This window comes from Flavobacterium anhuiense (genome assembly GCF_900101855.1).
In the GTDB taxonomy this organism is placed as follows: Bacteria; Bacteroidota; Bacteroidia; order Flavobacteriales; family Flavobacteriaceae; genus Flavobacterium; species Flavobacterium anhuiense.
Map to the genome: position 1 here is coordinate 443,915 of NZ_FMVC01000003.1, position 115,343 is coordinate 559,257.

83 protein-coding genes and 2 pseudogenes (1 of these 85 cut by a window edge) are annotated in these 115,343 nt (G+C 34.6%); 42 read left to right on the top strand and 43 right to left on the bottom strand.

Annotated features, from left to right (window positions below):
- The 15 genes from BLP44_RS09930 to BLP44_RS10000 all read left to right on the top strand — a co-directional run.
- Positions 1–1,453, top strand: the 3' portion of a protein-coding gene (locus tag BLP44_RS09930; RefSeq protein WP_091132351.1) for a type VI secretion system Vgr family protein. The gene continues 356 nt to the left of window position 1, outside the view; only the last 1,453 of its 1,809 coding nucleotides appear in the window; its start codon lies off the left edge, out of view; the stop codon is at positions 1,451–1,453.
- 3 nt (positions 1,454–1,456) lie between these two features.
- The gene (locus BLP44_RS09935) at positions 1,457–2,899 is read left to right on the top strand and encodes a hypothetical protein (RefSeq protein WP_091132355.1); all 1,443 of its coding nucleotides are present in this window, start codon (positions 1,457–1,459) and stop codon (positions 2,897–2,899) included.
- Between the two features lie 4 nt (positions 2,900–2,903).
- Entirely contained in the window at positions 2,904–3,572 is a 669-nt protein-coding gene (locus BLP44_RS09940; RefSeq protein WP_091132358.1) for a hypothetical protein, read from the top strand.
- A gap of 91 nt (positions 3,573–3,663) precedes the next feature.
- A complete protein-coding gene (locus BLP44_RS09945) occupies positions 3,664–4,152 on the top strand; it encodes a hypothetical protein (protein WP_139159193.1) in 489 nt (162 codons plus the stop codon).
- Positions 4,153–4,277: 125 nt separating this feature from the next.
- Positions 4,278–4,769, top strand: a complete 492-nt coding sequence (locus BLP44_RS09950) for a hypothetical protein (RefSeq protein ID WP_091132365.1) — start codon at positions 4,278–4,280, stop codon at positions 4,767–4,769.
- A gap of 227 nt (positions 4,770–4,996) precedes the next feature.
- On the top strand, positions 4,997–5,668 hold the full coding sequence (locus BLP44_RS09955; RefSeq protein WP_091132368.1) for a hypothetical protein: 672 nt from the start codon (positions 4,997–4,999) through the stop codon (positions 5,666–5,668).
- Between the two features lie 41 nt (positions 5,669–5,709).
- Positions 5,710–6,231 carry a hypothetical protein gene (locus tag BLP44_RS09960; RefSeq protein ID WP_091132372.1) on the top strand — a complete coding sequence of 174 codons (522 nt, stop codon included), beginning with the start codon at positions 5,710–5,712 and terminating at the stop codon, positions 6,229–6,231.
- Between the two features lie 323 nt (positions 6,232–6,554).
- Positions 6,555–6,788: a hypothetical protein gene (locus BLP44_RS09965; protein WP_091132375.1), complete on the top strand. Its 234-nt coding sequence runs from the start codon at positions 6,555–6,557 to the stop codon at positions 6,786–6,788.
- A gap of 233 nt (positions 6,789–7,021) precedes the next feature.
- Positions 7,022–7,360, top strand: coding sequence for a hypothetical protein (locus tag BLP44_RS09970; protein ID WP_091132378.1), 339 nt, complete (start codon positions 7,022–7,024; stop codon positions 7,358–7,360).
- Positions 7,361–7,668: 308 nt separating this feature from the next.
- The gene (locus BLP44_RS09975) at positions 7,669–9,990 is read left to right on the top strand and encodes a sensor histidine kinase (RefSeq protein WP_091132382.1); all 2,322 of its coding nucleotides are present in this window, start codon (positions 7,669–7,671) and stop codon (positions 9,988–9,990) included.
- Positions 9,980–11,032 carry a hypothetical protein gene (locus BLP44_RS09980; RefSeq protein ID WP_091132385.1) on the top strand — a complete coding sequence of 351 codons (1,053 nt, stop codon included), beginning with the start codon at positions 9,980–9,982 and terminating at the stop codon, positions 11,030–11,032. Before BLP44_RS09975 ends, BLP44_RS09980 begins: the two co-directional genes overlap by 11 nt.
- A 5-nt stretch (positions 11,033–11,037) precedes the next feature.
- Entirely contained in the window at positions 11,038–11,793 is a 756-nt protein-coding gene (locus tag BLP44_RS09985) for a hypothetical protein (RefSeq protein ID WP_091132388.1), read from the top strand.
- Positions 11,793–13,691 (top strand): Eco57I restriction-modification methylase domain-containing protein, encoded by a 1,899-nt coding sequence (locus BLP44_RS09990; RefSeq protein WP_091132392.1) that lies wholly within the window; start codon positions 11,793–11,795, stop codon positions 13,689–13,691. Before BLP44_RS09985 ends, BLP44_RS09990 begins: the two co-directional genes overlap by 1 nt.
- 337 nt (positions 13,692–14,028) lie before the next feature.
- Positions 14,029–14,445: an OsmC family protein gene (locus BLP44_RS09995; RefSeq protein ID WP_091132395.1), complete on the top strand. Its 417-nt coding sequence runs from the start codon at positions 14,029–14,031 to the stop codon at positions 14,443–14,445.
- Between the two features lie 212 nt (positions 14,446–14,657).
- Positions 14,658–15,431 (top strand): alpha/beta hydrolase, encoded by a 774-nt coding sequence (locus BLP44_RS10000; protein WP_091132399.1) that lies wholly within the window; start codon positions 14,658–14,660, stop codon positions 15,429–15,431.
- A 109-nt stretch (positions 15,432–15,540) separates the two neighbouring features.
- Here the strand turns inward: BLP44_RS10000 and BLP44_RS10005 are convergent, their stop codons facing one another.
- Both BLP44_RS10005 and BLP44_RS10010 read right to left on the bottom strand, forming a co-directional pair.
- Positions 15,541–16,509, bottom strand: a complete 969-nt coding sequence (locus BLP44_RS10005) for a hydrogen peroxide-inducible genes activator (RefSeq protein WP_091132402.1) — start codon at positions 16,507–16,509, stop codon at positions 15,541–15,543.
- A 402-nt stretch (positions 16,510–16,911) separates the two neighbouring features.
- Positions 16,912–17,655 carry an SDR family oxidoreductase gene (locus BLP44_RS10010; protein WP_091132405.1) on the bottom strand — a complete coding sequence of 248 codons (744 nt, stop codon included), beginning with the start codon at positions 17,653–17,655 and terminating at the stop codon, positions 16,912–16,914.
- A gap of 293 nt (positions 17,656–17,948) precedes the next feature.
- Here BLP44_RS10010 and BLP44_RS10015 point away from each other — a divergent pair, with 293 nt between their 5' ends.
- A complete protein-coding gene (locus BLP44_RS10015; protein ID WP_008463411.1) occupies positions 17,949–18,284 on the top strand; it encodes a winged helix-turn-helix transcriptional regulator in 336 nt (111 codons plus the stop codon).
- Between the two features lie 319 nt (positions 18,285–18,603).
- Here BLP44_RS10015 and BLP44_RS10020 read toward each other — a convergent pair whose 3' ends face one another.
- Positions 18,604–20,364, bottom strand: coding sequence for a peptidase associated/transthyretin-like domain-containing protein (locus BLP44_RS10020; protein ID WP_091132409.1), 1,761 nt, complete (start codon positions 20,362–20,364; stop codon positions 18,604–18,606).
- Positions 20,365–20,793: 429 nt separating this feature from the next.
- On the opposite strand from BLP44_RS10020, the gene gndA reads away from it, so the two are divergent.
- From gndA to BLP44_RS10045, 5 genes are all read left to right on the top strand, one after another.
- On the top strand, positions 20,794–22,203 hold the full coding sequence (gndA, locus tag BLP44_RS10025) for an NADP-dependent phosphogluconate dehydrogenase (protein WP_091132901.1): 1,410 nt from the start codon (positions 20,794–20,796) through the stop codon (positions 22,201–22,203).
- A gap of 33 nt (positions 22,204–22,236) precedes the next feature.
- Positions 22,237–23,778 (top strand): glucose-6-phosphate dehydrogenase, encoded by a 1,542-nt coding sequence (zwf, locus tag BLP44_RS10030; protein WP_008463405.1) that lies wholly within the window; start codon positions 22,237–22,239, stop codon positions 23,776–23,778.
- Positions 23,759–24,475 carry a 6-phosphogluconolactonase gene (gene pgl / locus BLP44_RS10035; protein ID WP_008463404.1) on the top strand — a complete coding sequence of 239 codons (717 nt, stop codon included), beginning with the start codon at positions 23,759–23,761 and terminating at the stop codon, positions 24,473–24,475. The genes zwf and pgl overlap by 20 nt, the downstream gene beginning before the upstream one ends.
- A gap of 325 nt (positions 24,476–24,800) precedes the next feature.
- Entirely contained in the window at positions 24,801–26,525 is a 1,725-nt protein-coding gene (locus BLP44_RS10040; RefSeq protein WP_091132413.1) for a tetratricopeptide repeat protein, read from the top strand.
- 511 nt (positions 26,526–27,036) lie between these two features.
- Entirely contained in the window at positions 27,037–27,765 is a 729-nt protein-coding gene (locus BLP44_RS10045) for a hypothetical protein (RefSeq protein ID WP_139159194.1), read from the top strand.
- A 254-nt stretch (positions 27,766–28,019) separates the two neighbouring features.
- On the opposite strand, the pseudogene BLP44_RS10050 reads toward BLP44_RS10045, so the two are convergent.
- The 12 genes and pseudogenes from BLP44_RS10050 to BLP44_RS10100 form a co-directional block, all read right to left on the bottom strand.
- Positions 28,020–28,376: pseudogene (locus BLP44_RS10050) on the bottom strand (IS1/IS1595 family N-terminal zinc-binding domain-containing protein); the annotation flags it as partial.
- Between the two features lie 134 nt (positions 28,377–28,510).
- Positions 28,511–29,011, bottom strand: coding sequence for a hypothetical protein (locus tag BLP44_RS10055; protein WP_139159195.1), 501 nt, complete (start codon positions 29,009–29,011; stop codon positions 28,511–28,513).
- A 5-nt stretch (positions 29,012–29,016) separates the two neighbouring features.
- Complete coding sequence (locus BLP44_RS10060; RefSeq protein ID WP_091132423.1) at positions 29,017–32,625, bottom strand: DUF6443 domain-containing protein; 3,609 nt, start codon at positions 32,623–32,625, stop codon at positions 29,017–29,019.
- Between the two features lie 98 nt (positions 32,626–32,723).
- On the bottom strand, positions 32,724–36,152 hold the full coding sequence (locus BLP44_RS10065) for a hypothetical protein (RefSeq protein WP_139159196.1): 3,429 nt from the start codon (positions 36,150–36,152) through the stop codon (positions 32,724–32,726).
- Between the two features lie 256 nt (positions 36,153–36,408).
- Complete coding sequence (locus tag BLP44_RS10070) at positions 36,409–36,750, bottom strand: hypothetical protein (protein WP_244511728.1); 342 nt, start codon at positions 36,748–36,750, stop codon at positions 36,409–36,411.
- Positions 36,731–37,351 (bottom strand): hypothetical protein, encoded by a 621-nt coding sequence (locus BLP44_RS23140; protein ID WP_244511730.1) that lies wholly within the window; start codon positions 37,349–37,351, stop codon positions 36,731–36,733. Before BLP44_RS23140 ends, BLP44_RS10070 begins: the two co-directional genes overlap by 20 nt.
- On the bottom strand, positions 37,348–38,307 hold the full coding sequence (locus BLP44_RS10075; RefSeq protein ID WP_139159197.1) for a hypothetical protein: 960 nt from the start codon (positions 38,305–38,307) through the stop codon (positions 37,348–37,350). The genes BLP44_RS23140 and BLP44_RS10075 overlap by 4 nt, the downstream gene beginning before the upstream one ends.
- A 17-nt stretch (positions 38,308–38,324) precedes the next feature.
- Positions 38,325–39,548 carry a hypothetical protein gene (locus BLP44_RS10080; RefSeq protein ID WP_091132434.1) on the bottom strand — a complete coding sequence of 408 codons (1,224 nt, stop codon included), beginning with the start codon at positions 39,546–39,548 and terminating at the stop codon, positions 38,325–38,327.
- A gap of 7 nt (positions 39,549–39,555) precedes the next feature.
- Entirely contained in the window at positions 39,556–40,518 is a 963-nt protein-coding gene (locus BLP44_RS10085; protein WP_091132438.1) for a hypothetical protein, read from the bottom strand.
- 4 nt (positions 40,519–40,522) lie between these two features.
- Complete coding sequence (locus BLP44_RS10090) at positions 40,523–41,620, bottom strand: hypothetical protein (RefSeq protein ID WP_091132440.1); 1,098 nt, start codon at positions 41,618–41,620, stop codon at positions 40,523–40,525.
- 10 nt (positions 41,621–41,630) lie between these two features.
- Entirely contained in the window at positions 41,631–42,659 is a 1,029-nt protein-coding gene (locus BLP44_RS23145; RefSeq protein WP_244511732.1) for a hypothetical protein, read from the bottom strand.
- Between the two features lie 6 nt (positions 42,660–42,665).
- On the bottom strand, positions 42,666–43,721 hold the full coding sequence (locus tag BLP44_RS10100) for a hypothetical protein (protein ID WP_091132444.1): 1,056 nt from the start codon (positions 43,719–43,721) through the stop codon (positions 42,666–42,668).
- Positions 43,722–44,325: 604 nt separating this feature from the next.
- Here BLP44_RS10100 and BLP44_RS10105 point away from each other — a divergent pair.
- The 7 genes from BLP44_RS10105 (at position 44,326) to BLP44_RS10135 (ending at position 53,189) form a co-directional block, all read left to right on the top strand.
- Entirely contained in the window at positions 44,326–44,685 is a 360-nt protein-coding gene (locus tag BLP44_RS10105; protein WP_091132448.1) for a hypothetical protein, read from the top strand.
- A 215-nt stretch (positions 44,686–44,900) separates the two neighbouring features.
- Positions 44,901–45,995, top strand: coding sequence for an efflux RND transporter periplasmic adaptor subunit (locus BLP44_RS10110; RefSeq protein WP_236940381.1), 1,095 nt, complete (start codon positions 44,901–44,903; stop codon positions 45,993–45,995).
- Between the two features lie 50 nt (positions 45,996–46,045).
- Entirely contained in the window at positions 46,046–49,162 is a 3,117-nt protein-coding gene (locus BLP44_RS10115) for an efflux RND transporter permease subunit (protein ID WP_091132452.1), read from the top strand.
- A 215-nt stretch (positions 49,163–49,377) separates the two neighbouring features.
- On the top strand, positions 49,378–50,862 hold the full coding sequence (locus tag BLP44_RS10120; RefSeq protein WP_091132455.1) for a TolC family protein: 1,485 nt from the start codon (positions 49,378–49,380) through the stop codon (positions 50,860–50,862).
- Between the two features lie 408 nt (positions 50,863–51,270).
- Complete coding sequence (locus BLP44_RS10125) at positions 51,271–51,831, top strand: Crp/Fnr family transcriptional regulator (protein ID WP_066035241.1); 561 nt, start codon at positions 51,271–51,273, stop codon at positions 51,829–51,831.
- 256 nt (positions 51,832–52,087) lie between these two features.
- A complete protein-coding gene (locus tag BLP44_RS10130; RefSeq protein WP_091132458.1) occupies positions 52,088–52,414 on the top strand; it encodes a DMT family transporter in 327 nt (108 codons plus the stop codon).
- A 328-nt stretch (positions 52,415–52,742) separates the two neighbouring features.
- Positions 52,743–53,189, top strand: a complete 447-nt coding sequence (locus tag BLP44_RS10135; RefSeq protein ID WP_091132461.1) for a GNAT family N-acetyltransferase — start codon at positions 52,743–52,745, stop codon at positions 53,187–53,189.
- A 4-nt stretch (positions 53,190–53,193) separates the two neighbouring features.
- On the opposite strand, the gene BLP44_RS10140 is transcribed toward BLP44_RS10135, so the two are convergent.
- On the bottom strand, positions 53,194–54,057 hold the full coding sequence (locus BLP44_RS10140; protein ID WP_008463386.1) for a LysR family transcriptional regulator: 864 nt from the start codon (positions 54,055–54,057) through the stop codon (positions 53,194–53,196).
- 63 nt (positions 54,058–54,120) lie between these two features.
- On the opposite strand from BLP44_RS10140, the gene BLP44_RS10145 reads away from it, so the two are divergent.
- Positions 54,121–54,642, top strand: a complete 522-nt coding sequence (locus tag BLP44_RS10145) for a GNAT family N-acetyltransferase (protein ID WP_091132464.1) — start codon at positions 54,121–54,123, stop codon at positions 54,640–54,642.
- Between the two features lies 1 nt (position 54,643).
- On the top strand, positions 54,644–55,531 hold the full coding sequence (locus BLP44_RS10150; RefSeq protein ID WP_091132468.1) for a DMT family transporter: 888 nt from the start codon (positions 54,644–54,646) through the stop codon (positions 55,529–55,531).
- A gap of 282 nt (positions 55,532–55,813) precedes the next feature.
- On the opposite strand, the gene BLP44_RS10155 is transcribed toward BLP44_RS10150, so the two are convergent.
- Positions 55,814–57,148 carry a sensor histidine kinase gene (locus BLP44_RS10155; RefSeq protein ID WP_091132473.1) on the bottom strand — a complete coding sequence of 445 codons (1,335 nt, stop codon included), beginning with the start codon at positions 57,146–57,148 and terminating at the stop codon, positions 55,814–55,816.
- Between the two features lie 2 nt (positions 57,149–57,150).
- Complete coding sequence (locus tag BLP44_RS10160) at positions 57,151–58,500, bottom strand: sigma-54-dependent transcriptional regulator (protein WP_091132476.1); 1,350 nt, start codon at positions 58,498–58,500, stop codon at positions 57,151–57,153.
- 286 nt (positions 58,501–58,786) lie between these two features.
- On the opposite strand from BLP44_RS10160, the gene BLP44_RS10165 reads away from it, so the two are divergent.
- Positions 58,787–59,497 (top strand): ABC transporter ATP-binding protein, encoded by a 711-nt coding sequence (locus BLP44_RS10165; RefSeq protein WP_091132479.1) that lies wholly within the window; start codon positions 58,787–58,789, stop codon positions 59,495–59,497.
- A 4-nt stretch (positions 59,498–59,501) separates the two neighbouring features.
- Complete coding sequence (locus BLP44_RS10170; RefSeq protein ID WP_091132483.1) at positions 59,502–61,913, top strand: ABC transporter permease; 2,412 nt, start codon at positions 59,502–59,504, stop codon at positions 61,911–61,913.
- A 64-nt stretch (positions 61,914–61,977) separates the two neighbouring features.
- On the opposite strand, the gene BLP44_RS10175 is transcribed toward BLP44_RS10170, so the two are convergent.
- From BLP44_RS10175 to BLP44_RS10215, 9 genes are all read right to left on the bottom strand, one after another.
- The gene (locus tag BLP44_RS10175) at positions 61,978–62,589 is read right to left on the bottom strand and encodes a DUF417 family protein (protein WP_091132484.1); all 612 of its coding nucleotides are present in this window, start codon (positions 62,587–62,589) and stop codon (positions 61,978–61,980) included.
- A 79-nt stretch (positions 62,590–62,668) separates the two neighbouring features.
- Positions 62,669–63,481, bottom strand: coding sequence for an AraC family transcriptional regulator (locus BLP44_RS10180; protein WP_066034908.1), 813 nt, complete (start codon positions 63,479–63,481; stop codon positions 62,669–62,671).
- A 66-nt stretch (positions 63,482–63,547) separates the two neighbouring features.
- A complete protein-coding gene (locus BLP44_RS10185; protein WP_066034909.1) occupies positions 63,548–64,981 on the bottom strand; it encodes a glycosyltransferase family 2 protein in 1,434 nt (477 codons plus the stop codon).
- Between the two features lie 12 nt (positions 64,982–64,993).
- The gene (locus tag BLP44_RS10190) at positions 64,994–65,815 is read right to left on the bottom strand and encodes a hypothetical protein (RefSeq protein ID WP_091132487.1); all 822 of its coding nucleotides are present in this window, start codon (positions 65,813–65,815) and stop codon (positions 64,994–64,996) included.
- Position 65,816: 1 nt separating this feature from the next.
- Complete coding sequence (locus BLP44_RS10195) at positions 65,817–67,034, bottom strand: YaiO family outer membrane beta-barrel protein (protein ID WP_244511733.1); 1,218 nt, start codon at positions 67,032–67,034, stop codon at positions 65,817–65,819.
- Positions 67,031–67,396 (bottom strand): response regulator transcription factor, encoded by a 366-nt coding sequence (locus BLP44_RS10200; RefSeq protein ID WP_008463369.1) that lies wholly within the window; start codon positions 67,394–67,396, stop codon positions 67,031–67,033. Before BLP44_RS10200 ends, BLP44_RS10195 begins: the two co-directional genes overlap by 4 nt.
- Positions 67,397–67,472: 76 nt before the next feature.
- Positions 67,473–69,458: a GAF domain-containing hybrid sensor histidine kinase/response regulator gene (locus tag BLP44_RS10205; protein WP_091132490.1), complete on the bottom strand. Its 1,986-nt coding sequence runs from the start codon at positions 69,456–69,458 to the stop codon at positions 67,473–67,475.
- A gap of 157 nt (positions 69,459–69,615) precedes the next feature.
- Positions 69,616–70,254 (bottom strand): NAD(P)H-binding protein, encoded by a 639-nt coding sequence (locus BLP44_RS10210; RefSeq protein ID WP_008463366.1) that lies wholly within the window; start codon positions 70,252–70,254, stop codon positions 69,616–69,618.
- Between the two features lie 166 nt (positions 70,255–70,420).
- The gene (locus tag BLP44_RS10215) at positions 70,421–71,332 is read right to left on the bottom strand and encodes a YybH family protein (RefSeq protein ID WP_091132494.1); all 912 of its coding nucleotides are present in this window, start codon (positions 71,330–71,332) and stop codon (positions 70,421–70,423) included.
- 253 nt (positions 71,333–71,585) lie between these two features.
- Between BLP44_RS10215 and BLP44_RS10220 the strand changes: the two genes are divergently transcribed.
- From BLP44_RS10220 to BLP44_RS10230, 3 genes are all read left to right on the top strand, one after another.
- Positions 71,586–72,179 carry a hypothetical protein gene (locus tag BLP44_RS10220; protein ID WP_008463364.1) on the top strand — a complete coding sequence of 198 codons (594 nt, stop codon included), beginning with the start codon at positions 71,586–71,588 and terminating at the stop codon, positions 72,177–72,179.
- Between the two features lie 126 nt (positions 72,180–72,305).
- Positions 72,306–72,791 (top strand): GNAT family N-acetyltransferase, encoded by a 486-nt coding sequence (locus BLP44_RS10225; protein WP_091132497.1) that lies wholly within the window; start codon positions 72,306–72,308, stop codon positions 72,789–72,791.
- Positions 72,792–72,793: 2 nt separating this feature from the next.
- Entirely contained in the window at positions 72,794–73,273 is a 480-nt protein-coding gene (locus tag BLP44_RS10230) for a MarR family winged helix-turn-helix transcriptional regulator (RefSeq protein WP_008463362.1), read from the top strand.
- On the opposite strand, the gene BLP44_RS10235 is transcribed toward BLP44_RS10230, so the two are convergent.
- The gene (locus BLP44_RS10235) at positions 73,270–73,626 is read right to left on the bottom strand and encodes a winged helix-turn-helix transcriptional regulator (RefSeq protein WP_035690806.1); all 357 of its coding nucleotides are present in this window, start codon (positions 73,624–73,626) and stop codon (positions 73,270–73,272) included. The two genes, BLP44_RS10230 and BLP44_RS10235, sit on opposite strands and share 4 nt — an antisense overlap.
- 107 nt (positions 73,627–73,733) lie before the next feature.
- Between BLP44_RS10235 and BLP44_RS10240 the strand changes: the two genes are divergently transcribed.
- The 3 genes and pseudogenes from BLP44_RS10240 to BLP44_RS10250 all read left to right on the top strand — a co-directional run.
- On the top strand, positions 73,734–74,366 hold the full coding sequence (locus BLP44_RS10240; RefSeq protein WP_008463360.1) for a nitroreductase family protein: 633 nt from the start codon (positions 73,734–73,736) through the stop codon (positions 74,364–74,366).
- 268 nt (positions 74,367–74,634) lie between these two features.
- Positions 74,635–75,012, top strand: a complete 378-nt coding sequence (locus BLP44_RS10245) for a hypothetical protein (RefSeq protein ID WP_008463358.1) — start codon at positions 74,635–74,637, stop codon at positions 75,010–75,012.
- A gap of 127 nt (positions 75,013–75,139) precedes the next feature.
- A pseudogene (locus tag BLP44_RS10250) lies at positions 75,140–75,592 on the top strand (transposase); the annotation flags it as partial.
- 198 nt (positions 75,593–75,790) lie between these two features.
- On the opposite strand, the gene BLP44_RS23045 reads toward BLP44_RS10250, so the two are convergent.
- Complete coding sequence (locus BLP44_RS23045) at positions 75,791–76,297, bottom strand: hypothetical protein (protein ID WP_211516878.1); 507 nt, start codon at positions 76,295–76,297, stop codon at positions 75,791–75,793.
- 605 nt (positions 76,298–76,902) lie between these two features.
- Here BLP44_RS23045 and BLP44_RS10260 point away from each other — a divergent pair.
- The 3 genes from BLP44_RS10260 to BLP44_RS10270 all read left to right on the top strand — a co-directional run bounded on the left by BLP44_RS10260 (position 76,903) and on the right by BLP44_RS10270 (position 91,030).
- Complete coding sequence (locus BLP44_RS10260) at positions 76,903–88,110, top strand: PKD domain-containing protein (RefSeq protein ID WP_091132500.1); 11,208 nt, start codon at positions 76,903–76,905, stop codon at positions 88,108–88,110.
- A gap of 67 nt (positions 88,111–88,177) precedes the next feature.
- The gene (locus tag BLP44_RS10265) at positions 88,178–89,089 is read left to right on the top strand and encodes a PorP/SprF family type IX secretion system membrane protein (protein WP_455550101.1); all 912 of its coding nucleotides are present in this window, start codon (positions 88,178–88,180) and stop codon (positions 89,087–89,089) included.
- A 12-nt stretch (positions 89,090–89,101) separates the two neighbouring features.
- On the top strand, positions 89,102–91,030 hold the full coding sequence (locus BLP44_RS10270) for an OmpA family protein (RefSeq protein ID WP_091132504.1): 1,929 nt from the start codon (positions 89,102–89,104) through the stop codon (positions 91,028–91,030).
- 115 nt (positions 91,031–91,145) lie between these two features.
- Here BLP44_RS10270 and BLP44_RS10275 read toward each other — a convergent pair whose 3' ends face one another.
- From BLP44_RS10275 to BLP44_RS10315, 9 genes are all read right to left on the bottom strand, one after another.
- Entirely contained in the window at positions 91,146–91,559 is a 414-nt protein-coding gene (locus tag BLP44_RS10275) for a 3-hydroxyacyl-ACP dehydratase FabZ family protein (RefSeq protein WP_008463349.1), read from the bottom strand.
- A gap of 161 nt (positions 91,560–91,720) precedes the next feature.
- Positions 91,721–92,701, bottom strand: coding sequence for a glycoside hydrolase family 43 protein (locus tag BLP44_RS10280; protein WP_091132508.1), 981 nt, complete (start codon positions 92,699–92,701; stop codon positions 91,721–91,723).
- A 193-nt stretch (positions 92,702–92,894) separates the two neighbouring features.
- Complete coding sequence (locus BLP44_RS10285) at positions 92,895–94,073, bottom strand: aldose epimerase family protein (RefSeq protein ID WP_091132511.1); 1,179 nt, start codon at positions 94,071–94,073, stop codon at positions 92,895–92,897.
- A 50-nt stretch (positions 94,074–94,123) separates the two neighbouring features.
- Complete coding sequence (locus BLP44_RS10290; RefSeq protein ID WP_091132909.1) at positions 94,124–95,146, bottom strand: glycoside hydrolase family 43 protein; 1,023 nt, start codon at positions 95,144–95,146, stop codon at positions 94,124–94,126.
- A gap of 107 nt (positions 95,147–95,253) precedes the next feature.
- Complete coding sequence (locus BLP44_RS10295; RefSeq protein ID WP_091132515.1) at positions 95,254–97,062, bottom strand: glycoside hydrolase family 2 protein; 1,809 nt, start codon at positions 97,060–97,062, stop codon at positions 95,254–95,256.
- Positions 97,063–97,292: 230 nt separating this feature from the next.
- The gene (locus tag BLP44_RS10300) at positions 97,293–98,333 is read right to left on the bottom strand and encodes a glycoside hydrolase family 43 protein (protein WP_091132518.1); all 1,041 of its coding nucleotides are present in this window, start codon (positions 98,331–98,333) and stop codon (positions 97,293–97,295) included.
- 341 nt (positions 98,334–98,674) lie between these two features.
- A complete protein-coding gene (locus BLP44_RS10305; protein WP_091132913.1) occupies positions 98,675–99,850 on the bottom strand; it encodes a cellulase family glycosylhydrolase in 1,176 nt (391 codons plus the stop codon).
- 282 nt (positions 99,851–100,132) lie between these two features.
- Positions 100,133–101,656: a RagB/SusD family nutrient uptake outer membrane protein gene (locus tag BLP44_RS10310; RefSeq protein WP_091132521.1), complete on the bottom strand. Its 1,524-nt coding sequence runs from the start codon at positions 101,654–101,656 to the stop codon at positions 100,133–100,135.
- Positions 101,657–101,672: 16 nt separating this feature from the next.
- Positions 101,673–104,687 (bottom strand): SusC/RagA family TonB-linked outer membrane protein, encoded by a 3,015-nt coding sequence (locus BLP44_RS10315; protein WP_244511741.1) that lies wholly within the window; start codon positions 104,685–104,687, stop codon positions 101,673–101,675.
- 394 nt (positions 104,688–105,081) lie between these two features.
- Between BLP44_RS10315 and BLP44_RS10320 the strand changes: the two genes are divergently transcribed.
- Positions 105,082–109,011: a hybrid sensor histidine kinase/response regulator transcription factor gene (locus tag BLP44_RS10320; protein ID WP_091132528.1), complete on the top strand. Its 3,930-nt coding sequence runs from the start codon at positions 105,082–105,084 to the stop codon at positions 109,009–109,011.
- A gap of 162 nt (positions 109,012–109,173) precedes the next feature.
- Here the strand turns inward: BLP44_RS10320 and BLP44_RS10325 are convergent, their stop codons facing one another.
- The 5 genes from BLP44_RS10325 to BLP44_RS10345 form a co-directional block, all read right to left on the bottom strand.
- Positions 109,174–109,881 carry a LytR/AlgR family response regulator transcription factor gene (locus BLP44_RS10325; protein WP_091132532.1) on the bottom strand — a complete coding sequence of 236 codons (708 nt, stop codon included), beginning with the start codon at positions 109,879–109,881 and terminating at the stop codon, positions 109,174–109,176.
- A complete protein-coding gene (locus BLP44_RS10330) occupies positions 109,881–111,041 on the bottom strand; it encodes a sensor histidine kinase (RefSeq protein ID WP_091132536.1) in 1,161 nt (386 codons plus the stop codon). The genes BLP44_RS10325 and BLP44_RS10330 overlap by 1 nt, the downstream gene beginning before the upstream one ends.
- Positions 111,042–111,302: 261 nt before the next feature.
- Positions 111,303–112,031 carry a CPBP family intramembrane glutamic endopeptidase gene (locus BLP44_RS10335; protein ID WP_091132540.1) on the bottom strand — a complete coding sequence of 243 codons (729 nt, stop codon included), beginning with the start codon at positions 112,029–112,031 and terminating at the stop codon, positions 111,303–111,305.
- Between the two features lie 372 nt (positions 112,032–112,403).
- A complete protein-coding gene (locus tag BLP44_RS10340; RefSeq protein ID WP_091132544.1) occupies positions 112,404–114,608 on the bottom strand; it encodes a TonB-dependent receptor in 2,205 nt (734 codons plus the stop codon).
- Positions 114,609–114,674: 66 nt separating this feature from the next.
- Positions 114,675–115,298: a GNAT family N-acetyltransferase gene (locus BLP44_RS10345; protein ID WP_091132547.1), complete on the bottom strand. Its 624-nt coding sequence runs from the start codon at positions 115,296–115,298 to the stop codon at positions 114,675–114,677.
- Between the last annotated feature and the right edge of the window lie 45 nt (positions 115,299–115,343).

The window sequence follows — 115,343 nt, forward strand, 5'->3', positions numbered from 1 at the left end:
GAAAAACTTACAACAGATTGTACTCGAAATTTTTGCAGAAGAAAATTCAGGAGAATTCTATCAGAGAGAAGCAATTGTGCCTACCTATACAAAAGAATTTAGTTTTAAGACTCAGTACAACGAAACAAGCTTTGATTTCCTTAAACGTCTTTCTGCACGTTATGCCCAATGGTTTTATTTTGACGGAATGCGTATGCAGTTTGGCCAAATTAAAAACACCGAAATAAAACTTATAAACGAATCTTCACTGCATAATTTTAGCATCGAAGCCAATTTGGTTTCACATAAAACTTCGTTCAGCAGTTATGACTACAATAGCGCTTCTAATATAAAAAATGGTGCAGAAAAAACCTCCGTAGGAAGTCAAGACCGATTTGCCACATTAGCCGTTTTTAAACAGCCTTATATTGTAAGACCCGGACTCGAAAACGGCGCATATACCAGCAATGCTCAAAATAAAGATGAAATTGATGAAATGGTAAAAATGCAGACCGCAGGACGCGATGCCAACAGCATATTTTATAGTGGCACCTCCTATCTGCCAATAGGTTTGGGACAGACTTTCTCTATTGAAAATAAAAACGTAGAGCATCATCTACTGGCAGTTGAAATTATTCACTGCTCTGAGGTAAACGGAAATTACACCTGTAAATTTAAAGCCATTCCCGCCGATGTGGCAGCGCCGCACTACACAGACGTAACTGCATTTGCTCCTGCTGAAAGCCAGTCTGCAATAGTAATTGACAATAATGATCCCGAAAAAATGGGACGCATAAAAGTGGATTTCTTCTGGAATGGCTGGGCAACTAAAAGCGATTGGATGCGTGTTGTACAGCCTTACTCTGGCTCTGGAAAAGGGCTATATTTTAGACCCGAAATTGGCGAAGAAGTTCAAGTAAGTTTTGAAGCCAACAATGCAGAACGCCCGTATATTTCTGGCACCTTTTATAACGGAAAAGAAATGCCCGATTTCTTTGATACAAAAAACCAAATTAAAGGCTGGAAACTCCCTTTTGGGCAGCTTTTCAAGTTTATCGAAAAAGTGGGCATCTGTCTTTCTGACCCAAGTGGGAATGAGATTCAGCTAGATGAGGAAGGCAAAAATATGACATTGACAACTCTAGGAACTTTGACCCTTAATTGTAAAGATCTTATTATAAATGTAGGCAACAATATGGATACAAATGTTACAATAAATAAAACAGATATAATCGGAATAAATCATAGTGAAAGCATTGGTGGATTTAAAGAAATTGGAGTCGCTGGAGATTTTAATGCTGTAGTAGATGGAAAATATTCTGAACATATTAAGGGAAATCTTGAATCTAAAACTGATAAAGAGAGACATGAGATAGCAAAAGAAGGTTTTTATAATAATACAGAAGGCAATTTGAGTAAAAATGCTCAAAAAGAAATAAATAACAATAGCGGAGAGCAGACTACACAAAACTAAATTATGAGCAGAATAAGAATTGTTGGAGGCACTATTACTAAAAATTCAAGCGGAAATCATTATATGTATTCTGATGGGAACATAACATTTAATGCTACAGGTTTTATTCATGAAACGGCAGAGAGTCATACTTATGGCTTCCCTATAAATGCTCCAAAGCCAGAACTGCCAGCAAAATGCATTGTACATTTTAGACCAAAAAAGAATTGGCTAGGAGAAGATTATGGCTTTGACTGGATGAGAATTGGTGACAGTAATTTAATAAACGGACAGACTACTTTTGGAGATAACAACTATAAAAACATTGTAGCAAAACAATATACCGATAACACATTTGGAACATTAGTTACAGACCGAAACGAATGTTATGGTATTTTTAAAAATGACCAGATATTATACAATAAACTCACAAACATTTATGATGCCCACAACATACCGTGGAAAGAAATTGATGACGGCACAGGAAACTGTGTTCCCGAACAATATTATTGTTCTTGGCTTTCTATGTATCCAAATACAAAAGCAACTATTAGTTTGATTATAGATGTCGAAGAAGAACCAGATTTATTACGTTTTGAAGACAATAAATATTTTACAATTACACCAAAAGAAATTATCATAAAAGGTAAAGGAAAAAAAGCACTTGCGAATCATATAACAATAGAATGTTTGCAAGAGTTTAACAGTGACCAAAACATTATTATAAATGCTATAAAAGAAGATGAAAACTGCGTAGAGCAAAAATTGTTAGCAGGTAAATTAAATGTTTGGGCAAATAATAGTGCTAAACAAAAAAGAGCTAAGGTTTTGTTAGTTGAAGTTCTAACACCTGATTTTTCTGATCCTCTAAAAATCAAAAAAGGAAATTTATTAGGACAAAAAGAACTATTTGAAAATTATCTAAAACAAGCTTTAATAGAGACTGATGTAGCTATTACACAAGTTGATGTTTCGGCAGATCCTAAATTCCAGACAGGAGGGCACTATGTGGCAAATAGTCAAATAGTATCACACTATCCTGCTGGTTCCTACCCTACAGGTTTTTTAGCATTGGAAAATTATTTGTACGATAAAATAAAAACCAACCTTAAAACTATAGATCCCACAAGCGAAAATAAATACGATGATTATTATAAAGCTTTTTATTTTGGAGAAAGTGGAGGTCAGCTCAAGTCAAATGGGATGATTTCAGGATTAAATGGATATGCTACTGGTAAAAATGTAGTTTTATTTTTGACCAAGAATGATCAGACTGCTGCTCATGAATTTTTGCATTCGTTCAATCTGCCACATTCTTTTACGAATGAAGAAGCAGATTCAGATGCAATTTTCACTTACAGATATGCAACAACAGAAAATATTCTAGATTATTCACACCATATACCTCAAACTAGATACTCCTTATGGAAGTGGCAGTGGCAAAAAGCAAATCAATCTTTAATATAAAACTATGAAAAGAAAATTTTTATTGTACTTATTACTTGGAATGCTAACTAGCTGTATAGCACAAAAAAAAAATAAAGAAAAACATAGCAATAAAGAAATTATGATACCAAAAATTGATAAAAATTTTGAAATATTTGATTTTTATTTTTTTGAAAAAAATAAAACAACCATCGACGGCTTAGATATGTTTAAATCAGAATCCGTATATAAAACTTTAGATAATGGAACTTTTATTGAGATAATCAAATCGAAGAATTATAGTTATTCAGAAACTCCATTAAATTCATTTTTTATGATTTCTAAAACTTATTTTCTAAACGGTAATATACAAAGTAAAGGTCTAGCTTTTAATTGGTCTAGTTTTTTAAAAGGTTTAAGATACGAATTTGACGAATCAGGAAATCTAATCAAAGAAACAGACTATGACAAGCATTACCAATTTACTTTTGAAGAAATTGTAAAATTCTGTGAAAACGAAAAAATTCCATTGCAAAAAGGTCCCATTTTACAGAATACTGGATATCATACTGTAATAAGAAGGAATTTTAATTGTGAGAATTCATGGTGGCAGATAGAATGGCTTAAAAAGCCAAATACTATAGAAATAATTACACTTGACGGTAATACAGGAAAAGTTTTAAAACGTCAGGAGGCAGATTACACTAACAATTAAATTCCTTTGTCAACACGAGCTGTCCGTTCGTCAACACAAAGCTTATATAACCCGAAAGGAATAAATGTTAAATCATTTAAAAGCAACTATTATGGATATATCGAAATATATTAGTTTACTTCTTTTTTGTTTTTTATTGAATAGCTGCCATAAAACTAAATATGTAAAAGATAATAGTTCTTTTTGGGGAATTTATTTGAAAGAATGGAATTCATCAAAATGTCCAAAAAAAATTGTTTACCAAAGTTATGTGAAGGATTCTAAATTTAAAATCCTAATTAAAAGTGATTCCGTTTTTAATATTGGGGGCTGTGAAAATAATAGCCAAAGAATATTTACACCTAATGTTTTTTATAGAGGTAAAATAAACTATGATATACGATTGATAATAGATGATAGTCTTGAATATAGAATTACAGGAGTTGAAAATAAAATAGATACAGTATTCTACTGTTGTGAAAGCCTTACTATAATGAATAATATATCATCATTAGTGATAAATGGACAAAATATAGACAACAAAAATGCACCTTTAAATATTGAAATTCCAACAAATCTTGGAAAAATTATAAAAAAGTAATGAGATAGATTTTAATGTATACTCGTGGGGAACCGATCCTTTTGGTCAATCAAGATACTTAAGAAAAACAATAACATCGAATCATTTTATGAATAATTACAATGGATATATTAAAGCTAAATAAAATGAAGAAGGTTATATTGTTTTTTTTGGTACTAACATTTACATTTTTCATTTTTCGATTCGTTTACTTTGCTGCTTCTGATTATATTAATTATAATAAATGCGAAAACAGCAAATTTGTAAGTTCTAACAATATAGTTATTAAATTTTCCAACTCTCAAATAAATGAAAATCTTAAAATACTAATCATTCAAAAAGAAGGTTTAAAAAAAATGATTAGATACCATAAAATAGATTCATTGTCAAAAAACAACTTGTCATATTGTTTAGAAGATAAAATATTAAAAACAGATACATTATTAATTAAATTGAGAGATAAAACAGTAAAAATTTATGATTTTAGAAGCCAAGGCTTCAGACAAAAATATGGTAAGAACAAAGGTGATTTTTTCTGCTATAATTATATTAAAATAAACAATATAGAATATTGTTTAGAATCTGACACAATTTATTTAACCTCTCGTGATTTATTACCTAATTATTGTTCAAAATAGATTTGAACAATAAAAGAATAAAATACGTTTTATTTAGATTTGAATTGGGGCTTTTTTGAATCCCCTGCTAGTGCGAGCGTCCCGCTCGTGAACGCAATGTAAATCAATTTTACCTAAATCGGCACGAGCGAGACGCTCGCGCCAGCATGAGCAGTACATGAAAGTTTAAAATCAACAGGATTCAAATCTGGAACAATGTTTTGGACCACTTTTAAAATTTAATAATTATGAAATATTATTTATATCTCCTTTTATTATCTATTATCCTTTTTTCGTGCAATAGTAAAATTGAAAAAAATGTGATTTTAAATTCACATGATTTATCAAAAGATACTCTATTTAGTCCAAAAAATAATTTGTTAGAAAAAAAATGTTTGGATCAAGTTAAGGGTTACAAAAACAAATATGGAATTATACTCTCAAATTATTATACAGACCAACCTATCCCTTTTGATTTTGACAATAATAAAACAGTAGATACAATTGTTGTTTTAAAACCTTATTACGAAAGCAATGAAGAAAATTGTTTTCCTAATAATTCAGAATTTGATTTCCCTATACTTTTGATAAGCAAAACCATAAATAAAAAGAGTGAAATTTTTAAAATTTATAAAAACGTTTTAAAATGTAATACTCCTGTTTATTACGAAGAAATAAAAATTAATAACAGTGGCTTTATTATTTCTAAAGATCTTATAGGGAATAGCGGTTTTTATACTAAAACATATATTTCATTTAATGCTAATGATTTTTATGTAGACAGCATAAATGTTGAGTCTTGGGGTTGGAAACAATACAAAAAAACATTAAAATTTACTGAGACAAATTTTCCCCTTTCTAACTACAAAAGAACAGATATTGACTCTATAAGAACCTTATTAGATAACAATAATCAATAAATAACCAATTTCAGTTTTAAAAATAGCCCAACATGTAAATTATGAGAATTGCAACATTCTTTTTCTGTCTTTTTCTTAATACATTAATTGCACAAAAGAATACACCTGACTTTATTCAAAAGGAGATAAAATCATGTAGAATAGCAATTAATGATTCTTTAAGTGTTTATCAAATTCATGAGAATCTCTTTAACAATGAAATTATTTTTGCTCTAAAAACTGAAAATGTAATTACCTCAGAATGCAATAAAAAGTCGTTAACAAAAAAGTTAATTGAAAAATTAAACTTTTCGCAAAATCCAATAGTGGAAATAAACAATTATGATGTTCAAAATATTGTTATCAAAGATTTTACGAATCTCATTCCCACTAAGATTGTAGCTACAAAGAGATTAAATTATACAAGTATTATAATCGAAATAAATAATTTTTCATATTCGACAGTAGGCACTGGATATCTATACATATGCTTTAAAATTGATCAGAAAGGAAAAGTAATTAAGAAAAAAATATTTGAATCAAAATTGTCTTTAAAAACAGATAGATTTAAGATGATTTTCTAAAACATAATAGAAATAGAAAACCTAATCCCCTGCTCGCAATACAAATTTAATCAAGATGCTCACGCCTTTTAGAAAACCAACTACAAAATAATGTGATTCTATCGTGTTTTGTATAAATTACAATTTAAGAATTGTACTACTTTTTATAATATCAAAACAACTTCTTTTTTAATATATTTGCAGTCCTAAAAGTAAAGTTATGATCTCAGAAAAAAAGTTTGCCCATGTGGTATGGTGGCGGTATTGGAAACAACCGCAACGCTCAACTTTACAGCGTAGGACACCTAAGTCACGTGGGTTTTATATTTCCTTAAAGTAAAGTTATGAGTACCAAAACCCTTTCAAAAGAAGCCGAAATCGGTTTAATGAATTTCTTCAACGACAGAATTGACCCACTCGATATGGCCAGAGCCATAAGACAGGTAAATCTAACCCTCGCATTGGGCGTTCTAAACGATCAAGAAAACATTCAGATCAACGCTGCCAAACTTGGAGACAGCTTCTATTGGCTCAATGAACTAGCCGAAATTTTAGATCCTTATCTGGATTTGGAGTAATAAGGTTTATTCTTTTTGAAAAAATTAAAACCCTTGGTCTTTTAGGAGATTGAGGGTTTTGTTTTTTTAACTTTAGATAAATACCGTAGAAATACTTGTTGTTTTAATTTTTAATAATTGGTATTCTTGCTAAAAAGAAATTTTCAATTATTACGGTTTTCCGTATAATTTCAAAATTTTAAAAATTGAAATTTGTTCCAAATAATTTTATTTATTCAATTTAAAACAAAACTATGCCTACAACAATACAAAATATTGAAGTCCTTCGAGAATATTTGACAGGTGTCCTAGACCGCGCTAATCATCATGCTCAAAATGTTAATCAAATTGCCCTAGCAATTGCTGGTGGAATTATTTGGAAAACAACTAATGATATTAAAGTAATGTCCCGAGACGGTGAAATGAAAAATGTATTATGGCTACAAGTCAATAACAAAAAGCTTTGTTTTGTATATAACCACAATAATTCAAGTATAGAGGTTCGAGATGGAAGTATTCAAGGAAAAGTACTTGCATTATTTAATAATAGCACTCCCTTATCCAATGTTAAATCCTTTTTCGAATTTTTATAGACAGAAAAAAATTATAATTAAAATAGTATTTATTCATTTCTCAGGTATTCCTAAGTATAAAATAGCTTTATAATCTTTGATATATACAAATTTTCAAAATATTTTATTAGCGCATTTCCGTTTTTTCTCATTAAAAAATTAATATTTTTTTTCAATATCTTAGCACAAATTAAATCTGATAATAATATTTTTTTAAGAATTAGAATAATTAGAATAAATCAATTGTTGTTTTTTTTAATATACTTTTTTACTTAACAAATAGGTTAATAAATTTCAAAGTAGCACTCAGATAATAAAACCATAACTAAATGAATGAAAAAAATATAAGAGAACAATTATCAAAAACGCTAATCGATGATCCAAATAATTATAGCAGAATAATAGAGTTATCATCAAAACTAGCCAAATTTGATGAAGAAAATATTCGATTTAGTATTGATGCAGGAGTTATTGACAGACTTGGAAGTGAACTCGTTGCTAGGCAAGAAACAGCTGTTTCCGAATTAGTTAAAAATTCTTATGATGCTGATGCGACAAGAGTAAACATTAAATTTGAGAATTCAGATGAAATAGGAGGAACATTATACATTGAAGACAATGGAACGGGTATGAATAGAGAACAATTAATAAATGGCTTTATGCGAATTTCATCAAGTTCTAAAATCCACAATCCAGTTTCAGATTTATATAATCGTAAGAGAGCTGGGCAAAAAGGTATAGGTAGATTTGCCGTACAGCGTCTAGCCGAAAAACTTACAATTACAACACAAACAGAATCGGATAATATAGCTTTAGTTTTGTCTATTAATTGGAATGAGTATTCTAATGATCTTGATTTAAATACTATTACAAACAAAATATTCACAAAAAACAAAACAAAAGATAAAGGGACAATTTTAAAAATAGAAGGACTGAAAGATAAATGGTCAGAAGCTTCTATAAAACGAATTTATAAATATATTGGAGACATATTACAACCATTTCCTCTACCAGAAATCGAAGAGAGTCTAGAAAATGAATTTGAAAGAATAAATATCGACCCGGGTTTTAAAGTTTATTTTTCTAAAATTGTTAATGGCAGGCAAATTAATATTGTAGATGACAAAATGATGGTTTATAATTATGCTACAGCAATTATAAACGGGTGGGTTGATGAAAATGGTTACGGATTGTATTCCGTAGAAAGTAAGCAGTTTAATATTAATGAAATTACCGAATTAAGTTCAGATCCTGACGAGGACAATGTTCCATATAAGTACTTAAAAAAAGTAAAATTTAGAGCCTATTATTTTATCTATGCTGATGGTTTAGTTCCAAAAATGCAAGAAACTAGTATTAGAAAACTTGCAAGAACTCAAGGAGGAATTAGATTATATAGAAATGGTTTTAGAGTTCTACCATACGGTGAAGCTAATAATGATTGGCTAGGTTTAGATGAATCTGTAAAAAGAAGATCAATATTACCTGTTCATTCTAACTTAAATTTCTTCGGTTTTGTTGAACTAAAAGATAATGAAAATATCTTTAATGAAACATCTAGTAGAGAGGGATTAATAGAAACTGAAGCAGTAATTGAATTAAAAAATTTCGTCTATCGATCAATTTTATCATCTGTCATCAAGGTTGCTGAGATAAGAAATATTAAAATTGTTTCTGGGCAAAAACAAGATGAAGATGGTATCTATGAATCTGTAGAAGTAAGGATCAAAAACATTGCTTTTACGCTGGAAGAGCTTGACCGTGAATTAGAAAAGGAAACAGGAAATATTGAGGTACAGAAACGGAGAAAGAAAAAATTTGACCAAGTAAAAAGAGAAATTGCTGAATTACAGAAAGCACAAGAAGAAGAAAAGGAACAATTCCTAAAAGAAAGATCAATGTTGCGAGTCTTAAGTAGTGTAGGATTAACTATTGGACTATTTCTTCATGAAGTCAAAGACTATATTCTAAATATGGATAATAATGTGTCTTTTTTGATTGAAAAATTAAAAAATGATCAGATGATTCTACATAGATTAACATTACTTCAATCGAACATAGAATCATTTAATACCTATACTTCATATTTTGATTCAGTAATTTCACAAAATGTTTCGAGAAACATTAAACCTATCGATCTAAAAAAAACTATTAATAATTTCTGGAAAACTATTGAAAATGACCTAATTAAAAACAACATTAAATTAGAAGAGCCTGAGCTATTTGGGAATTATCTACTTACTTGTCCTATGCATCCATCTGAATGGTCCAGTATTCTGTTTAATTTATTTAGTAATTCGAAAAAAGCAATAAAGAGAAGCAATAATATAGGTAAAATAAATATTGAATGTGGAAAATTTGAAAATAAGCTGTATTTAAAATTTTCAGACTCAGGTGATGGAATTAAGGACGAAATTAAAGAACGTATTTTCGAAGAATTTTTTACTACTTCATCACCAAATTCAATTGACAAACTGGAAATAAATAATGAATTTACAGGAACAGGATTAGGACTTAAAATAGTAAAAGATATAATAACAAGCTATAGAGGAAAAATATTTGTTGACGAACCAAAAGAAAGTTTCTCAACAACAATTTATATAGAAATTCCAGCTGCAACAGAAAAAGAATTAGATAAATATGGATTATAAAATAATTTACATTGAAGATTTGGACGCCGATACAAGAGTTCTAACCCTTCAAAAAGACAACTTTAAAGTGGAAGCCATTAAACCTTCCAATAGCATTGATTCAATTATAAATGACATAAATCAAAAAAAACCTGATCTGATAATTTTAGATTATATTTTAACAGAAGGGTCTGATTTAAAATATTGTAATGCTCCGACTATTGCTTCGACACTAAGATCTTTAATTGCTACAGATGACTTTATAGAAAGACCAATAGTATTGATGTCAACGCAAGAAAAGATTATAGCATCTTACAAAAAAGATTATACTAGTCATGATTTATTTGACTATGCAATTACTAAAGAAAGTGCAACAAAACTAAATCCCGAAAAATTTATAAATAGGTGTATATCATTTATAAAATCATATCAAAAAATCAAAAAATCAAATTATGACATTGTATCAATTCTCGATACAAAACAGGAAATTTTACACTCAAAGTTGTTTGTCTATCTTAATGAAAATAATAAATCTTTATATGAATACAGTCGATTCATTTACGAACATTTAATCCGATGTTCAGGTTTATTAATTGGTGAAGATATTTTATCAGCCCGTCTAGGAATCTCTAAAGATTCTAAAGATTGGAACAATTTATTAGAATCTTTAGAAAACTATAAATACAAAGGGATTTTCTCAGATTCATATAATAGATGGTGGATGCCTTTGATTGAAAATTGGTGGAAAGATAAAATAGGAGCAAATTATTCTTTAAGACATTACAATGCAGAAGAAAGAACAAAAATATTAACTAAAAAATTGAATCTTAAGCTTAAAACGGTAAATACATCCAAAAATAATTATAGTACTAACTATTGGGTAATATGTAAAGAAACAAAATTGCCTTTAGATCCCTTTGATGGAATCGAATTATTAGATGAAGAATTTAAAGCTTGGCAAGATAAAGATTATGTTTCAATTGATGGATATTTAAGTGATATTGAAAAATACAGTAAGCTTGTTAGCGAAATTGATAGAAAAGAAATGAGAACTTATAAATAATAGACATGAATTTTTTCCAAAAATGGCTATCTAAAAAAGATAAAAAAACTGAGTTATGGAAAAATCAGTCTTATATAAAAGATTTAGAAATTCTATTAACTTTAATAAAAAGGTATGAAATAGATGGTAATTTTAAAGCCATCGAGGATGTTATAGATGTTCTACGAAGAAAAGACTTCGTAGATTATGAATTTTCAAATTTAGAATTTTATATCAATGGAAACATGGTCGGAACTTTACCTGATGATGTAGATCTAAATTATTGTATTGTAAAATTTGACAATAAAGTAGCTTTAACTAATCCTATCGAAAAAAATATAGATTCTCTTCATATTTATACATTAGACCTTAAAATTGAACTATACAAATCTCGAAAAAATAAACAAGATCCAAAGTACAGTTCTTGGCATCTGGATAAAGAAAGAAACCCTGAAAACTGCAAGTACACACATCCATATTATCATTTTCAGTTTGGCGGAAAAAAGCTTGAATATCTAGAGCCAAATCTAGGTGTTTTAAGTAGTCCGCGTATTCCTCATCCTCCAATGGATATTATACTTGCATTTCATTTTATTATTAATAATTTTTACAATAATAAAAGTTTTAAATTTGTAAAAAAAATATTGAATGATCACGATTACCAAACAATCCTAAGTAATTCTCAAAAAAGAATATGGGATGAGTATTTTAAAGCATTTCAAGCAAAGAATACACATGAGGATTATAACTTCAGTAAAGTTTTCCCTCTATACGTAAATTAATGGATAAAAAAATCATAGATTACCTTAATAATTGTACACATCAAGAAACTAATATTAATAAAATATTAGTTTCTGCGTTTTTACATACAAATGAAATAACAAAAGTCAAGAATATTTTCATATCTAATTTCATTATTGACTCAAATGAAAGCAAAGAATATGAACAATTACTAAATTTTGTTAATCTTTATAAACATCCTATATCTATAGAACAGTTATTAAACATTTTTGAGTTTGTTATATCTCCCGAAGATAAAAAAGTCAATGGTGCCGTGTTCACTCCTTTATATATAAGAGAGTATATAATTACTCAATGCCTTAATAAATACCTAACTTTTGAAAAAAAAATAACTGATGTTAAATTTGGTGATATAGCATGTGGCTGTGGTGGCTTTTTTAAAACTATAGTTGATATAATTAAATTGCGTACGGACAAAAGTTATTATGATATATTTAAAGATAATATTTTTGGAGTGGACATTCAATATTATAGTATTGAACGTACTAAGATATTGCTAATTCTTCACGCTATAATAAATGGAGAAGACCGAACCAATTTTGACTTTAATCTTTATCAAGGCAATTCATTAAGCTTTAATTGGAGCTTAATTTCAGAAATCCAACAAAATGGTGGTTTTGATATTATCGTAGGTAATCCCCCTTATGTAGGCGCTTCAAAAATTGATAGTGATACAAAATTATTACTTAAAAAATGGAGCGTTTCAGATTCTGGAAAATCAGATTTATATATACCTTTTTTCGAAATTGGCTTAGAAAATTTACATCATAAAGGAATATTGGGGTATATTACTGTCAACACATTTTATAAAAGCCTAAATGGAAGATCAGTAAGAAATTATTTTTCTACGAATAAATTTGATTTAAGCATAATAGATTTTGGAGGAGAACAAATATTTAAAAAAAGATCTACATACACATGTATATGCATTATAGGAAAAAAACAAACGGATTGCATAAATTATATTAAGTCAAAAAGCACAAATATCAAATCAATAACTGAATCTGATTATATAAACATTTCCTATTCAGATTTAAATGATGTAGAAGGTTGGTATTTAGTTGACAAAAGAACAAGAGAAATAATTTCTAATATCGAAAAAAATGGAAGACCGCTAGGTAAAAAGTATGAAATACGTAATGGATTTGCTACTCTAAAAAACAATATTTATCTTTTTACTCCCATAAAAGAAACTGAAGAGTTCTTTTTTTTTATAAAAGATAACAAAGAATATAAAATTGAAAAATCAATATGTAGAAATGCTATTAAACCAAATACTTTAAAGCTAGAATCCGAAATTGCAAAACATACAGAAAAATTAATTTTCCCTTATGATATATCAATCGAGAGCAATGATTTAAATAAAAAAAAACTAAATATTATTGAAAAGAAAACGCTTAAATCTAATTACCCACTAACATATAAATATTTATTAAATTACAAGAAGATATTATCTGAAAGAGATAAAGGAAATCGAGATTATGAAGAATGGTATGCGTTTGGAAGGAATCAAGCTTTACTTATTTCTGGTTATAAATTATTATTACCGTACATCACAAATGCACCTTGCTTTGTATATACCGATGATCAAGATCTATTATTTTACAATGGATATGCTATTTTTTCAGACTTGTCTGATGACTTAAATATTTTGCAGAAAATTCTAATGTCAAAAGTTTTTTGGTTTTATATAACTAATACTAGTAAACCATATTCTGGTAATTATTTTTCAGTTGCAAAAAATTACATTAAAAATTTTGGGCTTTTTGAAATGACTGATGAAGAAAAAAAGTTTCTACTAAATTTAGAAGATAAAAACGATATTGAAAATTTTATTCTAAAAAAATATAATTTAAAAAGAAAAGATATTCTTTTTTAAAACTTGAATTAAAAGAGCCTGCATTCCCTTACAAGCTCTTTTTTCATTTCAAAAACAAACTAAAAAATCATCCCACCCCACCATCCATAATAACATCAACTCCATTCATAAACACCACAGCTTCAAAATCATTTTAAGTCAAATCTCCTACCCTTCCCATTTCCTTGAGCAAAACTTTCTATACTATAAATCTTCACTTTACAAAACAATATAAATTATTTTTATAACTACTAAAAATTATTAATTTGACTAATAAAACCTTTCCCTATACCTTTGTCTCATCAAAATCAAAGAAATGATTTGAACATCTTAAAAAATAACTTAAAAAATAAAAATCATGAAATTTACAAGAAGAGCAAACGCAAACTGGAAAGGTACAGGAATGGAAGGAAAAGGAACCATTAGTACACAAAGCACGACTTTAGATAATGCACAATTGTCTTTTAAAACTCGTTTTGAGCAAGGTGTTGGAACCAACCCTGAGGAATTAATCGCAGCGGCACATTCTGGCTGTTTTACCATGCAGTTAAGCTTTTTATTGTCTGAAGCTGGTTTTGTTCCAGAAGATTTAGACACAACGGCTAAAGTAACTTTTGAAGACGGAACTATCACTTTAATTGCTTTAGAACTTACAGGAAAAGTTCCCGGAATTTCTGAAGAAGATTTTCAGCAAACCGCTCAAAAAGCAAAAGAGATTTGTCCTATTTCTAAATTGCTAAATACGGAGATTACTTTATCAGTTACACTTAATTAAATTCCAATTCTTTAAATTGCTTCGCCCGTTCGCTATCGCTCGGGTCCAAATTCCAAAACTTTGTGGAGTTTCTTGCGGAGATTTGCTTCGCCTGTTCGCTATCGCTCGGGTTCAAATTCCAACTCTCGGTGGAAAATTGGAATTTGGGATTTCAAAATTGGAATTTGTTTTAATTCTAAAATCAACAATCTAAAATCTAAAATTTAATAAAAATGAAAACACTATATAAAAGCTATTTAGCATTCGCAGCAATAATCTTTAGTTTATTACTTACATCAGTTCAGGTAAACGCACAAAAAACAGCTCCAAAAATTAAAAACGTAGTATTGGTACATGGCGCTTTTGCAGACGGTTCGGGATGGAAAGGTTTGTATCAGGTTTTAACTAAAAAAGGCTATAATGTAACGATCGTTCAGAATCCGTTGAGCTCTTTAGAAGACGATGTAAAAGCAACCAATTTGGCTTTGGACAAACAAGACGGACCAACAATTTTGGTCGGACATTCTTGGGGAGGAACTGTAATCACAGAGGCTGGAAATCACCCGAAAGTGGCGGCATTGGTTTACGTTGCGGCTTTACAGCCTGATAATGGCGAAAATTCGGTTCAATGGTTGCAAACTGCGCCTCCAGCTCCTGAAAATGGTGTATTGAATCCAGACGATAAAGGAATCGCTTATTATGATAAAGCTAAATTCCACGCTGGTTTTGCAGGAGATTTAAGTAAAGAAGACGCTGACTTTATGTTTGCTTCGCAAGGTGCTTTTTATGCTCAGGGCTTTTTAACTCCAATTACAAAAGCAGCCTGGAGAACTAAACCTTCGTACGGAATTGTAGCAACTGAGGATAAAAGTATTGTTCCGAGCATTCAGCACGCTATGTACAAACGTTCGAACACTAAAATAACTGAAATTAAAGGAAGCCATGTGGTGTTTATTTCTCAGCCTGAGAAAGTGGCGAATGTGATTGTGGAAGCATCTAAAAATTAAATTCCAATATTTTAAATTCCAAATTCCAATGAATTGGGAGAAATTTCAAATAAAAATTCCAAATTCCAATTACTGTATAGCTTGGAATTTGGAATTTTTATTTTGGAATTTAAGTCAACTTACTTATTGCTTTAACAAAATAAGGAGAATCGTTCCAGCGGATTTTTCTGTAACTGAAATCTTTTTTGAGCGATTCGGGAAGGCAGTTCCAGATGGCTTCGTTCATTTTTTCGAGCAATAATTTCTTGGAGAAGGAATCGGAAACTACTAGGCTGATTTCTCTTACGGGAACGGGTTCTTTAAAAGGTTTAAAAAGTGCGCCCGTTTCGTTTAAAGTCGAAAGCTTCGGAATAATCGCAAATCCTAAATGCGCTCGAACCAGATTTTTTAAGGTTTCTATAGAATTGATATCGTAGGTAAACTGCTCTTTTATTTTGTCTGACGTTTTTAGTCCGCAGATGTCTAATAATTGTGCATTGTAGCAGTATTCGTGATGCAGGAGCAATAATTCGGTTTTGTCGCCGGGCTGCATTTCGTAAAATTCTTCATTCGCCATTGGATGCGTCTGATTTAAATAGGCTACAAACGGCTCTTTAAAAACAACATGCTCAATTAAATTCGGATTTCCTGTTGGGGTTGCCATAATCGCGACATCGATAGCTCCCGTTTCGAGATCTTTCATTAAATGTCCGGTATAACCTTCTTTAATAATAAAATGCACTTTTGGCGCCGCTTCTTTCATAGCCTGAATAAAAAGCGGAATCAGATAAGGCGATAAAGTCGAAATAATACCGAGCTTCAACTCTCCTTCCAAAAGATTTTTTTCGTTGATTACAAAATCACGAATTTCATCTACTTCACGAAGAATCTTTTTGGCTTTGTTGATGATTTCAATTCCTAAAACCGTTGGCGTTAACGGAACTTTGTTTCGATCAAAAATCTTGATTCCGATTTCTTCTTCCAGATTTTTTAACTGAATTGTAAGTCCAGGCTGTGTTACCATACAAACTTCGGCCGCTCTCGCAAAGTGGCGTTCTTCGTCTAAAGCTACAATATATTTTAACTGCTGAATGGTCATTCTTTTTGAGGTGCTAAGGTACTAAGATGCTAAGGTACTAAGTTGTTGAGTTTTTATAGTGAAAACTTTGTCAAAGTTTGAAACTTTGACAAAGTTCTTTCAAAACGCTAACATTATTTAGAATCAAAATAATTATCTTTTTTTTCATGAAAATCAAAATCCAAAACATCCAATTTATCGTACATAAATTAAACAGCTTTAGGAATGGAGTAAATGCAAATGGAGTAGTTTTTGGAGCATGTTGTATTTATCATTCTTAAATCGTGTTTTAAATTAAACTTACACGCCACAAAAAAAGCGATCTTAACCGATCGCTTTTGTTTTAAGTATTCGATAGGGAATTAGTGTTTCTTTCCGCAATCAAAAAAACTTAGAATCTCAGCATCTAAGCATCTCAGCGTCTTAACCTAAAACCATTCCGCCATCCATAATAACATCTGATCCAGTCATAAATATCGCGGCATCACTGCTTAAATGCGAAACCATTTTTGCGACATCTTCTGCCCTTCCCATTTGTTTTAATGGCACTTTTTCTACTACGACATCCATAATGCCTTTTACGGTGGTTTCGTCTAGGCCTACTTTGTTCATGACTTCGGTTTGAGTTGGTCCTGGGCTAACCGAATTGACACGAATCTTTCTTGGCGCTAATTCTAAAGCCGCCGATCTCATAAACGAGTTCAAAGCCGTTTTACTCGCCGAATAAACCGAAGATCCCGGACCTGGCATACTAGCAGTATTCGAAGAAAGAAATACTACCGAAGCGCCCTCTTTCAAAATCGGGATAAATTTGCTTAAAGTGAAAAAAGCGCCTTTTAGATTCACATTCATAATATTGTCGTACAACTCTTCTGTGGTTTGTTCGATAGTTCCTAAACCTGCAATTCCCGCATTGACAAACAAAATATCAACCAAACCGAAATCGGCTTTTACTTGAGTTGCCAGTTTTTCAATATCTGAAATATTCGATTGGTCTGCTGTGATGGCTGTAACATCTAGTTCTAAAGCTGCTTTTTCTATAGCTTCTTTTCTTCTTCCAGTAATAATTACGTTCGCGCCTTGTTCTTTTAATTGTTTGGCTGTTGCGTAACCTATTCCGCTGTTTCCGCCTGTTATAACGGCTGTTTTATTTTTAAGATTTTCCATCTTTTTGATTATTTAAAAATTATTTGGCAAATTTAAATTCAAAATGGTATAACTTTGTAACCAGTATCATGGAGTATACCAAACTAATTTTATTCTTCAATGTAAAAAAAATATAGCCACGAATTCACGAATTTATTTTTTACAATCTGCATGGAAAAATGTGATTAATTACACGAATTATATTGATTAATATTCAATCAATATAATTCATAAAGGAAAACTTTGAAAAAAAAATTCGTGCATTACTTCGTCTGTCCCTTCGGTCGAGTCGTGGCGAAAAAAAATTGAATACTATGGAAAGAAATCAGAAAGAAGAAGTACAGGCGCTTCAGGACACGCTGCATGTTTTGGGCGGAAAATGGCGTTTGCCTATCATCAATTCAATCTGCAACGGAAATCATCGTTTCAGAGAAATCGAACGGAGTATTCCGGGAATTACGACACGCATGCTTTCGCGAGAGCTCAAAGAAATGGAATTGAATATGCTCATAAAAAGAACCGAAGATCGCGATGCCGAAATTCAGGTGAAATACGAATCGACGCCGTATTGCAAATCATTTGGTCCTGTGATTGAAGAAATGATCAAATGGGGAAAATCACATCGAGAGGAGATTATTCGAAATTCTTAAAATATTCTCCCACAGATTGCGCAGATTTTGCAGATTATACAAATCAAAAAAATCTGCTTTATCAGCTGAATCTGCGAGAAAAAAAAGAGAGACACTAAAATTGTTTTAAACACATAGAAACATAGTTGCAGATTGCGTATAAAAGGCGTTTCACTTTCATTAATTCACATAGTTACTATGTGTTAGAAACTAGTTTCTTTTTTTCTCTTTAAGGGTTAAAAAAAATCTATGCCTCTATGTGTTTAAAATTATTCGACAAGAAAGTTAAACTTTAAGCATTAAGGAAATAATCGCATCGCTCGGAAATCATTAGAAATTCCTAAAAAAAAGTCAATCCAAAGCTCCATCCTATCCATCCCAGAATATCTTTACTGTTATTTTTGATTATAGTAGAGTGCTTGGTGCGATCTTGAACAAATGTCGAAGTGTTTGCATTACCGTATTTATCTTGTTTCTCAGACCAATAAAAATTCAAAGAAGGACCTGCAGCTATTGCAACGCCTTTACACAATTGAAAAGAAAAAGAGGAATCAAATTTGGATAAGGAATTATAGATATCCCAATTTCCTAAATAAAGATACTGCGTACTAAATTCGGGATTAAAAGTGAAGCGTTTCCCTAACGGAATGTTCTTTCCTAATCCAATTCCAAAAGAAAAAAGATTTTCTTCGTCTTTTCGATCGCTTCTTCCCGCCATCAAAATAGTATACATTTTATGATCTCCTGTTTTTACAGCAAGATTTATATCTGAAATTTCGTTGCTTGTAACACTGATTTTTTTATAACCGCCTTTTTTAAAGTTTAAAAGACCAAAACTATAACCAGAAGGCGAATCTGTAATGTTGACTAATCCAAATTGGACTCCTTGTAATTCTTTAGCATAATTAAAAAGTCCCGTAATTTGAGCACCTCGCACGGTATCTTTTCCAATATTGCAAATTCCTGAAAGCTGTAATCCGTTTTGCGAACCTTTTACCGTGTTGCTAATTCCTGCAATTTGAAGTCCTTTTGAATCTTTATACACGTTGTTATAAATGCCGCTCATTTGCAAACCAATTTGCGAGCCTTTCACACTATTATGAATACCACTCATCTGCAATCCTCTTAAATTGCCAAAAACATTATTATAGATTCCGGCTAACTGCACTCCGTTTACAGATCCTCCAACGGTATTAAATATTCCTGCCATTTGAAGCGCATCAACATTCATACGGTTAATATTATAAAGTCCCGCCATTTCTAATCCGCGAACTCCTGCATTGTAACCTCCCAAAATATTTAAAGAAAAATTATTGACAATCTGCGTATTCAGCATTCCTCGCGTACTGATATTCGGAATTAATGAAGCCTGTACGGGAACTTTAGAAATAAATCCTCCCAGATTGAGCGATTGTATTTTTTGTTTGGAAGAAATGAAGAAACGGCCAATTCCTGATCTTTCAATTTCAGAAAAATCGCCATCAATATAATCCGTTTTATTCTTTTTGTCTCCCAACTGAATTTTAATTTCAGAGAGAAACACCATCGTCACCGTTTTATAATTCTCCTTAACGGCTGTCAGTTCTATGGCTTGGGGTGCATTTTTTAATCGAAGTTCAAAAAAACCCTCTTTATTGGTCAATGTAGACAGCAGTGCATTTTTCTCCAATACACTCACATTTTCAATACGATTGTTCGTTTTTGTATCTATAATATAACCGACTACAATTTGCTGTCCGTCACTCATAACGGTATTTTTCTCCAATACAAGAGCCAATTCTAAAGGAGCATAACGCACAATAATATATCCTGGAGATTCTTTATATTCATATTTGGCACCTAACAGCTGATCTAAAACTCCTTTTATAGTAGTATTATCAGCATGAATATTAACGATGCTATCTTTTACAGCCAGTTTGCCATAGTAGGCAAATCTAAAACTTCCTTTTTCTTCCATCAAGTCCAAAACATTGCTTAATGGCTTCTTGTCTGCATGAACAGATATTTCGTTTTCTAATATTGATTGGGCATTTACTTTAAAAAAGACGCTCGAAATGATAAAGAAAATGACTGTAAAAACAAGCTTTGTGTTACTTGGCATATAAAAGGAATATGATAATTTAATGAATTAAATCTTGATCCAATGATTGGGTTTTCAAAAATACCTCAATTCCTATATTTTCAATAAACATTTTTATAATTTTTCACTTCTTTTCTCTTTCGAACATGAAGCTACTTCTAATAAAAGTGTTCACAAATGGCATTAGCAGTATTACAACGATTTAGTTAAAAACAGCAATAATAAGCGTAATTTTTACACATAAAAAGTATCACAATAAAGACCAAAAGTGAACGATTTTACCCCTTATTTTTCAGCATTTTTCTCTAACTTAGCGGTCTACATTTTGAAATGTAAGATTAAAATAACCATTGTTTTGCTGCAAAACATTGAATGAAAAAGAATTACCATACTTTCTCTTACTTTTTGCTGCTAAAACATTTCTTCTAATAATTTAGTTAATTGAAAACTATGAGCAAATTTGATTTTGGAATTGTAGGACTCGGTGTAATGGGCCGTAACTTACTTTTAAATATCGCCAGCCATAACTTTGCGGCTGCAGGTTTAGACTTAGACACCGAAAAAGTCAATTCTCTTCAACAAGAAGCCGACGCCAATCACACTATTGAAGCAACGACAGATGTAAAACATTTTGTGGAGCTTATCCAACAACCAAGAGCGATTATGTTATTGGTTCCTGCTGGGAAACCAGTTGACAGCGCTATTGCAAGTTTATTGCCTCACTTGGATAAAGGAGACATTATTATTGACGGTGGAAACACTTATTTTACTGATACTGACAGAAGATTTTTGGAATTGTCTGAAAAAGGAATCCACTTCTTCGGGATGGGAATTTCTGGCGGTGAAAAAGGCGCTCGTTTCGGTCCTGCTATGATGCCGGGAGGAGATCAGAAAGCTTATGAAAGACTTCGTCCTATTTTTGAAGCAATTGCTGCAAAAGTAGACGGCGAACCTTGCGTTGAATATTTAGGAAACGGTTCTGCTGGAAACTACGTAAAAATGGTTCACAACGGAATTGAATACGGAATCATGCAATTGATCTCTGAGATTTATGACTTAATGAAAAGAGGTTATAACTTGGATGACGCAACGATTCAGAAAACTTTTGAAGAATGGAATCAAACCGATGATTTGAGATCATATTTGATTGAAATCACTGGAAAAATACTGAAGCAAGAAGATACAGACGGAGGTCTTTTAATCAATAAAATTTCAGATTGGGCAAGATCTAAAGGGACAGGAAAATGGACTTCGCAAAACGCCATGGATTTACAAGTTCCAGTTCCGACAATCGACGCAGCGGTTAACATGCGTGATATGTCTAAAACAAAACCTGAAAGAATTGAAGCCGCTAAAAAATTAGTTTGGAATGCTGATGAAGCAAATGTTTCTCAAAGCGAAGCTATTGCTGCTTTAAAATCGGCTTTGTTCTTTTCTATCGTTGTTACGTATGCTCAAGGTTTAGCTCAGCTTCACACCGCTTCTAAAGAATACAACTACGGATTAAATCTGGAAACGGTTGCTAAAATCTGGCGTGGCGGATGCATTATTCGTGCGACAATTTTAGAAGATTTCAGAAAAGCATACGTGGCAAAAGCAGATTTGCCAAACTTACTTTTAGATGGCAGCATCGCTTCAAAATTAACCAAAAATCAAGCAGGAATGCGTGCGGTGATTCAATTTGCTGTTCAAAAAGGCTTGCCAATTTCGGGATTAATGAATTCGTTAGCGTATTTTGATGCTTACCGATCTGAAAACCTTCCGACAAATCTAATTCAAGCACAACGTGATTTCTTTGGGGCACACACTTACGAGCGTATCGACAAAGAAGGCGTTTTCCATACCCAATGGGCTGAATAAGACAACTAAAAAAAAACAACACAACCACACACAATGACTAAAAACAAAAATATAAATCCGACAATTATTGTAATTTTTGGCGGAACCGGAGACCTGGCAAAGAGAAAGCTCTTTCCGGCTTTTCAGAATCTGTATCTTGATGGCCGTATGGCAGAGAAGTTTCAGATTATTGCTCTTGGTAGAGCTCAAAAAAGTGATGAGGAATTCCGCAGTTATGTTTTAGAAAATCTAAATACTTTCTCTAGAAAAAAAGGACTTTCTGATGCAGAAACTCAAAAATTTCTTTCTCATATAAGCTATCACAGTCTTGATATCGACAAAGAAGAATCGTATTTGGGATTGAGCGAAAAGATAAACAGTTTTGACTTAGAGTTTGGCGAGCGTTCAAACCGTCTTTTCTATCTTTCGATAACGCCTTCTTTTATCTCGACCATTTCGAGCAATATCAAGAAAATTGGCCTTGCGGCGAATGCCAAACAGGATCGTATTATTATTGAAAAGCCTTTTGGTTACGATAAAGCTTCTGCAATAGAGTTGAATGAAATGCTTTCGCAAACTTTCAAAGAAGAGCAGATTTATAGAATCGACCATTATTTAGGAAAAGAAACAGTTCAGAATATTTTGGCTTTCCGTTTTGGAAATTCAATGTTTGAACCATTATGGAGCCGTAATTTTATTGATTTCGTGCAAATTACCGTTGCGGAAGAAGTCGGCGTTGAAGAACGAGGCGGATTCTACGAAGGTGTCGGCGCATTGAAAGACATGATTCAGAACCACTTGTTTCAGATTTTATGCATGACCGCTATGGAAGCGCCTGCTTCTTTGGCAGCAGACGATATTAGAAATCGTAAAGCAGATGTGCTGAAATCAATCCGAAGAATTAAACCGGAAGAAGTTGATCACTACATTGTAAGAGGTCAATACGACGCTGGAACTATCAATGGAAAACCTGTTCCGGGTTACCGCCAGGATAAAGGCATTGCTCCAGACTCTAATACAGAAACTTATGTGGCGATGAAAATTTACCTAGACAACTGGAGATGGCAAGGAATTCCGTTCTATTTGCGTTCTGGAAAAAGAATGGAAGAAAAACAGTCGTCCATCATTATTCAGTTCAAACCAGTGCCACACTCTTCGTTTTCTTATGGAAAAGAAGGCATGACTCCAAACCGTCTAATTATTAATATTCAGCCGGATATGGACATCAAACTGCAGTTTATGACCAAAAAACCTGGTTTGTCAATGTCGTTGCGACCAGCCGAAATGGTATTTGATTATTTTGCTTGTTCGACCATGTCGCCAGAAGCGTATGAAACTTTATTGGCAGATGCTTTGGCAGGAGATCCCACTCTATTTATGCGTTGGGATCAGGTAGAAGAAGCTTGGGACGCGATTGAAACGATTCAGCAGGTTTGGAAAACTACTGCCCCAACCAATTTCCCAAATTACAAAGCAGGAAGTTGGGGGCCAGAAGAAGCTGATGAACTATTGGCACGTCAAGGACACAAATGGATTCCGAACACACAAAACATTAAAAAAGAAGAAGAAATTCTAAATGGTACAGATATACAATAACACCGACGAAATTAATACTAAAGCAGCGGATCTTTTTGTAGAATCAGCTCAAAAAGCGATTGCCGCAAAAGGTAAATTTACAGCCGTTCTAACGGGAGGTTCTTCTCCAGCGGGAATCTACAAATTATTGGCTTCTGATGCTTACAAAAATAAAATAGACTGGAGTAAGGTTTATATTTTTTGGGGAGACGAAAGATGGGTGCCGCTAAATGATGATTTGAGTAATGCTAAAATGTCTTATTCAACTTTGTTAAGCCACGTGCCTATTCCGCAAGAAAATATTTTTGAAATGTACAAAGATGGCGTAACTCCTGAGGATTATGCTGCTGAATACGAAAAGTCTATCAGAACTATTTTAGGCGAAGAAGGAAAATTTGACCTGATTTTATTAGGCATGGGAGATGACGGACATACAGCTTCTCTTTTCCCAGGCGAAGCGGTTCTAGAGGAGCAAACCAAATGGGTTGATGCCTATTATTTAGCTCCTCAGAAAATGTATCGTATCACGCTTACAGCTCCGTTAATCAATAAGGCGGAAAAAATTGTAGTGGTGGCTTTTGGCGAAAAGAAAGTTCATGCTTTGAAAGAAGTGACAACTGGCGAATACAATCCGACTCTTTACCCAATGCAATTGATTAAACCCGTTTCGGGTGAATTATTGTTTTTAGTAGATAAAGTGGCTGCCGGAACGAACTAAGAAATTGTTTTTTTATATAATTTAAGGTCTATGCTGAAAAGTGTAGACCTTATTTTTTTTGATTTTTTTCTCCCGCAGATCTGGCAGATTTGGCAGATATTGTAATTAAAAAAAATCTGCTGAATCTGCAAAATCTGCGGGAGAACTTTTATTCTCAAAGCAATTCAAAAACTGCCAACAAAACACTGAAAAACAAATATTTAAAAAACCTATTTCTTTTTTATTTAATTTTGTTTAATACTCTCCGATTCAATCTATTAGATTATAAGCATCATTTTTCTTTCGAGCTTTTACATTGATTATATAATTTCAAATCTATTTTGCAATGAAATATAATTACTTCCTAATTGCGGTTTTTCTTCTTTTTGTTTGCTGTAAAGAAAAAAACACAGAACCCAAATCAGTTAAAGTCAGCGCTTCGCAAGGATGTTATATTCCGAAAACGAACGATAAAGATTGGTACACCCAAAACAAAAAAGCACCAAAGTTTAAAGGTCTTGAAGGTGTAACATTTAAAATTACAACCAATACCCCAGAAGTTCAGGAATATTTCAATCAAGGGTTAATGCTGGCCTACGGATTTAATCATGCCGAAGCAGCAAGATCGTTTTATGAAGCTTCGCGTTTAGATCCGAATTGCGCTATGGCGTATTGGGGTTTTGCTTATGTCTTAGGTCCAAATTATAATGCGGGAATGGAAGAAGATAATTTTCAGCGTGCTTATGACGCTGCCCAAAAAGCTAAAAAACTTTCTGCTAAATGTTCTCCGAAAGAAATTTCCATGATTGATGCCTTATTAGTGCGTTATGCTAAAAATCCTCCTGCGGACAGAAAACCATTGGATACCGCTTACGCCGCAGCCATGAAAAAAGTCTATCTTAAATTTTCTTCAGATCCTGATGTTGGCACGCTCTATGCCGAATCCTTAATGAATCTTCACCCTTGGGATTTGTATGAAAAAGATACCGAAGTACTCAAAAAATGGACACCGCAAATATTGGCTGTTTTAAACGAATTAATTAAAAAAAATCCGAAACATCCGGGTGCACATCATTTTTTGATTCATGCCGTAGAAGCTTCTGCACATCCAGAAAAAGGACTCAAAAGTGCCAAATTACTGGAGACTTTAGTTCCGGGTTCGGGACATTTGGTGCATATGCCTTCTCATATTTACATTCGTACGGGAGATTATCATGAGGGCACGCTTTCCAACATTGAAGCCGTTCGAATTGATAGTTTGTATTCTACTGCCTGTAATGCACAAGGCGCTTATCCTCTAGCCTATTATCCGCACAATTATCATTTTTTGGTGGCTACAGCGGCTTTAGAAGGAAATTCAAAATTAGCTTGGGAATCGGCACAAATATTACAGCAACATATGTCGCCTAAAATCATGCGTGAAGCTGGTTGGGGAACTTTACAGCATTATTATAGCATTCCGTATTATATCGCCGTAAAATTCTCGATGTGGAATAAAATAATGGAGATTCCGCAACCTGAAAAAGACCTTGTATATCCAAACGCTATTTGGCATTATGCCAGAGGAATGGCATATCTCGGAAAAAATGATATTGCCAATGCCGAAAAACAGCTTGCTTCTTTGAACCAATTAGCCAAAGATAAAACCTTAAAAGAAGTTACTATTTGGAATATCAACACTACTTACGATTTGGTTCAGATTGCTAATAACGTTCTTTCAGCAGGTGTTGAAGCAAAAAAGAATAATTTGGATAAAGCGATTATTCTTTTAAACAAAGCAATAACAATTGAAGACCAATTAAATTACAACGAACCGCCAGATTGGTTTTTCTCCGTTAGACATTATTTAGGAACTGTTTTACTTAAAGTTGGAAAATATGCCGAAGCCGAAAAAGTATACAGACAAGATTTACAAACGCTCCCAAAAAACGGCTTCGCCTTAATCGGACTTTATAATGCTTTAAATCAACAGAAAAAAGAAAAAGAGGCTTTAAAAATTAAAAGCGCTTTTGATACTGCTTGGCAATATGCCGATGTGAAGATTATGGCTTCTTCTAGTATTTTGGAGTGAGTTTAATGTTTCTTTTACGAATTTATTTGAGATATAATAATGTAAAATTGAAGATTTTTATAGGGCTGACTATTAAGACAGAAAAAATGCAGTCTAAAGACATTTGCGCCGTTTTTTAATTTAAGTTCAGGACTTTCTGCGGAGCTGTACTAAAAAAACCTAAGTCATCACATTAAAATCATTTGTCTTTTGTAAAACTCGACAAATTTAGCTTCTTGATTAAAAAGTCAACCATTAGATTTAATTCGTTATTAAGAAAATTCTTTTAGCGATATCGTAAACGAATTGCCTTGTTTAGGTTATGGATTTATTTTTATAAATATTTTATTTACAATATTTACTAATTCAAACAATTCTTCGGCGCTTTTTTTTATACGCTTCCATGATTTTAATTGTCTTTCTTTAAATCGAAATTAGAAAGAATAGATTATTTTATCATAAACAATTTATTACATACAACTGAATTATATCCGAGCTAAACACCAAAATATAAATAAACACTAAACCAATCATGAAAAAACAAATTTTAATTATTTCATTTTTATTTAATTCAATTGTATCTATGAATGCTCAATGGACTGGAACAAATCCTATTTCAACTACTTCAAACGTAGGAATTGGAACTGGTTATGGCGGAGTTGGAAATCTTGTTCCCATAGAAAAGCTTACAATTGGAGAAATGGGGGGCAATATTGCCATCATGGACCGCAGAACTTCTACAACTGAAATGTACTCCAGTGGTATAAAATTTTATGATTTCTATAATGAAGCGGCTGCAATTTCATTGGAACATAACTCTTATTTTGGAGGCAATGTCCGTGCTTTAAAATTTTCAGTAAATGGAGCCGAAAGGATTCGAATTAATTCAAATGGTCGTGTAGGCATTGGTACAGTTAATCCTACCTATATGTTAGACGTAATAGGAACTATAAGAGCACGAGAAATCAAGGTAGATCTTAATGGTGCCGATTTTGTCTTTGAAAATGATTACAAATTAATGCCATTAAACGAATTAGAGAAATTTGTTAAAGACAACAAGCATTTACCAGAGGTACTTCCAGCAAATGAAATGGAAAAAAATGGAACTGATTTAGGTGTTCTAGCCTCTAAGTTATTACAAAAAATTGAGGAATTGACTTTGTATACAATAGAGCAAAATAAAAAACTCAAAAAACAAAATCAAGAACTCACAATGCTTAAAGGAAAAATAAAAAAAATGGAGTCTACAAAAAAAGGATAATCCCAGTGTTTATATACTCCCAGCTCCAGAAGTGCTCAATTAAAAAGCTACACTAAATGTCTCTGACTTTGTGTTTTTCCACAAATATAATTTAAAAACGAAAATTTATAAAAAATCTCCAACTTTACACTAAGACTTCAGATAAAGCCAGAGACTTTTCAGAGGCCTGTTATTGAAAACTGGAGAAAAAAGTTGCGCAAAGTCACATCCAGCGCAACTTTTCAATTTAAGTATGGCACTCTTTGCAGAGCGAGGATATAATTTTTCTTGTGTCTTATATAAGTGAACAGCTCATCGACTTCATACGTCTTGCCTCTGCTGATAATTGGCTTAACAATGTTTCTGGCAATTAAGATGATTCTTTTCAATAGTGTTGTCGTTGATATTTTTAATATTCTTGCCGTGCTTCTTATTCCTAAACCTTCTTTAGTTAATTGTATAATATGATGGTTTATCTCTGTCTTATAAGCCAGATATGCATAATTTTCAACTCTAGTTTTCCCACATGCTCTGCAAATATATCTTTGATTACCCGACTTTGTCTTTCCATATTTTATCATCTTTCGAATAGCACCAACACATCTGTAACACCTTGTCTGGTTTGACTCCATTTTTTTCGATTTAAGGCATTATAAAATAAAAAAACAGCCCAAAGGCTGTTTTAATTTTTATGCGATATTAATATAAATATCTTATTTTCTGTAAATGTTAAAGGCATTAATTAACCACCAACACATCTGATACATTACCTTTTATATCCTTTTTTAATATACCAATCTCCTTTATATAACTTATAATCTTTTAGGTCTTTTGCATTTGTTTTTTTTGATTTTCTTACTAAATATGGCACATCATAATAATTTGGATTAATATAAACATTATCTTCATTATCAACACCTAAAACCATAAAATTTAGTTTTAAAAAAAAATCTATATAAAATTTAATTTCAGTATTAGTAAAATAACCAGCACAATCTCTATTTGGTAAATTGTCATCTATCCTTGTTATTTTTTTTGTTTTTGAATTTACCCAAACAATGTATGGATTACAATGAAGGTTATACTTACTAACTAGTAAAACAATATCATCCTTATTTACACTACGAGTTTCGATATAAGTGTTTTTTAAACATGAAAAATCCGAAGAATCATATTTCGAAATAATTTTATCGATACTTTTTTGATTACTGTTGCATGATTGTAAAGCACAAAACAATAACATTGCTATTAAAAATATTCTGCTCATTTTTTTTAGGGTTTTGGAATTGGAGACAATCCCTTACTTTTGCTCCAAGTTCTATTATTAAATTGATGTTCGATGGAATAGTATACTCCTGATGATATGGACAATTGATCATCTTCACTATCTAGTTGGCCAGGATAGCCATTTGTTCCTGAATTCACAACACTATTATACTCTGCTCCGCCGAGTAATGTTATAGGTCCAAATCCCAAAGCATTTCCAGCTGCTCCAAATAAAAAATTACCAAAATTAAAATGATTGTGAGCAATATTTTGGCCTTGTGGGAGAAACAAATAGGGAGTATATTTTCCAAATTGAATTGGTGATGCACCAGGGAAATTACTAGGAATTGAAGTTACAGAAAAATCAAATTTTCCACCTCCCTTTCCTTCTGCCGCAATGTAACTCCATTTATTGTCCTTATTTTTTGGGTTGAAAGCACCAGCTTCTCCAACCATATCTGAAATTTGTTTTTCATTAAGCACAACAAGTTGACTAATTAGACCATCCTTTATAGCCTTTGAATCATTTTCAGGATCTGCAAATTCAAAATTTAATGCATTTGAATAGATTTCGTAATGTTTTTTTGTTTTCTTGTCGTATCTTATTTTGCTATTTTGATAGAATCTGCCACTCCATTCTTTTTTTCCATCATCTTGTATTTTCCAAAAAGAACCATTTGGTTTAAAAACTGCTAAAGAGTCCCCATTTACATCAACAAAAAAAACAGGATTATTTTTAGTGTAACTGTATGGTGTATTATCGAGATACTTCTCTGAAAACCTATCCATATTCATAAACCTACCCAAAGCAGGATCATAATTACGTCTACCATAGTCGTAAAAGTTAAGCCCCAGCTCGTCTTGAAGCTCCTTTCCGTTGTACTTATACTTGTTTTCTAAACCATTAACAGTGTTATTATATCCTTTATGGGTTAACCCAAAAGGATAGTAATTGTTCTCTTGGACAATCTCACTGCTATTTACAACACCATTATTGTCTTTATCCTGATAACTTAAACGGATATTACCCAAATGGTCTTTGTATTGATAAATATAGTTATAATTTCCTGAATTGTATTCCACATAACCTTCGGCCTGAGAAAAGAATTTCAAAACATTGTTTTCATATTGAAAACCAGCAGCATAATCGGTCGTAATACCATTCGCCGTCTTTCGCTGTTTTGTCCCTGTGGCATCATAGATATAATTAATGGTGCCACCGCCTATAGATACAGCCGTAGGAAGATTTAAATGGTTGTAATTAATTCCTGCAACGTTTTTATTGGCGTCGGAAATCATATTGCCATTCAAATCGTAGCCATAATCAATATTTGATCCGCTATTTCCATTGGTGAAACCTTCGGTATTCCCTGTCGCATCTTCCACTTTCTCCAATCGGTTTCCACCATCATAAGTATACACCAATTTATCAATTTGTCCAAAACTTGCGGTATTGGGTACATTGTTTCCATTTCGATCCAATGTCATGATATTCCCATTTTTATCGTAAGTGAGGGATTCGTTATAACGTCCAAGATTATCATTGGCTTGAATAAGTCGGCTTAGAGCATCATAACTGTAAGTGTAATTTTTCAAACTGCTGTCTGAATTGGTAGTTTTCCAAAATGTCTGACTTATATTTCCGTTGTATAATCCCTTGGTTGGATCTGAAGGACTGTTGTAATTGATTTTAAATCCGAACAAATCACCAGTCCCCATTGTTATATCATTATTATTGGCATTACTATCGTTAATCCCTGTCAACCAGCCTCTAATATTATATCTGTAATCAATATTTTGCAAACGTGACTGGTTTATTTTTCCTCCTACGCCTTTGCCTACCAGTTGTCCCCACTCATTATAGGTATTGCTGGCAATTACTTCCTGAGTCAGATTGTTGATAGTTTGTTTTTGAGTCAATAAACGTCCGGCATGATCGTATTCAAAAACGTCCTTAATCACAATTTCCGCATTCGCCGCCTTTTTATGAGTAGAAGTCGTTTCCAAAACTTTTCCAACTAAATCAAGTTGGCTCTTTACAGTACTGGTTATGTCTAAAAAATTATTTTTGCTGTAATTGTAAATGGGTCTTGTTTTCTCATCATAATAAGTTATATTGGTTATCCAAGTATTTGTACCCAAAACCCTCAGTTTAGTGCCTGTTGACAAGCCTTTCACATTTGTTATAGGAACTATGCCGTAAGCTGTTTGCGGAACCCCTCCATCTAAATCAAAACTGTAATCATCATAATAATTGATTGTAAATAGATTGAGTGTCATTGCATTTGGAAAAGCATTGTTGCTGTAATATACCGTACTGTTATTTATTGTATTGGCACCCTGCTTCGTTTCGAATAAAACGGCAGTAGCATCTGCTTGCCCTTGTACTGTCGCACGATTGCCTGCGTTTACATATTCTCCTGTATAGACCGGTCTGCTGAAAGCATCATACTTCGTAAACAGCCATTTATTTAACGTCCTTAAGTTGACGTCTTGTGTTAGAATTGGCCTGTCCAGTTTATCATAAACGATATATTCCCAACCTTTACCAGGGAGTTTTTTCTCCACAAGACGGTTTCGAGAATCATATTTGTATTGGTAACACAAATCATCAAAATTACCTGCTACAATAGCTGCAGTAAATGTACTCCCAGCTTGAGCATGAAAACCATCAGATAAAACTATTGAATTTGTCGCAACAAGAGGTAAACTGGCTCCTGCTAGCAAAACAGCAGTAGATGTAACATTGCTCTGCACATTGGCCGAACTAACGATGCCTGCAGCTTTTGGTGGGAGAACATAAGTTAAGTTTCCAAAATCATCATATACATAATAAGTATCGTGTGCTGTTTGAGTGGAAATAAGCTGACCATTACTGTCTTTATAATCCGAATAAGTTCTTTTTAATACTATATTACCTTGTTTGTTCTTAAATTCTTCGGTGGTGTTGTTTTTTCCTGACGTCCAATTTTCGTCTTTTGTAATTGTTTTATACAATTGATTTTCTGCATAGTACCCAGAATTCAAAGGAGATAACACTAAAGTAGGCGTATAAGTATTATTAGAAAAAGTATGTGTAACTTTAAAAAGCTTCACTTCGCCAACCGCATTAGTCTGATAGTTTAGTTTTATCTCATGTCCTGAGCCCAGTTTCCAGTCGTTTCCAGGAGCTGCCTGTTGAAAAACACGATTAAGAGGAGAAGCTTCCAAAAGTTTCTCACTATATGGATTGTCATTGACAGTACCATAGTTTGTTTTATATTGTGCAATCAAATTCGTTTCTAAAGTGGTCGGATCAATATAAGTCTTTGTGCTTTGTGTAGATGCATAAGGAAGATATTCCCTGATCTGACGTCCAAAAGGATCATAAGCAATAGGTGTTATAATATCCTTTCCTGTAAATGACTGCCGACTTGCATTTTGCTGTACAGGCCTCCCTAGTCCGTCAAAATATGTAATATCTTCATTTGCCTGATTAATAGCAGGTGACGTAAGAACTGTAGCGCTTGGTACTGTATATGTGGTAGTTTTTATATAATTTTCGCTGTTTGACTGACCAATAATTAAGATAGGAAATAAAAACAAAAGCAGAATTGTAATTTTTTTTATAATCATTTTGGTTTACTGTTTTTTATAATATTGGTTAGAAAATATTTATTTTTCTCTTTTCCATAAATTGAAGTGCACTAAAAATCGCTATTATCTTTTGAAAATTAATATTGAACAAAAGGCTTAAGGCTGTAATTGAAAGATTTTACAATACTTTTTACATCTCCAGTTTCTTTAAGATAAATCTCTTTAAGGCGCCCAAATCCATCGTAGTCATAATATTCAGCCTTATTATTAGGGTTCATAATACTCGTCTGTACCTTAAAAAAAGGATCATAAGTATAGGTTGTCATCATGGCAGTAGCTGGATACATTCTAACCTCATCTATATAAGCGTATGAGCTGCCAATGGTGTGTACAAAACCACTGTTGGCATCTAAAATATTCTCCTCGTACATCCAAGAAGATGAGGCATTTGCTTTACCCCAATAAGAAACAATAATCTTACTATATCCAGCAGAGGCAGGAGGAATATTAATGGTATAAGATCCACTATGTGATTTTTTACCTGTCTTGGCATAAACAGTATTTACTGCATCTATATCTTCTTCAAAACTAGTATGAAAAGGAATATTAAATTTCTGTTCGACAGTAGAGGTCATATTAAAGTTTATGTCATGCTGGTAAGGCCCTGATTTTCCTCCATATCCCGCATTTATTGCAATTGTATAAGTGCCCGATGGTAAAAAGTAAGAAGATGTAACTGATCTATCAGTTTGACTCATAGACAAATAATCGCTGATTTGGGGTAAAGAATATCCCGACTTATATACAGAGATATTAAATGTTGCTTCATGATCATTATTTTTGGAATAGTCCCTAGTAAACTGCACTGTCTTATCTGCTGAAATTGTAAAGGTGCCCAAAGTATAACTTTGATTTAAAGACATTGGCTGTGAAAACATATTGCTAAATAGGTATTCTGTTTGCGATACATTCTGCTCTATGTTGCTAGAGTTTTTTATTTCAGCTATTGGAAAGTTTTTATTATACCCCCACAAATAAGTGATTGGCATCCCATCTTCTTTTTTTAAGCTGAGAACATTTCCTTTTTCATCATAAGATAAAAATCTAATTCTATTTTCTAAAGCAGACTGAGCATCTTTTTGATACCTAACAAACTCTGGTTCTATAATATTATTACCCCAATTTTTATACTCATTAAATATTTTTTGGGTTTGCACACCTTCATTTTTAATAGTCTGTTCAACTACTGGAGTTATAATATTCTTATCAACCATCGTTTTATAAGGCAAAGTTGGATAATAATCATATGGATACTTAAAAGAGGTTACTATATTTTCTCCTGAACTGTTCGTTACTGAAATTTCTTTTTCTTTTAAATTATGCTGGTTGTATTGATAATTTGTGGTTTCCGTAATATATTTAGTGAGATTTGATAGATCATAAGTTTTTTTCGTGCTATAATCTAGGAGCTCCGCTTTTTGGTAGGCTTTTGTATTAAGTGCTCTGAAGGATTGTATATACTCATCAATAAATGATGGAGATAAAGCCACAGCACCTGTTGGTCTTGATGAATACGACAAATAATTCAATCTTCTTGTTATATTAATCCCTGTATTGAATTCTTGAATAAAATGATCAGAATAAGCGTAATTTTCATCAACTACTACATTACCGTCACTATTTTTTATCACTTTTTGAAGTAATTTAGGATGATAATTACCTTTATCATTTTGATAAGTATGGTATTCCCTTATAAGCGATGTATATGAAAACAAGTCAGGAGCAGAATAAGAATACAACGTTGAGCCTGCATTATTTGATGATGTTCCATTAAATTCCGTTACACTGCCATACACAACGGGTAATCCTGGCATTAAATCATGTGAGACGATCGGCTCTGAGAAAAAAAGGTTACGGTCGTATAAAACTTCACAAGATAAGCTCTGATTCCAGCTATCGTTCGGAAATTGAAAATAGACATCTATATATTTTTGATCATACATATAAAATTCATGTTCAATTTTATTAAAAATTGGGATACTATACTGGTATGTCTTTCTGTCTGATACCTTGTTATTCTCAGTATAATTTATAATTTCCGAAACCCTAAATCCACCGAAATAGCCTGCAGGCCCAGAAGGATATAGTTCATTTGTATAAAATCTTTCAAATTTAAAGGATGTTTTTCCACCACTTGGATAAATTATATCCTTAATCATGCAAGCTTTTGCATAAAAACCATCATCAGCTTTTCTATCTCCATATTGAGAACTTTTATATTGAGCGGGAAGAAAATCATTATGAATCGCACTGCCTTTATTGCTTCCGTTGTAATACCCCCAAAAATCTATGTTTACCTTACGATTTTGATCTTTAGAGTAATATGGTGGCAACATTTGGCTTTCATACGAAACAGCATAGGTCTGTGGCTGTAAATTATCTTTATCGATTATTGAAACCGAATTGAGTTTTAATCTTTTATCTGCAGCTGTTGAGCCGAAGTAAGATTGATTAAATGAAATCTTTTTTAAAATCTCGTTTGGTGATTTTTTAGAAGCGATCCAGATTTCAGTTATTCTTTTTAATTCTGTAAAATCTTCCCGATTTGAATAAATAAAATTAATTATTTCATCCGCAGTCTCAATTGATGTTAAAATAGCTTCTTCAAAATTAGTAGGTGGCGAACCTGTGCTACTTTCGGTTGCATAAGTTTCTACTTCATTACTATTGCAATTAGGCGATAAAAATCTTTTCGGAGTGGAAACCATACTTTCAGGATTCCTTACATTAACACTAGAAGTATATTGGTAGACTAATTTAATCTCATCTATTCCATCTGCAGAAGTAATTTTTTTGAGATGCCATTCAGAATTAGAAACATTCGAATTTATATTTTTTTCATAAAAGTAAACAGTTCCATTATCATCTACAATCTGAAAACTAGTTACAATGTTGCTTGTTAGGTTTCTACTAATTTTATAAGGTTTATATGGCAAAGTAATTATAGTGTTATCTAAAGGGTAGTTATATCGAAATACTCCGGTAATACCATTCGGCAGACTATAAAAATATCGATCACTCATTAAATCCTCATAATTATATTTTGTACTCATATAGGTTTCTAAATTTATGGCACTTGGGTAACAATTGCATGAAGAATCATAACCGTTATGAACCATATTCGGCATCGTATTAAGAAATTGTTCAGCATTAGCATAGGTTCTAATTCCTGTTCTTGATTCATCTGGGATATCATTAACTGTTCGCGCTATTATACCACCAGCATTTAAAACCCATCCCAATCCAACTTCTGATGATATATCATTGACTTTTATACCCGAGGCATGATAAGATATGGAAATTGGCAGAGTCAATCTTTTACTTTGAATTGTATAAAGAGGTATACTAATGTTGGGTACTCCTGTGCTGTAATCTACTGGAATTTCACCATATCGCATAAAGTTTTGAGCTGTTGGCGATGGAGGTATGACATTAGGCATTTGAATAGTTTGTCCAAATGCCACACCTGTTAACATAAGGAACAATAAAAAGGAGAGTTTCTTCATAGTTTTTAATTCAATTAAAATTATTCTATTTAAGGCTTTGGTTCATATAAAAAGCAATCGGTTGCGTTTTGAATTCAAAAAAAAACATTAACAATTATATGAATATTAATTTTGATTACTAGGATAATTATACTCTTTTTAATAAGATTTTTTAACATTAAAATACTTTATTGTGCAACTTTCATTTTGTCTTCGTTTCAAAATTAAAGTGTCAATTAATCTTATTATTTTTAAAGCAGTGCTCTTTTTAATTAGACTACTTTTTATTTTTAAGCAATTCATTTTCTTGCTTGAGAACAGAAATATCTTTCTTCATTTCAATTACATATAAAGTCAATTCTTCTATTTTCTGAAGTAATTTAGCATTCATTTCTCCAAGATTAATTCCGTTTTTCAATACTTCATTTTCACTTGGAATATTCTCCAAATGTCCTTTTTCTGCAATATGTTTTTCAACTTCTTCAAGCGTCGGCAGATCGTAGTTCTTTTTAAAAACAAAATCTGACCAGCCTGCCATATCGACTTTTACTTCTTTAGAATGTATTGTACCGTTTACTGCGAGTTTAGAATCTGGAGTTTTAGTACCAATACCTAACATTTCCAGATTTATCAAGTCTCATTCTCTCCACTCCCGTTGTTCCGAAAACTATATTATTATTCATATCAGGAACTGTTGAATAACCCGAAATATCGATAAAAGTTTTAACAGAAATGTTTGTTCCACCTCCAGCAGATAATCTTAAAAAACCATCATCATACAAATGCCCTGCACCGCTATATCCTCTAATTTCGCCATTTGATAAAGTTCCTGCTGTAATTGATGGCCTTGGCAAAGTATTATTACCAACTCCTCCTCCTAATGATAGAGAGCCATTAACAGCAAGCTTACTCACAGGATTAGTAACTCCAAAGCCTACATTTTTATCACTGCTAATAGACATTATAGTATTTGAAATTCCATAATCAATATCTAAAAAGGCTACAGAAGTATTATCGCGAGATTTAAAAACCCATGGTCCTCCAGTATGACGATATGGCTGAATTGATAAACGAGTAATCTGTCCTTCTCCTGAAGGAGAAACCTGATTGCCTATTTTTAGGCTTGTATCAAAACTTACAGCTCCTGAAGTCGGCACTGTGTTTTGAGAGAATGTATAATTAGTAATAAGAAATAAAATTATTAGTCGAATTGTTTTCATTTTATATTTAGTTTAAGTTCTTTCAAATACTCTTTAATCTCTATATTTTCTTTCTTTACACTTTCATTTTCTTTTTTCATTTGAATCATATATAAAGTCAATTCTTCAATCTTCTGCAAAAGCTTAGCATTCATTTCTCCAAGATTAATTCCATTTTCTAAGACCTCTTTCTCGCTTGGAATATTCTCTAAATGTCCTTTTTCTGCAATATGCTTTTCAACTTCTTCAAGAGTTGGTAAATTATATTCTTTTTTAAAGACAAAATCTGACCAGCCTGTCATGTCAACTTTTACTTCTTTGGAATGGATTGTGCCATTTACTGCTAATTTAGAATCTGGATTAAGTGTACCAATTCCAACATTACCTCCTTTGGCATTTAGAATTAAATTATAAAAAGCATTGGGATCATTAAAATCTTGTGGTTGTATCCATCCATAACTTTTAATATTCATTCCAAAATCTAATACTTCTCCCGCACCGTTTGGAGAAGATTGAAGTCTTAAAATGGCTGTTGAGTTTTGTCCATTTGTAGGGCCACCTTGATCTATTGTTATTTGATCTCCAACAATTGTTAGCTTTTGTTTTGGCGCAGTTGTACCGATACCAATATTTCCATTAGCTTGAAAAGTCATTTTTGTTGAATTATTCATTCCGTTGTCACTTCCCCCAAACGACAAAAATAATTTTCCCTGAGTTGTAATACTTGGAACCCATGAAAAACTAGCATTTTGAATTCCAGAACCTCCAAAACATAATTTTGCCGATGCTTGATCTGATATTGCTGATGGTTCACCAAAATATAAATGAGAAAAAGATTGACTTGGGCTCGTCCTTATTTCTAAACTATTATTCGGATTTGTGATTCCAATTCCAACATTTCCTGTTGGATCAAGTTTATTCTGAGCAATATTAAATTGCGAAATAAATACACAAAACAACAAGACTGTTTGTTTCATATTATACATCATTTAGATTATTTTGTAATAGATTCTATTTTATTCTTCAAGTTCAAATTTTCCTTTTCCAATTTGTTCATGCGCTTATTTTGATCAATCATATAAAGAGTCATCTCTTCTATTTTCTGTAAAAGCTTAGCGTTCATCTCCCCCAAATTAATTCCATTTTTCAGAACCTCTTCTTCATTTGGAATATTCTCCAAATGGCCTTTCTCTGCTATATGTTTTTCAACTTCTTCAAGTGTTGGCAGATTGTATTCTTTTTTAAATACAAAATCTGACCAGCCTGTCATATCGACTTTTACTTCTTTGGAATGAATTGTACCGTTTACATCTAATTTATTGGCTGGATTAACAGTACCTATTCCAACGTTACCATTAGCAACTAGAGCCATAACATCGTTAGGCTCTAGATTTGTAGTACCTCCAGCATAAAGCCTAAATTTTAGTTTATTTTCCGATGAAGCGCCTGCTGTTATTGTAGCGTCAATTCCGTGCCAGCGATTTGCTAAAGCAGTTTGGCTCTCTAAATCTGATTTGTAACCATATTTTATAACATTATCGAAGGTCCCATCTACTCCACTTAAAGTTAGTTTAGACAGTCCTCCTACCACACTTAGTTTTGAATTTGGATTCTGAGTTCCTATTCCAACATTCCCATTTGATTTAATCGTCATCTTCACACTTTCATTTGCTACAAAATTAATTGCACCATGTTCACCACCTTTTTTATTATTCACGATATTAAGGTCAAAATAACTTCCAAACCTCAAGCCTTCCAAAGTATATCCGGAATTAACTTCAAAATCACAAGTATCATGATAACCAAAACGAACAATACTGCTCCCCCCAGTTCCTGTTCCGAATCTAGTTAAAGATGAAATCACTTCATTTTTATTTGTATTAAATGTGTTTGAAACTTCAAATTTAGCAGTTGGAACCGCAACTCCGATTCCAATATTTCTCTCGCTAGACATTGTTAATGCTGTACCCCAAGTTCCATAATCAAAATCTAAAAAAGCAGTATCTGTATTATCTCTAGAAACAATATTCCAAGGTCCGCCGGTATGTCGATAAGGAGTCAGCATCATACGTGTAATTTGTCCAACTCCAGATGGAGTAACTTGATTACCAATTTTTAATTGGGTATCAAAATTTACTAGACCTGTTTCAGGATAATTGTTTTGTGAAAAAATTATATGTGTTGTCAATAGTAAAATAAAAAGTTTAAAATTTTTCATTGATTAATTAGTGTAGTTTCTTTTTAAGCAGTAATATGTCTTTTTTCATTTCAGTATTTTCCTTCTTCATTTCAATCATGTAAAGAGTCAGTTCCTCAATCTTCAGCAAAAGCTTAGCATTCATTTCTCCAAGATTAATTCCATTTTCTAAAACCTCTTTTTCATTTGGAATATTCTCTAAATGTCCTTTTTCTGCAATATGCTTTTCTACCTCTTCAAGTGTTGGCAGATTGTATTCCTTTTTAAATACAAAATCAGACCAACCTGTCATATCGACTTTTACTTCTTGCGAATGGATTGTACCATTTACATCCAATTTATTAGCTGGATTTATAGTACCTATTCCAACATTTCCTCCTACTTTAATAAATAAACTACTAAATAATTCACTTTCTCCATAATTGGTAAAGTATAAACCGCTAAGAGTTTTGTTAGTATGATGGGACATGTATCCAATGTTTGCCGCAGTTCCTGCGTACGAAAAAGATTCACCATACCTTAAACTAGTAAATTTATAATTTGTACCTACTTTTCCTCCTTTGTATGACGCAACGAATAAGTTGTCAGAATTATCTTCAACCGAAAATCTAGTATCGGGATATTCAGTGCCAATACCTACATTACCATTATTTAAAATGTTCAAAAAATCGGTCGAATTATAACGCAAACTAAACATATAATTTTTCGTTGCAGGGTATCTTACCAAAGTCCATTGTCCTATTCCTGTTCCAGAATTACCATTAACTGCTCCTAAAGCAATACTTGAATAATCCCCTAATAAAGATGGTAATAACCTTAAGTTTTCGTCATAATTTGAATTTGATGATTGTATTTTTACTGTTCCAATAACATCCAAAGGAACCGATGGATTGTTAGTACCAATGCCAACATTTCCTGTTCCTTCAATTTTATTTTGCCCAAAATTGATCTGTGATACCGATAAAATAAATAACAGTGCAATCCTTTTCATAATATTATCTCTCTTCTAGTTTTTCTATTCTTTTTTTCATTTCACTATTTTCCTTTCTAACTTCTACATTCTCTTTCTTTATTTCTATCAAATACAAAGTCAATTCCTCAATCTTCTGCAAAAGCTTAGCATTCATTTCTCCAAGATTAATTCCGTTTTTCAAGACTTCTTCTTCACATGGAATATTCTCTAAATGTCCTTTTTCCACAATATGTTTTTCAACTTCTTCCAACGTTGGCAAATTATATTCCTTTTTAAATACAAAATCGGCCCAGCCAGAAGCGGTTACTTTAATTTCTCGCGCTCCAATTGAACCTTCAACGGCCAATTTATGAGGTCCTGTTGATACAGTTCCTATTCCCAAACTTCCATTTGAATTTAAAGTCATTTTTCTATTCCCGTAAGAATCCCAAGAGAATAAAGGTCTGGTAATTATGGCCGCACCAGAGGTCCGCGAATCAAAAGTCATAAGGGGAAAACTTCCGTTATCCATACTGGGTTCGGTTGTTGCCGTTAAATAAAGAGATGCTTTATTGTCTGAAGTGCGGTATCCGTTTAAAGTTGGCACAAACTGTCCATTTACAAGTGTTCCATTTGCTATTCTTATATAATCCTGAGAAGCATCGCTAACACTTAATTTTAATAATGTTTCTGAAGCCCCATTTAGTGCAGGAGAATTTATTTCCAAGCTTGCTGTTGGATTTGCTGACCCAATACCTAAATTTCCGTTTATGACTTGATTTCCTGTAAAAGTGTTGAGTCCTCGAGTTGCTAATTCCATCCATGCAGAATTTGATGAAATTAGGGATCCAGAGACAATTTTTCTAAAAAACAAACGGTCATTAACCGTAAAAGAGGATGCTATTTGAAGCTGATAATTGTTTGCGGTATTTGTATGCCTTGCTACAAACAGATGTTGCCACAGATTACTGTTGTCGTTTGCCATGCCAATAGTTGAAGTATTAAGTCCATTATATATTCCTGATTTCAATGGTGCAGAAAAGTCCGGAATAGTTGAGGGAGCATATCCATCTCCAATTTGTTGCGAGTATGAAGCAGAAGCAAAAAGAAATAAAATTGCAGTTATTTTTTTAATTGTCATGTTGTTAGTGTTAGTGTTTAGAATATAATTGGCTTTTAAGATCTTTTATTTCTTTGTTTTGTTTTTTATTCTCCCTTTTAATTTCTGCATTCTCTTTCTTCATTTCAATCATATAAAGAGTCAATTCCTCAATCTTCTGTAAAAGCTTAGCATTCATTTCTCCAAGATTAATTCCATTTTCTAAGACCTCTTTCTCACTTGGAATGTTCTCTAAATGTCCTTTTTCTGCAATATGTTTTTCAACTTCTTCAAGCGTTGGCAGATTATATCCATTTTTAAATACAAAGTCTGACCAGCCTGTCATATCTACTTTTACTTCTTTGGAATGGATTGTGCCGTTGACGTCTAGCCTGTTACTCGGATTTATATTGCCAATACCAACATTTCCAGTGTTTGATATAGTCATTCTAGGAGTATAATTAGTGATGAAGTGAAGAGAATGATCTGTTTCTGTTCCAACGAAACCTCCCCCACCAGTCCAAGTAGTATGAGAGAAAATGCCAACTCGATTAGAAGAATTAGAAGAAGTTGCAATGATTTTCGAGTTGTCCAAACCATAAACATCTAAAACTCTCTGCCAGCCCTGTGCATTAGAGGGATTAGCTGTTCCGATCCCTAAATTGGCTTTTAAAATGTAACTATTGACTACTCCACTTATTTTTAAGTTACCAGAAGATTCAACATCACTTTTAGAATCAAGTAATGTTCTCCATTCTCCCCATGAGTTTTCATTGTAAAATGCACTCCTGTATAAAATTTGACCTCCTTGCCAGTTATTATTAAAATACAATTGAGAAACAAGATGCGCATATTTTCCATAAATTTCCAATAAAGAACCATAGGTGGAAGGAGCATTTGTTCCGCCATAATTGTCCCAAAGTTTTAATGACATATCTGATATCCCAACTCGTGGAGGACTATTAAAATCTTTCTGTTCTGTAAGCCAATTCAAACTTTTTGAGCCTAGGTATCCGTCAAATGTCTGACTATAAGTGAATGAATGGAATGCAATGAGCATTACAAGAAATATTTTTCTCATTTTAAATTAATTTAATTTGTGTTCCAATTTAGATAGTCTCTCTAAAATCAAACTCAAAGTTTCATTTTGTTTTTTTAGTGAATCAACTTGATCTTGAAGGCTTGTTATTTGATCATGCTGTGTGTTGTTTTTCTTGTTCTGCTCAATAATATACAACGTTAGCTCCTCGATTTTCTGCAAAAGCTTAGCATTCATTTCACCTAGATTAATTCCATTTTTCAGAACCTCTCCTTCACTTGGAATATTCTCTAAATGCCCTTCCTCTGCAATATGTTTTTCAACTTGTTCTAATGGTGGCAGATTATACTCTTTTTTAAATACAAAATCTGACCAGCCTGACATATCTACTTTTACTTCTTTGGAATGGATTGTGCCGTTTACGTCTAACTTGTTTGATGGATTTACAACTCCTAAACCTAAATTTCCTACTGGAGATAAAACTAAAGATGTAATTGTACTGACATCAGACCCATTCCAAAAGGAAGTTTGAATTTTTAATCCTGATCCAGTTTGTGCATATGTTGCCCCCCCATAATTATCAATAATAGTTTTATAAGATCTATCGTTCCAAAGCTGATTTAATATAAGACTTGTACCGTCACCTGTCCAAGTCGAACCAATCAAATTGAGCACAGCTTGTCCTCCCGCATTTAAAGAAGTTTTTTTTACATCTAATAAACCTGTTGGTCCATTTGTTCCTATACCAACATTACCATTAAACACAGTGTTTAGTGAACCTCTAGAGATCTGAATAGCTGTAAAATCTAAATCAGCATTTCTTGTACCAATTGCCAATAAATCATTTAGTCCATATTTAAAAAATGCTCCATAACTATTACTACCTCCTTCACGGATTCTTAATTCGTTATCTGTAGCCCAATCAATATTATCAATATTAATGTTACCAACTACATTAAGTTTCGCATCGGGATTTGAAGTTCCAATTCCAACATTACCATTCCCAGACGATCCTTGTACTGTTCCAGAAGGTGTATATAATTGAGCATTTATAGTTGTTCCATATAGAAATAACAGCGCCAGTATAATTAATTTATTCTTCATAATTTATAAATTCTTTTTTTATCTCTATGTCTCTTTTTGAAGCCAAGTATATACTTGGTAAACTTTTCAATTTTTATTAACAAAACTTAACGTTGGTAATGGCTTAACTCAGATAATCAATCTCATATCAAAAATCCACATAAAAAAATTCATGTAATAATAAATCAGAAAGCGAATCCCTCAACAACTGTTAACGCTTAGTTAAAATTCCGCGCGCAAATAAACAAAAAGATTCTGAGTTTTTTTTACGGGATTCCTCATTTTAATATTTTCAAAATCATAATTAATTATCGTCTAATTCATAAAAGCAAGTTTTCAGGTATTGATAATCTTTTGAAATATTTATAAACCTAAACTCCAAAAATCTAAATAATACTTACAAATTATAGTGTATTTATTCATTCTAATTTCAGCACTTTAGCCTTGATCAATACTAATTTATCAATCCCCTAAAAACCAACTCCAATTATTATCAAATTTTTAAATCTCATGGTTTTTAAAATAATTTTAAGAAACCTTATTTTTCAAATTACTATATTTGGCGCACGTTAAACAAAATAAATCCTCTTTTTAAGGAACAAGATTATAATTACCGCTGCACTGAATGAAACCCATTAAGTTCATATATATCGTCCTACTATCGCTGCTTTGCTTTTTCAGAGGCACCGAGACGTATCAGCCGATTCATCATTTCAGTAAATGTATTACCTTAGATAGTGTTGCGGCAGACGACACGCAGATTTTTTCTTCTGACTTTTCTTCTTCTAAGAATTTAGAAGTTCATTATAAGCTCAAAAAGAAAATGAAATGCAGAGCGACTACTTTAGAACAAAGTACGATCAAAGCTCCGTATCTCAGCAATTTGGTTAATTTCAAGCTTTATAAAGAAAGCTTAATCTATGGTATAGCTTCAATATACCATATCGAAAGGCATCCTCATCTTCATTTGTACCAACTTTTCTAGGCTGCAAAATTTCGTGGTTTTTATATTCTAGTATTCTGGAACAATACCTCATTTACATCTGTGATTGAGCTGTTATTGCTATAAAAACATTTCTCTAAAACGGTACTTTTTCAAATAAAAGCATCCGTAAACCTTATTATTTTCAAAATCCAAATTCAGACTCCCGGTATTTAGTATCAAGGGAGCACATCTATTTATTCAAAAATTTAAACCTAATGATGAGCATTTATAAAAATCAATTTCTTTTATGCACCTTGGCTTTATTCGTTTTAGTCTCGTGCGGTGATAAAGCAAAAAAAGATTCAAACAACATAAAAACGGTTCCTGTTTATAAGGTAACTCTAAAAGACACCATAGTTTCGAGCAAATTTGTTGCCGATGTACATGCTAAAAACAATGTGGAAATCCACGTTCGTATTCCAGGTCTGTTAGACAAAGTTTACGTTAGCGAAGGACAAAAAGTAAAAAAAGGGCAAATCCTTTTTAAAATAAGCGATGTTGAACTTCAAATTCAGCTTTTAAAAGCCGAAGCCGTTTACAAAAGTTCTAAAGCCGATTTAAGAATTGCAACTGTAGAATTAGAACAGGCTCAAACCCTTTTCAATAAAAAAGTAATTGCAGACAAAGAATTAGAATTATCTAAAGCAAAATATGAAGCGGCTTCCGCAAAAGTGGCTCACGCTCTTGCAGAAAAGAAAGCAATCAACCAGCAGATAAGCTTTACCACTATCCGCGCACCATTTGACGGAACAATCGACCGTATTCCGTTCAAAGAAGGAAGTTTAGTAGAAAACGGCTCATTGCTTACTACGGTTTCGCAATTGGACGATGTTTATGCTTATTTCTCAATTCCTGAGAATACCTATTTCCAAATGATGGAAGACAAAACCTTAAACACCCAAGGTGATATCAAATTAGTATTGCCAAACGGACAGGTTTACGATCAAAAAGGAGAATTAAGAACCGCTGACGGAGAAATCGACAGACAGACAGGTTCTATTCAATACAAAGCGAAATTTCATAACCCGCAAGGATTTATCAAACACGGAACTTCTGGAAAACTCATTATTTCAGAACCCAAAACCAATGCAATTTTAATTCCGCAGAAAGCAGTTTTTTCTATTCAGGACAAACAATACGTTTTCCGCGTGAACAAAGATGGAGTAGTTAAAATGACGAATGTTACGATCGAAACGACTCTAGATGATGTGTATATCTTGAACGAAGGTCTAAAAAGCGACGACCTAATCGTGCAAGAAGGCACACAATCATTGAGAGACGGCGATAAAATCAACATGAAACAAATGTAGGTTATCGATCTGTAAAACAGTTATTTAATTATTTATCTAAAACATTCAAAATGATAGAGTTATTTATCAGAAGGAAAATATTGTCATTAATCATCTCGGTTATGATAGTCCTTCTGGGATTGCTGGCGTTGTTTCAGCTCCCTATTACCCAATTCCCAGACATTGTACCACCGTCTGTAACCGTTACAGCAAAATATACAGGAGCAAACGCAGAGGTTTCGGCCAATGCCGTCGCCCTTCCTTTAGAAAGAGCCATAAATGGAGTTCCTGGAATGACGTATATGTCAACTGTAACTTCCAACGATGGCTTGACCTTAATTCAGGTTTTCTTCGAAGTAGGAACCGATCCCGATCTGGCTGCCGTAAACGTGCAGAACAGAGTTACCACGATTCTTGATGAACTTCCAGAAGAGGTAATTCGTGCCGGAGTTACAACCGAAAAAGAAGTAAACAGTATGTTGATGTACTTGAACATCACAAGTACCGACAAAACTCAGGATGAGCAGTTTATCTTCAACTTTACCGATATTAATATTCTTCAGGAATTAAAGCGTATTGATGGTGTCGGACGTGCCGAAATCATGGGGCAGAAAGAATATTCGATGCGTGTTTGGCTAGATCCACAAAAGATGCTTTCGTATAACATTTCGGCAAATGAAGTGATTGCTTCGCTTCAAAAACAAAATATTTCTGCCGCGCCAGGTAAAGTGGGTGAAGGTTCAGGACAGATGAACAATCAGCTGCAATATGTAATTAAGTACGGCGGAAAGTTCTTTGAACCAAAACAATACGAAGAAATTCCGTTGAGAGCCAATTCAGACGGAACTATCTTAAGATTAAAAGATATTTCGAAAATCGAATTTGGCGCGATGAGTTACGGAATGGTTTCTAAAACCGACGGAAAACCTTCTGCCTCAATCATGCTAAAACAACGTCCAGGTTCAAACGCTTCTGAAGTTATTGCCAGCGTAAAAGAAAAAATGGCAGAATTGAAAGTCTCTTCTTTTCCTCCTGGAATGGAATTTAATATTGCGTATGACGTTTCGCGTTTCCTTGACGCTTCGATTCATGAAGTTTTGAGAACATTGGTTGAAGCCTTTATTTTGGTGGCATTCGTCGTTTTCCTTTTCCTTCAAGATTGGAGATCGACTTTGATTCCAGTATTGGCAGTTCCTGTAGCGCTTATTGGTTCGTTTACCTTTATGTCGATGATGGGATTCTCGATCAACTTATTGACACTTTTCGCTTTAGTACTTTCCATCGGAATTGTGGTCGATAATGCGATTGTCGTAGTCGAAGCTGTTCACGTAAAAATCTCCGAAGAACATATGTCGCCAATGGAAGCTACCATTAGCGCGATGAAAGAAATTACAGGTGCCGTTATTGCAATTACCATTGTAATGGCTGCCGTATTTATTCCCGTTGCATTCTTGAGCGGTCCTGTTGGGGTCTTCTACAGGCAGTTCTCATTGACAATGGCCATTAGTATCGTGATTTCGGGTATTAACGCCCTTACGCTTACTCCTGCCCTTTGTGCTATTATGCTGAAAGCACACGATCCGAATAAGGAGAAAAAATCGCTTTTAGACCGTTTCTTCCATAGGTTTAATCATTGGTTTGATAATATTACTTCAAAATACATCAAAGTATTAGTGAAATTCGCTGATCGCAACACTGTAACCGTTGGTTTATTAGTGCTTTTCTGTGTATTAACTTGGGGAACAACTAGATTTTTAGCGTCAGGATTTATCCCTACTGAAGATCAGGGAATGGTTTACGTAAGTGTTACAACACCACAAGGAGCAACAGTTGAACGTACTGAAAAAGCTTTGGACGAAGTAACCAAAATTGCTCAAGGAATTAAAGGTGTCGACAACGTAACGACTCTTGCGGGATACAGTATTGTAACTGAAATCGCAGGAGCTTCGTACGGAATGGGAATGATAAACTTAAAAGATTGGAGCGAACGTGATATTTCGGTTACGGAATTCATGGCAGAACTTACCGAAAAAACCAAAAACATTACCGACGCCCAAATTGAAATCTTTGCACCGCCAACCGTTCCTGGTTTTGGTAATACGAGCGGTTTTGAGCTTCGTTTGCTGGATAAATCTGGAGGAAGTATTACCAATACCGATAAAGTAACGAAAGAATTCATTAAAGAGTTAAATGCTTCGCCAGAAATCCAAAACTCTTTCTCGAGTTTTGATGCTACTTTCCCGCAGTATTTAATTCATATTGATTATGATCTTGCGGCTAAAAAAGGAATTTCAGTAGACAATGCCATGAGCACTTTACAAACTATGTTAGGTTCTTTTTATGCAACCAATTTTATCCGTTTCTCTCAAATGTATAAAGTGATGGTTCAGGCAAGTCCGCAATTCCGTCAAAATCCAGAAAGCATTTTGGATATGTATTTGAAGAATGACGCCGGCGAAATGGTTCCGTTTTCTACTTTCATTAAATTAGAAAGAGTTTACGGACCAGAAGTTTTAACGCGTTACAACATGTACATGTCGGCTATGATTAACGGTGAACCAGCCGAAGGTTACAGTTCTGGAGATGCCATTGCTGCTGTTGAAAGAATTGCCGCAGAAAAACTGCCAAGCCGTTTTGAAGTGGAATGGTCAGGTATGACGCGTGAAGAGATTTTGTCTGGTAACCAAACCATATACATTTTTGCCCTTTGTATACTATTTGTATACTTACTGCTTGCGGCTCAATACGAAAGTTTATTGCTTCCGTTCCCAGTACTTTTAAGCCTTCCAGTTGGAGTTTTCGGTTCTTACATTGCACTTGTAATGGTCGGACTGGACAATAATATTTATGCCCAAGTAGCGCTCGTCATGCTGATTGGTCTGCTAGCTAAAAATGCCATTCTGATTGTAGAGTTCGCCATGGCACAGAACAAACTCGGACGCGATATTGTCGAAGCAGCGATTGAAGGAGCCAGACTTCGTTTCCGTCCAATTTTGATGACTTCTTTTGCTTTTATTTCAGGATTAATTCCGTTGTGTATCGCTTCTGGCGCGGGTGCAATTGGTAACCGTTCAATCGGAACTGCTGCAGCAGGCGGAATGTTAATCGGAACTGTGTTTGGTCTTTTAATCATTCCAGGACTTTACATACTGTTTGCGAAATTAGAAAAACGAATGGCTAAATCTTAATGTGTAATTTTTTAAACATATAGAATCATTCCCAATAACTATCGGGATTAAAAAGTTATAAAGATGTTTCACTTTATTTAAATAATCCCGATGCATTGGGTCTATCTTTTAGAAACTAGTTTCTTTCAAGTCCCTTTTGCAGAAATAAAAATCTATGTTTCTATGTGTTAGAATAAAAATTTAGACAAAAAGATTGAACAAAATAAATTAAAACAATGAAAGAAATATTAAATCAATATAAAAATACTGATGTGATAAGGACAACCAAAAGTGCCGTTATAATAACCGGAATTCTACTTTTGACCGCTTGTTCTGCACCAAAAGTCAGCAACAAACTAGACGCTGCAAAACTTCCTGAAAATTTTGATGCTCAAAGAAAAGAAGCTTCAACCGAAACATTTATTCCGTTAAAAACAGAGACCTTCTTTAAAGATCCAAAATTAGAAGTTTTACTAAAGAAAGCCATTGCCAAAAATCCTGATTATTTAATCATGCAGGAAAGAATTCTTATTGCCAATTCGCATTTAAAAGTGGCAAAACTGGCGCTTCTTCCCTCTTTAGATCTTGTGGCAGATGCATCTGGAACACATTTCGGAAAATACACTATGGAAGGTGTTGGAAACTATGATACCAACTTTTCTCAGAATATTACTGAAAAACAAAGAATAAACGAAGATGTTACTCCTAACCTATTTTTAGGAGCAAAAGTTTCTTGGGAAGCCGACATATGGGGAAAACTGAGCAATCGTAAAAAAGCGGCTCAACAAAGATTTTTTGCTTCTCAGCAAGGAATGCGTCTTTTGCAAACGCGTCTGTTGGGCGATATTGCAGATCTTTATTTCAAATTGATTGCTTTAGACAAACAAGCCGCGATTTACGATAACAACTTGAAAACACAAGAAAAAGCACTTGATATTGTTTCTGCTCAAAGATCTGTCGGAAAAGCTACAGAATTGGCTGTACAGCAGTTTAATGCACAAAACAATAACATTCACGCTGAAGCTTCAGAACTAAAATTAAGCATTGATCAGACTGAAAAAGCTTTATTGACTCTTTTGGGTGAATATGGCGGAAAAATTGACCGAAGCAATGATTTTCTAGCAGGGCATTTGGAGGTTTTAAACCAAAAAATAAGCGTAGATTCTATCATTCATAAAAGACCCGATGTGTCTGAAGCTTATTTTGAATTATTAGCAAGCAACGCGGACGCTAAATCGGCTCGCGCCGCTTTTTTTCCAACGGTAAATCTAGGCGGCTATGCAGGTTTCAATTCGTTTTCATTCAACACTTTTTTTGATGCAGGTTCTTTCGCTTGGCAGTTGCTGGGCGGTTTGACGGCTCCTGTTTTCAACAAAGGACAGATCAAACAAGAATTTTATGTTTCCAACAGAAGGCAGGAAATTTCATTTCTTCAATATCAGAATGCAGTCACCACAGCTTTCAATGAGTTAAGTGCTTTACTGCACCGAAACGAAGCTTATGAAGACGTTTTAAAATATAAATTGAACGAAATTGATCATCTCGAAATTGCCGTAAACGTCTCAAACGATTTGTATTTGAGCGGTTATGCCAATTATCTGGAAATCATCAATGCACAAAAAAATAAATTGCAAGCCGAATTGGATTTTGTTGATATCCAACTTCGAAATGCAAACTCACAAGTATTGCTTTACAAAGCTTTAGGTGGAGGAATAAATTAGTTTATATGTTGGTCAAAAATTGCTTCTGTTTATAATAGCTCATCGCAGAGGTTATTTATATCCCATTTCTTTTGAAGTGGGATTTTTTTATTTAAAATATGACCCGTTGGACTAAATTATTTTTAACACATAGATAAAAGCCATTTATTTTACCGCAAAGTCCGCAAAAGATTTTTACGCAAAGTGCGCAAAGTTTTTTTAGAATCATTACAGTGTAAAAGTTCGCAAAACTATGTCTGCACAAAGCTTTGCGAACTTAAAATATCGATTAGGATTAGTCTCAAAATAAAAATGTCTTTGCGAACTTTGCGTTAATTTTTATACCCTTCAACAGGAAAGCAATTGTTTTTTTATCGAAATTTTTCGGTTACACTTAACAACTATTATCTTTATTCCAAAAAACAAAAAATGGATATTTCCAACATTCTTGATCGCATACACGAACTTCCTGAGCAGTCTAAATTGGCTCTGCAAAACAATGTCACAGAAATAGCTCTTGCTAAAGGACATATTTTGCTAAAAGCCAACAAAATAGAATCTAATATTTATTTTATAAAGAAAGGATTGGTCAGAGCTTATGTTGAAAGAGATAATGAGGTTACTTTCTGGTTTGGAAAAGAAGGCGAAACTGTTATTTCCATGAAAAGTTATGTCGAAGAACAACCTGGATATGAGACTATCGAACTTTTGGAAGATTGCGAATTGTATGAACTCAAAACAGAAAATCTTAGAAAACTCTTTAATGAAGATGTTCACATCGCCAATTGGGGCAGAAAATTTGCAGAAAAAGAATTGATCAAAACCGAAGAACGTTTGATTTCTAAACAATTCAAAAATGCTTCTGAACGCTATTTAGAATTAATGAAAGATCATCCCGAACTCTTGCAAAGAGTGCAATTAGGACATATCGCTTCTTATTTAGGCATTACACAAGTCAGTTTGAGCAGAATTCGTGCAGAATTAAAATAACAGTTAGAGCAAAATTATTTTAACACATAGAAACATAGCTTTTAGAAACTTTAAAGCGTTCCACTAATTTCCATACATAGTTATGTGTTAAAGCTTGTTTTTTTTTGTAATCTTAACCGCAACAATAAAATCTATGTCTCTATGTGTTAAATTTGGTTCCACTTAAGCCAATTCCAAAAAAAAAAGCTTTTTTTATCATTTGTTAATTTTTTTCTGAATTTCATAAAAGAACTTTGTACCACAAAATTTTAACTATATGAACTGGATTATTTTAATCATCGCAGGACTATTTGAAGTAGCATTCGCCTCATGTCTCGGAAAAGCAAAAGCAACAACAGGAACAGAAATGTACTATTGGTATATTGGTTTCTTTATATCATTAACCGTAAGTATGCTTTTATTAATGAAAGCGACAGAAACGCTTCCGCTAGGAACCGCTTATGCAGTTTGGACTGGAATTGGAGCTGTTGGAACTGTATTAGTCGGAATCTTTATTTTTAAAGAACCTGCAGCTTTCTGGAGATTATTTTTCTTAGCCACTTTAGTTGGTTCTATTGTTGGTTTAAAAGCGGTTTCTCACTAAAAATATATTTTACGATTATATTCAACTTTGTCAAAGTTCAGAACTTTGACAAAGTTTTTTTTTATTATTAAACACATAGAAACATAGATTTTTTCTTTATCTCAAAGGCAATCAAAAGAAACTTGTTTCTAACACATAGACATTAGCTATGTGATTTTTAGAAAAGAGAAACGCCTCTACTAAGTCCAACAAACTATGTTTCTATGTGTTTAAAAAGTATTTGCTCTACACTTTAATGCAATTTCAGCATCACATGATAAAAAAATAGCATTTTACATCATTATTCCCTATTCTATCTTTGTCAAAAAAATAAAGCCTAAAATTAAAAATGACATTCAGCCATTCCATTAAATCTTTTGACGAATTAACCAATCACGAAATGTACAATATGCTTCGTTTGAGAAGCGATGTATTTGTCGTTGAACAAAATTGCCCTTATCTCGATTTGGACAATAAAGATCAAAAAGGTTTTCATTTATTGTATTATGTCGATAACGAATTGGCAGGTGTCACCCGCTTGCTTCCAAAAGGAGTATCGTATGATGAAGTTTCTATTGGAAGAGTGGTAATTGCCAAATCGTATCGCGGATTAGGTTTGGGAGTAAAACTAATGGAAGCTTCGATTAAAGGTTGTGAGGAAAAATTTGGAAAAGGACCAATTCGAATCAGTGCGCAATACCATTTGTCGAAGTTCTATCAATCCTTGGGGTTTGTAGAACAGGGAGAAGTTTATGATGAAGATGGAATTCCGCATATTGGAATGCTGAGAGTTTAACGGTTTACGGGATAATCAATTTCAAAACATTGGCCAAAACAGGGTTATGATCTTCGGTTCTCCAATTGACATATAAATCGGTCTCTAAAGGTAACTTTATAAATCGGATTCCTGGAATTTCATGATAGACATACGAATCGGGTAAAATGGCGATTCCGAGTCCTTTTCGAACCAAAGCGATAATCGCAGAACCAAATTCAGAATAAAGATAAACCTCGGGAGCATTTTCGAAAGAATTGAACAACCTTCGGATAAGATCACTGTAACTGCTACCTTCGTCATTGGTCGGTAAAATAAACTTTTGAGAAGCAAGCGTTTCCTTGGTTAAATCGGCAGGTGTCTGATAAGGATGATCTTCTGGAACGACAATTGCCAAATAATCGGTTTGGATTTTTTGAGACTGAATATCTTTATCGGTATTAATATCTCTGGTAAAAGCCAGATCAATTTTATAATTGCGAAGAAAATCCTGCTGATTCTCGTATAAAACCTGAACTAGTTTGATTTTAAGCTTCGGAAAAGCATCTGAGATACGGGATAAGATTTCGGGCATAGCAGAAGCCGAAATAGAATCGGGATGAGAAATCGTAATCGTACCGCTCTCTCCCAACTGAATCTGGCGGGCAGATTGATGAATAAATTCCAATTTACTCAATTCTACCTCCCATTTTTCTTTTAAGAATTGGCCAGCGGCAGTCAGTTTAACATTGCGTTTGTTACGTTCAAACAACTGAACGCCCAGCTGATTCTCAAGAGACTGAATCTGACGGCTAAGTGCTGATTGTGTAATATTCATTTTTCCGGCAGTATTCCAGAAATGAAGTTCGCGGGCCAAAGCCAAAAAATATTTAATCTGCTGTAAATCCATTGATGCAATTTACGCATTTATCAAGAATAAAAAACAGCTTTTAACGCATTAAAGAAATAAAAAATGAACGATCTAAAAATAACTAAAGCCACGATTGATGACGTTTCAACACTTCAATCAATTGGCAGACAAACTTTTTTTGAAACTTTTGCCGATGTCAACAGCGAAGAAAACATGAAAAAATATCTGGACGAAAGCTTCGCTACAGAAAAATTGAGTGCTGAGTTGAAGAATCCGTCATCTTACTTCTATTTAGCGGTTTTAGAGCAAAAAGTGGTTGGTTATTTGAAATTGAATACTGCAGATGCTCAAACCGAAAAAGAAGATGTAAACGCCTTAGAAATAGAACGCATCTATGTGGCAAAAGAATTTCATGGCAAAAAAGTCGCCCAGGCATTATACGCTCAAGCAGAACAAACGGCTGAAGAAATAAAAGCTACGTACATGTGGTTGGGTGTTTGGGAAAAGAATTTCAGGGCTGTGAGTTTCTATACTAAAAATGGTTTCGTACAATTTGACACGCATATTTTCAGATTAGGCGACGACGAACAAACCGATTTAATGATGAAAAAAGTACTGAGTTAAAATGGAAAGAAGACAGCTTTTATTGTTTTTATTAATTCTTGGCACTGCATTTTGGGGAATCTCGTATTCTGTTACCAAAATGGCAATTGGCGAATATTCACTAAATGTATTTTTATTTTACCGTTTCCTGTTGGCTGTCGTGGTATTGAGTATTATTTTCTGGAAATATGTTAAAGACATCAATCGCGAAGCTATTAAAACAGGCCTTTTGCTTGCTGTTCCAATGTTTTTAGGCATTCAGCTGCAAACTGTTGGACTTAAATATACAGATGCTTCACAATGCTCTTTTATTGCGGGATTAACCGTTATTATTATTCCACTATTAAAACTGGCAATTTATAAAACCAATGCTTCTCTTAAAATCTGGATTGCTGCTTTAACGGCTTTAACCGGTTTATTTATTATTGCCATTCAGGATAAATTCACCATAAACTTCGGGGATTTATTTACCATTGCTGGTGCGTTTGCTTTTGCGGTTTATTTAATTGCTGTCGAAAAACATTCGGCTACCAAAAACCTCTTATATTCCATTGTGCCAATGTTTGCGTTTTGTGCGCTTTTTACTTTTTTAATAGCGTTGACAGATAGTTCATCAGAATGGTTTCCACAAAATAATACGTTCTGGATGGGCGTAATTTATTGTGCTTTATTTTCTACAGCTTTTATGTACACGGTTTCAAACGTTTCACAACGTTACTTATCGGCAGAACGTGTAGCGGTTATTTATTTGTTTGAACCTGTTTTTGGTGCAATTGGCGCTTTCTTTATTTTGGGCGAAAACCTAACTTGGCGTTTGCTTTTGGGCGGAACTTTAATTTTTGCTGGAACTATTATTTCTGAAGTCGATTTTAAAAGTGAAAAACTAAAACTGCTGATTAGAAAAAACTAATGCTTTTCTTGGTTTTAACACATAGAACCATAGCTGATTGGAGTTTATAAAGGCGCTTCACTTTTCTAAAAATCACATAGCTGTCTTGTAATCCCAAAGCTAAACTTTGGGCTAAGTTTAATATTTACTTTGAGCTCTACTTTTCGTAAACTTTGACAAAGTTCTCAAGCAGAAATGACATCTTTTATATCTATGTGTTAGAAACTAGTTTCTTTCAACTACCTTTTAGATAAAGAAAAAATCTATGTTTCTATGTGTTTAAACAAAAACTTCGACAAAGCATTAATCCTCAATCAAACTAATCTCAAAAACCGTTTTTCCATTTTCGTTTTTATGCGAAACATATCCGCCGTGCGCTTCAATAATATTTTTGGATAAAGTCAGGCCAATTCCCGCGCCTTCAGTTCTTGTAGTGAAAAACGGAAGAAATATTTTGTCCTCAATTTCTTTTTCAATCCCTTTTCCGCTATCTGAAACTTTTATAAAAATGCGATTGTTTTTGGCTTCTGCCGAAATCGAAATTTGTTTCAGATTGCTGTTTTCTAAAGCATTAATAGAATTCGTCAATAAATTAATCAACACTTGTTCAATCTGTTGCGAGTCGATATTTATCAAATAGTTTTGAGTAACAGAATTGGTAACTTCGATGTTGTTTTTTCTAAACAGCGGATTCATGACTTGAATACAGTTTTCAACCACCTGCTGCAATGCTGTTTTTTCTTTCTTAGGAGATGGAAGCATAGCCAGTTTTCGATACCCTTCAACAAATTTCTGCAAATGATCGCTTCGTCTCAACATTGTCTGCACACTGTGTTTGACATCTTCTAAATCTTCTGCCGAAAGCGAATCTTGCTCTACTAAATCTTCCAAATTCTGGCAAATAGAACGAATAGGCGTTATGGAATTTAACAATTCATGCGAAATCACTTTCATCAAATTGATCCAAGCATCCTTTTCTTTTTTTTCAACCACACTCTGAATCGAGTCGAGCAAAACAATAAAATAATCCTGTTCGAAAATTTCGGTTCGTGAAGCCTGTAAAACAAACGTCTGTTTACTTTGTTTGTTTATACTAAGCTCAATCGAAGTTTTGATTTCATGAAAATCATCTTTTTCGATAATTTCACACAAAGATGGCAGCTGATTCTTGAGGTATTTCCATTTTGAAACTTTAGGCACATTAAAATGGCTCGAAAAGTAATCATTCATTAAAAAAACACTCCAATCGCTCTCTTGCTTCTGCAAAATAATAACGCCCGATTCTATATTGTTTAAAATCGAACGGTAAATAATATCTCTCGTAACTTGCTCATTTTGTTTGTTTTTTAAGGTTTCATACAAAGTAAAAAGCTCGTTATACATACTATTGAATTTATGTTTAGAAAAATCAGAACTAAAATCATCCTGCAATATTGAAGAAATGGTTTTATTATAAATCAAAACCATATTTTTAACATAAAAATACATTTCTCTACTCAGCAGAAAAACCATGCAGAGGCTAAAAATTCCCGTAAAAAGCAAACCAATCTTAAAGAAATAAAGCGACAATTCGATGCCGATAACGATAAAAATTAATCGCAGAAAAAGGAGTTTATAAGTTTGTAAAGTCCTTAACATAACTAGTCGATATTGATATTAAATTTCTCCAAACGTCTGTACAGCGCGCCTCTTGAAAGCCCTAATTCTTCGGCTGTTTTACTGATATTGTTGTTGTTTTTAAGAAGTGCTTTTTCAACAGCAGCTTTTTCAACAGAAGAAAGCTGAATATCATCTGAATTTTCCTCGTAAGGTGTTATTGTTTCTAAATCCAGATCAGAAATCGTTATGGTGTTATTTTCGCAAAGAATTACAGCGCGTTCAATTTTATTTTCCATTTCGCGGATGTTTCCGTTCCAGGCATGTTTTTCAATCTGCTCCAAGACTTTTTTATCAAAAGTGATTTCGTCACGACTATATTTTTCAATCATTTTATCCAAAAGATATTCGGCAAGCGGAATCTTATCTTCGTGACGTTCTCTCAACGGAGGCAAAACGATTTCCATGGTATTGATGCGATAATACAAATCTTCACGAAAATTTTTATCAGCTACTTCTTGTTTTAGATTCAAATTGGTTGCAGTAATAATTCTAACATTCAAAGGTCTTGCTTTCGTTTCTCCCAATCTTGTTACGGTTTTGGTTTGAATCACTTGAAGTAGTTTTGATTGCAAATGAAGGGGCACATTCCCAATTTCATCCAAAAAAATAGTTCCGTTTTGCGCCATTTCAAAGCGTCCTGCTGTATCCGTTTTGGCATCGGTAAAAGCGCCTTTGGCATAACCAAACAATTCGCTTTCAAAAATATTCGAATTTAAAGAACCTAAATCGACTGCAATAAACGGCTGGTTTTTCCTTTCGGATTGTGTATGAATATGATGCGCGAGAACAAATTTTCCGGTTCCATTTTCACCTAAAATCAGAACATTAGCATCGGTTTTGGCGACTTTATCTGCCAGTGAATAGGCCTTTTTTATAATTTCAGAACTGCCGACAAAAAAGTCTTCTTTTAGCTCAACCTCTTTATTTTTCTTCTGTTCTTTTCGAGATTTATCTACGGCTTGTTTTACCGATTCTAAAAGCTTTTTATTTTCCCAAGGTTTTAGAATATAATCAAAAGCACCCGATTTTAAACCTTCGACAGCTGTTTCTACTTTTCCAAAAGCCGTCATAAGAATGACAACTGTTTTTGGCGAAAGCGTTTTGATTTCCCTCAAGAGATACAGCCCTTCTCTCCCATCTTCAAAACCTAATCTGTAATTCATGTCTAATAACACTACATCAATGGCATTTTTGGCCAATAATTCGACAATGTTTTTCGGATTATTGAGCGTATAAATGTTTTCAAAATACTTTTTCAAGTAGACTTTTGATGCAAAAAGAATGTCTTCCTGATCGTCGATGATTAAAATAGATGCGTTGGTCTTTTTCATTATTGTTCAGTTTTGGACGAAAGGTGTCCATTTATGGACAGTTTAGATTTTTATCAAAAAATAATCCCTTAAAAACAAGGCTTTTACAAGGTTTAATTTACTGGCACGAAAATCACATTAGAACTTGTAAATCATTAAGAATTAACCTCTTTAGGAAGTACAAATAACAAAATAAATAGCGATAAATTAAAAAAATTTTATCTTAATTTTCAGACTTGTTTCTGTCATTTCCGAAGGGCATAAAAATTTTAAAAGAAAATCAATCAAAAATTAAAACAGTCAAATTATGATTACCATTACAAAACTTTCGAAAGTATTTAGAACTGAGGAATTAGAAACCAAAGCATTGAGTGAAATTTCGTTAACCATTAATCAAGGAGATTTTGTTTCGATTATGGGACCTTCGGGAAGTGGAAAATCGACTTTATTGAATATTGTTGGACTTTTGGACAGCGCTTCAAGCGGAAGTTATAAGCTTCTAGATCAGGAAATGGTGGGTTTGAAGGAAAAACAAAAATCGCAAGCCAGAAAAGAAAACATCGGATTCATCTTCCAGAATTTCAACTTAATTGACGAATTATCAGTTTTTGACAACATCGAATTGCCTTTAATTTATAGCAATGTGCCTTCTGCCGAAAGAAAATCGCGAGTAAACGAAATGGCAAAAATTTTGGGAATCGCACACCGATTGAAGCATTTTCCGCAACAGCTTTCAGGCGGACAGCAGCAGCGTGTGGCCGTAGCAAGAGCTTTAATCAATAATCCGAAAATTATTTTGGCCGATGAGCCAACAGGAAACTTGGATAGCAGAAACGGAAACGAGGTTATGGAATTACTAACCGACCTTCATGCCAGCGGATCGACAATTTTGATGGTGACACACTCTGATTACGACGCTTCTTTTTCGCAAAAAACCATTTTCATGAAAGATGGTGCAATTCTTTCAGAAAAAGTAAATCATAGAAATGTTGATGTATTGGTAAATTCAAATTACTAGGGTCATGCTTAAAAACTGGACAAACATATTTATTTACCATATTAGGAACAACAAATTCTTTACAGTTCTAAACATATTAGGCTTAAGTATCGGAATTGCAGGTTTAATCTTTGCCATTCTATACTGGAATGACGAACACGCTTACGATAAGTGGAATCCTGAAAAGGATAAAATTTATAACGTAATGAATGATTTTGGCGGGGGAAATATCTGGACAACAAACTCTCCAATTCCTGGCCGAATGCTAAAAGAAACTACTTCTTATTTAGAGCAATATTGCTATTATAGACCGTATTATACAAAAGAAACGATTCAGTACAACGGAAAAATAGAATTGGTCGACAAAATCTTTTCGGCCGAAAGGAGCTTCTTTTCTTTTTTCCCTTTTGAGTTTATTCAGGGCAATGCCAAAACAGCTTTTAGCGATCGCAACAGCATGGTGCTTTCTAAAGAAACTGCTACGCGCATTTTTAAGAATGAAAATCCAATAGGCAAACAGGTAAAATATGCCGATCGAATTTTTGTTGTTCGCGGTGTTTACAAATTACCTGAAAAATCGTCGGTAATGCCAGCTGTAGTGACTCCCGTAGTTGAAGAAGAATTAGAAAAAAATAAAGAAAACTGGGGTTTCAATTACGGATTAATGCTTAAGCTGAAAAAACAAAGTGATACGACGGCTGTAATTCAAAATTTGGATAAAATATTTCTTGAAGACAACTATAAAAAACAGGCAAAAGCTGAAGGTTTATCTCTTGAACAATTTATAAAACAATATGGAGATCCCATAAAATCAAGGCTTCTTCCGCTTTCAAGGGCAAGACTTTTTCAAGGTAATTATGCGTTTCCTGAAAAAAATGGCAATTTACAGTTCTTGAAGATTGTAATGGGTTTATCAATCTTAATTTTAATTCTTTCGATTGTAAACTACATCAATATGGCAACTGCAAATGCGATAAAACGTGCCAAAGAAGTTGGAGTTCGCAAAATAATTGGCGCTTCAAAGTCTCAAATTATTGCTCAGTTTGTATTTGAAACCACACTAATGACGTTATTTTCTGTTCTGCTGGCCATGGTAATTGTTGAGCTTTCACTACCCTTCTACAATTCTTTTTTAGAAAAAAATCTAGTCCTAATCGGAGCTCAATTTTACTTTCAGCTGATTGTAGTTTTCTTTGCTGTAATATTGGTTTCCGGCGTTTTTCCAGCAGTCTACATTTCAAATTTTGAAACTCTGAAAGTTCTAAAAGGCAATTTTTCGAGAAGCAAAAACGGTGTCTGGATTCGTAACGGAATGCTTGTTTTACAGTTTTCTATTGCTACGCTTTTTATTATCGGGTCGTTTATTGTTTACAAACAGGTAAACTTTATGATGGAGAAGGATTTAGGTTTTAATGGATCTCAGGTTATGGATATTTCATTTAAACCGCAAAAAGGAAAAAATCAATATGAAAGGTATAAAGCAATTAAACAAGAACTTCTAAAAATTAAAGGCGTTGAAGGTGTTTCTGCTGGAATGTTTTCTATTGGAAGCAATGAGAATTCTTGGCAAGGGCTGCACTATAAAGCAAATAAAGAAGTGATTACGCAGCAATTGCCTATGGATTTCGGACAGCTCAACCTCTTAGGAATCAAAATATTAAAAGGAAGAGATTTGAATCCTGAACTGGCAACAGACAGCATCTCGAGCGCTTTATTGAATGAAACCGCGGCCAAAACCCTAATGGTAAAAGACCCTGTAAATCAAGACATCACATTTGGAGGACAGAAATTTAAAGTGGTAGGTATTGTCAAAAATTTCCATTACATCGGATTAGAATATAATGTTGCTCCAATGATCTTTTTTCATATTAAAGCGTTTGACTGGATGACAAATGATATGAGAAATATTACGGTCAAAATATCTCCAGACCAAATGCCCGAAACGATTGCAGCTATAGATAAATTCTGGAAATCTAAAGTAGATCAGGAATATCCGTTTGAGTATGATTTCGTAGATAAAAACTTCGCCAGAACCTATAAAAAATATCAAGATCAGAGAAATCTGTTTGCTCTGCTGAATGTGGTGGTCATATTAATTGCTGTTTTCGGATTGTTTGCTTTGGCTTCTTTTTCTATGGAAAGAAGACTGCGCGAAATTGCCATCAGAAAAACGCTTGGCGCTGAAACCAATACTTTGCTAAAAGAATTATCCAAACAGTATGTCGTTTTCTGCATAATTGGTTTCCTTATCGGAATTGTTCCTGCCTATTTATTAATGCAGAAATGGCTTGAAAACTTTGCTTCTCGAATTGAAATTCCGATACTGCCTTTTCTAGCAGCTTTTGTTTCGTTGTTATTTCTAACGCTGACGATTGTTTTAGCAAAAGCCTACCAAGTAACAAAAGTAGATGTGCTGCGATATTTAAAATATGAGTAATTAGTTTGAGTTTTTGTAAAAAGCTGTGCAAGTCTGAGCCCCTTGCGCAGCTTTTTTATTTTGATTAAGCGTAAAATCTTTTTAAAATTTTCTTGGCACTATCTGAAGCTACAATCAGTCCACCACTCATCATGATAATGTCTTTGAGAACCAAACGGCCTCCAACTGAAAGATACGGAAAACCAAACTGTGGCGTTGGAAAATCACCTCCCAAATTCGGAACGTAAACTTCTGGTGTAGTAATTAAAAATGATAAGGTTACAAATGCCATTCCGAATGTCAGAAGTCCGCCCACAAAGCCCATTTTAGGAAACCAGATGCCTAAAAGAACCAATAAACCTATTGTTACAATAACAATTCCTAATCCGTAAGAGAAAATGTATGTGCCGTTTTCTTCGTGCCATTTGATGTTTTTCTCAACCGTTTTACCTTCAACGTTTTTGTAAAGTGTGTAGGCTTTTACCGTTTTTCCGTCATCATTTACAATTTGTTTATCGGCATCTTTATAAAAGAAACTCATAAACGGACTATTCGCGACAAGCGGAACTATTCCGTCTGCTTCATATTTAAAGGCTTTTAATCCGCCAATCCAAGCCATTACAACAAATATGGCAATTCTTAAAAAGTGAATAAAGTTGTTTTGTCCATCAGCAATAAATCTTATAAATTTTTCCATTTTGATTATGTTTTAAATACATACCAAAATTACTTTACAGCTAACGGGATAAAAATGGACGTAAAGGAGTTTTCATGGACTATTTTGCCACGATAGAAATACCGACTTCTTTTCTAAATACTGTAGGCGAAATTCCAACACTTTTCTTGAAATAGCGGCTGAAATAGAATTCGTCTTCAAAATTAAGATCGTCTGCTATTTCTTTTATCGTTTTGGTTGTCAAATGCAGCAATTTCTTGGCTTCCAAAACAATTCGATCTTGAATAAGCTGAGAAGGTGATTTTCCAAAATGCTTTTTAATTCTTTTACTAAAAGTATTCACACTCAAATTGTATTTTGACGCATAAAAAGCAACTTCTTTTGCTTCTAGAAAATGCGTGTCTAACAAATGCTGAAACTTCAAAATATCAGCATTTCCTATAGATTCCTGAATTTGTGGTGACATTTTAAGTTGTTTTTCTTTGCTGCTTAAAGCTAGAATAACTTGCAAATAGGATTTTATAATCGAATTATCATAATCCAAATCAGAGTCTTCCACCCTTTTCATTCTTTCCATAATACTCGTAATTTCTTCGTAAATAAAATCGGAAACAGTTACAAAAGGTTCGCTGTAGATATCATTGAATAAAATTCCGTTGCATGCCACTTCTTTTTTATGATATTCAATGCAGTAAAAATCTCCGTGAAAACTTAGAATATTTACGAAAGACGCTGTCGAACTTTTCCATTGCAATAATTGATACGGCGTTAAAAACAAAAGACTCTTTCCTTTGCATTCATAATCAGTTAAATCGACAGAAAAAACAGCTTCTCCGTCAAACATTAGAATGTTGTAATAAGGCTCGTTGATTTCCTTTTGAAGAAAAGAAGATTGCTGCAGTTCGATTTTCATATTACTAAATTACGGTTTGTTTCTTTTGTTTCTCCAAAAAAACTAAACCGTATAAGTTTAGCTTTTTTATTCTTTTTTGGTAAATCCTTTTCTTGTCATTTCACCCCAGCCTTTTGTACCCATAATTTTTTCTTTATACCCGACCAAAGCCGCATAAACAGTAAGCGGATGAAAGTAAAACGGTTCGACAAATGCAGCCATTAAAAGCTTGAAAAAATCGGCTTGTTTTGGGTATTTATGATAGGTTTTTTCTTCACTGTATAAAGCGATCACAGAAAACAAAACTGCAAACGAATACACAAAAAACAATAGCAAGAAGAAAAAATGCCAATTCAACAGACCGAATATTATAAATACAGCAGTGATTATTAAACCAATAAATTCTATCCCAGGCGCTAGAAATTCGAACAAAGTCCAATACGGCACGCTTAACATTCCTAGTAATTTATATTTTGGATTAAGAAACATTCTGCGATGAATGCTTAATGTTTCTATTGTACCTCTCATCCAGCGAGAGCGCTGTTTTTTGAATATTTTGAAATCCTCAGGTGCTTCTGTCCAACAAAGAGGATCTGGAATGTAACTTACAGAATAAGGCAGTTTATTATCCAGCATATAACGGCGCATTCTTACTATAAGTTCCATATCTTCTCCGACCGTTTTGGTGCTGTAACCACCAGAAAGTATGGCTATTTCTTTGTCAAAAGCGCCAAAAGCACCGCTAATCAGCAATAATCCGTCTAGTTTTCCCCAAGCCATTCTTCCTAAAAGGAAAGCTCTCAGATACTCTAAAACCTGAATTCTTGACAACATTACATCTGGTACATTTACTTCGACCAAGCGTCCATTTTTTATCACACACTGATTAGCGATTCGCACCACCCCACCAGTAGCAATAATACGTTTTCCGTACGACTCTAAAAATGGCTTTGCGAGTTTTAAAAGCGAATCTTTATCTAGAATACAATCGACATCAATACAAACCACATAGGGGTTTTGAGCAATATTAAGTCCAACGTTTAGTGCATCTGCTTTTCCGCCATTTTCTTTATCAACAACAATCAGTTTTTTGAAAGCTGCATTTCTAGAAGTATAAATTCCTCTAATCTTTTTGGTTTCAATTTGTGGATGAAAGTCTAAATCGGTTAAAACCAAATCGTAGGTTTTGGTTAAGATTTCCATCGAATTGTCTTTGCTTCCATCGTTTACCACGATGACCTGATAATTATTATAATTCAGAGAAAGTAGAGATTTTACATTTTCTTCGATGGTTAGACCTTCATTGTAAGCGGGCGCAATAAGCGAAAGTTTTGGTGCAAACTCGCTGGTTAAGAGCACATCATAATCAACAAAACTGTTTCGTTTGAGATATTTTCTAAGCTCTTTTGTAGAAATATAAGCCAGCATTAAATAAGAAGACATAATTAGTATGGCGTAACCAAGAATCAGGAGTATGTATACATCCAAAAACCACGTTATTTCAGTATTAAAAAAAGTCATTTTCTTATAAGATTATGCTGTTAAGGTCTGTAAAAGACTCTGTGCTTTGTATTTAATTACCGTGTTTGAAGTATTGTCTGCTAACTGAACTACATAAGGAAGTTTCTGTGTTAGTTTAAGTTCTTTTATAAGTTTTAATCCAAGCGCAATTACAGTGGTGTTTTGCGATTCTAACAAATGTTCAATTCCTTCTCTATCGCCAACATCATGTTTTTTGAAAGCGCCAATAATATTCAGCTGCATCCAATCGTCTATGGGATCTAAATGGTCTACCAAATATTTTATACTCTCAGTACCTTCAAGTTTTATAGCGGCATTTAATGCCACAATCTTTAGTGTTTTTTTTCTCGCTTTAGAGTAAGCAATAATCTGATCGAATGCTTCTTTAATATTAAATTCTGCCAATTCAGTAATTCCTTTGCATTTTACTTCCCATTTCAAGCTTTTAAGCTTTCGGAACGAAGATTTTATTAATCCCGAATCTTTATAAAACTGTTCCAATTTCTGAGCATAAATTCCTTCGTAGTTTTTATGCAGATTAATAAGGGATTCCATTAAAACTTCTCTAAAAAAAGGCGTGTCAAAAAGCACAAGAAAATTTTTGTCTTTTTTTACTTCAGCAAAAGAAATATTCTCAAAAATGACAGCCGATAATACTTTATCTATCACAACACTGTATTCTTTGCTAAGACGTTCTTTTTTGATTTTACCATTTCTGCTGGCTACTATAATAAGATACAGAATAAGTGAACCCGCTAAGAACAGATAAATGGAGAAAGTAAGAAAAGGCACTTCCCACTGGCCGTTTTTATATAGTTCCCAGAATTCTGTCATCTTAAAAACGTTTTGTTACAATTAACTGTACATTAAACTTATTTCTGTATTCGCTAGGAATATATTCCTCATATTCATAAAGGAAAATCGGGCGCACAAAAAACGAATCCCCAAAACGATGCTGATATTGAAGTCCGACACGATAAGCTTTTAATGGCTGTGTAAAACTATTGTAGAGATACAGATATGGAACATTTCCGTATTGCAATTCCAATCTTATTAGGCGTTCTTTTTCTTCATTTACGCGCTGTACGCTTAAAACATGAGAAAAAAGTTCGTTCGAAATATCATAATAAGGTCTGTAGGCAAAAGTATAAATTCCTGCATTATAGGCAACTTGTCCTGTAAGCAGCGTAATGTCGTCTGTATCAAAGTGCATAAATCTTGCTCCAAGCGAAAAATCAAACTTTTTCTGTGGAGCAAAATAATATTCCAAACCACCTTTTGCTACAGGAAATATGGTTTTTCCTGTTGATACTCCAGCATTTGCATACAAATAACTTTTGTTTGAAAAGGTCTGATAAAAATCGGTTTCAAAAAGCATTTGGGTTTCGCTGCCGATATTTCCAATATTTGCCCTTCCTACGATTGCCGATTTGCTGAATTTATGCGAATACTCAACATATCCGTAATGAAATGGCTGCTGACCTGGATCTGATGTCGAGATATTTAAATAGGAAGCCGAAACTGTATTTTTTGCTTTACGTCCAATAAGTGTACGTATTCCACTAAAGGCTTGAGTACTATTATCAATGTAAGATGCTTTATCTATTAAATCTAATGCCTCCTGATCACGGTTTAGTTTTTCCAGACAAGTGGCTTTAATTTTCAAAACCTCAACCGATTTTGGATCAATAGCAAGATATTTATCACAATACAAAATGCATTTTTCATAATCTTCTGTCCAGAAATAAACGTTTATAAGCGCTTGCAGTGCCTCAGGATTCGGATTGCTTCTGTCTGCCATTGGAGACAAAATGTTTATCGCCGATTTATAGTATTTTTTCCAGCTGTAAATTCGTCCTGTGTATGTTTGTATATCTTCATTTTCAGGATATTTGGCACGCAGAGGCTCAATAATCGATAGTGCTTTATCGTAATTTTCTTTTTCAACCTCGCGCTTCGCTTTTGCCAGAGCTTCATCTATATTGATTTCTTGGCCCATTGCAATTGAGGAAATAAAAAGCAGGAAAATAGAATAATATACCAACTTCATCATATTCGAGTCTTTAGCAGTTTATTAATCCTCACTAAAAGCACAGCCGGACTTACAGGCTTAGCAATAAATTCGTTTGCTCCAATGTCAAAAGAATCAAGCTCTGTCTGCTCAACACCCGAAGAAGTTAATATAATGACAGGAATATCAGATTTAAGGTTCTCTCTAACATGCTGGGTAATTTCCATCCCGCTTATTCCTGGCATATTTATGTCGGTCAATATCAAATCATAGTTTTCTTTTTCGATCGCCTCTAGCGCCTCTTTACCATCAGAAAACTGGTCAACATTAAATCCTTTAGACTCTAAGAAAAAAGACAACGATTTGCGTAGGATATCATTATCTTCGGCTACAATAATTCTCATTTTTTAATTTTTTCTCTTTGGGACAAACTAAATCATATTCATTATTACTATAAAACTACAGTATATTTCCGTTATATCATAACTCTTTTAAAATTTTAACGACTTCCTCAATTCCACAACTGAAAATATTCATTTTATCTAAAACGTCTGCCGTAAATTTACCATATGACGCTTCTTCCTCAATAATTGACAGGCAATTGCTCAAATCCTGCAACATAAAAATATCCATGCTTGATTTCATATTATGCGCCAGTTTCCTTACGTTGTCGTAATCAGTTTCCTTAAATGCTTCTTCTAACTGTGCCACTTGATTCGGAATTTTTTCAATAAAAAGATTAATCATATCTTTTTTAAATTCTGGATCGTTTCCAGACATTTCATCTAGAAAAGACATATCAATAATTCTCTTATGATGCGCATCAGCGTCTGGTGACATTACCGTTTTTATGGCTTTTAAAAGAACGGACTGTTTAAACGGTTTTGGCACATAAGCATTCATTCCTACTTTGTAGCATCGCTCCTGCTCTCCTACCAGAGAATGTGCTGTCATGGCAATAATCGGAATGGCGGAATTCATTTCATTTCTAATATATTCTGTGGTTTGGTAGCCATCTTTAACGGGCATTTGTAAATCCATTAAAACCAGATCATATTCATTTTGAGACAAAAGTTCGATGCCTTCTTCACCGTTTTGTGCAATATCCAAATCAAAACCAAAATTATTAATTACGCTTTTTGCAAGCTTTTGGTTTAAAACATTATCTTCGCAGAGCAATATTTTAAGATTTCCCAAATCATTATTAGAAACAGTTTTGACTTCTGCTTCCCTAGCGTTTGATTTTTTATATGACAGGGTAAAGAAAAATTCCGAACCACGGTGTAAGGTACTTTTTACATGAACTTCTCCTTTCTGAAGTTCGACTAGCTGTTTTACTATATTCAATCCGAGTCCAGTGCCTCCAAATGTTCGCGTTGTGCTTTCCTCACCTTGCGTAAACCTTTCAAAAATAGTTTCGAGCTTATCTTTTGCGATTCCAATCCCAGTATCTTTAATAGAAAATTTAAACGAATAACTGTCTTCGGTTTCCTCAATTTTCTTTACCGAAACGGTCACTTCTCCTTCATTTGTAAACTTCAGCGCATTTCCAATGAGATTTACCAATATCTGATTGAGCCTTCCTTGATCTCCAATCACCATGTCTGGCAATTCAGCATCAAGAAAAAGATTAAACTCAACTTCCTTCTGCACTTTTACTTTCAGCAAACTATAAACGTGTCTGAGGGTTTTCTTCAAATTAAATGGCTCGGATTCGATTGGTAAATTTCCAGACTCCATTTTTGAAAGATCCAGAATATCATTTACTATCAAAAGTAAATTTTCGCCAGCAATTTGGACATTTCCTATATAATCACGCTGTGTATCATCGAGTTCTGTTTGTGCCAGCAGATCTGTAAAACCAATAATTGCATTAAGAGGCGTCCTAATTTCATGACTCATATTGGCCAAAAAACTATCTCTTGCCAAAACCGCTCGTTCTGCGATTTTTCGTTGCGTGTACAATTGATTGTTTTTTGTGCTTAATTCCAATGAAGTAATAACATGTTTGGCCACAATAGAAAGTGCATTACGCTGATTTTCATTCAATACTTTGGCCTCATGATCAATAGCACATAATGTTCCAATATTATACCCGTCTGGCGTTGTAAGCGGTACCCCTGCATAAAATCGTATATTAAAACCTCCAGTAACGTTAGGATCATCTTTAAAACGATCATTAAGTAAGGTATCGTTTATTTCTGTCATTTTAGAGTCCAAGATGGTATACTGGCAAAAACTGATTTCACGCGGCACTTCAGAAACGCCTATTCCAATCTCCGATTTAAACCATTGCCTGTTTTCATCAATAAAAGAGATATGCGCAATTGGCACGCCGCAAATATAGGCTACAAGTTTTGTTGCATCGTCAAAAGCATCATCTGGAAGCGTATCAAGTATATTATAGCGTTTTAGAGCTGCTAAACGCTGTAGTTCGTTTTCTGGAATGGGGTAATTATTATTCATTTCTTTGGCGCAGTAAAAAGTATAAAGATAAAGCAAAATAGTCTAAAACCCTTGTCCAGCATAGAGTTTATTATAAAATTATATCCACAAAGACTTAAGTATTACGGTTTGGATTACTTATTTATTCTTTTTTCAATTTTCTATTATCAAATTTATGTTACAATTTAAGAATACTGTTTAATTCCAATATTGTCATTCCTTCAGGAAGCGCTTTGGGTGCTTTTACTAGTTTTTCGGCTAAAAATGAGGTTGCAATTGGTTTCAGATTTTTAAAAAGCCCTATCGCATTAAAGAATTTTATTATTTTAACTGAAATCTTTTCGCCCAAACGATCTGTATTCTCACGAATTAGAGGTCCAGGTCTAAAAATAATATATTGAGAAAAATGAAGCTCTTGGAGGTATTCTTCTAGTTTTCCTTTCATCATAGAATAATATACACTGCTTTTGGCTGAGGCTCCGTACGAAGAAACTAATACCAAAGATTTTACCTTATTTTGTTTTGCAACAGCTGCAAATTCGGCCGGAATATCATAATCGATTTTCCATTGTTTTTCTTTTGAACCTGCATCTTTCAGGGTGGTTCCCAAACAAGAAAAAAGAACGTCTCCATAAATTACGTTCTGAAATGAAGCTACATTTGAAAAATCAACAATATGTTCTGTGAGTTTTGGATGTGATTTTTCTATTGGACGTCTTACAAAAACGGAAACTGCTTCGTAATCATTATTTTCCAATAGCAGGTTAACTAGCTCTTTTCCTGTAGCGCCCGTAGCTCCAATTACTAATGCTTTCATGATTTTAGAAATTTTGTATCGTAAATATAAGGATCTTTTTAAAAAACTTCTACCGATATTCCTCTGAAGCATTCGGAAAATTCCCTTTCAAATGTTTTTTAAAACCTAAAAAATAGACTAGCACAACGTATAGTTTCTCTAACTTCAAATTAGAATTTTTAATTTTTTAATCATGATTTACCATCTGGCGAAAAAGCAATAATTCTCCATCACTATTTTTTTTCCAAACATTTATGCTTTTTCCTTTTACATTTCCGTTTTTTTCGCCGTCACGCCAATCAACGTTATAAAAGCCAAATTCTACAATGGCTTTTTGGGCATAAATGATATTTGAAGTTTGAATAGAAATCTGTTCAATACGCAATGTGCCAGGCTTTTCGTGTTCTGTAAAATAGGTTGTAATCTCTTTTTCGCCAGAAAGAATCGGAGTATAATAAGTCAAATACATGGCATCTGGCATAAACATTTTGGCATGCTCTGCTCCTTGCCTATTCCGAACTAATTCTTTAATTCTATTATTTCTTTCTTTTACTTCTAAAGTTAATTTGTCAGTCGGAATATATTCTTTCGTCGGCGGCACTGCGGTATCGTCTATATTCGGAATATTTTTATCATCAAAATAACTTGCCGAACCCCAAATTTCTGCGGCAATTGTTGGAGGCAGGCTCCTATTGGAAGACTTTTTCCATAAAACTGAATATTTTCCAGAATACGAAAACGGATTCTGTCCGTTTACATTTAAGTTTTCAGCGAAAGTTCCAATCTCTAAAACGTAATTGCCGAGGTCTTGCAATTCTAAAATAGTTCTTTGGTAAGCACTGACTTTTGCCTGTGCCAGCCATTGTTTGTAGAAATCTCGAATAGTTTCTTTACCCACTCGCTGCCTGCTGTGTTCCGGCATAAATAGGGTTTGATCGGTATAAGATTTTACCAAATCTTCTTGTTTTCCATTTATAAAAGCGGTGGCAAAAGAAGCATTATAATCTTCAATCTGCTTCTTTATAGCAGAATCTGCTTTGTTTTCTTGAGCAAAAATACCAATTGTCAAAAAAAGAAAGGCTAAACTAAACTTGATCATAGCATATTTGTTTTGGTTACACACAAATATACAATATTGATATTCAGTATTTTAAAAACAACAAAAAGGATTCAAAAACCACTTTGCAATAAGTCCATTTTTTATTAGAAAGCCTAAAACGGAAAAGTTAATTTTTAGAAAAATAACCATTTATAAGACAATAATTGGTTTTATAAAATGTTTATATATAAAAGATCATGATGCATCTAATTTTTTTAAATCAATACCACACAAGATTAAATAGTATAAAAACATGAAAAAAATATTTTTGATAATTGCCTTTGCTTCTTTTTCAATGCACAGTTTTGCTCAGGAATTGGATAATAAATTCAAATCAATTCCAGCAAAAAAATCTCCTGTAAAAGAAGTTATTCCTCCAGCAGAAGCTGCTCCCAAAGAAAACCCGCCTGCGCCTATCGAGAAGCCAGCTCCATTGCAGGTTAATCCAGACGAATTATTTAAAAACACTAATCTTTATAAGCCAGAAGCCAACGTTGAGGGAATATTTTATAGAAGAAATCAGTTTTTAGGCAATTTCAACACTACTGCCGTTACTTCTACTATAATGTACCGAGATGCAGCTTTTGTAGACGGAGATAAAGTAAAAGTATATTTGAACGATAAAGTTATTGAACCTGAAGTCTTTTTGAACGGCGATTTTAAAAGTGTCAAAATAAATTTGGAAAAAGGAATCAATAAAATTGATATTGAAGCCTTAAACGAAGGTTTTGCTTCTCCAAATACAGCCGAATTTAAGGTTTATGACGATAAAGGCCAAGTTATTTCGTCAAGCGAATGGAATGTTGGTACGGGTTATAAGGCTGTTATTGTTTTAGTTAAAGAATAAAAAAAGAATAAAAAAATTGTAATAAATCATAAAAAACACTTAAAACTGCTGGGTTAAGCAGTTTTTTGCTTGTATATATGTAGTTAACTACGTAGTTTTGTACTTATATTTTAATTTTAAAATGCTATGCAGATTAAATCTATACAGAATGAGTACGAAAATGAAATCGTAGATCTCATATTAAACATTCAGCAAAAAGAATTCAATGTACCAATAACTTTAGCAGATCAGCCAGATTTATTAGATATCCAAAACTTTTATTTCAAATCGGGCGGTACATTTTTAGGCGCTTTTATTGACGGAAAGTTGGTTGGCACAATTGCTTTGGTAAAATTTAATCCAGAAGCTGCAGCCATCAGAAAAATGTTTGTCAAGAAAGAATTCAGAGGAAAAGAATTTCAAATTGCCCAGCAATTATTGGAGCAATTAATTGAATATAGCAAAGAAAACGGAATTAAAAACTTATATTTAGGAACGGTTTCTTTATTGCAAGCTGCTTTGCGCTTTTATGAAAAGAACAGCTTTGCAACAATACCAAAAGAAGCGCTTCCTGCTGATTTTCCATTAATGAAACCTGACAATGTTTTTTGCCATTTAATACTAAATCCATAACAATGAATATAATTGACGAAATAGGCATTTTGGCCATATCAACACGTTTGCAGCGTCTGAGCGAGCAATTGCGCAAAGACGGCGCACAGATTTACAGTTATTTTAATATTGATTTTGAACCAAAATGGTTTCCCGTAATTTACACGCTACATGTAAAAGAAATGCTGAGTGTGGTTGAAATTGCTAGCGAAATTGGCTACAGCCATCCTTCGACGATCAGTTTATTAAAAGAATTGGAAAAAGAGAAAATCATCAGCTCTAAAAAAGACAAACAAGACGAACGCAAGAGATTGATCATTTTGACAGCAAAAGGAAAAGAACTGGTTTCTAAAATGCAACCCGTTTGGAGCATTATGACAAAAGCATTGAACGAAATTACCAACACTCAAAACAATCTTTTACGAGCAATTGAAGAAGCAGAACAGAATTTAACTCGTCAGGGATTTTTTCAAAAAGCCATTGAAATAAAAAGCAAAGACTAATCTTTGCCTGTAATTTTCTTTCTATGGTTATGCCCCCATTTTGCAAGAGAATCAATAACCTCTTTTAAGGTATGTCCGTATTCTGTTAACTCATACTCAACCGTAACAGGCTGTGTATTGAGAACAGTTCTCGTTACCAGCTGATTTTCTTCAAGGTTTTTCAATTCCCTGCTCAGCATTTTCCCAGAAATGCCTTCCACTTCTCGCAATAAGTCGGTAAATCTCAATGTATTGAAGCATAGTGATGCTATAATAGAAATTTTCCATCTTCCGTTTAAAATATACATGGCGTCATGGACTGCCATAATATGCTGATTGCACGATTTTTTATCGTGTATGGGTTCTTTTATCATATTATATTAGTAGGTTACCTCTATGTTACAGTTACTTTTGGTAATCTTATGACAAAAATACACTTAAAGTTTTTACATTTGAATACAATTTTAATCAATTAAAAAAAATGGCCTTAATAGATGCACTAAAGTGGCGTTATGCTACAAAAAAAATGAACGGACAAGCTGTTCCACAAGAAAAAGTAGATTATATTCTGGAAGCTGCAAAACTGGCACCTTCTTCTTCTGGTTTACAACCTTATAAAATCTTTGTCATTACAAACCAAGAGCTTAAAGAAAAGCTAAGAGCAGTAAGTTTTGATCAAAGCCAAGTTACAGACGCTTCTCACGTTTTGGTTTGGGCTGCTTGGGATGGTTACAGTTTAGAGAAAATTTCTGCCGTATTTGACAAAACCATTGCTGAAAGAGGAATTCCTGCTGATGCAATGGATGAATACAAGCAAAGACTTTGGGGAATGTATGAGCCTCTAGGTCAGGAATGGCATGCTAACCATGCAGCAAAACAAGCTTATATTTCGTTTGGTATTGCAATCGCTGCCGCGGCTGAACAGCAAGTAGACGCAACTCCAATGGAAGGTTTTATTCCGTCTGAAGTAGACAAACTTTTAGGTTTAAACGAACTTGGTTTAAAAAGTGTGTTAGTTTTACCTCTTGGTTATAGAGATGATGCAAATGACTGGTTGGTAAACTTGAAAAAAGTAAGAACTGCTCAAGAAGAATTTATAACAGTAATTAAGTAAAAAATTAATTTTTGCTTAAAAGAAAATGCTTTTGAAAGGTACACCAGTACTTTTTTCAAAAGCATTTTTAGTTTAATTATTTCATTTTCAATCCAAAACGAAATCCAGTTTAAAAAACAAAAAACCAATTTTATCAGACTTATGTTATTTTTTAATTATTGTATAAAAAAAGGTACGCAATGCGGATAATTAAATAATATTGTATCCCTAATTTTGCTTTTATCCAAAACTATTCAATCTTATTTACAACAACTAAAATTCTAAAATTATGTCTGATTTTTTAACTCAATTTGGGGAAGACCTAAAAAAGAACGTCCCAGGGTTCATCGCAGTTTCTGTAGCTGAAATTGCAAGCGGCATGTCATACTATTCTCAATCTGTAGTAGCAGATTTTGATCCTGAATTAGCATCGGCTTATAATCTAGAAGTGGTAAAAGCAAAAATGAATGCTATTAAAGCTTTAGGATTAAAAGACCAGGTAATTGACAACATCATGATAACGCTAAGTTCTCAGATTCACATCATTGATGTATCTGACAATCAGGAATACTTTATTTACCTGGCTGTAGATTCTACAAAAGCTAATTTAGGTATGACAAAATCTATCCTTAATAAATACAAAAAAGAAATAGTAGCTAAATTATAACACAATTTTACCTTTGTAAAGAGGAATATTCGAGAACGGATATTCCTCTTTATTTTTTATACAAATTGTTATTCGTTTCTTTTTAAAATATTTTATATTTCGAAATGTAAATAATGGATTTGTATAGATGGAGCTACGCACCTATTTTGAAAAATATTCTGATGAAGCAACCTGTATTGAAGAGCTTAAAAACAAACGTTTAGAAAACGGACTTTTATGCAGGAAATGCGGACATAATACGCATTCTTTCCGTCAGAATGATTTAAAATTTCAGTGTCGCAAATGTGGCAGCCGCACTAGCCTGCGCTCAGGCACTGTAATGGAAAACTCCAATCTTCCGATTCGATACTGGATGATCTGCATTGAATTGATGACGCTTTCGCACAGAAGATTATCCATTCTCAAAATTCAATATTTACTAGGACATAAACGTTACGAACCTATCTGGATGATGGTGCAGAAAATTCGTCTAGTTATGAAAATCAGGGACGAAAAATACAGATTAAAAGCCTATTCTGAATTTGATCCAGAATTTCTTCAAAAAATAGACAAACTCGCAATAAAGAAAAAAGCAGAAAGCAGTAAGTTGTGAATTATGAGTTATGAGTATCAATTTTTTATTTTTAACGCAAGACATTAATAAAAAGCCACAGATTATTAGGATTAAAATGATTTCTTAAAATCTGTATCAATCCTATAATCTGTGGCTTTATAAATATTGCAGAAGCTTCGATTTCTCTCAGCTTGACAATTCGAATTATCAATTGTTAATTCTCCATTATTTCTTCTTATTCTTTTTAGCTTTCGATCTTTTCGCTTTGTTTTTAGCTATCTTTTTTGCCTTTACTTTTTCTTTAGCTTTTTTAGCCTTGGCTTTCTTTTTAGCTTTCGCTTTTAGTTTTGCTTTTTTAGCCTTCTCTTTCTTTTTGTCTTTTTTCTTAGCTGTAGCTTTTTTCTTTTTCAGTTTTTCTTTTTTCTCTTTTTCTTTCACTTTTTTATTTTTTTTAGATTTTGGCTGGTCTTCTTTTTCTTCTGATGTCCCCGCTAATTCAGATGTAGTTTCCTCTCCTTCTGCTGCCTGTTTTGGTTCTTGCACTGCCTCATTTGTGCTTTCTTCTTTTTCTGCAATTTTTCTCGGAGCTCTTTTTGGTTTAGGTTTTTCTAGAGTTTCAACCGCTTCAGATTTTGGAACCAGAGCATCTTTTTGCTCGTTTTCATCATTAGAGATAACTGGACTAGCTTCTACCTCTTGATCGATTTCATTAGTAAGCACTTCTTTTGCCATTATTCTGTTAATTTTAAGAAATTGATTAAATTTATTTTGGATTAAACTAATTTTTAATGTTATTAAATCATTAAATTAACATCAAAAAATAATAAACAAAGATAGATTGAAAAACCTATTCGCCAATGTTAAGTTTTTCATGAGCATAAAAACCAGATTGTATTCATTTACAAATCAGATACTTATCCAATGTTAAGTTTTTTACCATTGCTTTTACAAAATTAAAAACGCCTTTACAGCCTTTTTACAGCTGTTTTTTCTCCGTCATAATGAATACTGAATTGCAAAATTTCGATTTAAATCAGATAAAAGGGTTTACGATTTAGAATATTCAAAAACATATATAAAAAAGCATTGAAAAGGCTCAAAATTCTGTATTTAAAGCATTTTTATTTGATGATATTCCATTTTATTGTTTCAAAACCTGTTTTCGTGTTTCATTTTATAATCTGCAACATAGAAAAAAAAATTTCCTGACTTTGTTTCTTTAAATTTGAGTATTCCCCAAAATCAGATTAAGATAACTACACATTAATGCTTAAATCAATTTATTAATTTAAGGTGGTTATAAATTGCTGTGCTGCCTTTTTTATCCCTGATTGCTTATGGCACAATTTTATTTTTCCTGGAGAATTTGCATTTTATCAAAAAAACTGGCTTTTACGGCATTAGTAGTTTTCCTTACTATTTATCAAACCAATGCTCAAAACTGTACTGTAAATGCTGGAGTTTTAAATGAAACCATTTGTGAGACAGACGCGCTGGTTTTGACTGGAAATAATCCGAGTCCAATTATCGGCACAGTCAAATGGACACAGATTTCGGGTCCTGCAGTAACAATCAATTCGCCAACTAGTCCAAGCACAACAATTTCAGGCTATACAGGAGGCAATACTTATATTTTTAGATATAGTGCAACCTGCGGTGATGGTATCGTGTCGTATCAGGATAAAGTAGTAAATGTTAAACCCATAACAAAGGCTAATGCTGGCGCCAATATCGCAAGCTGTCCCAATAACAATGGTACATTGGCTATTATTGCAAATACTCCGCAAAACACAGGAGAAACAGGATATTGGGAAATCGTAGGAGCCAATAATGCAGGAGTTGTCATTAATTTCCCTAATCTAGCCACTTCAACCATCACTCTACCCGAAACTAGCTGTGGCGTTACAACACTTCAATGGGTTATTGAAGGGCCAGAATATGCTCCTGGACAACGTTGCAGAACCACTTCCCAAATAACCGTAACCAATTATGGAGGCGTAAAACCTGTTTCAGCAGGTCCAGACCAGACTTTAAGCAATTGTTACACTACAACGCAATCAACTAACTTAAATGGCACTTATGGTGGCTGCGGACTTAATGGCCAAAATGGGCAATGGACATTTGTAAGCGGACCTAATACACCAACTATAGCCAACCCAAATGCCAATAATACAGGAATTTCAAATCTAGTTGAAGGCACTTATACTTTCAGATGGACAGTTACTGGTCCTTGCGCTTCAGGAAATGATACGGTTGTAATCACTGTACCGCCTGCAACTCAGGATGTAACACAGCTGCCGGGTGGAGACGAAAACATATATTTTTGCGACAATACTATAAATCAGGTAACTCTTGTTGCGCAGACTCCTCTCTACGCAGGTGAAACGGTGGCCTGGTCTCAGATCTCTGGCGACAGTGGCGCTGTAATTGTATCGCCAACAAACCCTACCACATTGGTAACCAATATTTTTCAGGGAGGCGATCCGTATCGTTTTCGTTACACTCTCACAAATACCAATACAGGCTGTATTTTCACCAAAGATTATATCGTGCAATATAATGGGCAAACAAGGACTATTGTGGCAAATGACGGGAAAGATATTGTTGGAAGCTGTAATGCGACTGTCTTTACAATTCCACTCACAGTAACTGGAACAGGTTCCAACCAATACCGCATCGTTAGCGGCCCTCCGCTCTCTCCTTTAGGGCCTTTTCCTACTGCATTGGCAGATGTTGGAAATTCACTTACTCTGACCCTTACTGCACCTGGGGAATATACGGTTGAATTTATCAGAAAACAAGGCGGAGCATTAACTGTAGAATGTGATTATGGTTTTGATACCCTCAACATTTTGGTTTCTGGAGATCCTACACCATCAAATGCAGGAACCGATGTTAGTCTGCCCTGCGGTGATACAACAACTGTTCTTTCTGGAGTAAGCACAGATGACGGCTTGCATTTTTGGAGTCAGCTCAGCGGACCCAACACAGCTGTTATTGCTGATAATTTTGCAGTCGATACGCCGGTCAGTAATCTTATTTCTGGAACCTATGTTTTTCAATATATCACAAAAGGAGGCGGTGCTACCTGCGGTTTTTCAGTGGCAACAGTTACCGTTTATGTTTCAGACAGTTCGATAGATGATGTTGATGCTGGAACTGACCAAGTAACCTGTGCCGGTTCACAGGTGCCTCTTACGGCTGTCCAAGCTTCAGCTGGCGAATTCGGAACCTGGAGCCAAGTTTCGGGTCCAGATACAATTACTTTTTCAGATGTGAATGATCCGAATGCTATTGCATCTGGCTTTCTAACGCCATCTTCCACATATGAATTGCAATGGACAGTTGCTTATTCGCATCCAGGACCTTCTTGCGGTAGCTCCGTTTCTGATACCGTAACTATCATAACTGATAATAACAATGCGCCCACGACATCAGATGCTGGACCAGATGCCTGCTATTCTTCAGGAACAACCACTTTTAATCTTAGCGGAAACACACCGGCACTAACCGATTTTGGTACTTGGAGCGTTGAACCATCGGCTGGAGTTGTTTTTGCAGACGTAAATGATCCAAACACAATGGTAACCGTTCCTGGAAATGGAACTTATATTTTTACATGGTCAATCATTTCAAGGTTTAGAACCTGTCTTCCGAGCGAAAGCAGCGTATCTGTTACTGTTGCACAAACTCCCCCAATTGCTGATGCGGGACCGGATCAGGAAACTTGCGGTGATACGGTAACAATGGCTGCTACACAAAGTGGCGGATCAACTGGCACATGGACAAGAATTTCTGGCGTTGGAAATTACACCATAAGCGATATTCATGATCCAAATGCTGTTTTTACTTTCTCCTACAGTGGATATTACATTTTCAGATGGACAGTTGATGCTGGTACTTGTGGTCAGGCATTTGACGATATCAATCTAACTATCGGACTTCCTCCTGATCAGGCTGCAGCAGGTCCAGATCAAAATATATGCAACAACAGTACAGTTACCATGGCAGGCAATGCCTATGATAGCTTTTTCGAATCAGGCCAGTGGTCTGTACTTACTGGTTCTCCCAATCAGCCTCTAATTGTAGACCCTTCCAATCCAAATACAGAAATTAATGGTCTTATAGCAGGTACATATACATTTAGATGGACGATAACTGCAAAAAGCATCTTTTTATGTCCAGGCAGTTTTGATGATGTAGTTGTAGTGGTTGACCCAGCAGCAAATGCGGGACAAGACCAAACCTATTGTGATGTTACAAGTGTACAGCTTATAGCCAACGAAAATTCAACAGGAACTTGGTCACTGACCAGTACAACAGGAAACCCCGCTGATGTTATCATTACACAGTCTCCATCAAATAGCTATATTGCTAATGCAACTGTAGTTCCTGGAAATGACTATGTCTTTACATTCACTACCAGCACTACTACATTTCCAAATGGCGCTACATGTAGCGGAACTTCAGATTCTGTAAATATTACTGTTTTTAGCGGTGCCAGCATTGATCCAGACGCAGGTCCAGACCAAACCTTATGCATTAGTGATGTTGGCGGTGTTGCAACCATGAGCGGAAATACTCCCCCTCCAGATGTTACAACATTTGAATGGCGATTTGTTTATCAGCCCGCTGGAAGTGTAGCTGTTATTGATACTCCAACAGCACCATTGACAACAGTTTCAAACCTAACCGTTCCAGGGCTTTACATCCTCGAATGGGTATTCAAAAGCAATGATTGCCGAACTCTTTCAGATATTGTGCGAATAGAAATGAACGCACCGCCAAGTGCCGCCAATGCAGGTCCTGATGATACCGTTGCCTGTCAGACCACTTATAAGACTGCGGCGGTTCCTCCGACGGTTGGTATTGGAACTTGGACGTTTTTCTCTCAGCCTCCTGGAGGAGCTGCAGTGATTGACAATCCGAACAGTCCTGTTACTACTTTATCCAATATTAATGTTTTAGGAACTTATATCTTAACATGGACAGTTACTAATGGTCCTTTTACGAATCCTTCACTATGTCAACCTACTTCAGATCAGGTAGAAATAACTTTCAATGATGTCCCGCCATCTATAGCAGACGCTGGTCCTGATCAAGAACTCTGCAATTTGACCAGTGCTACTATGAATGCTGTTACGGTAACATCAGGTCTAGGAACATGGACACAGGTTTCTGGTCCAAACACAGCTGGCATTGCGTCTCCAAATAATGAAAATTCATTAATGCTAGGGCTAATCCCTGGGACGTATGAATTTAAGTGGACCGTAACTACAACTAATTTAAACGGATGTTTCTCTGAGGATTCTGTTCTTGTAACGATATATCAGAATCCTTCAACTGCCGATGCAGGGCCAGATCAGACTGTGCCTCAATTTTCTCCTATCAATATGAATGCTGTTGTTCCAACAGTTGGCACTGGCAGCTGGACTCAGATAGCAGGCCCGAGCACAATAGGATTTACAGATCCTACTAGTCCGACAACTGCAGTAACTGGGACTATTCCTGGCATCTATACACTTCAATGGAACGTAACAAACGGAAACTGTACACCTTCATCTGATACTATGACGCTTAGAATACTCGCTGTAGCGGATCTTGAATTAACCAAAACTGTAACCCCTACAACAGGAAGTGCTGGTGACGTAGTTACTTTCAATATTAATGTTTTCAACAACAATGCACTAGGCGGATCTGTTACAGCCACCAATGTTGCCGTACGTGATTATATTCCGCTTGGCTTTGCACTTGTTGCAGGATCTGTTACTTCGGCAGGAATATACAATGTTGGCGATAACACGATTACTTGGAGTAATTTGACCATTCCAAGCGGTAGTATCTTAAATTTATCATTTAAAGCTACCATATTACCTGCAGGAGGATCTTACGTAAATACCGCAGAGGTTATCGCCTCTGATCAATTTGATCCTGACAGTACGCCAGATAATCAAAACCCTACGGAAGATGATCAAGACAGTGCTACTGTAGTACTAGATTTAGCCGATTTATCGCTTAAAAAAACAGTTTCTCCTAGTACAGTTAGCATAAATGACAATGTCATTTTTACCATTTCGGTGACTAATAGCGGACCAAATAATGCAACTGGAATAACGGTTTCAGAAAAGCTTCCTCCTGGATACACTTACGTGAGTGACAATGGAGCCGGAAAATACAATAGTCTTACTGGAATTTGGAATGTTGGCAATTTAAACAATGGAAATACGCTCACTTTACAAATTACCGCTAAAGTAAATGTTGTGACATCTATGAACGACTACTTTAATACGGCAGAGATTCAGACTGCAGATCAGCTTGATCCAGACAGTACACCTGGAAATGGTATTACAACAGAAGATGATATATCCACAGCTTCTGTTTCACTGAAGCAAGCCGATTTAGAACTTACAAAATCCGTCACTCCTACTTCAGCCGCAGCAGGCGAACAAGTTACTTTCACTATAAATGTGAATAACTTAGGCCCAGGAAATGCAACTGGAGTTGGTGTAAAAGATGTTATTCCTGTTGGTTACACGCTTATTCCGGGATCAGTATCAAATGGTGGCACTTATCAGGTGGCCACTGCTACTCTAGAATGGAGAAATCTGTATCTTCCAGCTAATTCGAATGTGAATCTTACCTTTAATGCTTTTGTTAATCCTTTAGGAAATTATCTGAATGTTGCCCAAGTCATAACCAGCGATCTGCCTGATCCTGACAGTGTCCCAAATAATGATATTCCTACCGAAGATGATCAAGATGATGCCGAAATTATCTTTATCGGACCATCTGCAGATTTATCTTTAGTTAAAAATGTAGTGGCAGGCAATACAAGCCCTGTGGTTGGAAGCCAAATTTCGTTTGAACTTAAAATAACAAATGACGGTCCAAATAACGCCACTGGAGTACAGGTAGCCGATTTATTGCCTTCTGGTTTCGAATATGTAAACTATAGCTCTTCTGCAGGAACATACAATAGCACTACTGGAATTTGGAATGTCGGAACGATTGATTCTGGTGTTACCGAGTCTCTTATTTTGGATGCCAAAGTATTGCCGACAGGTAATTATCTCAATATAACTCAAGTAATTGCGAGCGACCTTCCTGATCCTGATAGTACACCTAATAATGATGATGGCGATCAAAGCGAAGATGATGAAGACAATGCTGTAGTAACACCTATCCCTCCTTCTGCGGATTTATCATTAACAAAAACGGTAAGCAACCCAACTCCGCTGGTTGGATCTACTGTAACTTTTACCATTATAACCACAAACAGCGGCCCGCAGGATGCAGCACTTGTTCAGGTAACCGACTTATTGCCTTCTGGTTATACATATAGCAGTTTTAATGCCACAAGTGGAACGTATGATAATATGACGGGATTATGGACATTAGACATATTAAGAAGCAGTGAGTCTGAAACACTACAGATCAATGCCATAGTAAACCCGACAGGAGATTACACAAATATTGCTGAAGTTACAAATAGCGATACTGCCGATCCTGATTCGACACCTAACAACGGCGTAACTACTGAAGACGATTATGGAACGGCAACTACTGTTCCTATCCCTCAATCTTCAGACCTGTCATTAACAAAAACAGTCAATAATGCAACACCATTGGTAGGCTCGCTTGCTACTTTTGAAATTGTCGTAACAAATAATGGCCCTCAAGACAATTTTGGCGTACAGGTGACCGATGTGCTCCCATCTGGATACGCATTTACTGGATTTACTGTTTCAACAGGAACCTACGATACTGCCACAGGAATATGGACAGTTGGCAATTTAGTCGCTGGTGATTCTGAAACGCTTCAAATTGTAGCCCGAGTTAATCCAAACGGCATTTATCTAAATACAGCTGAAGTTACCGCTGCAAATCTTCCTGATCCTGATTCCACTCCAAATAACGGAATCACAACAGAAGATGATTACGCAGAGGTGATAACAACGCCAATTCCAACATCAGCAGATTTATCGCTAACTAAAACAGTGAGCAATACTACTCCGCTTGTGGGCACTCAGGTAACCTTCAGTATTCAGATTACAAACTCTGGACCGCAAGAAGCAGATGGCGTTACCGTTACAGATTTATTGCCTTCGGGCTATACATACGTGTCGTACAGTGCAACAACTGGAACTTATGACCCTGGTACAGGACTTTGGGATGTTGGAAATATGCCAGTCACAGATTCGTATACTTTGCAGATAACAGCTTTGGTTAATTCAATAGGAAATTATACAAATACTGCCGAAATTACAGCTAGCAGCCAGCCTGATCCCGATTCTACTCCGAATAACGGAATTACAACTGAAGACGATTATGCTGAAGCTTCAACAACACCAATAGCAACATCGGCCGATTTATCATTAACTAAAACAGTAAGCAATACTACGCCTCTTGTGGGTTCACAAGTAACTTTTAGCCTTCTGGTAAATAACGCAGGACCGCAAGCCACAGATAATGTAGCAGTAACCGATTTATTGCCCTCAGGCTACACCTATGCATCTTACTCCGCAACAGCTGGAAGTTATGATGCCGTAACAGGACTTTGGTCAGTTGGAAGCATGCCTGTTGCATCAAATCATACTTTACAAATAAATGCTGTAGTTAATGCTGAGGGAAATTATACAAATACTGCCGAAATTACAGCTAGCAGTCAGCCTGATCCCGATTCTACTCCGAATAACGGAATCACAACAGAAGATGATTATGCTGAAGCTTCAACAACACCAATAGCACAATCATCTGACTTGTCATTAACTAAAACTGTAAACAATACTGCGCCGTTAGCAGGATCTCCTGTAACTTTTGCTGTCGTGGTTACCAATAATGGACCACAAGACAATACCGGTGTTCAAATTACCGATTTATTACCTTCAGGATATACCTTCAGCAGTTTTACAGTTTCTACAGGAACTTATACTCCTGCGAATGGAGTATGGAATATTGGTAATTTAGCAAACGGTGAATCTGAAACACTTCAAATTACAGCTACAGTAAATGCCACTGGCGATTATGTAAATATAGCCGAAGTAACAGCGGCTAATCTTCCTGATCCTAATTCAACTCCTAATAATGGTGTTCCAACAGAAAATGATTATGCAACAGCTACCATAACGCCAACTGCGCAAGCAGCAGATTTATCTTTAACCAAAACAGTCAATAATACTAATCCGTTAGTAGGCTCCTTAGTTACTTTTGAAATAGTTGTAACTAACAATGGTCCGCAAGATACATCGGGCGTAACGGTTACCGATTTACTTCCAAGCGGCTATACCTACTCTAATTTTACCATTTCTACAGGAACCTATAATCCTACAACAGGATTATGGACAGTTGGCAATCTAATTAATGGGAAATCAGAAACTTTACAGATTCTCGCTGTAGTAAATGCTACAGGAAATTACGTTAACGTTGCCGAAGTAACTTCAAGTGCACTTCCTGACCCTGATTCGACTCCAAATAACGGTGTTGCAACAGAAGACGATTACGCAACAGCGACAGTTACTCCAAATGCTCAAGCTGCAGATTTATCGTTAACTAAAACGGTTAACAATGCCACTCCATTAGTAGGTTCGCCAGTTATTTTTGAAATAATTGCAACCAACAATGGTCCACAGAATACTTCTGGTGTAGAAATAACCGATTTACTACCTTCTGGGTATACTTTTGTTACTTATAGCGCTACAAAAGGACTTTATAATGCTGCAACAGGAAAATGGACAATTGGTACATTCCCAAACGGAGATTCGCAAGTTCTAAGAATAACTGCTACTGTAAATCCTACAGGAGATTATACCAATATTGCAGAAGTAACTGCCAGCAATTTACCAGATCCAAATTCAACTCCAGGCAACGGCATTCCTACTGAAAATGATTATGGAACAGCTACCACTTCGCCGTTAGGACAATCAGCAGATTTATCCCTAACCAAAACGGTAAACAATGCCACTCCGTTAATTGGAACTCCCGTAACTTTTGAAATAGTAATAGCCAATCAAGGCCCACAAAATGCAACAGGGGTTGAAGTAACTGATTTGCTTCCATCAGGTTATACCTATTCTAATTTTACCGCTACAAAAGGAACTTATAACAATGCAACAGGAAAATGGACTATTGGCTCATTGCCGAATGGCGATTCGCACACACTTCAATTGACCGCTATTGTAAATGCTTCGGGCAATTATTTAAATAAAACTGAAGTTACAGCAAGCAGTCTTCCTGATCCAGATTCTACGCCAAATAATGGCAATACGACAGAAGACGATTATGCTGAAATAGCAACCGTTCCAACTGTTCCAATGGCCGATCTATCACTTATAAAAGCAATAGTCGGTGGTAATTTAAGTCCAATATTTGGAGCGACCATTACCTTCGAAATAACGGTAAAAAACAGCGGACCGCAAAATGCAACTGGTGTCAAAGTAAAAGATTTGCTCCCAAGCGGTTACGAATATGTGGTATACAGCTCAACCGCTGGACAATATCATAATTCAACCGGAATCTGGGATATTGGAACGATACCAAATGGTAGTTCCGAATCTTTGCTGGTTTCTGCAAAAGTTAATGCAACAGGAATTTATCAAAATATAGCTGAAGTTTACGCTTCAAATGAATTGGATCCAGATTCTACACCTAATAACGGCGCTACTAATGAAGACGACATCAGTGCTCTTTTAATTGATCCTGTTCCTGCAGTCGCAGATTTATCAATAGAAAAAAGAGTTATTGACAATATCCTTACACCTGCTGTTGGCTCACAAATTTCATTTTCGATTACGGTAACCAATTCGGGACCTAGTGTTGCTACTGGCGTTACCATTAAAGATGTGCTTCCGTCAGGTTATGATTATATATTTTATAACTCAACCTCTGGTGCATACAATCGCTTTACCGGCGAATGGAAACCGGGAGTTATACTGCCTGGTAATAGCCATACTTTGGTATTGAATGTTTTCGTAAAGAGACCTACAGGCACTGCCAACGAATACTTGAACTCAGCAGAAATCATGACCGCAGATCAATACGATCCGGACAGTACACCTGGAAACGGAATCACTACAGAAGATGATTATGATAGCATTTCTGTTACGCCTGTAATTGTTATGGCAGATTTATCTATCAGTAAAACAGCCCTAAATGCAAATACTATTTATGATGTTGGCGCGACAGTTATTTTTACTGTTACAGTATCAAATGATGGTCCTGCAGATGCTAGCGGCGTAATGGTAAAAGATCTGCTTCCGTCTGGATTTACCTATTTAACAAGTAGTCCAACTAGCGGTTTATACAACTATGTCACAGGCGTTTGGAATGTTGGCAATATTGTAAACGGAACCAACCAGTCTTTGGATATCTACGCTCGTGTAAACTCACCAACTGGGGCGGCTAATGAATATATAAATGAAACCGAAGTAATTGCCAGTAACCTACCCGATCCTGATTCAACACCTAATAATGGAGTTAAAACAGAAGATGATTACGACAGTTTACAAATAAATATTGCTGTTGCCGATTTAAGTCTTGAAAAAACTGTCAATAACAAAAATGCAAATGTAGACGAAGTAGTAACATATACGCTTCTGCTTAATAATGATGGACCAAGTACAGCGACTGGAGTCGCAGTTGAAGACATGATACCACTTGGATTGAAAAATATTTCGAATATTAATAATGGAGGCGTTTTCAGCAAGGATATCATAAAATGGGTAAACCTAACAGTTCCTGTAGGGGGTATTACCTTAACCTATCAAGCAACTGTTGACAACCCGCTTGGACTTGAAAGTGTTGATTATGTTAATATTGCCCAAGTGACGGCCAGCAATCAATTTGACCCGGATTCTACTCCAAATAATGATAACGGAGATCAAAGTGAAGACGACGAAGATTCTGAATTTATCAATATTCCTGCTACAGATATAGCTATAAACAAGGAAGTAGATAAAACCGATGTGCCAATGGACTCTCAGGTAACTTTTACCATTACAGCAGAAAATCGCGGAGGCCTAACAGCTACAAATGTAGAAGTACAGGATGCATTGCCAAAAGGATACTCATTTGTAAGCTCAACTGTAACTTCAGGAGCTTATGATCCCAAAACGGGCATTTGGAGCATTCCATCAATCAATACTGGAGCTTCTCAAACATTGACTTTAACAGTTAAAGTGGTCGATTTCAATGATTATCTGAACACAGCACATTTGACAAAACTTGATCAGATAGACACCAATTCGGCAAACAATCAGGATAACGCAACTGTTTCTCCAAACTGTCTGAAAATCTACAATGAGTTTTCACCAAATGATGATGGCCAAAATGATTACTTCTATATCGATTGCATCGAAAGATATCCTAATAACCAGCTGGAAATCTTTAACCGCTGGGGTAATTTGGTTTACTACCAAAAAGGCTACAAAAATACTTGGGACGGAAAAGCAGACGGCTCTGCCAAAACGCTTCCTGAGGGCACCTATTTCTATATTCTCGATTTAGGAGACGGATCTAAAAAAACCTCTGGATGGGTTTACCTAAAATAAAACCATCCAGAAAATGAAAAGTTTAAGAATAGGATTAACCAAAATAGAATTGGCTATGATTAAAAATATGAAAAAGGTTTTCGCGATAATTACTCTATTCTCGGTATATGGAGCCTTTGCACAACAGGACCCGCAATACACGCAATATATGTATAACACAATGACCGTAAACTCAGCTTATGCCGGATCTCTTGGACATTTAACCGTAACTGGTCTTTTAAGAACGCAGTGGGTTGGTATTGAAGGCGCTCCAGATACTCAAAGTTTTTCATTAGACACTCCACTCGGAAAAAATGTCGGTCTTGGAATCTCAATTATAAATGAAGAAATTGGACCAACAGAAGAACAATATTTAGATGCCAATTTCTCATATACCATCAAATCTGGCGAAACACATAAGCTCTCATTCGGATTAAAAGGCGGCGGGCGTGTTATTAATATTGACTGGTCTAAAGGAAGCCACAAAGACCCTGATTCCCAATTTCGAGAAAACATTACCAATAAATTTTTGCCTGTTGTAGGTGCTGGACTATACTGGCATGGAGAAAGAGATTATATCGGGCTTTCGATTCCGAATTTCATGACACGTGAACGCTATACCTACGATGATATCAGCGATGATCTAGTCAATCAGAGAATACACGTATATCTTATTGGAGGTATTGTTTTTGATCTTTCGGCACATACAAAATTCAAACCAGCCGTCTTGGTAAAATACGTTGCTGGCGCACCAATTATTGCCGATTTTTCAGCAAATTTCATGTTCAACAATGCAATAACGCTGGGAGCTTCTTATCGCACTTCAGACTCTGTAAGCGGTTTAGTCGGAATACAGATAACGCCAATGATTATGGCTGGTTATGCCTATGATTACACCACAACCGCTCTGCAGAATTACAACAGTGGCACACACGAAATCATGCTTCGTTTCGAACTGGTTTCGCGCAAAAAAGGATTAAAATCACCAAGATTCTTTTAATACGGATAGTCTATGAAAAGAACAATTACTATACTCGCATTATTGGTTATACAGCTGATTTATTCACAAACCAAAAACAAGGCTGCCGACGCACTTTTTGATAAGATGTATTACGTTGAAGCGGCAAAATCGTATGAGCTTTCCATTAATAACGGAGATGCTTCTAAAGAAATACTTCAGCGGCTTGGAGATGCTTATTATTTTAATACCAAAATGTCAAGCGCATCAAAATGGTACGGAAAACTAATTGCAGACTATTCTAACGAAGTTTCAGCCGAATATCTATTTCGTTATGCGCAGTCCTTACAAGGGATTCAAAATTACGAATTGGCAAAAAAATGGATGAAAGCCTTTGCTGAAAAGCAAAAATCAACAGATCCTAGAGCTAAGAACTTTTCGCTTAAAAATGTGACTCTAGAAGACATTGAAAATATAAAGCCTTCTTTTATACTTGAAAACCTAGACATTAATTCTGCTTATTCTGATTTTGGTCCGATGTTCTATAAAGGAGATTTGGTTTACTCTACCACAATTGACTCCTCGTATTATAAAACTGAAAAATATGGATGGAACGATCAGCCTTATCTTAATATGCAATTAGGAAAAATCAGCGAAACGCAGTCGAATGTTACTTTTAAAGAACATTTCGGAAAAGATATCACTACAAAATATCACGAAGCCTGCATCGCTTTTTCTCCTGATGAAAAAACGATTTATTTCACCCGAAACAATTACAATGGAAAACTAAAGCGCGACAGCAAAGGCATCAATAATCTCAAAATCTTTTCTGCTACGGCATCAGAAAATAGCAATGGCACAGTTTCTTGGAAAGATATTCAGGAGCTGCCTTTTAATAGTGACGACTATTCTGTTGGACATCCGTCGGTAAGCAAAGATGGCAAAAAACTGTATTTTGTTTCGGATATGCCAGGAACAATTGGCTCAACAGATATTTTTGTAGTGGATATTTTGGGCAACAATCAATTCTCTCAACCAAAGAATTTAGGAGAAAAAATAAATACAACAGGAAGAGAAATGTTCCCATATATTACCGATCAGGCGCTATATTTTTCTTCTGATGGATTTTTGGGCTTAGGAGGTTTAGATGTATTCGAAAGTCGAATAAATGATGGCGTTTTTGATGCTCCAGCCAATCTCGGAGCGCCATTAAACAGCAATAGAGACGATTTCGGCTATATCGTTAACGAATCAACCAATAAAGGTTTTGTATGTTCTAACAGAAAAACAGGAAAAGGAGATGATGATATTTATTCTTTTGAAAGATCGTGCAATCAGGCAATAGGCGGTTATGTTTTCGATGCCATTTCAAACAACAGAATCGCTGGTGCAATGGTCACGTTAAAAAATGCCAACGGAATAAAAGTGGCTGAAACAGTTTCTCAACTCGACGGAAAATACGATTTTAACAACAATGTAAATTGCAATACGTCGTATACTATCGAAGTCTCAAAAGAGAATTATAACAATAATACTAAAGCAATTGTAACGGCAAACAGTTCAGGAAAAACCGAAGCTTTAGTCGGTTTAGATCCTGCCCTAATTGTTCGCGAAAATGGTCTTTTAAAAATAAAAATCGGAATCATATACTTTGATTTAGACAAATCAGACATTCGTTATGATGCTGCAATAGAATTAAATAAAGTAGTTCTCTTAATGTATCAGTATAATACGGTTGTAATCAAAATTGAATCGCATACTGACTCGCGTGCCAATGACCAATATAATCTCGAACTCTCTGACCGAAGAGCAAAAGCTACAAGAGATTACCTTATTTCTCAAGGAGTCGCGCCCGAAAGAATCGAAAGCGCAATTGGCTACGGAGAAACCCAGCTGCTCAATAATTGTTCAAATGGAGTTCCGTGTACAGAAGCACAGCATCAGGTCAATCGCCGAAGCGAATTCATCATTACAAAAATGTAAAAATAAAAAAGCGTCCAGATAATCTAGGACGCTTTTCTTTATCTATAATCTGAGAGAAGTCTTTCTTCTTTCTTCTATTTTCTTTCATCTTGCCTCTTTCATCTATACTTCTCTCTCACTGCAGCTTCACACACATCCACTCGCCTTTCATAATCAATTTATCTTCATCAAAAGCTTCGCCCGATTGTTTTATGATTTTTTCGCTCGTACGAATGTTTTTTACCACAAATTTAACGAGTTTATTGAATTCAACACCTCCAAAAAACTCAACATTATCTAAACTCACCAAGCCAAAAACGCCATCTGCGATTCCTAAAAGCTTTATCCCTGCACCTCCACACTGCGCCATCGCCTCAATTAAAATCGTTCCAGGAACAAAATTAAAGTCCGTAAAACTGCCTTGAAGCCAGGCATCTTTTTCTGTAAACGTCTTTAAACCAATGATTGTATCTGTTGTATAAGAAATAATTTCATCAACAAAAAGAAATGGAGCACGATGCGGAATTAAGTCTTCTATTTTTTTAGTCATGATTTGTATTTTGGAACAATGTACGAATCTGAAGCGAAATAAGCAACGTTTTAAATTATATCTCTATTAATTACTTCGCCGCTTTTACTTCAAAAAAAACAAAAAAAAAGAGACACCGAAGCATCTCTTTTCACGTTATCAACTCTAAAATCACAAAGCTTTTATTCTTGCAGTAAAACAAAACTTTTAGCGTTTGCTTTGATTTTAGTTCCTTCAAAATCAATATCAATAATTGCCGCTTTTCGTGGCGAAACTCCGCTATTGCTGAAATGAGTATGCATCACATATTTCATTTTTCCGTTTTTATCATAGAAAACATCACCGTGGCCAACTCCATTAATTCCAACATCTTTTTTACTAATGATTGGGCTATCTGTCGCTTTTTCCCAAGGTCCAAGTGGACTTTTAGCAGTTGCATAGCCTACTGCATAATCGGGATTTCTAAAATCGTTGGCAGAATAGATCAGATAATACAAATCATTATGTTTTAAGACCGTTGGCCCTTCTGTAACTGGCCAAGAAACATTCTGCGTATTTTCCCAAGGAAGAACGCCAGAAATACATTCTTTAAGCGTTTCTTCTTTAATTCCAGACAAATCATCTTTCAGTTCTGCAACAAAAATTCGGTTGCCGTCAGTCAAACGCACATGATAAAGGTATTTTTTGCCATCCTGATCAACAAAAAAGAAGGGATCGATCTGTTTGCCCAAATTAAACATTGGAGCCTTAGAATCGCTTTTAAATGGCCCAAGCGGACTATCGCTGATTGCCATAGCAATATTTTCATCGGCAGTATAAATCATGTAAAACTTATTGTTGTGTTTGAAAACCTGTGGCGCCCAAAAACCTTTGGTTCCGTAAGCATCTCCTTTTTTTAAAGCTAAACCATTTTGTGCTCCAGATGGACCATTCCATTTTTTTAAATCGGAAGAAGTGTACACTTGAAAACCTTCTCCGTTAGGAAAATCTCCCGTGGTTGTTCCGTACAGATAATACACTCCATTTTCATAAAAAATAGTTGGATCTGCGAGTAAGATTGGTTTGGCTTTTGAAGCCGATTTTTTAGCCGTTTCTTTTTCTTGAGAACAGCAAATAAAGACACAAAACAGACTTAATAGGCTAAAATATTTTTTTATTTTCATTATTAAACTTTTTATTTAATTAATTACATTTAAAAACTAAAAATCAAATAGTTAAACAATTACTATAGAAAAACTCTATGATACAAATTTTGTTAAAAATCCGCCATTTCACTTCAAAAAACTCATTTTTATTTTCAAGAAAAAGGTCTTTCCCATAATGTTTTCCAACTCCTAATTTTCAACTCAAAACTTATTATTTTCTAGCCGAAAATTGATATAAAGAAACGGTATGATACTTCTCTCCTGCTTTTAATGTTATTTGAGGGAATTTTGGCTGATTTGGGGCATCTGGAAAATGCTGTGTTTCTAAGGCAAAAGCGGTTCTAAAATCATCTTTAACACCTGATTTAAAGGTGTTTTTACTTTGCATGAAGTTTCCGCTATAAAATTGTAGTCCAGGCTCTTTTGTATAAATATCTAAAGCAATACCTGAAACATCTCCTTTTATCGTTGCCGCATGAATAAAACCATCTCTTTTTTCGTCATTCAACACATAATTGTGGTCATATCCTTTTCCAAATTTCAGCTGTTCATCTTTATTTTCGATTCTTTCACCAATTGTATGTTTTGACGTAAAATCAAACGGCGTATTTTTAACTGATTTAAATTCGCCGGTCGGAATCAAGCCTTCGTCAACTGGTGTAAATTTATCTCCGTAAATCTGCAATTCGTGATTTAAAATAGTACCGCTTCCTTCCCCATTCAAATTAAAAAAAGCGTGATTAGTTAGGTTTACAATTGTAGTTTTATCTGTAGTTGCTTCATATTCCATTTTTACAGCATCATCATCTGTAATAGAATAAGTTACTTTTACATTTAAATTCCCTGGAAAACCTTGTTCTCCATCTGGCGAAACATAGGTAAAGACCAAAGTCTTTTCATTTGTCTTTTCTGCATTCCAAACAACATCTTGAAACCCTTTTACACCACCGTGTAAAGCATTTTTCCCATTGTTTAACGGAATCTGATATTGCTTTCCTTCAAGCGTAAACTTGCCTAATGCAACTCTGTTGCCAACTCTTCCAATTGTAGCGCCAAAGTAAGGTTCTGTTGAGTTTTTATAGCCTTTTATGCTATTCATTCCGACCACGACATCGGTCGATTTTCCGTTTTTATCTTTAACCCACAAACCTATCAATCGCCCGCCATAATTGGTAAAAGCAGCTTTTATATCTTTATTCTCGATCCAATACAAACTAACTTTTTTACCATCAATGATAGTGTCAAAATTTTTAGTTTCTAAAACCGTTTTTATAGAATCTGAGGCTATTTCAGGCTTATCTTTTGAAACTGTATTTTCTTTTTTGCCGTCTTTACAATTGAATTGAAAAAGTACAAGCAACAAAACTGCAGCAATTTGAATATTTTTCATTTTTTATGTCATTGCGAGGAACGAAGCAATCTCATCCTCCGATTATTTTTTTATTTTGACGGAATAGCCAATGGCACTCCTTCACTAACTGGCTCGCCTAAAACTGGAAATCCATTGGCATCCCAATCAATTCTCTGCATTCTTGGCGATCTTTTATTACCACAACCCTCACCCGGATTGGAATTCGCGTGATATAAAATCCAATCTTCTTTGCCGTCAGGAGATTTAAAGAATGAATTATGTCCAGGCGCGTAAACCTTGTTGGCTGAAGATTGTTTAAAAATCGGTTCTGGGGATTTTTTCCAAGCAGAAGCGTCCAACAAATTATCTCCGCCATTGAAAGTCAGCAATCCTAAGGCATAAAAATCAGTCCAGCAGCCACTTGCCGAAAACACAATAAAAATTTTACCGTTTCTCTCTAAAAACTGCGGTCCTTCATTCACATTTACCTGTGGCGGATTTACCTCGTCGTGCAATGCTCCGTGCGTTTCCCAATCGTTTGTTGGCGCAGAAATCATAACACGGTCTCCATCAATTTCAAGCGGATTTTTCATTTTGGCAATGTAAATATTCTGCTGACCGTTTTTGTCTCCTTCCCAGCCTGCCCAAATCATGTACAACTGTTTTTTATATTCGAATACATTTCCGTCAATGGCCCATTTATCGGTTTGTGCAGCGATTTTGCCTTTAAACTCAAATTTCCCTTTAAACGGATCTGAAGATTTATTTTCCAAAACATACATCCTGTGATTGTTGTTATCGCCATTATCTGCAGCGAAATAGCAGTACCATTTTCCATTTATGATATGAAACTCCGGCGCCCAGATTTCTGCCGAATAATTGGTGTTTTTAGGCGGTGTCCAAATTACTTTGCTTTCGGCATTTTTAATATCCGAAAGATCTTTTGTTTTCCATAATACCAATTTATTTCCAAGCGTATTTGTATAGTAATAATAGCCTTTGTAATATGTACTGTAAGGATCTGCTCCCGCTGGCAGAATTGGATTAGTAAATGTTTTCTGCTGTGCAAAACTTATTGTTGTAAGAAGCAGAAGGATTAGATATTTTTTCATTTTTAGTTTTTTGTTAGTCTCTGAATTTTCTCTCGCAGATTTCGCAGATTTTGCAGATTTTTTTATCAGCGTTATCTGCAAAATCTGCGGGAGAAATAAAATTAACTCTAATTCAAAGCATTAATAACCTCCGTATTAATCTTATTTACCGCTTTAAAGTCCATTTTATCCACTTTTCTGTCGTAGGTCATAAAACCGTTCACTTCACCTTCAACATCTGTTGTTTGAGTATAGACTGCAGCCGAGAATCCCGTTTTAACGTATTTTCGAAGCATTTCCGCGTACTTTATGTATTCGGCGGTAACTTCACTCGCATTTTTAAATTTAATGTAACCCCAGTTGTCATTTGCCCTCCAAAGATGTCCTTCTAACGGAAGTCCGATTCCGCCGTATTCTCCAAGCACTGTAACTCTTCTTGCATCGTACAAATACATATCTGGACCTGGATAATTATGCAAATCCAAAATATCTCCTGTTTGAAAGTGATTTCCACCACTTGCAGAATTAATCAAACGGGTTGAGTCGTGCTTTTTAGTCCATTCTGTAATTTCAACGGTTTTAAATTGTCCCCAGGCTTCGTTAAACGGAACCCAAACCACAATACTTGGATATGAATACAAATGATCCATAATCTCTCTCCATTCTTTTCTATAGATTTCTTCCGATTTTGCTGAACGCTGTAATTCTGTTCCTTCAAAATACTTTCTATTTTGCCAAACTGGCTGGTCATCTCCGCTTGGCATATCTTGCCAAACCAGAATACCTAACTGATCACAATGTGTGTACCAACGCTCTGGCTCTACTTTAACATGTTTACGAATCATATTAAAACCTAATTCTTTAGTTTTAACAATATCATATTTCAAAGCTTCATCGGTTGGCGCTGTATACAATCCGTCTGGCCACCAGCCTTGGTCTAAAGGTCCAAATTGGAAATAATCTTTGTTGTTCAGCTGCATTCTAATTATTCCGTTTTCATCACGTTTAGATGAAATCTTACGCATCGCAAAATAACTTTTCACCTCATCAACTATTTTATTTTTGCTGATTAAGCGAATTTTAGTCTGATATAAAAACGGTCTTTCAGGCAACCATAATTTCGGATTATTCAAAACAATATCATTGCTTTCGCCCACAACCGCTTTTTCTTTAGCGATTTCTTTTCCGTTGTCGAAAACAGAAATTTCTACTACATCTCCTTTTTCTGCTCCATTTACCTCAGCTTTTATGTTTATTGCATTTTGATCAATATTTGGAGTTGTTTTTAATGCTGAAATGTTTTTAGCATTTACAGGCTCGATCCAAACCGTCTGCCAAATTCCTGTCACGGGCGTGTACCAAATTCCTTCCGGATTTTTGACTTGTTTTCCTCTTGGTTGTGGCCCATCATTAGACGGATCCCAAACTTTCACAACCAATTTCTGATTTTTCCCTTTTTGGATAAATGGCGTAATATCAAACGAAAATGGCGTATAACCTCCCGTATGCGAACCAACTTTTACATCATTAATAAAAACTTCAGTTTTCCAATCTACAGCGCCAAAATGTAAAAGGATATTTTTTCCATTCCAGCCCGATTCAATTGAAAATTGGGTTTCGTACCAAAGTTCGTTTTTAGAACCAACTTCTTTCATCACGCCAGATAGACTCGATTCAGCCGCAAATGGAACCAGAATCTGCCCGTCATATTTTGAAGGCGCGGCTTTTCCAAATTCTCGAATGCTGTAATTCCACAAACCATTCAGATTTTTCCATTGCCCGCGCTCCATAATCGGACGGGGATATTCGGGTAAAGTTTTCTTCGGATCAACCTGCTCTGCCCATTTAGTTTTGATTTTATCTCCTTGCGGTTTCCATTGCGCATTTACAGCAAAAAGGGAAAACAAGGCTAAAAAAAGGATGCTTTTTCTTTTCATGTTCTATATTTTTAGACATTCAACGAATGCCATGATTTTCTTCTGAATCAAAATGAATTACCGGGCTCATCTCCACATAAGCCCGATAATTACTGAACTAAACTAACTTAACTAACCATTTTTTTGAGTTATGAATTATGAATTATAAATTAACTTAGAGTAATATTTATTCACTTGATAAGTAATGAGCCAAACTCATAACTCATAACTCATAATTCATAATTCATAATTCATAACTTCTTCGTAAGTCCAAATTTCTTCACCAAACTGTCGTATTCTTTTTTAGAGATTGTAATCATGCATCCGTGGCGCACTTTTTCTGGGAGACTGTATTTGTCCCAATCGGAGAAAAAAGTATAGCCAGAGGCTTGAAACCAAGGTCCGTTTAAGTTATCAGCAATTGATAATCCGTACGAAACACCTGGATATTGTTCGTAATACATATACCATATTTTGTCATCTGGAGAAGGAATCAACATTGGCGCTTCTCTAAAGTTTGGACTGATAGATTGCTGGGGCAAAGAATAAGGTCCTAAAAGATTTTTTGATTTAGCAATTCGGATGGTTTTTCCGGTTGTCCAATACAAAGTTGGATAGGTTTCGTCTTTAATCACAGCGTAATAGGAGTCACCGACTTTACGAATAAAAACATCAATTGTTCCCATATCCCAATCAAATAAACGTTTTGGAGTTCCTTCAAATGTTTTTAAATCTTTAGACAAAATGTACAATGTTCGCTGACTTGCCCAATAGCGCTCTCCGTCTTCTTTTGTTCCTTCCAAATGAGGCGTATGCCAAGTCATGATGAACTTTTGAGAAGGCTCATCATAATACAGTTTTGGAGCCCCAATTCGCTGTAAAGCGTTTGAATAATCTGGCGTGCTTTTTAAATCTGGCGTATAATCGGAATGTTTTTTCCATGTAATCAAATCATCCGAAACCCAAATATTGATAGCTTTTGCATCGTCGCCAGTATTTCCAGCGATATAATATTTTCCATCAGGACCTTTGCAGATGTCGGGATGACCTTTATACTCTTCAAAAACTCGTTTTCCGTTATTCAGATTTTCCCAATGAAGTCCGTCCAAACTAACTGAATAGTATAATCTGCCGTAATCGTTATGCGTCATATGCGCAAAAAGATAAGCTTCGTTTTTTGGTTTCTCACTTCCTTTTACCTGTCCAGGAGGATCTGGTTGTTGCGCTTTCGCGGAAAATCCGATCGCAATTGCCATTATTAAAAGAAGTTTTTTTATTGTGTTTTTTTTCATGTTGCTAAAAGGTTTAAAAGTTTTTTCGCCACGAATTCCACTAATTTTCGCTAATTTTTTTTGCCACAGATTTCACAGATTAAATGATTTTTTTTCTAAAACCACAAATTCCACAAATTTTCACTGATTATTTTTTTACTGCCACAGATTAAAAGGATTAAAAAGGATTTTTTTCTTCTGCAACATAAAACATAGCCCAAGTTTTCAACCTTGGATGCGCAATGAATTTACGAACGCCGTGTTTCCAAGGTTGAAACCTTGGGCTATGTTTGAAAAAAATCATTTAATCTGTGAAATATATGGCCAAAAGCAATTATCTAATTATCAAATTGACACATTGTCTAATTCTTTTTATTTGCCTCAGATGTCATCTTTTTAATCAAATCTGTTTCAGCTTTGATGTAAGGCGTTCCGTCTGTATGAAGCACTTCGTGAAACCATAGTTTTGGCTCTGCTGTGTAGGTTTTAGTCCAGCTGTCCCAAGCGTATTTTGTTTGTGTTTTTCCATCAACAAATCCCCAGTTGATCATTCCTACATTGTATTTTCTGGCTATTGGAAGAAACCCCTCGAAAGTGCTTCCATTTGGTCTTGCCATATATTCTGTGCAGATTAATGGCTTTCCGTAACGCTGTAATTGTTTGATTACTTTTTCGAAATCTTGAGGCGTATTGTAATTGTGGAAAGAAACAATATCAGATTGTTCAATCTGCATTTTGTGCATTGGCTTCATTTTCGCTTCGTCGCTCCAGTCTCCAACCCAAACTCCAGAAGTCAATGGCTGAGAAGGATTGCTCTCTCTTACCCACACAAAAACATCTTTTAAAAGCTGTAAAATCAAATCGACTTTGTTTTTGATTTCAACTTTCTCATAAGATGGTCCTGTCATATTATCGGGTTCGTTCCAAACATCCCAACCTAAAATTCGTTTATCATCTTTAAAATGAGAAACTGTTTCTTTTACATATTTCTCTAAACGCGGATATTGTGTTTTATCCTGAAGCGCTTTTTGCCCTGGAGCCTGAACCCAACCTGAGTTATGCGTATGCGGTTTTGGCGCGCGCTGTTTTCCTAAAGCTGGAAACGGATCCCAACAAGAATCAAACAAAACAAAAAGTGTTTTGATGTGATGTTTATCTGCAATTTCAAGAAACTGATCCATGCGTTTGTAAAGTCCTTCTGGATTTTGCTGATGCAATAAATCGTGCAGGTACACACGCATTACATTCATGCCTAAATTTTCTGCCCAACCCAATTCCTGATCGATTCTTTTTGGGTCAAAAGTATCTTCCTGCCACATCTCTAACTGATTTATAGCTGTGCTAGGAGAATAATTTGCTCCAACCAACCAAGGCTGTTCTGCATACCATTTATTGGCCTGATCTTTTGTCCAGATTTCTCTTTTTTCTATTGAGGCGGTTTCGCTTTTATTTTCTTCAGGATTACTTTTTTTATTGTTGCAGCTAAGCAATACGAGTCCTGCTAACATAAATGTCAGACACAATTTTACTTTCTTCATTTCAATTTTATTTTTTTTGAACAATCGTTCTTTATGAAAGGGAATCAGCTTAATTCTTCTGATTCCCTCAAAAAAAATCAGTTTTTAACACATTGGGTGAAATTATTTTTAACACATAGAAGCATAGATTTTTATTGTTCTGCTTAAGGCTATAGAAAAAGCAAGCTTTCACACATAGAACTATGTGTATTATTCTAAGTGAAACGTCTTTAATAGATTCCTAAGGACTATGTTTCTATGTGTTAAGATTAAATTCTGTTCAATTTCACCCAATGTATATCGTTAATATCCAGAGTTCTGCTCTAGATTTGGATTATTGTCTACATCGCTTTGCGGAATTGGCATTCTGTGATTTTTACCAACCGTGAAGTTTTTAAAATCTGGATCACGAAGCGCAATTTTATCAACAGAAGCTTGAGTATTTAAGTCTCCCCAACGTTTTAAATCTTCCCAACGAACACTTTCGCCACATAATTCTAAAACTCTTTCCATTTTCAAACGCTCTAGGAATTTGTCATGATCGTTTCCAATTTCAGGATGTGCTGTCGCCAATGCATTCATATTGGCACGAGTTCTTACCAAATCAACATATTGATATGCTTGAGCAGTGTTTCCCAATTCGTTTAGAACTTCCGCGTAGCGTAATAAAATATCCGCATAACGAACCAATCTGTAGTTTACTTGGTTGTAATAATCCTCATTATTTCTATAATAATCACGGCTTCCTTTTCTAAACCAAGCTTCATTATTGTTCCACTCCCAGTTTCTGCCGTATGTTTTGTCTCCGAAATCAGCTAATAATTGAGGATAAAATAAACTCCATCTTAATCTTTCATCCAATTTTCCGTCTTTATTGTTTTCTTGTTTAAAAGCATCCACTAACCAGATACGCGCTTGTCCGTCAGACCATCCAATTCCTCTAGGTGCAAAAAATTGAGAACGGTTGCTAGAAACTGCAGCGTTTTGATCCTCACCGGTTCCGCCTTTTCTTTGATCTCCAAATTGGATTTCAAAAACAGATTCACTGTTGTTTTCATTTGTATCTGTAAAATTATCTCGGTAGTTAGACACCAAACTGTACTTCGCTCCTGCTCCAGAAATTAAAAATTCTAAAGCCGTTTTTGCTTCTGGCCATTTGTGCTGCTGCATATATACTTTGGCAAGAAAAGCTTTTGCTGCTCCTTTATCGGGTCTTCCTAACTGATCTGCTGACCAATCTCTTGGCAAATCTTCAAAAGCTTCATTTAAATCTTTTTCAACTTGAGCCCAGATTTCAGCTACTTTTACTTGCTTTGGCAAATCTGCTGGCGTAGATGGCTCTAAAACCAACGGAATATCTTCCCAAATTACAGCTGCATAGTAGTAATGCAAGGCTCTAAAGAATTTTGCCTGAGCTATAATTTTCTTTTTATCATCTTCATTTTGAAAAGTAATATTCGGAACATTCGCCAAAACCTGATTACATCTAAAGATAGCTTTGTAAGTATCTCTCCACGTTACGGCATTCCCTTCCCAAAAATTGTAATTGATATAATTGAATCTCGTCCAATCTGCTAATTCAGTCCACGGACTTACGCTATACCCTTCATCAGAAGTTAAATCCAGACGGAAATAAATCCATCTTGCCCACAATCCGTCTTTATAAAACATGGCATAAATAGAGTTTACACCGGCTTGTGCATCACTTTCAGTTTCCCAATATTGGTCAACTGTAATATCATTCGGGCTGTTTAGATCCAATTCGTTTTCACAAGCGGTAAAAACAAGACCTAGAAAAGCTGCTGTTAGTATGATTATTTTTTTCATTACGCTATTTTTTTAATTAAAAGCTAAATTCTACACCAAAAGAATACGTCTTAAGATTCGGGAAAGAACCATTATCTACACCTCTTTCAAAAATTCTGTTATCGCCCGTATTGCTAAACTCAGGATCTAAACCTTTGTATTTCGTGATAGTCAAAATATTTTGTGCAGATAAAGTTAATCTTGCTCTTGTAATTCCTGATTTTTCTAAAACACTGCTAGGCAAATTATATCCAAATCCAATATATTTTAGTCTGATGAAATTGCCGCTTTCTAAGAAACGGTCACTGTCTCCTCTTGAGTTCAAAGTCGAACCTTTTGTAACTCTAGGAAAATCAGTATTTGGATTTTCTGGTGTCCAAGGCTGAATTCCTTTTCTGTAGTTACTATTATCATCAAAACGATCTACAACACTTCTAAATCCGTTGTAAACAGTAGCTCCGTTTGAAGCAATCCAGTTCATAGAAAAATCAAAGTTTTTATATTCAGCTCCAGCATTTAAACCCATTTCAAATTCTGGCCAAGGACTTCCCACGATTGCTTTATCTTCATTTGTAATTTGTCCGTCTCCATTATTGTCTTTAAAACGGATATCTCCAGGAACCGCGTTTGGCATAATTACTTTTCCGTCAGCATTTTTGTAATTGTCAATTTCCTGCTGATTTTGGAATAATCCGTCTGTTTCCAAAACATACCACATTCCTACCGGGTTTCCGCTTCGAGTCATGGTGTTTCCGATAATGTTTTCGTTTTGTCCATTTCCTAAAGAAACCAGTTTGTTATTCACTTTTGTGAAGTTTACAGAAGCATTAAAAGAGAAATCATTGATTTTTTTGCTGTACGCCAGTTCCAACTCAAAACCTTTGTTTTCTACCGTTGCAGCATTAGAAATCGGATTTCCACCGTCGTTTCCAGTAGTCAGTAAAATTGGGAAACCAAATAACACGTCTTCTGTACGAGCAATGAAATAATCTGCTGTTAAGCGCAAATCGTTATTTAAAACTCCCAAATCTAATCCGATGTTGGTTTGTTTTAGTTTTTCCCAACGTAGTTGAGAGTTTGATAATTTCACTTGAGTTGCAGAAGGATACAAAGTTTGGTCTTTGCCTAATACGACTTGTCCGAAATTATTAACGAAGCTTTTAGATTCATATTCTCTGATATTTCCAGAACCTAATTCACCATAACTTGCTCTTACTTTTAAATCTTTAATGAATCCTGATTTAAAGAAAGATTCGTTGCTAATTCTCCATCCTGCAGAAAGAGAAGGGAAATTGCCCCATTTATTGCCATCGCTAAATCTAGAAGAACCATCGCGTCTGATTACCGCATTAAACAAATAGCGATTATCGTAGTTGTATTCTAACCTTCCTAAATACGATGTTAAAGCCGCTTCGTTAATGAAACCTCCCACAACTGGCGAATCTCCTTGATTTAATACCTCATAATATTGACCAGTTCCAGAATTCATCGGAAGATTTCTTTTTGTTCCGTAAATCTGATCGTAGTTGTCTTTTTGATACGTCTGACCAACTAAAAGCGTAATATCATGTTTACCAAATTCTTTTTTGAAAGTCAGCGTATTTTCAAACAACAAAGTTTCTGATCTTCCTTTATTTTGATCGGTTTGAGAAGGATCTTGAGGCTGGTTTAATGTCCAGCTTCCTTTTTTTCTCATGTATTTATACGAATCAAAACTGGTTTCATATCCAAAATTGAAACGGTATTTCAGCCAAGGCACAAATTTTAACTCTGACCAAATGTTTCCTCTAATTCTAAAATTTTGATTGGTTACATTAGAAAAATCAGCCAATGCCAAAGGGTTTGTACCAAAAGTGTCCGCAACTCCTTGTTTTCCGTAACCATATCCACCTGGATTAGACGGATCGTAAAGCGGAATAGTTGGCGTCATTCTGTACACATCAATAATTGGATTTCCAGACATTTCATCTGTTTTAGCATTACTGATTGCTAAGTTTTCTCCAATGCTAAAAATTCCTTTTGTACCGCTTGAATTGACACGAAATGAAATTCTGTCAAAATCGGTTCCGATTACTGTTCCTTCATTTCCAAAATAATTTCCAGACATAAAGAAACTCGAATTCTCATTTCCTCCAGAAAAACTAGCGTTATAATCCTGAATCATCCCTGTTTGAAAAGTTGCATCTTGCCAATCTGTATTTACAGCCATATTCAGATTTTGTCTCGGAAGTCCAGCATTGTCATAAGCCATATTGTTGTATTTGGCAAATTCCTCAGTTCCCATTAAATCATAGCGAGGCATAATTTGAAAACTGCTTTTTGCTGAAACTTCAACTTGAAGCGGTCCTTTTTTTCCTTTTTTAGTGGTAATAATAATGACACCATTTGCTGCTCTGGAACCATAAATTGCTGCTGCAGAAGCATCTTTTAAAACCTGAATCGATTCAATATCATTTGGGTTAAAGTCTCTGTTTGCAGAAGTTACTAAACCGTCAATTACATATAATGGATTGGTGTTTTGAAGATTTTTAAGACCACGAATTTCAACATTGGCTTCTTGTCCCGGGCGTCCGCCACCGCGAACTTTAACTCCGGTAACCAAGCCTTGAAGTCCGTCTGCAACTGTAGTTACCTGTCTTTTCTGAATTTCGTCAGGTTTCACTAATGCAACAGCTCCCGTAAGGTCTTTTTTCTGCTGCGATCCGTAACCTACAACCACTATCTCATCGAGTTTCATGGCATCTTCTGCCATTGTAACGTTTATAGAAGTTTTGTTGTTGATGGCAATTTCTACTGTTTTATAGCCTTGTGAACTAAAAACTAGAGTCTGATTTCCGCTGGCTGAAATTTTAAAGCTTCCGTCAAAATCGGTAACAGCACCATTCTGTGTTCCTTTTATCAAAACATTCGCAAAAGGAACCGCTTGTCCGTCTGCGGTAGTCACTTTTCCCGTAACATTTATTTGCTGGGCAAAAGCGGACTGCAGTAATAAACTAAAGAAAACTAAGAGGTAATATCTCTTCGTTAAAAAGTGAGTGAACTTTGTTTTCATTGATTTTTGCATTTTAGATAGTTTTATTTCTTTTTGTGGTTTGGTTGAATGAAATATGGCGCTTTTTAGCCGTCTGGTATACGGGCAAAAAAAGAACTAATATTCTTTAGTTGTAATAAATTGTTCATTTTGTTTCAAAATTATTAATGGTTGGTTTTTTCAAACTTTATTTTATTGATAGTGTATTTTTAAACTTAAAATTTTATCAATATCATTTATTTGAAAATTCAAAGTAGGCGCTTTTTATTCAAAATAAAATGCTTCATTTGTGTCAATATCTCTATCAAATGATTCAAATTGTATTAAAAACAGCCCATTTTCATTCAGCTGCAACATTTTGTAGAATATTGAGACGATTTGCAGAAATCTAGATTTTAGCCTAAAAAATACAACTATGCGTAAATTCTTTCTTTTTTTATATTTCAGCTTTTTTTCGATAAATTTTTCGAATGCGCAAGACTATTATTTTAAACATTATCAGGTAGAAGAAGGACTTTCAAACAACACAGTTTTGACCTCAATACAAGATAATGACGGTTTTATGTGGTTTGGAACCAAAGACGGTTTAAACCGTTTTGACGGCTATCGTTTTAAAACCTATAGAAGCAGCGGAGATCCTGTTCATAGTTTAGGAAGCAATTATATTCAATCTTTACACGAACACAATGGCACAATTTGGGTCGGTACTGATAAAGGTTTGTATCATTATGATAAAAAACTGGATCGTTTTACGATTTTGAATGAAGCCATAAATGATCGCATCAACGACATCAATCATGACCAAAAAGACAACATTTGGTTTGTTTCTGGCAACATTTTGTATAAATATGCATCAAAAAAGCAGCAAACAACCACTTTCAATCCAAACAAATACTTCATTACCACTTCGATTACGAAAGATTATAAGGGTGAAATCTGGGCTTCTTCTCTCAATAAAATCTATCATTACTCAGAAGAGAATCTTTCTTTTGAAAATATTCCATTAAATCCGCCCGCGAATAAAGCTAATTTCAGAATTACCGTGATTTATGCGGTCGATTCAGAAAGTATTGTAATTGGAACACAAGATCACGGCGTACTCCTATATAATAGAAAAAACAAAAGCACAACTGAATTACAATTCGCAATCAAAGAACCGGTTTTCGTTCGTCAATTCAGGAAAAAAGGAAATGACGAACTTTGGATTGCAAGCGAATCTGGCGTTTATGTATATAATCTAAAAACTAAAACGGCTGTAAATCTTAAGAAAAACTATAACGATCCGTATGCGATTTCAGATAATGCGGCTTATTCTATTACAATTGACAAAGAAAACGGAATTTGGATTGGAACGTATTTTGGCGGTGTCAATTACCACCAGAAACAATACACGCAGTTTAAAAAGTATTTTCCTCAGAACAATCAGAACTCCATTAGCGGAAGCGCCGTAAGAGAAATTCATAAAGACGATCACGGCGATTTATGGATCGGAACAGAAGATGCAGGCGTAAATCGCTTTAATCCGAAAACGCAGAAGTTTACTTCTTATAACGTTTCGTATTATAATATTCATGCTTTAATGCCAAGAAAAGACAAAATCTGGGTTGGAACTTTTGAACATGGTTTGGATGTTTTAGATAGAAATTCGGGCGCAATTTTCAAACATTACAGCGCAAATGATGGCCGAAGCGGATTGCACAGCAACTTCATTTTTTCTTTTTATGAAATGAAAAATGGAGACCTGATTGTGGTAACAACATCGGGACTTTATCGATATAATGAACAGGCTGATAATTTTGAAATCTTGAAATTCTTTCCAGAAACGTATCACTATACGAATATGAAGGAAGACAGCGACGGTAATTTTTGGGCGGGAAGTTATCGCGATGGATTACTATTTTACAATCCGAAAACAAAGAAAAAAGAGGTTTTTACGTACGATTATAAAAATCCAAAAGGCATTAGCAATAATACGATAAATGCCATTTTTGAAGATTCATCAAAAAACCTATGGATTGCAACCGAAAATGGACTGAATCTCGTAAACAGACAAAACCATACTTTTACCAAATTCACAACCAAAAACGGAATGCCGAGCAATGTTTTCTATTCTATTTTGGAAGATGATTCTAAAAATCTTTGGCTGACCACTTCTAAAGGTTTGGTAAAATTTGGTCCAGATCATAAAACCATCAAGATTTTTACCACCGCAAACGGATTATTGAGCGATCAGTTCAATTACAATTCGGCTTTTAAAGATACGAACGGCGATATGTATTTTGGAAACCTCAACGGAATGATCAGCTTTAATCCGAAGCATTTCAGCAAAAACAAATACACGCCTTTTATTTACATTACGAATCTTCAGATTAATAACAAAGATATTGAGGTAAACAGTCCTGACTCACCTATTGAACAGTCTATTTCTTTTCTCGACGAATTGGAATTAAACAACAGCCAGTCTTCTTTTAATCTTGAATTTGCATCTTTAAATTATACCGCGCCAGAATTGACCGAATATTGGTTTCAGCTCGAAAACGTAAACAATGACTGGGTTTATTTAGGAAGAAACAACAAAGTCTTCTTTACCGAACTCTCGCCTGGCGATTATGTTTTTAAAGTAAAATCTTTGAACAGTTTTGGCGTTTGGAGTAAAGAAGTAAAACTGAAAATCCGAATTCTTCCGCCGTGGTACGCGAGCATTTATGCCTATTTGCTATATTTCGCATTGATTTGCGCTGGTTTTTATTACATCATTCGTTATTCTCAAAATCTGACTCAGATTAAAAATAACCGCAAAATAAAACATCTAAACGACGAAAAAGAAAAAGAAATCTATCAGGCAAAAATTGATTTTTTCACGAATGTCGCGCACGAAATTAGAACGCCTTTGACTTTGATTAAAGGTCCATTGGAAAAGCTTTTAGGCATGAAATATGAATCGGAAGAAGTGCCTCAGCATCTTTCGATTATGAAGAAAAACACTTCTCGTCTGTTGAAACTGGTAAATGAATTACTTGATTTTAGAAAATCTGAAATTGGCGGTTTGAAATTGACTTTCGTCGAAGCGAATATTTCTTCGATGGTTCGAAATTTCCATTTGAGATTCAGCCAATTAATTGAAGAACGTGAATTGGAATTTGACTTGGAATTGGGAGAAAAAGACATTCATGCTTTTGTCGATAAAGAAGCATTCAAAAAGATTCTGAGCAATTTGATCAACAATGCAATTAAATATTCGAATAAAAAAGTCTCTATTTCATTGTTCAGAGATGAAAAGAAACTGCATTTGATTGTAAAAAATGACGGAAATGTGATTCCAATTCATTTAAAAAATAAAATTTTCGAACCATTTTTCAGAGTTGATGATAGCAGTACGGCTTCAGGAACAGGCATCGGACTTTCGCTGGCTCATTCTCTGGCGCAATTGCACAATGGAAGTTTAGAATTAATTGAAGATGTAAATTACAATATTTTCGAATTAACCGTTCCATTGCATCAAGAAGAAGAATTTATGCTTTATGCAGATTCTGAAAAAGAACAAACAGAAAGTGAAACGCCAAAAGAACCAATTGAAATCAAAAACGAAAAAGCACAAGTTTTGGTTGTTGAAGATAATGAAGATCTCTTGAATTTTATCACTACCGAATTGGCGGGGACTTACACTGTTTTAAAAGCCCAAAATGGCGAAGAAGGCATCAAAATCATTCATAATGAGAACATTCAGCTTGTAATTTCAGACGTAACCATGCCAATTATGGATGGATTTACAATGTGTAAAAAAATCAAAACCAATCTTGAAACGAGTCATATTCCCGTTATTTTATTGACGGCCAAAAACTCACTAAAATCACAAATCGATGGACTCGAAGTGGGTGCAGACGCTTATGTCGCAAAACCTTTTTCTATGGATTATCTGAAAGTGCAGGCCAATAATTTGATTGAAAACCGCAGACAGATTATGAATTATTATGCGAGTTCTCCCCTTTCACACATTAAAAGCATTGCGCATAACAAAACAGACGAAAAGTTCTTGAAAAAACTGGATGACGAAATCCTTAAAAATATTACCGATCAGGATTTAAGCGTAGAATCACTTGCTGAAATCATGAATATGAGCCGCTCGACTTTATACCGAAAAATTAAAGATATTACCAATCTGAGTCCGAACGAATTAATCAATATTGTACGTCTCAAAAGAGCTGCAGAATTGTTACTAAATGAAAACTATAAAATGTATGAAATCGCAGAAATGGTAGGTTATAAATCACAAACGAGCTTTGGTCGAAATTTCCAGAAGCATTTTAATATGTCTCCAACGGATTATATCCAGAAAAATCGTTGATTATTTAACCGCAAAGTTCGCAAAGGATTTTCGCAAAGAAACGCAAAGTTTAGTTATTGTATTTCATTTTAAGTTCACAAAGGCTGAACTTGAAAAACTTTGTGAACTTAAAATAAAATGTATTGGCTTAGAAATACTTCGCGAGCTTTGCGTTTAAAAAACTTATCTAATTCCTAAAAGTGAATACAATTCCTCCTTTTTATTCAAAGCAACAGAAATATTTTTCCCATCAATCAATTCTACAACATTTCCGTTAAGACTTCTCACCGCTTCGAGATTTAGAATAAAAGAACGCTGCACGCGAAAGAACATTGGAAGTTTCAAAACTTCTTCCATTGATTTTAAAGTTCCTAAAGTCGTGTACGATCTGCCGTTGATAACGAATTTCAGATAATCGTCTTGCGCTTCTACATAAAGGATTTCATTCAACAAAATCTTAATCAGCTTTCCTTCCGATTTAATAAAAATTCGATCGGAATTGATCTGATGAACCGAAGTTGTTTTCTTTAGCGAAAGATATTCTTTGGCACGATTTACGGCTTTCAGAAAACGGTCAAAACGAACGGGTTTCAAGAGATAATCGGCTGCTCCAGTTTCAAAACCTTCGATAGCAAAATTGCGGTGCGCCGTTATAAAAATAATAACTGGAGCGTTGGTAAGCGATTGCGCCAATTCTAGACCATTAAACTTAGGCATTTCGATGTCGCTGAAAACAATATCTATTTCATTTTCCTGCAGAAACAATAGTGCTTTTGAAGCTTCTGCAAACGAACCTTTAAGTTCCAGAAACGGAATTTCGGCAATAAAAGATTCGATAATATCTCTTGCAATTGGTTCGTCGTCAACAACAATGCATTTTAGTTTTTCCATTATTTTCTTAAAACTATTTTTAAATCGACTTTAAACGAATTTTCAAGTCTTTTAATTTCTAATTCATATTGATCGGGATATAGCAATTCTAAGCGTTTACGAGCATTCTCCACTCCTATTCCACCAAAACTAGAATCGTTTGCTGTTTCTTCCAAATCGTTTTCTAAACTAAACCAAAAAGTATTGTTTTCAATCTTTATATTTAGTTTTATAAAGGCATTTTGGCCTTTTAAACCATATTTAAAAGCATTTTCTATAAAAGTAAATGTCATAAGCGGCGCAACAAAAAGTCCAGCGGCTTGTCCTTCAATAACAACTTGAATATCCGTTTCATCAGCATATCGCATTTTCTCTAAAGCGATATAGTTTTTAATGAAATCCAATTCTTTTTCCAAACGGACAATTTCAGTGTTCGATTCGTAAAGCGTGTAGCTCATAATATCTGAAAGATTCAGGATTACTTCTGGAGCCAGATTGTCTTTTCTAACCGTTAATCCGTACAGATTATTTAAGGTATTGAATAAAAAATGCGGATTCAGCTGTGCTTTCAGAAAGTCTTTCTCAATTTGAATATTTTGGATTTCTAAAGCTGTTTTCTCTCTTTCAATTTGAAATTTCTTGTTGTACAATTTCGTGATTTCGACCAATATTTTAGCAAAGCAAAAAGGCGAAAGCAATGAGATAATAATTATGGTTTGAGAAAGCATTCTTTTTGGAGAAACTGCTTCCAGAAAAGTTTGGTTTGCACTCATTTTAATGACGCCTTTCAGTTCTCCAAAAGTAACTTCAAGACCTAAAGCATAATACAAAAGCGAAATAAAATACGTTGCCGCCATCCAAACAAATATTGAAATTGGAAAAACCAATATTATCAGTATTACAATTCTGGTTTTGCTTCCTGAAAATATCTTTGGCAACAAAAGGTAAAACAGCATATAAAACACAATCATATTGACCAATGCCATTCTTATTGTTAGTAAAACAGCATCAAAATAGACTAATTTATAGCCAATTACATAGCTCAAAAAAAGCAAAATAGAAAAACCTAACCACATGAAAACGTGCAGTAAAACTCGATTTCTTTTGGTGAAAAAGTGATCAAAATTCAGCGAAGCGATTTTATCTAAAAAATATCCCGAAGTCGATGTGGTATTTGGCATGTAATACGGTTGTAAAGCAGTTTCAAATATAATTTATTTTTTTTCCATTGAGTGCGAAAATATATTTAACACATAGAAGCATAGATTTTCTTTGCGCTTAAAGACGTTTCACTTTGTTATAATACACATAGTCGTTTTGAAGATATTTACAAAGGTTTACATCTATGTGTGAGAAACTAGTTTCTTTCTCTCTTCTTTTTCGAAATAAAAAAATCTATGTTTCTATGTGTTTTAAAATTAATTAGATATTGAATTCCTTTTTTATAAAATTCTAATCACCGCATTGATCAAATTAATCGTATTATGCCCTAGAATAGAATAAATAAGATTTCCAGAAAACTGTCTTAAAATTCCAACACTCACAGAAGAGATGAATGTTAAATAGACCATTGTAATAATATCAAATTTCAAATGCAGATCTTGATCTAAAACCGCTCCGTGAGAAACTCCAAATAAAACGGTTACGATAACAAATGCCCAGCCAAATTTGATGCCGCGATAATTCCATGTTGGCGCAAAAGCTTTATCTAAAAGCCATAAAGAGATTCCTCTAAAAAGAATTTCTTCTGTTAATCCAGGCATTGTGGCTTGAAAAAGGAAAGTTTCTAGATCAAAAGGATTTCCTTTTGGAAATAAAATCAGTTTGAAAATAATATCGAACAAAGTAAATCCGAAGAAAACCAATAATCCGAATTTCAAGTTTGCTGGTGAATTGGTTTTAGAAGTAAATCCGATTTTGATTCTTTCTTCTTTTGAAACTGAAAAGATAATAATCAATCCTAAAACTAGACTCAAGATTTTTCCAGCCCAATTAAATTTTAAATCCAAGTCGATTAATTGTTTTCCTGAAGCCTGCAAAAACACATCGGCAAGGAAATATAAAATAAAAAATGCTAAATATTTTAAGTTTGGTTTTTCCGATTTAAAGCATGCAATAACAATAATCGGAGCGATTGACAAAATCCAAAGAAGAGGCGTAAATAGTGACATAATTTTGATTTTTAAGGTTTTAATTTAAGCCAAAAGTATATCGAGAGTATATCAATTAAAATTATGATCGGTAGAACACAGCATCCGCTCGGTGAAAATGTAATTTTAAACGATAAGAGATAAATGTTCCTACGGAACATCTCATCGGTAGAAAAAAATATGTTTTTAAATTGTTTTACGGAACGTAAATTGGGCTGGATACCATTTTTTTTCTACCAACGAAACATTCCTACGGAATGATAGCACCTGTTAAATATGGAGAGTTCGATTCAATTCAATTTAAAACAAACCACTAATTAGAAAATGTGCCAATTAGATAATTTCTCGCATTATCTAATTGGCACATTTTCTAATTGCCACATTAATCAATTTCTACCACACATATTTCAAAATCAAACGCGCATTAAACGGCGTTCCTGCTGTAAAATGAATTTCCTCTACAGGATCGGTTTCATTTGCCAATCTTGATTCGGTTAAGAATTGTGTTTCTTTCCATTTGGTATTGAAAATATTATCGATGTTTACACCAATTGACACTTTCTTAATCTGATAATTCACAGAAAAATCGGTAATGCAATACCCTTTTGCTACAACCGAATTGTCTTCGTTTGCTGGTCTGTCGCCTAAGAAACGAGTTCTTATACTTCCTGAGAAACCTTTTAAATCTTTTACCGAAAGTCCGCTCATCAAAGTGTTTTTTGGAGCAAGCGGCAAATAATCATTACCTTTTGTTTCGTCAATTGCTCTTGCGTGTGTATAGGTATAATCCGCATTCCAGAACAACCAATTGGTCAATTGATATCTAATTCCAAAATCGAAACCTTTTCGTTCTGTTTTTCCGCTTGGTTCCACAACAGCTTCATCTCCTACGTACACAAATTCCTGAGCTAGATATAAATACCAAAGAGCCGAATTGACAATCATTCTTGGAAATGGTTTCCAGTTTAAACCTAAATCTGCTCCGTACGTTTCTGGAAGAATTTTTTCTCCTTTTTGCGCCACAACTACACGGGTATCATTACTGTGAAATCCTTTTCCTAACTTCAAGAAATAGTTTAATTTGTCATTTTGAGTATACAAAAAGTTTAGTTTCGGGCTTACAATTGCTTTGGTCTGCGTCTGATTGGTGTAAGTTGCCGCCAACTGATCTTCGTAACCAAACTTGAAATAATCCAAACGCAATCCACCGTTTACCAGCCATTTTCCTGCTGTAAAATCAAGACTTGAATAGGTAAATAAATTGGTTTGGTTGACATTTCCTAAACTCAAATATTCTAAAACTGTTTTTCTGTTTAACGTATGAGACAATTCTACATCTTTATTATTGTCATTTCGAAGTCCAGCGCCTAGTTTAAAACGCCATTTTTCATTTAGTTTCTGATCGTATTCTGACTGAAAGCCTACGATAGTTCTGTTTTCTTTCTGCTTAATCTGATCTCCATTTATAGGATCGTTTAAGAAAAAAGTAAAATTAGAATACAGTTCAAAATCGTATTTATTTAAATATGCGCTGCTTTTAATGTGTGTATTGTTATCAATTTTGGCATCGTATTGCAGATTAAAGTTGGTTCTGTCTGTATTTCCTCCTTCATTCGGATCGATTGCTCCAAAATGCGAAATCGTTCCGTCGTTTACCGCACGGTCAGGAATTTGTCCGCTCGCATCCCATTGGCTTTTAAAATGCGAAACCGAAATAGCCAGACGATCTCCGTTTTCCATTTTAGCGTTGTATTTTCCAAACAAATTAATTCGGTTAAAGTTCTGAGGCGCATCAAAATAGCCATCAGTCATCATATATTCTCCTGCAAAATAAGCCGATTGGTTTTCTTTATTCAATAAATTAAACATAGCCACAGTACGGAAAGTGTCAAATTGCCCGCCTTCAAAAGAGATAGAGCTATTCTGCAAAGCATTTTTGGTATTAAAACCTACATATCCAGCAGTTGTAAAATCGCCTTTATCTACAAAATAAGCACCTTTGTCAAAATCAATATTATCTACTGTTTCTGGAATTACAAAGTGCAGATCAGAATAACCTTGTCCATGCGCGTGTGAAACCATATTTACTGGCATTCCGTCAACGGTGATATTAATATCGGTTCCGTGATCGCAGTCAAAACCTCTTAAGAAGATTTGCTCTGCTTTTCCTCCACCCGCATGCTGACCAATGAAAAGCCCTGGAACTTTACGCAGTAAATCCTGAGAATTTGAAATAGGCTGAATTTCAAAATCGATTTTAGAAATGGTATTTAGGTATTTTAAATTATTGTCAATCTTAACTTCTTCGAGCAAAAATGGTTTTTCTTCTAATTGAATGGAAAGAAAATCTAAAGAGGCTAATTTTATTTTTTGAGTTGAAAATCCTTTTTTGGTAATAATCAGACTATCATTTATCTGTGTTCCTTCTAAGGTAAATTTTCCATTTGCATCGGTATGTGCATGTGTTTTTGAATTTAGATTTCGAATTAAAACTTCTGCTGATGCTTTTCCATCAGAATCATTTACGATACCATTTACTGATTGTGCATTAATAGAAAAAGAGAGAATAAAAAAGAGAAGTGCTGATAAAGATTTCATTGCTATTTTGGTAACTTACTGGAATAATTTGAGCGCAAAAATAGCATAAAAAAGCATTTTTCAGGTTTATTCCAGAGAATCTGAGATATTGTTGCTCTTAGGGTCGTAGAGCATGGCAGTACACAAACAATTCTTTCTTTCTTTGCTTAATAGTATCGGACAATTAATGCAGCTTTTGCAATTTTCCCAAAAAAGTTCATCGTTTGGTAATTCAGAATAAGTTACGGGTTCAAAACCGAGTTCGTGATTCATTTTCATAACGGCAAGACCTGTAGTCAAGCTAAATATATGTGCTTTTGGATATTTTTTACGGCTAAGTTCAAAGATTTTTCTTTTGATTTTTTTGGCTAGACCTGTATGTCTAAACTCAGGTGCGACAATTAATCCAGAATTAGAAACATATTTACCGTTTTCCCATAAAGATATAAAAGCAAAACCTGCCCATTTTCCGTCTGGTGCAAATGCGATAATGGCTTCACCTTCTTTCATCTTTTTCTCAAGCAGTTCTGGCGGTCGGCCTGAAATGCCTGTTCCTCGAGCTTTCGCAGATGATAATGTCTCTTCACAGATCTCATTTATATAGAAAATATGTTTAGCCGTTGCTTCTTCAATAACGAAATCATAAGATTCGTAAACTTTTTCATTTAAAGAAAAAACAGCCGTATCTGTTCTGTCCTGAATGGTTTTCATACTATAGCACTAAACTATTTTAGCGATTAGCATAACCGTAATAAA

Excerpts from the sequence above, each read along its gene's own strand:
- BLP44_RS10065 (WP_139159196.1), bottom strand. The coding sequence starts at position 36,152 with ATGAAGAAACTCTCCTTTTTATTGTTCCTTATGTTAACAGGTGTGGCA.
- BLP44_RS10085 (WP_091132438.1), bottom strand. The coding sequence starts at position 40,518 with ATGAAAAGGATTGCACTGTTATTTATTTTATCGGTATCACAGATCAAT.
- BLP44_RS10135 (WP_091132461.1), top strand. The coding sequence starts at position 52,743 with ATGACATTCAGCCATTCCATTAAATCTTTTGACGAATTAACCAATCAC.
- BLP44_RS10110 (WP_236940381.1), top strand. The coding sequence starts at position 44,901 with ATGATGAGCATTTATAAAAATCAATTTCTTTTATGCACCTTGGCTTTA.
- BLP44_RS10310 (WP_091132521.1), bottom strand. The coding sequence starts at position 101,656 with ATGAAAAAAATAATCATACTAACAGCAGCTTTTCTAGGTCTTGTTTTT.
- BLP44_RS10265 (WP_455550101.1), top strand. The coding sequence starts at position 88,178 with ATGAAAAAGGTTTTCGCGATAATTACTCTATTCTCGGTATATGGAGCC.
- BLP44_RS10040 (WP_091132413.1), top strand. The coding sequence starts at position 24,801 with ATGAAATATAATTACTTCCTAATTGCGGTTTTTCTTCTTTTTGTTTGC.
- BLP44_RS10125 (WP_066035241.1), top strand. The coding sequence starts at position 51,271 with ATGGATATTTCCAACATTCTTGATCGCATACACGAACTTCCTGAGCAG.
- BLP44_RS10180 (WP_066034908.1), bottom strand. The coding sequence starts at position 63,481 with ATGAAAATCGAACTGCAGCAATCTTCTTTTCTTCAAAAGGAAATCAAC.
- BLP44_RS10295 (WP_091132515.1), bottom strand. The coding sequence starts at position 97,062 with ATGAAAAGAAAAAGCATCCTTTTTTTAGCCTTGTTTTCCCTTTTTGCT.
- BLP44_RS10345 (WP_091132547.1), bottom strand. The coding sequence starts at position 115,298 with ATGAAAACCATTCAGGACAGAACAGATACGGCTGTTTTTTCTTTAAAT.
- BLP44_RS09985 (WP_091132388.1), top strand. The coding sequence starts at position 11,038 with ATGAATTTTTTCCAAAAATGGCTATCTAAAAAAGATAAAAAAACTGAG.
- BLP44_RS10205 (WP_091132490.1), bottom strand. The coding sequence starts at position 69,458 with ATGAATAATAATTACCCCATTCCAGAAAACGAACTACAGCGTTTAGCA.
- BLP44_RS09965 (WP_091132375.1), top strand. The coding sequence starts at position 6,555 with ATGAGTACCAAAACCCTTTCAAAAGAAGCCGAAATCGGTTTAATGAAT.
- BLP44_RS09995 (WP_091132395.1), top strand. The coding sequence starts at position 14,029 with ATGAAATTTACAAGAAGAGCAAACGCAAACTGGAAAGGTACAGGAATG.
- BLP44_RS10335 (WP_091132540.1), bottom strand. The coding sequence starts at position 112,031 with ATGTCACTATTTACGCCTCTTCTTTGGATTTTGTCAATCGCTCCGATT.
- BLP44_RS10045 (WP_139159194.1), top strand. The coding sequence starts at position 27,037 with ATGAAAAAACAAATTTTAATTATTTCATTTTTATTTAATTCAATTGTA.
- BLP44_RS10080 (WP_091132434.1), bottom strand. The coding sequence starts at position 39,548 with ATGAAAAATTTTAAACTTTTTATTTTACTATTGACAACACATATAATT.
- BLP44_RS09975 (WP_091132382.1), top strand. The coding sequence starts at position 7,669 with ATGAATGAAAAAAATATAAGAGAACAATTATCAAAAACGCTAATCGAT.
- BLP44_RS10140 (WP_008463386.1), bottom strand. The coding sequence starts at position 54,057 with ATGGATTTACAGCAGATTAAATATTTTTTGGCTTTGGCCCGCGAACTT.
- BLP44_RS10090 (WP_091132440.1), bottom strand. The coding sequence starts at position 41,620 with ATGACAATTAAAAAAATAACTGCAATTTTATTTCTTTTTGCTTCTGCT.
- BLP44_RS10070 (WP_244511728.1), bottom strand. The coding sequence starts at position 36,750 with ATGTTAGGTATTGGTACTAAAACTCCAGATTCTAAACTCGCAGTAAAC.
- BLP44_RS10060 (WP_091132423.1), bottom strand. The coding sequence starts at position 32,625 with ATGATTATAAAAAAAATTACAATTCTGCTTTTGTTTTTATTTCCTATC.
- BLP44_RS10120 (WP_091132455.1), top strand. The coding sequence starts at position 49,378 with ATGAAAGAAATATTAAATCAATATAAAAATACTGATGTGATAAGGACA.
- BLP44_RS10075 (WP_139159197.1), bottom strand. The coding sequence starts at position 38,307 with ATGAAACAAACAGTCTTGTTGTTTTGTGTATTTATTTCGCAATTTAAT.
- BLP44_RS10330 (WP_091132536.1), bottom strand. The coding sequence starts at position 111,041 with ATGCCAAATACCACATCGACTTCGGGATATTTTTTAGATAAAATCGCT.
- BLP44_RS10160 (WP_091132476.1), bottom strand. The coding sequence starts at position 58,500 with ATGAAAAAGACCAACGCATCTATTTTAATCATCGACGATCAGGAAGAC.
- gndA (WP_091132901.1), top strand. The coding sequence starts at position 20,794 with ATGAGCAAATTTGATTTTGGAATTGTAGGACTCGGTGTAATGGGCCGT.
- BLP44_RS10300 (WP_091132518.1), bottom strand. The coding sequence starts at position 98,333 with ATGAAAAAAAACACAATAAAAAAACTTCTTTTAATAATGGCAATTGCG.
- BLP44_RS10155 (WP_091132473.1), bottom strand. The coding sequence starts at position 57,148 with ATGTTAAGGACTTTACAAACTTATAAACTCCTTTTTCTGCGATTAATT.
- BLP44_RS10015 (WP_008463411.1), top strand. The coding sequence starts at position 17,949 with ATGGAAAGAAATCAGAAAGAAGAAGTACAGGCGCTTCAGGACACGCTG.
- BLP44_RS10240 (WP_008463360.1), top strand. The coding sequence starts at position 73,734 with ATGGCCTTAATAGATGCACTAAAGTGGCGTTATGCTACAAAAAAAATG.
- BLP44_RS10260 (WP_091132500.1), top strand. The coding sequence starts at position 76,903 with ATGGCACAATTTTATTTTTCCTGGAGAATTTGCATTTTATCAAAAAAA.
- BLP44_RS10115 (WP_091132452.1), top strand. The coding sequence starts at position 46,046 with ATGATAGAGTTATTTATCAGAAGGAAAATATTGTCATTAATCATCTCG.
- BLP44_RS09940 (WP_091132358.1), top strand. The coding sequence starts at position 2,904 with ATGAAAAGAAAATTTTTATTGTACTTATTACTTGGAATGCTAACTAGC.
- BLP44_RS09935 (WP_091132355.1), top strand. The coding sequence starts at position 1,457 with ATGAGCAGAATAAGAATTGTTGGAGGCACTATTACTAAAAATTCAAGC.
- BLP44_RS10165 (WP_091132479.1), top strand. The coding sequence starts at position 58,787 with ATGATTACCATTACAAAACTTTCGAAAGTATTTAGAACTGAGGAATTA.
- BLP44_RS10200 (WP_008463369.1), bottom strand. The coding sequence starts at position 67,396 with ATGAGAATTATTGTAGCCGAAGATAATGATATCCTACGCAAATCGTTG.
- BLP44_RS10285 (WP_091132511.1), bottom strand. The coding sequence starts at position 94,073 with ATGAAAAATATTCAAATTGCTGCAGTTTTGTTGCTTGTACTTTTTCAA.
- BLP44_RS10195 (WP_244511733.1), bottom strand. The coding sequence starts at position 67,034 with ATGATGAAGTTGGTATATTATTCTATTTTCCTGCTTTTTATTTCCTCA.
- BLP44_RS10185 (WP_066034909.1), bottom strand. The coding sequence starts at position 64,981 with ATGACTTTTTTTAATACTGAAATAACGTGGTTTTTGGATGTATACATA.
- BLP44_RS10190 (WP_091132487.1), bottom strand. The coding sequence starts at position 65,815 with ATGACAGAATTCTGGGAACTATATAAAAACGGCCAGTGGGAAGTGCCT.
- BLP44_RS09955 (WP_091132368.1), top strand. The coding sequence starts at position 4,997 with ATGAAATATTATTTATATCTCCTTTTATTATCTATTATCCTTTTTTCG.
- BLP44_RS10270 (WP_091132504.1), top strand. The coding sequence starts at position 89,102 with ATGAAAAGAACAATTACTATACTCGCATTATTGGTTATACAGCTGATT.
- BLP44_RS09950 (WP_091132365.1), top strand. The coding sequence starts at position 4,278 with ATGAAGAAGGTTATATTGTTTTTTTTGGTACTAACATTTACATTTTTC.
- BLP44_RS09990 (WP_091132392.1), top strand. The coding sequence starts at position 11,793 with ATGGATAAAAAAATCATAGATTACCTTAATAATTGTACACATCAAGAA.
- BLP44_RS10220 (WP_008463364.1), top strand. The coding sequence starts at position 71,586 with ATGAAAAAAATATTTTTGATAATTGCCTTTGCTTCTTTTTCAATGCAC.
- zwf (WP_008463405.1), top strand. The coding sequence starts at position 22,237 with ATGACTAAAAACAAAAATATAAATCCGACAATTATTGTAATTTTTGGC.
- BLP44_RS10315 (WP_244511741.1), bottom strand. The coding sequence starts at position 104,687 with ATGAAAACAAAGTTCACTCACTTTTTAACGAAGAGATATTACCTCTTA.
- BLP44_RS23145 (WP_244511732.1), bottom strand. The coding sequence starts at position 42,659 with ATGAGAAAAATATTTCTTGTAATGCTCATTGCATTCCATTCATTCACT.
- BLP44_RS10170 (WP_091132483.1), top strand. The coding sequence starts at position 59,502 with ATGCTTAAAAACTGGACAAACATATTTATTTACCATATTAGGAACAAC.
- BLP44_RS10175 (WP_091132484.1), bottom strand. The coding sequence starts at position 62,589 with ATGGAAAAATTTATAAGATTTATTGCTGATGGACAAAACAACTTTATT.
- BLP44_RS10245 (WP_008463358.1), top strand. The coding sequence starts at position 74,635 with ATGTCTGATTTTTTAACTCAATTTGGGGAAGACCTAAAAAAGAACGTC.
- BLP44_RS10325 (WP_091132532.1), bottom strand. The coding sequence starts at position 109,881 with ATGGAAAAACTAAAATGCATTGTTGTTGACGACGAACCAATTGCAAGA.
- BLP44_RS10215 (WP_091132494.1), bottom strand. The coding sequence starts at position 71,332 with ATGATCAAGTTTAGTTTAGCCTTTCTTTTTTTGACAATTGGTATTTTT.
- BLP44_RS10000 (WP_091132399.1), top strand. The coding sequence starts at position 14,658 with ATGAAAACACTATATAAAAGCTATTTAGCATTCGCAGCAATAATCTTT.
- BLP44_RS09945 (WP_139159193.1), top strand. The coding sequence starts at position 3,664 with ATGGATATATCGAAATATATTAGTTTACTTCTTTTTTGTTTTTTATTG.
- BLP44_RS10280 (WP_091132508.1), bottom strand. The coding sequence starts at position 92,701 with ATGAAAATAAAAAAATATTTTAGCCTATTAAGTCTGTTTTGTGTCTTT.
- BLP44_RS10020 (WP_091132409.1), bottom strand. The coding sequence starts at position 20,364 with ATGCCAAGTAACACAAAGCTTGTTTTTACAGTCATTTTCTTTATCATT.
- BLP44_RS09960 (WP_091132372.1), top strand. The coding sequence starts at position 5,710 with ATGAGAATTGCAACATTCTTTTTCTGTCTTTTTCTTAATACATTAATT.
- BLP44_RS23045 (WP_211516878.1), bottom strand. The coding sequence starts at position 76,297 with ATGGCAAAAGAAGTGCTTACTAATGAAATCGATCAAGAGGTAGAAGCT.
- BLP44_RS10210 (WP_008463366.1), bottom strand. The coding sequence starts at position 70,254 with ATGAAAGCATTAGTAATTGGAGCTACGGGCGCTACAGGAAAAGAGCTA.
- BLP44_RS10055 (WP_139159195.1), bottom strand. The coding sequence starts at position 29,011 with ATGAGCAGAATATTTTTAATAGCAATGTTATTGTTTTGTGCTTTACAA.
- BLP44_RS10340 (WP_091132544.1), bottom strand. The coding sequence starts at position 114,608 with ATGAAATCTTTATCAGCACTTCTCTTTTTTATTCTCTCTTTTTCTATT.
- BLP44_RS10235 (WP_035690806.1), bottom strand. The coding sequence starts at position 73,626 with ATGATAAAAGAACCCATACACGATAAAAAATCGTGCAATCAGCATATT.
- BLP44_RS10275 (WP_008463349.1), bottom strand. The coding sequence starts at position 91,559 with ATGACTAAAAAAATAGAAGACTTAATTCCGCATCGTGCTCCATTTCTT.
- BLP44_RS09980 (WP_091132385.1), top strand. The coding sequence starts at position 9,980 with ATGGATTATAAAATAATTTACATTGAAGATTTGGACGCCGATACAAGA.
- BLP44_RS10290 (WP_091132909.1), bottom strand. The coding sequence starts at position 95,146 with ATGAAAAAATATCTAATCCTTCTGCTTCTTACAACAATAAGTTTTGCA.
- BLP44_RS10010 (WP_091132405.1), bottom strand. The coding sequence starts at position 17,655 with ATGGAAAATCTTAAAAATAAAACAGCCGTTATAACAGGCGGAAACAGC.
- BLP44_RS10145 (WP_091132464.1), top strand. The coding sequence starts at position 54,121 with ATGAACGATCTAAAAATAACTAAAGCCACGATTGATGACGTTTCAACA.
- BLP44_RS10105 (WP_091132448.1), top strand. The coding sequence starts at position 44,326 with ATGAAACCCATTAAGTTCATATATATCGTCCTACTATCGCTGCTTTGC.
- BLP44_RS10320 (WP_091132528.1), top strand. The coding sequence starts at position 105,082 with ATGCGTAAATTCTTTCTTTTTTTATATTTCAGCTTTTTTTCGATAAAT.
- BLP44_RS09970 (WP_091132378.1), top strand. The coding sequence starts at position 7,022 with ATGCCTACAACAATACAAAATATTGAAGTCCTTCGAGAATATTTGACA.
- BLP44_RS10130 (WP_091132458.1), top strand. The coding sequence starts at position 52,088 with ATGAACTGGATTATTTTAATCATCGCAGGACTATTTGAAGTAGCATTC.
- pgl (WP_008463404.1), top strand. The coding sequence starts at position 23,759 with ATGGTACAGATATACAATAACACCGACGAAATTAATACTAAAGCAGCG.
- BLP44_RS10100 (WP_091132444.1), bottom strand. The coding sequence starts at position 43,721 with ATGAAGAATAAATTAATTATACTGGCGCTGTTATTTCTATATGGAACA.
- BLP44_RS10305 (WP_091132913.1), bottom strand. The coding sequence starts at position 99,850 with ATGAAGAAAGTAAAATTGTGTCTGACATTTATGTTAGCAGGACTCGTA.
- BLP44_RS10150 (WP_091132468.1), top strand. The coding sequence starts at position 54,644 with ATGGAAAGAAGACAGCTTTTATTGTTTTTATTAATTCTTGGCACTGCA.
- BLP44_RS10005 (WP_091132402.1), bottom strand. The coding sequence starts at position 16,509 with ATGACCATTCAGCAGTTAAAATATATTGTAGCTTTAGACGAAGAACGC.
- BLP44_RS10225 (WP_091132497.1), top strand. The coding sequence starts at position 72,306 with ATGCAGATTAAATCTATACAGAATGAGTACGAAAATGAAATCGTAGAT.
- BLP44_RS23140 (WP_244511730.1), bottom strand. The coding sequence starts at position 37,351 with ATGAAAACAATTCGACTAATAATTTTATTTCTTATTACTAATTATACA.
- BLP44_RS10230 (WP_008463362.1), top strand. The coding sequence starts at position 72,794 with ATGAATATAATTGACGAAATAGGCATTTTGGCCATATCAACACGTTTG.